Source organism: Micromonospora sp. DT201 (genome assembly GCF_049841575.1).
Classification (GTDB): domain Bacteria; phylum Actinomycetota; class Actinomycetes; order Mycobacteriales; family Micromonosporaceae; genus Micromonospora.
The window spans coordinates 116019-230114 of sequence record NZ_JBNCKP010000008.1 but is presented as its reverse complement, the minus strand read 5'-3'; the positions used below and the strand labels follow the sequence as shown (position 1 = coordinate 230114).

Sequence of the window (114096 nt, the reverse complement as noted above, 5' to 3'; positions counted from 1 at the left end):
CTCCAGGGCCTCAAGACGCCGCTGGACAACCTGCGCGGCGTCACCCTCGGCGAGGATCAACTTCCTGACCTCACTCAGCTGACCGTCGCCGCCCTCGGCCTCACCGTTCGCAACAACTGAAGCCGAGGAGGCATCGTGCTCGCTGAACCCACTGGCAGCCCGGACACGATCCTCGTCTGCATCCGTGGCAACTCCGGCTCCGGCAAGAGCAGTATCGCCCGCGAGCTGCGGCGCCGGCATGGGCGGGGTTGTGCGTTGGTCGAGCAGGACTACCTGCGTCGCATCGTGCTGCGCGAGCGGGACCAGCCCGGCGGTGCGGCACCGGCGTTGATCGGGCAGACCGTACGGTTCGCGCTCGACCACGGCTACCACGTCGTGCTGGAGGGCATCATGCACAACAGCCGCTACCGGAGCATGCTGACGGGCCTGCGAGATGGTCATCGGGGGCGGTCGCTGTTCTGCTACCTCGACGTGTCCCTGCCCGAAACCCTGCGCCGGCACCTCACGCGCCCCCAGGTCAGCGAGTTCACCGCCGAGCACATGAGCGGCTGGTACGCAGCCCACGACGTCCTCGGCTGGCCCGACGAACTTGTCCTCCCGGAGACCGTCGCGCTGGAGCAAGCCGTCGAGGCCATCGCCGCAGCCGCTGGACTACCGCAAACCGGACGTGACGACGACGTGGTCCCGAGCGTCCCGTAGCCCGCCTCGCTGCCGTGAATTTGGGTACCACGACGGGGATGTTGATCTCGTAGGATGCCGGCCATGATTGCCTCGCCGACTGCCCTCACGACGGACCCGGCCGTTGCCAACCCGGAGCTGGTGCCGCTGCGTGAGGCGGTGCGCGCAGGTGACTGGCCCGCCGTACAGGCCCAGCTCGCCGCCCGTGTGGGTGACGCCCGAACCCGGGCGATCTTCACCGTGTCACAGAAGGCCCCGACCGGTTTCCTGGAGTCCGTCCTCAAGGCCAACCCGGCGGACACCGCCGCAGCGGCGATGCTCGCTGACCGGCTCACCGAAAAGGCGTGGGCGGTACGAACCCGCAAGATGGCACGGGACGTTAGTCCTGAGCAGTTCAAGCGGTTCCACGAGATGCTCGCCGAGGCGGAACGGGTAACGGCGGACTCCGTGGCGCACGACGGCAGCGACCCGGCAGTGTGGACGGTGCGGCTCATGATCGCCCGAGGTCTTGAGATGGGGGAGGCAGAGACCCGGAGGCGGTACGAGCAGGTCGCCGCGCGGGACCCGCACCACCTGTCGGCGCAGAGCCAGCTGCTTCAGCAACTCTGCCCGAAATGGGGTGGGTCGGTCGAGGCCATGCACGAATTTGCCCGGCAGTGCGCCGCAGCGGCGCCCGATGGTGCCCACAACGCCGTCCTGATCGCCGAAGCGCACCTCGAGCACGCGTTGTCGCCGTCCGGAGGTGGGCAGGCGTACCTCAGACGGCGAGAGGTGGTAGCCGAACTCCAGGAGGCGATGGGGCGCACCGTCCTCCACCCGGCCTTCCAGCGCACCGCAGGATGGGTTGGCGTCTACCACTCGTTCGCCCTGCTGTTCGGTCTGATCGGTGATCGCAAGACCGCACGGCCGCTGTTCGAGGCGACCGGGAACCTGGTCAGCGAGCTGCCCTGGAGATATTTCGGCGACCCGGTCGACGTCTTCCAGGAGCACCGCGCCCGGGCAATGCGGAAGTGGCGGTTGTGGTGATCGAGCGGACCGAGGTGGACGGCGTCCCCACCGTCGTCGCCCACACGAGCGGCGCCGCCCGGGCCGGCCTGCTGTTCCGGGTCGGCCAAGCTGACGAGACGCTCGCCAGACGAGGCATCACCCACCTGCTCGAACATCTGGCACTGCACCCGCTCGGCCAGGCGGATTACCACTACAACGGCTCGACGGGGAACGTCGTCACCCACTTCCACCTCCAGGGCCCGGTCGATTCCGTCACCGACTTCATTGCCAGCGTCTGCCGGTCCCTGCAGAACCTCGACGACGCGCGGATCGCGATCGAGAAGTCCATCGTGTCGACCGAGGAGAGCGGTCGTGTCGCAGGTCCTCTCGATGTGATGCCGCTGTGGCGCTACGGAGCCCGTGACCACGGCCTGGTCAGCTTTCCCCAATGGGGCCTGCACAACGTCACCGCGGGCGATCTGCGGGAGTGGGCTGCGCGGCACTTCACCAGGGGTAACGCCGTCCTGTGGTTCGCCGGTGCGGAGCCTCCCGCCGGGTTGAAACTCGACCTGCCGGATGGTGCCCGCCATCCCGTACCCTCGCCGTCGTCGGCGCTGCCCAGCACGCCGGCGTTCTTCGCGGGTAGCTCACACGCGACGGCGCTCGACGCGGTGGTCCGCGATGGCGCGGCCGGCAGGGTGCTCGCCGGGGTGCTGGAGCGCCGGCTCTTCCGCGCGCTGCGTCAGGAAGCCGGCCTGTCGTATACGGCTGCCACCAACTACGACTCACGTGGCGACGGATTCGCCGTGCTCAGCGCCCTCGCGGACGCGCTGCCCGGCAAGCAGGACGCCGTGCTCGGCGGCTTCCTGGACGTCTTGGCCGCGCTGCGGGTGGGCCGGATCGACGACGACGACATCGCGTCGGTGGTGAATCGGGCGACGGCCGCTCTCGAGGGTGACGACGCCGACGCTGCCCGCCTTCCCAGCGTCGCGTTCCAACTTCTGACCGACCAGCCGGTCCTGGACCGCGACCAACTCGTCCGCGAGCTGAAAGCGGTCGACGCCGCGGCGGTCAGGGAGGCGGCTGCCGAGGCACTGGCGTCGGCGTTGCTCATGACGCCCCTCGGCACCACGGCCGAGTGGGCCGGTTTCACGGCTGCACCGACCGGGTCCGCCGCCGCGCCGGCACCCGCCGCCGGCGACAAGCACCACGCCTCTGGCGCCGATCCCGAAGAACGACTCACGGTGGGATTAGAGCACGTCAGCCGGGTGCATCCGGACCGGCGAGCGACGACGGTACGGTTCGACAACTGCGCAGCGCTGCTCGCCTATCCCGATGGCGGGCGCCTGATGGTCGGCAACGACGCCGTGTCGGTACGCATCGAGCCGACGATCTATCTCGGCGTGGATTCCGCAGCCATCGATGCTCGGGTCCCCGCTGAGCGGCGAGTCGCCATGCCCGCTCGGGAACCGGGTCAGATTCCTCAGCCGCGACGGCCGGGGACGACGGGGAACCAGGCACCTCTCGTGCGGGCACGACAGTTGGACGTCAAGCAGAAGGTGACCCTCGGCGTCTTCGCCGTCCTCACCGTGGTGATGGGTGGCGTGGCCCTGGCCGTGTCGATCGCCATGGCCGTCGGGGCTATGCCGCTGCGCCCGCTCCCCGCTATCGGTGCCTGGATTGCCGCTGGCTATTTCGCTCGCAAACTTCGTACGCAATGGACCGAAGCATGATTTCTCGGCTCTTCTAGGAGCCAGGCCCCGCGGATCCCCGGGTTGCGGACCACCGCCGGCCATGCGCCCTGCGTGAGTCCAGCTCTGTGGGCGGTGGCGTCATCGATCGGTGCATGCCCATGGTTGCGCGAATCAGTGGACGCCTGTCGTACGACATGAGGAGAGCCGCATGCGGAACTCTTGCCTCCGACTACGGGCTGTCGTACACCCGTTTTCGGTACGGCCAGCCCCGCACCCGCTGCCCAGACCGCGAAGGTCGCCAAGGCCGGTGCGGACGCCGGCACGATCCAGGTTCGGCCTGGCTCGCCCACCGGCCGACTTCTCCATCAGGTGACCACCGCCCGGGCCGGGTCGACAGTCGGTCCGGCCCCGGAGCTCTGGCTTCGTCAGCTCGCCGTGCAGGTCAGCGTGGTTGTGCTGGGCGTGCCGGCGAATGACAGGCGGGTGAGACCGGACAACAAGTGGGTAATGGTGGGTGATGAAGTCAACCTGGAAGCCCCACGAGAAGCACGGCGGCCTGTCGGACAAGGACAAGCGCGAGCTGCCGGAGAGCGTCTTCGCGTTCCCCGACAAACGCAAGGAGCCGATGACCGATGCGGGCCACGTCCGCAATGCCATCGCCCGCTTCGATCAGGTGCAGGGCGTCACCGACAAGGACCGCGACCTGGCCTTCCAGAACATCCTGGCCGCTGCGGCTCATTACGGCGTCGATGTCGCGGAGACGAACTGGCACCAACTCGGTCGATTGCCGCACACGCCGAACCCCGCTCACTGAGCGAATCACACCGGGGCCCGACCCGGTTCGGTCCCTGGACGGGTCCGAGAGCCAAATCGGAGACGTGTTAGCGTGCTCGTCGTTGTCAGCGAGCGCCGCTAGCTCAACTGGCAGAGCAGCGGACTCTTAATCCGCGGGTTCGGGGTTCGAGTCCCTGGCGGCGCACCAACGATCAAGGCCTTGACCTGGGATTTCCCCCAGGTCGGGGCTTTCTTCGTGTGGCGGCTGGGTGTTGTTCGGGAGCCATCGGATCGGGCGGACGCCGGTTCGACGTGGCGGGGTGTTCGGGGACGCCGTTCGTGGCGGCCAGTCCCTTGATCACGTTGGCGGCGTAGTCGTCGCCGCAGCCGGAGGGTTCGGCGAAGTCAGTGGCTGCTGGTAGCGAGCCGGATCCCAAAACCGGTGATCACAGCCCCGGTGATGCGGTCCAGCAGTGGCGAGCCGCGTCAACCTGAGCAACGCCAACACCCGCAGCTACGGCGAGGACGACAAGTCCGACATGTTGAACAGGCCGGCGGGCGGCGTGTGGTGGCCTTCCTGCACGTGCGAGTAGTCGCGGGCCTCGGCGACGAGGCCTGCGTCGTCGAACCGCAGCACCGTGCAGCCGCAGATGGTCAGGGGTTGGTCCTTGACGTGGATCACCGCCCAGTACTCCACGGCTGCGGAAGCACCGTCGACCTGCGGCTCGGCGAACCACACCTGGGCGGGGCGGGACTCCTCGGCGAAGCACTCCTCCAGGTAGGCCCGGAGGCCGGATCGGCCACGGTACGGGCGGAACAGGGAGGCCCAGTGGTCGCCGTCCTCGCGTTGCAGGGCGACGATCGCGTCGACGTCCTGGGCCGGCCAGGCGTCGAGCCAGGTCTTGGCCCAGCGCCTGGCCGCCGTAAGTGTCCGCATGCGTGTCTCCTCCGCTGATCCCGTGTCTCGGGTCAACGCAGTTCGTACCACCGACCCCTGACGGTCCGGCTTCTCGGTCGGTGCGGTGAGCGGGCGGAAGACCCCGGCCCGCTACTTCTGGTGACCGTTGTTGTCGCAGGTCCGGCGGCCCAGGACGCAGTTCTTGGGTACTGGATGTCGAAGGTGATCGCCGGGATCCGGACCGGGTGGCTGGTCGGGCAGGCGTTGCCGTTGCCGTACGCCACATGGTCCTTGTGGTTGGGGCTGTCCAGGTGCTTGCCGTCCCAGCAGTCGGGGAACTGCATCATGAAGTGCAGTGTCGCGTTCCCACCGCAGATGGGCCAGTTGCCGTTGGTGCTGCGGGCGATGCCGTCGAGGTCACCGGGGCCGTAGAAGGCGCAGTAGAACTGGCCGGTCGAGTTCTTGGCGAGCGAGCGGTAGTAGACCCGGAAGCCCGTGGTCTCGACCGGTTTGCCTGTCACGTTGTCGTAGAGCGTCGGCACCCAGTAGGCGGAGTGGTCCGGACAGGGTCGATCTTCAGAGCCTTGTACGCGTTGACCTGCGCCTGCCAGGCCGTGCCGTCGACGGGGACCCAGCCGGTCACGGGGCTCTTCGGCGTGGCGGCGGGCTCGCGTCCGCTTCGCGGAATGAGGCGTACGACACGGGTCACTCCCAACGAGCAGACGACAGGCTGACCCGTTTGGCCATGGCTGCCGAATGGTAGGCGCTTTCCGACCGTACTCGGAAGGTCTTTAAACATCCTTAAAGTACGGGCGGTGTCGGCGTCGAACGCGTTGCGTCTAACGCGGTGGCGAGACGTACAGTCCGGTCTTGCACCCCATCTCGCCCGGCTCCAGCCAGATCCGGTCGTACCCCGGTGATTCGATGGCACCGTCGGGAGTTCGGACCAGCAGGAGGCAGGCCCGCTCGGCGGGAACGCCCGCCGCGGCGACGAGGGCGTTCTCGTGGGTGACCGTGTCGACGGTGACGTGCTTCTCGGGAAAGGCGGCCCGCACCCTGCCCGCGAGGGTGTCGGGCGTGGCGGTGCGCAGCGCGGCGGTGAGACGGTCGCGGGCATCGTCGGGCAGCGTTGGAATCGGCGCGGCGGTCGGCACCGGAGGGGTCGCCACGGACGGGCAGTCGATCTCCTCAAATGACGTGTAGCGATAGAGTTCCAGCAGGTAGCGGTAGCACCGCGTGGCCTGGCCGGCAGAGTTGCCGAGGTTGCCGAAGCCGGTCCCGCTGCTCTCTTGCACCGTCGCCACGAAACGCACGTCGATGGTGGCCTGCTCGCCGCCGGCGGTGCGGCCTGACCAGGCCAGCGGCTCACGTCGAACGCTCGACGTGCGGCCCACCGCCGCTTCGAGGATCTCGGTCGCGGCGATGTACTCGGCGTCCCGCGCCCGACTGCGATGACCGAGGCTCTCGTTGAGGGACTTCGCTTCGGTCGCAGCGTCGTTCCGCGCCATCGAGTTGCCGTCGCGGTACTCCGCACATCCGGCCGACACCAGACAGAGCGCCACCGCGGCGCAGGCCAGAGCAGTGGAGTTGAGGCGTCGACGGATTCGGTGAGGATGAGTCACGGCGTCGAGCATGCCGGCCGACGGTAGCGGCAGCATGAGTGCTCGTACTCATGCCCATTCATCGGACGATGCTAACCGGGCCGAGGCGGCGGACGGGGTGGCCTGCCGGTTTCGAGGGGATTTCGGCATAGACGGTCTCCAATCAACCGTTGCATTCATCACACGTGTAACCTACGCTTCGGGCAGACTTTCGTAGCGATTGGCAAGAGAGTGCGGTCGGGCGGCCGAAGTCCCCCGCCGGCCCTTAGTGGCGTCGCTGTTCCGTACTCGTCGCTCGATAAGCGCATTGAGCATTGCATCGACGACAAGTGAGAGGAACGGCTCGTGAAGTCAGTCAGATCCACCACCAGAACGTCTTTGTTGGCAGTCGCGGCGCTCGTCTCCGCCGTGCTCCCGGCCCTGCTGACAAATCAACTGCCGGCCTCGGCCGCCGTCCAGGCGACCTACTACGTCGCACCGGACGGTAACGACGCCAACCCGGGAACGATCCAATCGCCATTTCGAACTGTGGAACGGGCCAGAGACGTCGTTCGCACGGTGAACGCGAGTATGACCGGCGACATCAACGTCTACCTTCGCGGCGGGAGTTATCCGGTCAGCAGCACTGTCGAGTTCGGTGCGGGTGACTCCGGCACCAACGGGTTCCGGGTCATCTACGGCGCCTACCCCAATGAGAAGCCGGTCCTCGACGGTGGTGTCCAGGTGACCGGGTGGACCCAGCACAGCGGCAACATCTGGAAGGCGCCGCTCGACCGCGCCAACAAGCTGCGAGCGCTCTATGTCAATGACAAGCGGGCGTACATGGCTTCGAAGACGATCAGCTCGGCGGGCTGCTACGGCACGTACAACATCACGGCCGGCCAGGCCGCGTGGGCCTGGGAATCGGGCTCGCAGTGTGATGGCGCCAAATACAGCCTGAACGACTTCCCCGCCGTTCCGCGCAACCAGGACGACATCGAGATCGAGACGGGCACGACCTGGACTACGGCCATCGTGGGCGTCCGCCAGGTGACCACCGACGGGGCGAACCGGGTCGCCCTGTTCCAGCAACCGGGTGCGGCCATCGCCCAGGGGGCCTTCAATGGCAACGCCCAGGTCGGCGGCACCCACAAGCTCATGAACGCGTACGAGTTCCTGGACGCGCCTGGCGAGTTCTACTACGACAAGGGTGCCAAGACGGTCTACTACTACAAGGCCAGCGCCGAGAACATGCAGACCGCGACGGTCTACGCGCCGAACAACGTGACCACCGTGCTGCGGGTCGCCGGTACCTCGACGAGCAGTCGCGCCCGCAACATCACGTTCTCCGGCCTGACGGTGCGGCACTCGGACTGGAACCTGTTCAACGTCGCCGGTTCGTCCTACAAGCAGGCGCAGCAGGGCAACCTCGGTGCCCAGGCGTACGCGAAGGGCAACTTCCACGTCTACTACTACCGCAACGTGGACGTCACTCCCGGCATCATCCAGATCCAGAACGCCGACGGCCTACTGCTGCAACGCAACCGGATCGAGCACACCGGCGCTGACGGCATCAGTATGGTCAACGACGTGCAGGGTACCCAGTTGATCGGGAATGCCACCAACGACATCGCCGGGTCCGCCATCAACGTGGGTCATCCCCAGCACGTCTACATCGGGGACGGCACGTCGACCAACCGGGAGAAGTACTCCGCACAGGTCGAAGGACTGCCGAAGAACATCGACATCAAGAACAACTACCTCTACGACAGCGCGGTCCTGTTCAACGGGCACAGCCCCATCTCGGCATACTTCGCCGACACCCTCACCATCCAGCACAACCGGATCGAGAAGACGCCGTGGTCAGGCATCACGCTCGGATGGGGCTGGTGGAACTTCGACGGATCGTCGGGCTCGATCGTGCCCAACCGCCCCACCACGACCGCGAGAAACAACACGATCAGTTACAACCACATCATCGACACGGTGCAACGCCTCAGCGACACCGCGCCCATCTACACACTGGGCAGTCAGCCGGGGACCACGATCACCAACAACTATCTCCAGGGCGTCCCCTCCGGTCACAAGTACGGACTGCACCCGGACGAGGGGTCGGCGTTCATCACGTTCCGGGACAACGTCCTGAGCATCGACAAGAACGTCACCTGGATGATCAATTCCGACGACTTCGGGCGGAAGCACGATCTGAGCATCACCCAGATCTACGGCCCGATCAACAAGGTCTCGAACAAGCTCCTGCCAAACAGCACGGTCGCCGACATCCTCGTCTCCTCCGACTACGTCTGGCCGGCGGCGGCCTACAGCATCGCGGCGAACTCCGGCCTTGAGGACGCATACCGGGACATCATTCCGGCGAGCAGCTTCTCCGCACCGAACTATGTGCTGCCGGCCAGTACCTTCGTCACCAGTGCCACCGCGTCCATCCCGATCCGGAGCATCGGCGACGCCACCAAGTCGGTCTGGTTGGCCCCGTCCGGCACGACCACCTTCACCGCCGGGGCGACGATGACCAGGGCCGCCGGCACCGCCACGTCCATCGCCGTGCCGGCCGCTCAGGGCGAGTACCGGCTCTACGTCGTCGACGCACAGGGCAGCCGGTCGGCCGAGTCGACCTCGATCGTCCGGCAGCAGCAGGGTGGTGGCAGTGGTACGGGGAGCGGACAACTCGTGGGTGGCCAGTCCGGCCGCTGCGTCGAGGTGCCCAACTCCTCGACCACCAACGGCACTCAGACCCAACTCCGGGACTGCTCCACCGGCGCCAACCAACGGTGGACCCAGACCGCCAGCAAGCAGCTGACCGTGTACGGCAACAAGTGCCTCGACGCGTCGGGGGCGGGCACGGCCAACGGCACCGCGGTCATCATCTGGGACTGCCACGGCGGCCTCAACCAGCAGTGGAACGTCAACACGAATGGCACCGTCACGAACGTCCAGTCCGGGCTCTGCGTCGATGCCAACGGCGCCGCCACCGCCAACGGCACGAAGGTCATCCTCTGGTCGTGCAACGGTGGCGCGAACCAGCAGTGGAGTCTGCGCAGCTGACCGACCACACCCGGGGCCGGGCCGACCAGGCCCGGCCCCGGCAGTTGGACCTGAGTTGGCTCACTGTGCCGCACTCGTGAGGCCTGCGTCGCGTTCACCTGCGGTGATGCCCTGCAGGTGGGGCTGTTTTCACGCACTACCGAATGAGTCAACTGGGTCTGACCGGCCAGCCGTCTGGCGGCCTCAGAGCCGCAGCAGCCCCGCGGCGAGCGACTCACGCAATCCGGCGGGCGGCTCCTGGTAGCCCTCGCCCCACAGCGCACCGGGAAAGCCGCCGGCTGCGAACGCAGTGTTGAGATCGTCGACGAACCAGATCGTGGGCCCCACCTTCCCGTCGATTCCGGAGCCGGGCAGGTCAATGCCGTAGGGCGCATCGCCGCTGATGTTCGCCTTGTGGAGCTCGTCGGGCGCGTAGTCGAGCTGGAACGGGATGCTGGCGTCCCGGCGCGCGGTGTCCCTGAGGTACGCGGCGTGCTCGGCCTCGTAGTAGGAGCGCGAGCCGCCCCGCTCGGCCCACTCGAGCTGCACCACCAGCGGGTCCGCGAGCACGCTGGCCGGCCAACCTGGCAATTCCCCGACGAGCCACACATCGCCCACCTGCCGGATCCACGCGCTGATCGTCATCGGGAACGGCGCGAACGTCACCTCCAGCCAGTCGGCCAGCGCGGGCGCGCCCGGCGACGGGGGAACGTGGGCGCGACATGGCGTCCCCTCGTCGTCGTTCTCCTCCGCACGGAAGCCCCGCGCCTGCAGCCGCTCAACGAGCGTCTCGACGTTCCTGCGGGCACGGTCGGCGAATTCGCGCGCCACCGCCTCGGCGTCCTCGCGGTACGGGGCGTCGAAGACCCGTAGGCCAAGACCGCGCAGGTCGCGCCATACGTCGTCGGGATCACCGGACACGTACCGCGCGTGGAAGCTCGCCATGGCCACCATCCTTACAGCGAGCCACATGGCGCGAACCAGCAGTGGAGTCTGCGTAGCTGACCGACCACCCGGGGCCGGGCCGACCAGGCCCGGTTCTGGCAGCTGGAGAGCTAAGCTGACGAAAAGTGAGCTGACCCCACTTTGGAGAGCCGCATGAAGATGCGCGTCATCCTCACCATCGTCGGCGTGATCACCGCAACGCCGGCCCTGGCCCTGTTCTGGCCGGGCCTTCTGGAGAGCAGCTATGGGTTGGCTGATCCCGACCGCATGACCACCGCGCTGCTCCAGCACAGGGGTCTGCTGCAGGCGGCTCTTGGCGCGGCCATCATCTGGGGAGCGTTCTACCTGCCGGCAAGGGTGCCGGCAGCGGCGACCGCCATCATCACCAAGACAGTGTTTCTCGCCCTGACCGTCGTCGACAGCCGGATGCGCGCCGACATGAACCTCATCTCACTGGTGTTCGACCCGATCGCGATCGTCACCCTGGCCGTCGTGATCGTGCTCCACTTGCGCGCGGCGCCCTCCACCGCCGCGCCAGCCTGAAGCCCCGGTATGTGCGTGGTTGCTCCGATCGGCGGCCGTCTCAGGGATAGCGTGCAGAGCATGACCGACAGCATGCAGGTGGTGGGTTACCGCAGCAGCCTGCCCATTGACAACCCCGAGAGCCTCGTCGATGCCGAGGTCGGCGTCCCGGTGCCGGGTCCGCACGATCTGCTCGTACGCGTCGAGGCCGTGTCCGTCAACCCGGTCGACGTCAAGGTGCGGGCCGGCATCGACCCCGGAGGTGAGCTGAAGGTTCTCGGGTACGACGCGGCCGGCACCGTGAGCGCCGTCGGATCGAGCGTCACCCGTTTTCGCGTCGGCGATGAGGTGTACTACGCCGGGTCGATCGCCCGCCCGGGCACCAATTCCCAGTTCCACCTGGTCGACGAGCACATCGTCGGGCACAAGCCGACAAGCCTGACCCATGCGGAGGCGGCGGCACTGCCGCTCACCACGATCACCGCCTGGGAGACGCTCTTCGACCGGTTCGCTCTCACCAAGGACAGCACGGGCACCCTCCTGGTTGTCGGTGCCGCCGGTGGGGTGGGCTCCATGATCGTGCAGCTGGCCCGCGCGTTGACTGGCCTGACCGTCATCGGCACCGCGTCACGTCCGGAGACACGCCAGTGGGTCACCGACCTCGGTGCCCAGCACGTCGTCGACCACCACGGTGGGCTCGCCGACGCGGTCCTGGAGGTGGCACCGGCCGGCGTCGACTACCTGTTCACCGCCTTCTCGGACGGCCAGGTCGATCAGTTCGCGCGCGTCCTGCGACCGAACGGCCAGATCACGGCCATCGACGACCCGGAGGGCCTCGACCTGTTGCCGCTGAAGTCGAAGAGCATCACCTGGCACTGGGAGTTCATGTTCACCAGGCCGCTGTTCCTGCCGACGGACCCGACCCAGCACGAGATCCTCGAACAGACCGCCCGACTGGTCGACGATGGCACCGTTCGCACCACCCTCACCAACCAACTCGGCCCGATCAACGCGGAGAACCTGCGCCAGGCTCACGCGCTGATCGAGACCTCGTCCACCATTGGAAAGATCGTCCTCGCGGGCTTCTGACCCTCCGTCGCCGACCACCGGAAGGCTTGCCGCACCCGCGCAGGCCTTTCAGTCGAACAGGCCGGCCGGGGGTGGGTGGTGGCCATCCAAGACGTCCGAGTAGTCGCGGGCCTCGGCGACGAGGCCCGCTTCGTTGGGTCGCCTCCCGGGTGTCCACGTAGGTCCCAACACCGATGCGTTGGGGCGCGGGTCGGCGTGGCAACCCGTGAAGACCTCGTCTCAGCGCCCGGCCAGGCGTCGATCGTGGCGCGCGGTGCAGCCTTTGATGCCCGACGAGGGGGAAGCACCACCCCCGCCTCGCAGCCTTTGCTCTGCTTCAACGGAGGCAACACTTCTGCCGCGTAAGTGTTGCCTCCGTTGAAGCAGAGCAAAGGGAAACCCAAGCACCCCTGCCACCCCGCCAGCGACGCACACGCGCACACGCGCACACGCGCACACGGGTCACCTTCTCCGCGATCTTGCACATTCTGTCCTGGCACAAGGGGCATCCCACCCATGTCGACAGCCACAACTGCAAGATCGATGCGATCCCCTCGCTCGACACACCCTGATCAACCAGGAGTCCCGTTGTCCAGCACGGGTTGACCCGCCGGCCACAGCCCTCGCGCAACGGTGTCCACGTAGGTCCCCGTCTGATCTTCGGCGGATGGACGTAGAGCATCTAAATGTTACGAATCATAGTTCGAGTTTCGTGATATCTATCGCTTGATCTTCCCATCGCAGCGGTAGGGCATCCGGGTCTAGCGTGACGTTGGTTTAAAGATCATCGTGAGCGGCCGGCACCCCCGGCCGGACTCGCGAGAACCGGGTAATCACCCGAAGGAGGTTCCATGGCACGCACCCGCATGGCCGGGGCGCTAGCCGCTGTCCTCGTCCTACCGGCTCTCACCGTCGTTGCCGCGACGTCGCCGGCGTCGGCGGAAGCCGCCGCGCCGAAGGCTGCCCCGCAGAGTGACATGCGTGAGCTCAGTCGCAAGGACTTCACGCTGGACGGTCGGCCGATCGAGACGCCCCCGCGGTACCAGCCGCAGACGGGCGCACGGACGAAGGCACAGGCGGCGGAGACGCCGGCGGTCGGTACCGTCCGTCAGTGGCTCGGCCTCGACGACATTGATGGCTCGGTCTACCGCAAGGACTACACGCTGCGGGCGGTCGGTGAGCACATCGAGGTCTGGGTCGCCAACGACCTGTCGTTCCCGGCCGGCGACTGCCGCGCCCAGGTGCCGTCCTCGACGCAGGTCACCGACGCGCAGGTGAAGCACCTCGTCGACGAGTTCGACACGAACATGTACCCGAAGGAGACCAACGCCTTCAGCACCCCGCCGGACCGGGACGGCAGCAACGCCCAGATCGGGCCGGACGAAGACGGCAACGGTGGGGTCTACACCGGTGCCGGCAACAAGACCGTCACGCTCGTCGACAACGTGCGGGACGACAACTACTACAGCTTCCCGGCCGCCCCGACCTACATCGCCGGGTTCTTCTCCGCGCAGTTCAACGAGCTGCTCGACCGTAACGTCATGACCATCGACGCGTTCGACTGGCTGCACCGCATGACGCCGAACCCGCCGGACGAGCCGACCGACGACCTGTGCACCAGCCGTGGCGCCCGGCCGAACAGCTACGAGGGCACGTTCGCGCACGAGTGGCAGCACCTCGCGCACTACTACACGGACCCCTTCGAGACCACCTGGATCAACGAGGGTCTGTCCGACTTCGCCATGTCGCTGACCGGTTACAGCGACTCGAAGGCCACGGTCTTCGACCGGGGGGTGGAGAGCCACCTCTACTGCTACCAGGGGTTCGGCGAGGTGCAGACGCCGTACAACACGAACCCGCGCGACTGCGGTGGCCCGGAGAACTCCCTCACCCTCTGGGATGAGAGCCCGAACGCGAACGCGGTGCTCGCCGACTACGGCAACGCGTACTCGTTCATGATGTTCCTGTACGACCGTTACGGTGCCGACTTCATGTCCCGCCTGCACCGCGACGGTGAGCGGCAGGGCATCGCGAGCCTGGACGCCGAGCTGGAGACCGTCAAGGTCCACGACGTCTACCAGGTCATTCACGACTACCAGTCGATGACGCTGCTGGACAAGCTCGTCGGCGACTCGCGGCTCGGGATCACCCTCGGCGTCTCCAAGAGCCGGGTGACCACGCCGAGCCTGCGCTCCACCGTCAATCTGGCCAGCACGACGGCGAACGGTACGCCAGGCGCCGCGCCAAACGGTGCCGACTACGTGCAGCTGGGTGCGGCCAAGGGCAAGCTGCTCAGCGGCCGCGACCTGCGCTCGGTGAAGTTCCAGGGTGCGAAGAGCCTGCCCGCCCTCCCGCTGGCATGGACGACCACCACGCAGGACCCGGACCGGTCGGGCAACGCCGTTCTCTTCTCCGGCAACGCCAACAGCCTGGACTCGGCGGCGGTCACCTCGGTTTCGGTGCCGACCACCGACCCGACGCTGCGGTTCGTCGCCAAGTACGGTGCTGAGCTCGGCTTCGACTACGGCTACGTGACCGTGTCGACGGACGGTGGCAGCACCTACACGGCGATCCCCGGCGATCACACCGTCGAGGGGCCGCTCGGCCCGGCGCTGAACGGTACGACGGTCGGCTTCGAGGCCCGTTCGTACGACCTGTCGGCGTACGCCGGAAAGACGGTGCTGCTCGGCTTCCGTTATGTCAGTGACGGCGGCGTCAACGAGGGCGGCCTGCTGCTCGACGACATCACCCTCGGCGGCACGACGCTCAGCGACGGCAGCAGCCTGGCCCCGTTCGACTCGCCCACGGAGATCCGGCCGACCGCGGTCAAGAACTGGAACCTGCGGCTCGTCGGCATCGACGAGAAGCACTCGATCGCCTTGCAGTTCGAGTCCAACGGCAAGTCCGATGTGACGATCGGCAAGCTGGAGCTGGCGGTGCTGGACTTGTTCCCCAAGGTCGTGGCCATCGTGGCGTACGACGATCCGACCGAGCAGGTGTCGCAGTACGCGCCGTACAAGCTCACCGTGAACGGCGTGGTGCAGCCGGGGGGTAACAGCTCGCTGAGCTGACCCGCAACCCCGGTCACGGGGGCACTCGCCGTCGAGTTCGACGGTGGGTGCCCCCGTGTCGTCTCTGCCGGGATCACCGCTGCACCTCAGGTTGCCTTGAGTGATGCGAGGACGTCGAGGTAGTGCGGGTTCTTCATGACGCCCAGTACGTTGCCGAACGGGTCGACGACCGCTGCGGTGATGAACCCTTCGTCCCCGTGTGCAGTGATCGGCTGGTATTCGGTGGCACCCATCGCCAACAGCCGCTCGACGGTGGCGTCGAGGTCGTCGACGTACCAGTGCATGACCACACCGCCCGGCCCCGTCGAAGCGCCGGACGGCGCGAACTTGCGGTCGATGATGCCCAGCTCCGCCTGGTAGTCGCCGATGCGGAACTCGGTGTAGGCCGGGCGTCCGTCGGGCCCCGGGCGCATGAAGTACGCCTCGACGCCGAGGAAGTCCGCGTACCAGGCGGTGGCTGCGGCAACGTCGTCCGCCCAGATGTTGAGTGTCGCAAATCCTCGCACGCTCATCAGGTGTCCTCTCGTCGATGTGTTCGCTGTCGACGTTATCGACGATCGCGGAAGGGTTTGCTTCCGCAATGAAGGTGAGTTCGAGCTGGAGGTGCACCCCGAGGGTGACATCCTGCTCGGCGACGAGTAGCGCTGACCGCTCGGATCAGAAAAGCGTCAGGGGTTCGACAGGTATCGGCTCGGGCAGCGCGTCAAGTTCGGGTACGCGTGCCCGTACCTCATCGTGGAACCGGCGGGCGAGCACGGGCGCGTCGGCGTTGTCCGGGGTGTGGATGAACATCGTCGGCGAGCGTCCCTCGCGTAGCCAGGCCACGGTGACGTCGATCCAGCGCTGCCACCCCTCGGTCGTGCGGGTCGAGTCGTCGCGGCCGAGGTAGCGAACGATCGGCCGGTCGGTCAGCGCAAGCGCCCGGAGCGGCACGCGCGGCTTCTTGGTCCAGGCGTCCCGTTCCGCGTCGCTTGTCGGTGGGCTCGCGAAGAAGGCTGTGGTGTCGAAGGGGATCCATTCGACGGACGCTCTGGCGAGGGTCGCCTCGAGCAGCCGGGCCGCCCGGGCGTCGGTGAAGAACGCGGGGTGACGGACCTCCACCGCGTACCGGTACGACTGCGGGAGTTGATCCAGGAAGCGGTTCAGGGTCGGGACGTCGGCGGGGGCGAACGAGCCGGGAAGCTGGATCCAGAGGGCGTGTGCGCGTGGGCCGAGCGGCTCGATCGCGTTCAGGAAGGTCCGCATCGGGCCACCGGCATCGGTGAGCCGGCGTTCGTGCGTGACGACCTTGGGAAGCTTGAGGACAAAACGGAAATCCGGGTCTGTCTGTGCGGCCCACGATGCCACGGTGTCCCGGGCCGGGGTCGCGTAGAACGTCGTGTTTCCCTCCACGGCGTCGCACCAGCTGGCGTAGTGCCGCAGCCGCTCCGCGGGCGGCAGCAGGTGACCCTGCCACGACTTGTGCGTCCACATCGCGCATCCCACGTGAAGACGCATGACCGCCCTTCCCGTCGTGAACAGCGCCTGAACCGGAGCCCACCGTATACGCGTCACCAGTCGCGACCGGACCGACGGTGCGGCAGATAGGCTCCGGCCCCATGCGTGTGCTGTTCGCCAGTCTTGCGTCCGTCGGTCACACCTATCCGCTGATCCCGCTGGCGATCGCCGCCCGGGACGCCGGCCACGAGGTCCACTTCGCCGCCGGTACGGCCGTGCACGCACCGCTCGCCGCGAACGGCCTGCGGCCGTTGCGCCCCGGCGATGCCTTCTACGAGGTGTACGCCGAAGATCTCGAACCGGAATTGGCGCGGCTCCGCCCCGACCTGGTGGTGCATGAGTGGGGGCTGCCGGGGGCGGCGCTCGCCGCTCATCGGGCCGGCATCCCGGGCATCTGGCACGGGTTCGGTCGGATGTTCCCCGACGGCATCGGCCTTGAACTGCCCACGAGGAACGCCGAGGTCGGTGGCCGGCCGCACGTCGACATCTGCCCGCCTTCCCTCCAGGACAAGGACTTCCTCGCCACGGAACATCGGATCGAGCTGCGGCCGGTCCCGTTCTCGACACCGGCCCCGCTACCCGCATGGGCGAACCGCAGGACGTCCCGACCGTTGATCTACCTGACCCTCGGCACCGCGTTCGGTACGCCGGAACTGCTCAGCACGGCCATTGCCGGGTTGGCGGCGTTGGACGCCGAGGTGGTGGTCGCGGCAGGTCGAGTGCCCCTGGAACAGCTTGGTGAGGTGCCCGACAACGTCAGCGTGCATCCGCTGGTGCCGCAGGCGGAGCTGTTGCCGCACGTGGACGTGGTGGTGCACCACGGAGGGAGCGGCACCACCCTCGGCGCGCTCGCGGCTGGCGTACCGCAGTTGATGTTGCCGCAGGGCGCCGACCAGTTCGCCAACTCCGAGGCGGTCAGTGCTGCCGGTGCCGCCCTGCGGCTGCTCCCCGAGGAGGTGGATGCTGACGCAGTCGCCGAGCGCACACGACGGCTGCTGCCGCGGCACGGGGCCGAGCACCGCGACGCGGTCCGTGCGATCGCCGAGGAGATCGCCCGAATGCCCTCCCCGGCGGCGGTCGCCCACCGCCTACCCGAGTTCGCCAGGGCCGGATAGCCCTACCCGTCGCTCTCCCAGGGACAGATCGAGCGTTGCGAGCTGCGCCGGGTCGGCCACTGGGGCTGACACGCGGTGACCGGCTGGGTGGGGTGACGGTCAACCGGCTGTAGCCCCGCCGCCGGTGTTCAGATGCGGCCGTCAACTTCTGGTTGACGATTGGGGTGCGTCAACCTAGGGTTGACGCATGACCGAACCAATCCAGATGTCCAACATGGTAAAGCTCGACGACCTGATCCAGGCGATCAAGACGGCGCACGCCGACGCGCTCGACCAACTCACCGACGCGGTGATTGCCGCCGATCACCTAGGCGAGGTCGCCGACCACCTGATCGGGCACTTCGTCGACCAGGCCCGACGCTCGGGCGCCTCCTGGACCGACATCGGCCGCAGCATGGGGGTCACCAAGCAGGCCGCCCAGAAGCGCTTCGTGCCGAAGTCGACCGACGCCGCGGCGCTCGACCCGAACGCCGGCTTCGGCCGGTTCACCCCACGGGCCCGCAACGTGGTGGTGGCCTCGCAGGAGGAGGCCCGTGCCAGCGGAAACGTCGAGATCGGCCCCGAGCACCTGGTGCTCGGCCTGCTGGCCGAGCCGGAAGGGCTTGCCGCCAGGGTGATGGCGGGTCGGGGTGCCACTCCCGAGGCGGTGCGGGAGACGGTCGGCGCCGCCCTCCCACCGCGGGCCGAGCAGGTCCCGGATCTCATCCCGTACGACGCGCGCGGCAAGAAGGCGTTGGAGTTGACCTTCCGGGAGGCGCTGCGCCTCGGGCACAACTACATCGGCACCGAGCACATCCTGCTCGCCCTTATCGAGCAGGAGGACGGCGCCGGCGTGCTCACCAACCTCGGCCTGGACAAGGCGGCGGTCGAGGCCGATTTGTCCGCGGCGCTCGCCGCGGCAGTGAACGCCGCCGTTGCGACGGACAGCGACGCCGGGTAGCGCCAGCAGGAACCCGTCCTGCGCCGTCCCGCGAGTGGCATTGCCCTGGGCGGGACGGCGCGCGACGGGCGTCGACGGCCGTAACCCGAGTCGCACGTCCGGAAAATCGCACATGCCCCTACGGGTCGTCACGCCGGGCAGCCCTCCCCTAGCCTCGGGTGACTGCGGTGGCGATCGGCGCATGGCAATGATTAGGCAGGGGAGCGGCTGAGATGTGAACCGTCCACGTGCTGGATCGAGAACTGGTGTTGAGCGAAGAATGCTGACTCGATCACGGGTCCGGGCGGTCAGTGTCCTGGTAACACTCGCCGCCCTGGCGGGGCTGACCGCCTGCACCCCAGAAGACAAACCGGTGGTCGGGCTGCGTGTGGTTGACGGGCAACCGGCTCTGGTCCTGGCGGAATGTGCCGTCTTCGCTCCGGAACGGATAAGCGTCTACACCATTGACGTCACGCCGGCCGCGAGCTGGACCATCGACCGTGACGGCGGCGCGAAGGTGACGGATCTGATCCTGTTGGAGCTGCCGGCGGGTTGGAAGCCTGACGAGCAGACGCTCGTCGCCTTTGATCCCGACACCGAATACTCGGTTGCCGCCTACGGCGATCAGCACAACGCCGTCCCCGTTCACTTCACGTTGCCGGAGGTGACCGGGCTCGGGCCGGAGAAGGTTCTGGTTGGTGGGACGGCCGGCGAGCGGAAGGCGATCACCGAGACCGCCTTCCGCGACCGGGCCAAGAAGGCCTGCTGACGCGGTTGGTCAGGAGGCGTCGGGAAAGCCGTACCGCAGGGCGTGCTCCGGATCGGCAGGATCGATCTGGCGCACGCCCGCGTCGGCGAGCCGCTTGTTGACGTCGTCGAGCTGCTCGCGCACCAGTCGGGCCTCCTCCTCGGTGACCCGGCCCCGGTGCGGCTTGCCGGCGTGCTCCAGCGTGCCGTAGTCGATCTTCTCGGTGCCCTTGCGGGCCTTGGGCGGGCGGACCCGCTCGGCCGTCTTCAGCAGCTGCGCCATCGGCACGTCGGTGGCCATCGCGTCGAACTCGCTGGCGGTCAACACCACCCGGCGGGGCTCACCGCCGCCGTGCCGGTCGTGGATCTCCACCACCGCCACGTCGAGGGCGGCGTCATCGATGTTCTCCACCTCGCCCGGGGTGGCATCCAACTGCACGGGCCCGGCGACCAGGTCCGGGTGCTCCAACACGACGACGCGGACCACCTCGTCGTCCTGCTGCAGAACCGTGCCGGTGAAGTCGGAGACGTGGATCGTCTTCTTGCCCATGCGCGGAGCTTCTCCTGTCGTAGGCCGGGATGCCGGACCACAAGAAATTACCCGACAGGTGTGCGAAAGCCGCCGCTGGACCTCCCCGGTGTGTCGTCCCGCGCGTGAGCTTTACAGGCTGCCCTTCGGTGCCACCCACTCGGTGGGTTGGCCGGTGACAGCCGTGATCCGGTCATAGTCCGTGTCGTAGTGCAGCACGGTTGCGCCGTGCTCTTCAGCGGTCGCTGCGATGATCAGATCAGGCAGCCGGAAGTTACGGTGCTGGCTGTCAGCCGCGAGTATGCGATGGACCGCCAAGGCGCGGTCCATAGCCGTTGTCGTCACGTCCATCCATCTTTGCCCGCGCAGCGCCTGCCAAAGGATCTCGTAGCCCTTCGGATGGGGCGCGTTGTTGAGATATTCCAGGCTGGTCATCTGGCAAGCAGCCAGCCGTCCCTCGGTCAGCAGCGTCTCGAAACGCCGCCGGACCGACGGGTGGCGGCCCTGTAGGACGTAGACCGAGGTATCCGCAAGGTAGATCTGACCGGCCATCAGGCTGCCTCTGCATCGCGGGCCTGCTCGGCGAGCGAGTCCAAGTCGCGACCGCCGCCGTAACGCCAGGCGTCAGCGGAACAAGAGAAGTCCATCTCCACCTGGTCGAACGCGGCAACTATCTCGCGGGCCTGCCGGCGTACGGCGAACGCGTGCAGTGCGGCATTGATGGTGGCCACCTTGGTGTCGGTGCCGAGCACCTCCCTCGCGGCATCCAGCCACTCGTCGTTCACGTCCACGGTGATGCGAGTCATGGCGCGACCATACACCATATTCGGTTCTGCCAAGACACCAAATCCACTGGCAAGCTGGTGCGTCAGTGGGTGTTCAGGCGGTGCCTGCTGGAGCTGCCGACGGACAGCCTGTTCAGCCCGGCCCAGGACAGGGCGTCGGCGCCGCCGACGGCTCGGGGGTTTCGGTAGCGCGGCTGAGGCGGGCCGTCTCGGACCGCCTTCGCCGCCTGCCAGAGTCGCTCGGGATCCTGCTGGTAGTGGTGGTTCGGCTGAATCGGCATGCTTTACCGTCCCAAAGAAACGTGTACAGGTATGGAAATACCTATGAAGGTCGATGGGTATGCCTGGTTCTCCAACCTCGCCCGGCCCTGAGGGATCGTCCGCCCGGCCCGGCGACCCGGCGTACGGTGATCCACGACGGGCGCGGGTGACGGGGAGGTGAGCATGCTCGACCGGCGGCTCCACCTGCACCTGGCCACCTGGCTCGGCCAGTGGCCGGCGGGGCCGGGGCTGCACGTGGTCGCCTCCCAGAGACGCTCAGAACCGGCCTGGGACGGCAGGCTGCGCCCGGCGCTCGCCGTGCAGACCGGGCCGAGCGCAGTGCTCTCCGTGGCGCCGGAGCGGGTGGCGGCGATCCGCTCGCTGGCCCGGCATGCACCGGAGCGGCTGCTGGCCGCGCTGCCGGAGGCAGTCGGGCTGCCCGACTGGTGCGTGCACGACGGCCTCTTCCGGTGGAGCCGGGCACCCGCGCCGCTGGCTGACGTGGGGGAGTGGACCGAGCCGACGTCCCCCGGGCTGCCGCCCTGGCTGCGGCTCTTCGACAGACCGGTTCTGGTGGTCCGCGCCGCGGACGGCACCTACCTGGCCGGTGCGGGGATCAAGCGGCACGACGCGTACGGGCATGAGTTGGCGGTGGGGACCGAACCGGCCGCTCGGGGTCGCGGCCTCGCCCGCCGCCTGGTGGCACAGGCCGCGCGGCGGGTGCTCGACGAGGGCGCGGTGCCCACCTACCTGCACGAGCGGGACAATCACGCCTCGGCCCGGGTCGCCGACGCCGCCGGGTTTCCCGACCGGGGCTGGCGGGCGTACGGGGTCTATCCACGCTGAGTGGCGATGGGCGCGGACCGTGAATCCGGGGCCGGATCCACGGTCCGCAACCTCTCCCCAGGCCCCGGTTGCGGGCGTGCCGGCCCGCGCGTTGGGCGGGTCGGTACGTGTCGATCACGCTACGTATCGAAATGGCGTGGGGCAAGATGTGAGCTGTCGATTCGGAGTGTCGAAAAGTGGACTTGACCTGCGGCTGGGTCCGTCGATGCGACTGGCCGGGTTAGTGACGTAGCGTGCGGATCAGGTCGAAAACCTGTCTGCCCCGGAGAACGGTCGTGCACCCAGTAGAGGATCACGCCCATGTACGCCAGCCAGAGCAACTCGGGCAACTGCGGGCATAGCTCGGCGTCGACCCAGAGGCAGGCGAACCAGGCGCCGTCGCCCGGGCGCTCGGCTGCGGTCCGCTCGGCTGCGGTCCGCCTTGCTGCGAGCCGATCAGCTGCGAGCCTTGTGGGTTGTATTGCATGGGGAGCCGGCCGATCGGTGCGATGGGCGGGTGGGCGACCAGCGACTGTGGACCTTGTGTTCTCGCCGACCGATGCGGCTCAGCTGGCCAGACCGAGTGCCTCGGCCGCCGCCCGGCCGTTGGCGTGGCTCGCGCCGTACGTGGTGACGAAGGCGCGTACGCCCGCCGGGCGCCACTGTGCCGGCCAGCCCATCTCCACCACGGTCACCGGATGCTCGGCGGCCAGGCCGGCAATCAGCTCCGGGCCGCCGGGCAGCCGGTGCAGGTGTCGTCCGACCAGCACGATGGGACGGTCGCCGGCCAACTCGCGCAGCTTCGCCACGTCGGTCTCGGCGGCGATCACCCGGATCTCCGGCACCCCGTCGAGGTGCGGACCGAGACCCCACGGCACCCGACCCTCGGCGATCGTCGACTCGGTGTGCAGCTGCACCACCAGTGGTCGGTCCAGGTCGGTGAGCACCCCGTCCACCCGGACCGCTCGGCGCGCTGCCGCGTACCCCAGCTCGGTGTCACCGGTGGCCGACGACCGGACGGCGGCCCGGGTCCAGGCGGCGAGCTCGGCGGCGCGGCCGGCTGCCTCTTCGACCCGCGCGGTCGCCAACCGGCCGTCGGTGAGGGCGTCGACGATCTCGGCGGCCACCCGCTCGACCAGTTGGGCGTCGACCTTCGCACCGATGCAGAGCAGGTCGGCGCCAGCGGCCAGGGCACGGACCGCTGCCGGCCCGACTCCGCCGGCAGCCACCGCGGCACCCTTCATCTCCAGCGCGTCGGTAATGACGGCGCCGGTGAAGCCGTAGTCGGTGCGGAGCAGGTCGACCAGGACGGCCCGGCTGAAGGTGGCCGGGTCGGTGCCGGTCAGTGCCGGCACCCGGATGTGCGCGGTCATCACGGCGCGTGCCCCGGCTGCGACGACAGCCGCGAACGGCGGCAGGTCCCGCTGGCGCAGCAGGCTCAGTGAAGCGTCCACCGTGGGTAGCTCGTGGTGGGAGTCGGCGACGGTGGCACCGTGCCCGGGGAAGTGTTTGGCGCAGGCGGCCACACCGGCGGCCTGCAACCCGGTCACGGCAGCGGCCGAGTGGGCAGCCACCCGCAGCGGATCCGCGCCGAAGGACCGGGTGCCGATCACCGGGTTGTCGTCGGCGGTGTTGACGTCCACCGTCGGGGCGAGGTTGACGGTGATGCCGAGCGCGGCCAGCTCGGCGCCGATCGACTGGTAGACCCGTCGGGTGAGCGCTACGTCGCCGATCGCGCCGAGGGCGGCATTTCCGGGGTACGGGCTGCCGGTGGCGTGCGCCAGCCGGGTCACGTCGCCACCCTCCTCGTCGATGGCGATCAGCACATCCGGCCGGCCGGCGCGCAGTGCGGCGGTGCTTGCCGCCACCTGCGCTCGGTCATGCACGTTGGTCCCGAACAGGGTGTGCCCGGCCAGCCCGTCGGCCAGCAGGTCGACCGCCCAGTCCGGTGGGACCGGTCCCGGGTACGCGGCGAGCAGCGTGCCCAGCGCCAGCCGGCGCAGTCCTGGATCCAGCCCCACGTGATCTTCCCCCTTCGGTGCCCAGCGGGTACGGAAACGTCGTACCGGTGGTGGTGTCCGCCCTGCCGAATCGGCCGAGCGCCCCGCCTCCGGGTGGCCGATACGCTACGGCTACCCGTTCGCAGGTAAGTTTACAGTTAGCAAAGTTTACTAAAACTAGAGGACGTGTCATGAGTGCGACCCGGCTGCCCGGCACCCCCCGCCTGTTGCGGGCGCTCAACGACCGTGCGGCACTGGAGTTGCTCCTCGAGCGCGGCCCGCTCACCCGGGCCCGGCTCGGCGAGCTGACCGGGCTGTCGAAGGTCACCGCCTCGCAGCTGGTCGAGCGGTTGGAGGAGCGCGGCCTCGTCACCCGGGTCGGCGAGCAGGCCGGCGGGCGAGGGCCGAACGCCCAGCTCTACGCGGTCAGCCCAGGCAGCGCGCATGTGGTCGGCGTGGACGTCGGGCCGGACCGGGTCGTGGCCGCGTGTGCCGACATCACCGGTGCGGTCATCGGTCGGGTGGAGCAGTCGACTCGGGACACCGACGACCCGGTGGGCGTGGTGCACAACGCCGTGGTGCAGGCCGCGAGCAGCGCCCAGGCGCAGCTGAGCAGCGTACGGCGGATCGTGCTCGGCACCCCGGGCCTGGTCGACCCGGGCACCGGCGACATCACGTTCGCCTTCAACCTGCCGCGCTGGCACAGTGGCCTGCTCGCCGCGTTGCGGGAAGACCTGCACACCCCGGTGGTCTTCGAGAACGACGTCAACCTCGCCGCGGTGGCCGAGGCGCAGTCCGGTGCCGCGCAGGGGTTGGCGGATTTCGTGCTGGTCTGGGTAGGTGCCGGCGTCGGCCTGGCGATCATGCTGGGTGGGCGGTTGCACCACGGCAGCAGCGGTGCCGCCGGTGAGATCGGCTACCTGCCGGTGCCCGGTGCGCCCATTCCGCGCGACGTCTCCCGGCGCGCCAAGCCGGCCTTCCAGCAGCTGATCGGCGCGGACTCGGTGCGCGCGGTGGCCCGCGAACACGGCTACCCGGACACCGAGGCCGCCGAGGCGGTCCGCGCGGCTGTTGCGGCCGGCGCCGACGGCGGCCCGATGCTCGACGAGTTGGCCCGCCGGCTCGCGCTCGGCGTGGCCAGCACCTGCGTGGTGCTCGACCCGCCACTGGTCGTGCTCGCCGGCGAGGTGGGCCAGGCCGGCGGCGCTGCGCTCGCCGACCGGGTGCAGCACGAGGTCGCCGCGATCACGCTGGTCCAACCTCGCGTCGTGCCGACCGGGCTGACCGAGGAGTCGATCCTGCAAGGCGCGTTGCGGACCGCCCTGGACGCCGTACGCGACGAGGTGTTCGGCTCCACCGTCGGCTGAGCCCGCTGCGGCGGTCATGTGAAGGAATATTTCACCGCTGATCGGCGGGTTGCAAGCTCTTGCCGTGCCCCGCGCAGGTCCCCGGGCCGCCCGAAGCGAGGCGGGCGGCCCGGTGGACCGCGACTCAGATCAGGTCGCGGCGACGGAACACGGCGAACGCCCCAGCGGTCAGCCCGCCGGTGAGCACGAGCAGCACCAGCAGCGCCGGCCCCCAGGTCAGGCTGTAGAAGCCCTCGCAGTATTCGCCGGTCCGGTTGCCGGAGCAGATCTGCGGATCCCAGAACTGCGTCTCGCCGGTCAGCCACGCCCGATGTGGCTGGAGAGCATCAACTGGTCCGGACGCCGGGCGTCGACGATCTCCAGGACCAGACGGCCGCCCAACTCCCACACCACCGCGTACGCCGCCGCCGCCCCCAACGCCGCCGACGTGTGCCGACCCAGCGTGGCGATCGCGAAGCCCAGCGCGGAGGCCAGCAGCACCAGCACCAGGCCGCGGCCGTGCACCGCACCGAGCGAACGCCAGAACTCACTGTTCAACCGGCTGGGCAATCCGGCGGTCTGCCCGATCACCCAGAAGGTCGCGAGATAGGCCAGCGAGGCCAGCACCGACAACACCAGCACAGAGCCAAGCAGGGTGCCCAACTTGGCGCCGAGCACCGTCAACCGACGCGGACGCCACAGCAGCAGGTTCACCACGCCACCTGAGTTCAGATCCGCGCCGATGTACGAGGCGCCGACCAGGAAACCGAACAGCACCAGGAATGCGATCAGGAAGTACAGCAACGGACGGGCCTGCTGGGCGAAGCTGAACACCCCGGGGAGATAGTCGGCCAGGATCGGCAGCCGGTCGGCCCGGATCGGGTCGAGCGCCGAGCAGTCGGTGGAGCGGTAGCTCTCCATGTCGCCCGCCGGGAGCGTGCCGTTCTGCCGGGCCAGGCACTCCTGGAAGGTGATCTCCATGCTCTTCAGAGTCTCGGACGCCTGCGCCTGGGCGTGCGCCATCTCGTCAGCGCTCGGCTTGTGGGAGCCGGCCAGCGTGGTCGCCGCAGTGACGGCGAACGCCACGATCAGCAGGACCACCATGAGCTGCACGAAGCGACGCGCGGACAGCCGCTCCAACTCGGCACGAACCAGGTTCACGCGTCCGCTCCCCGATCGAGGTTGATCACAGCTTCGTCCTGATCGGCGTACGGCAGCGCCGTGCCGTCGACCTGCCGAGGCACCGACGGATGCTCGTACGCACCCGTCAGCTCCAGGAAGACGCTCTCCAGATCCGGCCGAAGCGGTGTCAACTCGCCCACCCACAGCCCCTGCTCGCCGAGCACCCGGCTCACCACCGTCGGGTCGCTCACCCCACTCACCACAAGCGCCTCGCCGTCGACGACCGCCGTCAGCTCCGCCGCCTGCAGCAACTCGACAGCGCGGTCCGGCTCGGCCACCCGCACCAGGAACTCGTGCCGGTCGTAGCCCGCCAGCACCTCGTCCACCCGGCCGGCTGCCACCCGGCGCCCCTGCGAAATGATCGTGACGTGGTCGCAGATCAGCTGGATCTCGCCCAGGATGTGACTGGACACCAGCACAGTCACCCCGCTCGCCGCCAGCGACCGCATCAGGTCCCGCATCTCCCGGATGCCCGCCGGGTCCAGCCCGTTCGCCGGCTCGTCCAGGATCAGCAACCGTGGGTCCTTCAACAGCGCGGACGCCACCGCGAGGCGCTGCTTCATGCCCAGCGAGTAGCCCTTGACCCGCTCATCGCCCCGGTCACGCAGGCCCACCAGATCCAGTGCCTCGTCCACCCGCGAGACCGGCACCCCACCGGCACGGGCCAACAACCGCAGCGTGCGGTACCCGGTGAAGTTGCCGAAGAACTGGGGGCTCTCGACGATGGCGCCGACCTTGCCAGCCACCCGGGGCAGCAGCTCCGGCGACGGTTCGCCGAGCACAGTCATCCGCCCGCTGTCGGCCCGCACCAGCCCGAGCAGGGCGCGCAGCGTGGTGGTCTTGCCGGAGCCGTTGGGGCCCAGAAAGCCGTGGACCTGGCCCGCCTCGACCAACAAGTCGAACCCATCCACCGCCACCCGCCTGCCGTTTCGGATGCTGTGGAAGGTCTTGCGCAGACCCTCGATCTCGATGACCGCGCTCATCCGCGCAGCTCCGTACCTCGACGGGGCATGGGCTGTCCTCCGGGTGTGGTGATCAACGACACGGCGCTTCACCCTATGGCGGGGGCGCCGCCCATGGGGGGCGCCTCGTCGCTGCGTGGTTGGATGGTGAGGTGACTGGTGATCTGATCCCCGGCGTTGCCGGCGCTGAGCCTGCCGCCGCCCCCGTGGACCCGGATCTGGTGGTCAGCCTGGACGGCGTCGGCGTACGCCGGTCTGGCACTGCCCTCCTTGAGAACCTGACCTGGCGGGTCGAGCTGGACGAGCGATGGGTCGTCCTCGGCTCCAACGGTGCCGGCAAGACCACACTGCTCAACCTCGCCGCAGGCCGACTGCACCCCACCACCGGTGTCGCGCACGTGCTCGGCGAGCGGATCGGCCGCACCGACGTCAACGAGCTGCGTACGCGCATCGGGCTCACCACCGCCGCACTCGCCGAGCGGCTGCCCGCCGACGAGCAGGTCAGCGACGTGGTGGTGACCGCCGCCTGGTCGGTGGTCGGCCGCTGGCGGGAGGACTACGAGCGCGGTGACGAGGCGCGGGCGCGGGCGCTGTTGAGCCAGCTCGGCGTCGCTGGTCTCGCCGAACGCCGCTACGGCACCCTCTCCGAGGGGGAGCGTAAGCGGGTGCAGATCGCCCGTGCCCTGATGACCGACCCGGAGCTGCTGCTGCTCGACGAGCCCGCCGCCGGGCTCGACCTGGGCGGTCGGGAAGACCTGGTCGCCCGACTGGCCGAGCTGGCGTACGACCCGGATGCCCCGGCGATGGTGCTGGTCACGCACCACGTGGAGGAGATTCCGCCGGGGTTCACCCACGCGCTGCTGCTGCGGGAGGGCGGAGTCGTCGCCCAGGGTCTGCTCGCCGAGACGCTGACCGGCGACAACCTTTCCAAGACCTTCGGCCTGCCGCTGCTGGTCGAGCGTTCGGGCGATCGCTACACCGCCCGGGCCGTCTGAGCGCCGGACAGGGCGGAGACGACAGTGCCGCAGACCCGGGTTGCCGTGGTGGGAAGCGCCAACATGGACCTGGTCGCGATGGCACCTGCGCTGCCGCGGGTGGGCGAGACCATGCTCGGCACCGACTTCGTGATGCTGCCCGGCGGTAAGGGTGCCAATCAGGCCGTCGCCGCGGTTCGGGCCGGCGCCTCCTGCGCCTTCCTCGGCGCGATCGGCTCGGACGCCTTCGGCGTCACCCTGAAGGCCCGCATCACCGCAGCCGGGGTGGACACCAGCCAACTGCGCGTGGTCTACGGCACCTCCGGGGTCGCACTGGTGATGGTCAACGCCCAGGGTGAGAACGCCATCATGGTGACTCCCGGTGCCAACGACGCGCTGGTCAGCCTCACCGAGGAGGAGCTGGCCACGGTGCGCGCGGCGGACGTCCTGGTCGCCCAGCTGGAGATCCCCGTGCAGACCGTGACAGCCGCCGCGGTGGCTGCCCGCGCGGCCGGCACCCGGGTCATCCTGAACGCCGCCCCGGCCCGGGACCTCCCGCCCGAGCTGCTCGCCGCCGTGGACGTGCTGGTCGTCAACGAGGGCGAGGCGCAGGCGCTCGCCGGCCGAGGCCGGGAGGAGCCCCGTGCGCTGCTCGAACTGACCCCCCGGGCCGTGCTCACTCTCGGCGGCGAGGGTGCCTGGTACGTCGACCGGGACGGCACCGAAGTGCACGTTCCAGCAGTACGGGTCGACGTGGTCGACTCCACCGCCGCAGGCGACGCGTTCACCGCGGCGCTGGCCGTTGGCTGGGGCGAGGGGCGTGACCTGGTCGACGCGGTGCGCTGGGCGTCGGCGGCCGGCGCTGCCTGCGTACGCAAGCTCGGCGCCTCGGTGGCGCTACCCCGACGCGCCGAGATCGACGAGCTGTACGCGCCGGCCTGACGACACCCGCGCTTGACGGGTAAGTCCCAACTCAAGACGGGGCTGCGTCGCGGCGAAGGGCGCTGGCCCTCCGCTTTGGCTGCCCGCCCTGCCGATGTGCTGTTGAGTGGTATGCCTGTGAGTCATAAATATGACTCACAGGCATACCACTCACTGCCGCATCTGCCCCCACTGAGGTGACCGACAGTCACCGCCGGCCGCCGGCTGCGCTCACCGCCCCAGCCAGGGTTGGGAATTTCTCGTCCAGGCCGGCCTGAGCGCGTCCGCGCTACGTCCGCTGACTGGCCCCCGTGCGGAAGGCCCGGCGATACGCCGACGGTGAGGTCAGCATGACCCGGCCGAAGTGGTGCCGATAGGTCACCGGCGTGTCGAAGCCCACCGTGCGGGCGACCTGCTCGACCGGTGCGTCGGTCTCCTCCAGCAGGGTCAGGCTGGCGCGGATCCGCTGGTCGATGAGCCAACGGATCGGGCTGGTCCCGGTGGCCCGGGCGAAGTGCCGCAGGTAGGTGCGGGATGACATGTGCGCCCGCCCGGCGAGTTGGGCCACGCTCAGCGACTCGGCGAGATGGGCGAGCGCCCAGTCGATGCTGCCCGCGATCCGGTCGTCGTCCGGGTCGGCGGGCACCGGCGCCTCGACGAACTGCGCCTGCCCGCCGTCGCGGTGCGGCGGGATCACCAAGCGCCGGGCGACCGCGTTGGCGATTGCCGCGCCATGGTCGCGCCGGATCACGTGCACGCAGAGGTCCAGCCCGGCGGCGCTGCCGGCACTGGTGAGCAGGTCACCGTCGTCGAGGTAGAGCACGTCCGGGTCCACCTCGACCCGCGGGTAGCGCCGCGCCAGCAGCTCCGCGTACCGCCAGTGGGTCGTGGCCCGCCGACCGTCCAGCAGGCCCGCTCCGGCCAGCGCGAACGCGCCCGAGCAGATCGACATGATCCGGGCACCGCGCCGGTGCGCCTGGCGGAGCGCGTTGATCAGCTCGGGCGACGGGTCAGCGGTCACGTCCGATACGCCGGGCACGATCACCGTCCGCGCCGCCGCCAGCTCGGCCAGGCCGTACGGGGTGTGCAGGCTTGGGCGCGGGAGGGGCTGCCGGTGGTGACGGAGGCCGGGCTGACCCGGCGACCGGTCAACGACCTCACCGCGCCCGCCACGACGATCACCTGCGACTGCTGAGCCACCGCGCAGGCGGGCGAGGGTTCAGCCGGCGGGCTCGTCGCTGAGCTTCTCGCCGCGCCGGCGCAGCATGCCCAGCCCGGGGATGCCGGCCACGGCGAGTTTGAGGTCGCGGGTCACGTCGAGCAGGTCGTGCAGGTCGGGCCCGACGCGGTCCAGTGTGGCCAGGATCGGCAGGATGTCGGCCGTCAGGTGCTCCTTGAGCTTGGGCAGCTCGTCGATCAGGTGGATCGCCGCGCTGATCTCCTCGTGGCTCAACTCCTCGACGAACTTCCCGGCCATCGGCGCGGCACGGCGCAGCGCCGGCTCGTACGCCGCGAGCAGCTCGGCCGCCGTGGCGGCGGCCTCCGCGGCGGTGCCCACGGTGGCGGCGGCCCGGCCGGCCACCCCGTCGGCCTCGGCGACCACCGTGCCCGCCACCCGGGAGACCCGGTCGGCCTCGGCGACCACCACGGCGGCGGCGGTGGCCACCTCGGTGGCCGTGTCGATGGCGGTGGTCGCGGCGGCGCTGATGACCGCCACCTCGCGGACGGCCGTCTCGGCGTCGGTGAGCACCTGGTCGGTCCGGTCCAGGGTCGTCTCGATCCGGTCGACCACGCCGTTGATCCGGGCCAGCAGCGCCTCAACCCCGTCCAGCACCGCGAACGCGCGGGCGGGCACGGCGGCCATCGAGGCGGCCGTGCCGAGCGCTTGGTCGAGAGCGAAGCGGGTCAGGCCGACCACGGCGGCCGGGGTGGGGAGGGGAATCGCCATGGGATCAAGTGTGCGTCGGCCGCACCACAACCGCTCGACGGCGACGCGGCGGTGATGCTCATCGATTGTCACCGTGCTGTTCGACGGCGCGCTGCACGGCCCGGTAGATCTGCCCGAACCGTAGCGCGTCGGGGGTGCGCACCAGCAGGTCCTCCCGGCCGTGGTGCTGCACCCACAGCTCGTGCACGTGGCTGCCACGCTCGTAGGAGCGGTCCAGCCAGCCGAGGGGGATCTCCAGGAACGGCACCAGCACCAACGCCCCCACCGCGCAGGCGGCCAGAATGATCAGCGCCAGTTGCCAGTTGCCCCGGTCCTGAGCTGACCACGCCAGTGACAGCACGCAGACCACGGCGACCAGCGGCGGCAGCGAGAGCAGCAGCACCAGGACGCCGCGACCCAGCACCCGGCCGCGGACGGCGAGGGTTTTCTGCCCCCGCGCGTGCCAGACGAACGTCACGTCGGACAGGGCGATCACGCGACCGCCCGCCCGGATCGACTCGGAGGTCACCTGCACCGCGTCGTCCCGGTAATAGAGGGTCATCACTAAGCCTAACCACCGGCAGGGGCTGCGGGCGCAGCGAAGGACGCTCGCCATCCGCTTTGGCTGCCCCACATCCGCCCTGACGGAGGTGACCGACGGTCACCGCCGGGTGCCGGGTCGGGCCGGTTGGCTGTGCTCGACCGCGCGTTGCACCGCCCGGTAGATCTGACCGAAGCGCAGCGCGTCGCCGGTGCGCAGCAACCGCACCGGCTGGCCGCGCCAACGGGCCCAGATCTCCAGTTGGCGGCTGCCCCGGGCGTACGAGCGGTCCAGGTGTTCGAAGAGGAAGTCGGCGACCGGCCCGACGGCCAACCCGACCAGCACCGACGCGCCGACGATCGCGATCGTCACGGTGGGCGAGCGGTGCAGCCAGACGGCCACGCCGATGCCGAGGACCGCCGCGATCAGCGGCCCGGCGAGTGCGGCACCGATCGCGCCCCGGCCCACGAGCACGCGCCAGGAACGGGTGCCACGGCGGTGCCAGATCATGGTGATGTCGGTCAGCGCGTAGCTGCGGCCGTCGACTCGGAAGGTGGTGGAGGTGACCTGCACCGACTTGTCGTCGAAATAAGTGATCATGGCTGGACTCCCGCCCGAGGGGCTGACACCACACTACTTACCCAAACGAGTCGGGTCGTAAGGTTGGCACGCGACTTCGACGAGGAAGTGAGGGCAGCGTGGGCGAGTTCGTTCGGCTGGAGACCAAGGACGGCATCGGCACGATCCGGCTGGAGCGGCCGCCGATGAACGCGCTCAACACCCAGGTGCAGGAGGAGTTGCGCGCCGCCGCCGCTGCGGCCACCGCCGACCCCGAGGTCCGCGCCGTCATCGTGTACGGCGGGGAGAAGGTCTTCGCCGCCGGCGCCGACATCAAGCAGATGGCCGAGATGTCCTACGTGGATATGGCCGATCGTGCCGCGAACCTGTCCAGCGCGCTCGGCGCGATCGCCCGAATCCCCAAGCCGGTGGTCGCCGCGATCACCGGGTACGCCCTCGGCGGCGGCTGCGAGTTGGCGTTGGCCTGCGACTGGCGCGTGGTCGCCGAGGACGCCAAGCTCGGCCAGCCGGAGATCAAGCTGGGCATCATCCCCGGCGCGGGCGGCACCCAGCGCCTGGCCCGCCTGGTCGGCCCGGCCCGTGCCAAAGACCTGATCATGTCCGGGCGGATGGTCGACGCGCAGGAGGCGCTGCGGATCGGCCTGGCCGACCGCGTCGCCCCGGCCGCCGAGGTGTACGACACGGCCGTCGCGCTGATCACTCCGTACCTGACCGGGCCGGTGCAGGCGCTGCGCGCGGCGAAGCTGGCGGTCGACGGCGGCCTGGACATGGACCTGAACTCGGGCCTGGCCTGGGAGAGTCAGCTCTTCGCGGCGCTGTTCGCCACGGACGACCGGCGTGAGGGCATGACGGCGTTCGTCGAGAAGCGCAAGCCGGACTTCACCGGCCGCTGACCCGCCGGGTCCTACGCCCCAATTACCCCTGACCTCGGCGGCTTCCATCGGCCGGGACCACGGTCGGACGGTCAAGTGACTGGCCGGTAACCTGTGATCCCGGCCACGGACGATTGGGAGCGACATGACGGAGCGGATCGAGGGTCACGGCGGCGAGTTGGCGCTCGCGGCACTACGCGCGCACGGCGTACGGGAAATGTTCACGCTCTCCGGCGGGCACGTCTTTCCGCTCTACGACGCCGCGTACAAGACCGACTTCCCGATCTACGACGTCAGGCACGAGCAGTCCGCGGTCTTCGCCGCCGAGGCCGTGGCCAAGCTGCAGCGCCGCCCCGGCCTCGCCGTGCTCACCGCTGGCCCGGGTGTCACCAACGGCATCTCCGGCATGACCAGCGCGTTCTTCAACGCCTCCCCGGTCCTGGTGCTCGGGGGTCGCGCGCCCGCGTTCCGCTGGGGCTCCGGCAGCCTCCAGGAGATGGACCACCTGCCGCTGGTCTCCCCGATCACCAAGCACGCCGAGACGGTGTTCAGCACCGACGACATTCCGCGCGCGGTGGGTGCCGCGCTCACCGCCGCGCTCACCCCGCACCGCGGCCCGGCCTTCCTCGACTTCCCGCTCGAGACGGTCTTCTCGGTCGCCGAGGTCGAGCTGCCCGCCGTGACGGGCGTCGACCCGGTCGTGCCGGACCCGGAGGAGGTCGGCCGCGCCGCGATGCTCATCGCCGCGGCACAACGGCCGGTCATCATCGCCGGCTCCGACGTGTACGCAGGCGACGCGGTCGCCGCACTGCGCGAGGCGGCCGAGGCGTTGCAGGTGCCGGTCTTCGCCAACGGCATGGGCCGCGGGTCGCTCCCACCGGAGCACCCGCTCGCGTTCGCCAAGGCCCGCCGGGCCGCGCTCTCCGGCGCCGACGTGGTCGTGGTGGTCGGCACCCCGCTGGACTTCCGGCTCAGCTTCGGTGACTTCGGCGACGCCAAGGTGGTGCACATCGTCGACGCGCCCACCCAGCGGGCGACGCACGTGCAGCCGGCCGCCGCCCCCGCCGGCGACCTGCGTCTGATCCTCTCCGCGCTGGCCGACCACTCCGGTGACCGGGCCGACCACACCGACTGGATCGCCGACCTGCGGGTCGCCGAGGACGCGGCGAAGGCCCGGGACGCCGCCGAGATGGCCGCCGAGACCGATCCGATCCGCCCGGCCCGGATCTACGGCGAACTGCGTCGGGTGCTGGCCCGCGACGCGATCACCATCGGTGACGGTGGCGACTTCGTGTCGTACGCCGGGCGTTACCTGGAGCCGGCACAGCCCGGCACCTGGCTGGACCCAGGCCCGTACGGCTGCCTGGGCACCGGCATGGGTTACGCCATGGGTGCCCGGGTCAGTCACCCGGACCGGCAGATCTGCGTGCTGATGGGCGACGGTGCCGCCGGCTTCTCGCTGATGGACGTCGAGTCGCTGGTCCGTCAGAAGCTGCCGGTGGTGATCGTCGTCGGCAACAACGGCATCTGGGGGCTGGAGAAGCACCCGATGCAGGCCATGTACGGCTACGACGTGGCCGCCGACCTGCAGCCGGAGCTGCGCTACGACACGGTGGTCAGCGCGCTCGGCGGGGCAGGGGAGACGGTCGCCAAGGCGGCCGATCTGGGCCCGGCCCTGCAGCGGGCGTTCGACGCCGGAGTGCCGTACCTGGTCAACGTGCTCACCGACCCGACCGACGCGTACCCCCGCTCGTCGAACCTGGCCTGAGTCGCACCCGCCGCCGCCGTCGCCCCCAGTGGGCGGCGGCGGTTGCGTGTTTCTGCAGGTAAATCAGCGGAATATCAGCGCCGACCGCCGTACCGTCAGCCCGGGATCGGCGGGATGTCAGCCCTGTCGCCCATGGTGGTGTCACCACTGAAGAAGGCAGGAGATGCGATGGACTACGCGATCCGCGCCGAGGGCCTGGTGCGGCGTTTCGGCGCCACCACCGCCCTCGCCGGAGTTGATCTGGCGGTTCCGACCGGAACCGTCTTCGGTCTGCTTGGGCCGAACGGCGCCGGCAAGACCACCGCGGTGCGGGTGCTCGCCACCCTGCTGCTCGCCGACGAGGGACACGCCACGGTGGGCGGCTTCGACGTGGTGCGCGACTCGCACCGGGTGCGCCAGCTCATTGGCCTGACCGGCCAGTACGCCTCGGTCGACGAGACCCTGACCGGCGCGGAGAACCTGCTGCTGATCGGCCGGCTGCTCGGGTTGAGCAGGGCAGACGCCAAACAGCGCGCCCGCCAACTGCTCGCCGACTTCCAGCTCAGCGATGCCGCCGACCGGGCCGCCAAGACCTTCTCCGGCGGTATGCGCCGCCGGCTTGACCTCGCCGCCAGCCTGGTCGGTCGCCCGCAGGTGCTCTTTCTCGACGAGCCGACCACGGGCTTGGACCCGCGCAGCCGCAACGACCTCTGGGACATCGTCCGCACCCTGGTCGCCGATGGTGTGACGGTGCTGCTCACCACGCAATATCTGGAGGAGGCCGACCAGCTTGCCGGGCAGATCGCCGTGGTCGACCATGGCCGCGTGATCGCCCAGGGCACGCCGGAGGAGCTGAAGGCCAAGACCGGCGGACAGACCCTCACCGTGCGGCCAGCCGACATCACCGACCTGGTCACCGTGACTGCAATCGTCGGCGAGGTGACCGGTCTGACCCCCGAGGTGGCCCAGAGTGCCGTCATCGTCGCCGTGAACGAGGCGGGCGTACTGCCCGCGGTGGTCCGCCGTCTCGACGCCGCAGAGATCCCGGTCGCCGAGCTGGCGCTGCGCGGCGCCAGCCTGGACGAGGTCTTCCTCTCGCTCACCGGCCACCGGGCCGAGGACTCCCCGGCCGACACCGATCTGGAAAGGACGCTGGCATGACCGCCGCCACCCTCCCCGCTTCGCTGGAACCGGCCCGCCGGCTCAGCCCGGCTGCCGGGCTGCGGCACACCTTCACGCTTGCCTGGCGCAGCCTGGTGCAGATCAAGCACAACCCGATGGAGTTGCTCGACCTGAGCATCCAGCCGGTGATGTTCGTGCTGCTGTTCACCTATGTCTTCGGCACCGCCATCGCCGGATCATCGGGCGAATACCTCACCTTCATGCTGCCCGGCATCATGGTGCAGAACGCGCTCTTCGCCACCATGACGACCGGCTTCGGGCTGAACAACGACCTCACCAAGGGCGTGTTCGACCGTCTCCGGGCGCTGCCCATCGCCCGATGGGCGCCACTGGCTGGCCGGATCCTCGCCGACACCGTCAAGCAGGCCTGGTCGATCGCGCTGCTGCTGGGCGTCGGGTCGATTCTGGGTTTCCGGGTCGGCAACGGGCTACTCGGAGTGGTCGGGGCGTTCGCGCTGCTGCTGGCGTTCACGCTCGCCGCGTCCTGGATCTCGGTGCTGGTCGGCGTGCTGGTGAGCGAGCCGGACAAGGTGCAGATCTTCGGCTTCATGGTGATCTTCCCGCTGACCTTCACCAGCAACATCTTCGTACCCACCGACCGGATGCCGGGCTGGTTGCAGAGCTGGGTGGAGGTCAACCCGGTGACCGTGGTGGCCGACGCGCTGCGCGGGCTCCTGGTCAGTGGCCCGGTGGCTGGTCCGGTGCTCCAAACGCTGCTCTGGGGCTTCGGCATCGCGGTGATCTTCGCGCCGTTGGCGGTGCGCGCGCTCAGGCGTCGAGTGTGACCCGCAACAACTCCGCCACCTGATCCAGACGCGTTCCCCGGCCGCCCGCGTACGCCGGTGCTCACACCTCCGGCCGGTCACCCTCGCGCGGCGGCTCACCGTCGCGGCGCAGGTCGTCCTCGCGGCGGCGCAGGTCGTCCTCCCAGCGTTGGAACAGCTCCTGGTCCTCCTGCTTGGCGCGGTCCTGCATCGAGCGGAGGAACTCCGGGTCGTCGTCGGGGGCGACCGGCCGGGGGTGCTGCCGCTGGGCAGTGCCGGTGCCGCCCGGCCAGCCCTTGCGGGCGCCGGGGGCGGGCTCCCGGCCGGCGACGAACCAGGCGATCGAGCCGACCAGCGGAAAGAACAGGATGATCAGCACCCAGGCGATCCGGGGCAGGGCGCGGATCTGGCCCTCCTCGGCGGAGAGGCAACTGATCAGGGCGCAGACGGCGAGGACAATCTGCACCAGGAAGAGGAGGACGTACAGCCGGGCCATGCACCCATCATGGCGCATCGAGTCCCGTCACCACAGTCCGCGAATCACCGCCAGCACTCCCAGTAGCGCGAGCCCTACGGTGCCCAACGCGACCAGGGGCAGTGTCCGGCCGCCGGTGCGGGCCGGCCCGGTGCCGGTGCCACGAGGCCAACAGAGCACCAGCAGGGCACCCCACACCAGCACGATGACGCCGGCGATCAGCGCCCCGGCCGGGCCGCCTGTCGACGCCAGCCGGACGGCGAGCGCGGCCACCACGGTCAGCGTGAGCAGGGTGCGCCGCCAGGCCAGCCGGGTCCGCTCCGGTTGCAGCCCCGGGTCGCGTGCGGTGCTCACCGCCCACCGATCGCCCGGACCAGGACCGCGACCACCAGCAGCACCGCCCCGGCGCCGACGGCGAGAGCGAGGATGGCGGGAAACCGGGACGCGGGCAGCTCCTGACCCAGCCGGATGGCTCGTTCGGTACGCGCCCAGTGGTCCACCGCGCGGATCGCGACGGCGCCGCCGAGCAGCAGCAGCGCGACCGCGATCACCTCCCGTAGGTGGCTCATCGGCAGGGGCGGCAGGAACTGCGCGGCAGCCAACCCACCGCCGACCAGCGCCAGCCCGGTGCGTAGCCAGGCCAGGAAGGTGCGTTCGTTGGCGAGCGAGAACCGGTAGTCCGGCGGTTCACCGACCGAGCGCATCTCCGCCGGGTCGAACCATCGCCTGATCGCCGCCCACACGCTGGGAGAATATCCGCTTCCCCTCCCGCTTAGCCTGACTCGGTGACTGATCTCGACGTGCTGACGCTGCGTGCCGCCTACGACAACCAACTCCGCCCGGAGATCCCCGACCCGGTCCCGGCCGGGGTGACGGTCGAGCGGGACGGGCCGTTGGTCCGGATCATCGGGCTCGACGCCGGAGGCTTCCTCACCTACCGCGACCTGGGCGGACTCACCGGCGACGCGCTCGACGAGTTGATCGCCCGGCAGGTGGAGTTGTTCCGCGAGCGCGGCCAGTCGGTCGAGTGGAAACTCAACGGGCACGACGACCCGGCGGACCTGGCGGACCGCCTGCGCGCCGCCGGCTTCGTACCGGAGGACCGGGAGACCGTCGTGGTCGGGCCGGTCGCGCCGCTGGCCGCCGCGCTGCCGGTCATCCCCGAGGGGGTACGTCTACGTGAGGTGACCTCCCGGGCCGACCTGGAGCGGATCGCCGCCATGGAGGAGGAGGTCTGGCAGGAGGATCGCTCGCATCTCGTCCGGGGGTTGGCCAAGGAGATCGACGCCGACCCGCACTCGATCACCGTGGTGGTGGCCGAGGCGGACGAAACGGTGGTGAGCGCCGGCTGGGTCCGCTTCCCGGCGAACACCGGCTTCGCCACCCTCTGGGGCGGCTCGACCCTGCCGCAGTGGCGTCGCCGGGGCGTCTACCGGGCGCTGGTCGCCTACCGGGCGCGGCTGGCCGAGCAGCGCGGCCGGACGCTGTTGCAGGTCGACTGTTCCGAGGACAGCCGACCGATCCTGCAGCGGCTCGGCCTCGTCGCGGTCACCACCACCACCCCGTACGTCTACACTCCGTGATCATGGAGCAGCGGTTGACGGACGAGGAGCGGCTGACCCTCAAGACCGGAGCCTTCGGTGCAGTCTTCCTGGTCTCCAACGCCGACCCCGGGGTGTTGGGTGTGATCCGGGAGAGCATCGCCGCGTCCGCCGCGCTCGCCGACGCCAGCGGCACGGTCAAGGAGGCGCTGACCAGCGGCCCGCTGCCCCGGCTTCCCCGGGACTCGCAGCTGGAGATCGAGTCGGTGGTGCTGCCCGCGCTGCGGCAGTCGGTGCGCATCCTGCGCGAGAAGGCACCGCAGGACGTCGAGGCGTACCGCTCGGTGGTGTTGACCGCAGCGGATCGGGTGGCCCGTGCGCACGACGGGGTTGCGCCTGCCGAGGCGGCGGCCATCGACCTGATCCGGGGCGCGTTGGCCGAGCCGGCCTGACCGGCCGCCCGTCGGTGAGCTGTGTCACTCCGAGGGCCCCGGGAGGACAAGCTACCGGCAGGTAACATTGCGCCGTGGGAAACCGCACAACAGCCCGCGGTTGACCTGGCGTCGACCGACGCGCGACGCTGCGCCCCATACCGGGCGAGCGAATCGCATCACCACACAGGAGGGTCGTCGAAGCGCGATGAATATCGTCGTACTCGTCAAGCAGGTGCCTGATTCGGGCGCGGACCGCAACCTGCGCAATGACGACAACACCGTCGACCGCGGTTCGGCGAACAACGTGATCAACGAGATGGACGAGTACGCCATCGAGGAGGCGCTGAAGATCAAGGAGGCGCACGGCGGCGAGGTCACCATCCTGACCATGGGTCCGGACCGGGCGACCGAGTCGATCCGCAAGGCGCTCTCCATGGGCCCGGACAAGGCCGTCCACGTGCTGGACGACGCCCTGCACGGTTCCTGCGCCGTCGCCACCTCGAAGGTGCTCGCCGCCGCCCTCGGTCAGCTCGGCGCTGACCTGGTGATCTGCGGTGCCGAGTCCACCGACGGCCGCGTTCAGGTCCTGCCGCACATGCTCGCCGAGCGGCTGGGCGTCGCGGCGCTCACCGGTGCCCGCAAGCTCACCGTCGACGGTGCCACGCTGACCGTCGAGCGGCAGACCGAGGAGGGCTACGAGGTCATCACCGCCTCCACCCCGGCCGTGGTCTCCGTGTGGGACACCATCAACGAGCCGCGCTACCCCTCCTTCAAGGGCATCATGGCCGCCAAGAAGAAGCCGGTGCAGACGCTCTCGCTGGCCGACCTCGGCGTCGCGCCCGCCGAGGTGGGCTTCGACGGTGCCACCAGCACCGTCGTCGAACACACCAAGCGCCCGCCGCGCTCCAGCGGTGCCAAGATCACCGATGAGGGCGAGGGCGGCGTCAAGCTGGTCGAGTTCCTCGCCACCGAAAAGTTCGTGTGAGAGCGGGTCTGGACATGTCTGAGGTTCTCGTCGTCGTCGAAGCCACCAAGGAATTCGGCGTCAAGAAGGTCACCCTGGAAATGCTCACCCTCGCCCGCGAGCTGGGCACCCCGAGCGCGGTGGTGCTCGGCGGCGCTGGTGCCGCAGAGGCACTGAGCGGCAAGCTGGGCGAGTACGGCGCGGAGAAGATCTACGCCGCCGAGGGTGACGAGATCGACGGCTACCTGGTGGCCCCCAAGGCCACCGTGTTGGCTGAGCTGGTCAAGCGGGTGCAGCCGGCCGCTGTGCTGCTGGCCTCGGCTCAGGAGGGCAAGGAGATCGCCGCCCGGCTCGCCGTCAAGCTGGACAACGGCATCCTGACCGACGTGGTCGGCCTCGACGCCGACGGCACCGCGACCCAGATCGCGTTCGCCGGCTCCACCATCGTCAAGTCCAAGGTCACCAAGGGCCTGCCGCTGGTCACCGTCCGGCCCAACTCGGTCACCCCCGCCCCGGCGGCGGCCACCCCGTCGATCGAGCAGCTCACCGTGTCGGTCACCGACACCGACAAGCTGGCCAAGGTCGTCGAGCGGGTCGCCGAGCAGAAGGGCTCCCGCCCCGAGCTGACCGAGGCCGGCGTGGTTGTCTCCGGCGGTCGCGGTGTCGGCAACGCCGACAACTTCAAGCTGGTCGAGGAGCTGGCCGACCTGCTCGGCGGCGCCGTCGGCGCGTCCCGCGCAGCCGTCGACTCCGGCTTCTACCCGCACCAGTTCCAGGTGGGCCAGACCGGCAAGACGGTCTCCCCGCAGCTCTACGTCGCGCTCGGCATCTCCGGTGCCATCCAGCACCGGGCCGGCATGCAGACCTCGAAGACCATCGTCGCGGTCAACAAGGACGGCGAGGCACCGATCTTCGAGCTGGCCGACTTCGGCGTGGTGGGCGACCTCTTCAAGATCGTCCCGCAGGCCGCTGAGGAGATCCGCAAGCGCAAGTGACCCTGCCGGCGCCCCGGCACCGCACGAACGAACGAAAAGAGTGGCCGCCCAAACCGATGGGCGGCCACTCTTCTTCGTGGGAGCTGATCGGCGGGCCGGGGAGCTGAACCGGCCCGCCGATCAGCCCGTCAGGGTGCCCCTCAGGAGGCTGTCGCCGGAATGAACTGGCTTGTTGTCGTACTGCTCGGCGGAAACGTCGACCACCGAGTAGCTCTTGAGATCGACGTTCGGGGGCAGAGGCAGTAGCGCATCCGGGCCGCCACCCAGAGTGCCGACCGAGAGCATCTTCACCGTCGTCGGATTGATGAGCCAGACCTCGTAGTACCCCGGGACGCGCGGGAGATTCGCCACATGCAGATGTAATTGGTGATTTTGCAGGACCCGCGCATCCCCTGGGCGTCCGGCGGCGTCGATCCGTACGCCGCCAACGGCGCGCGTTCGACGCCAAGGCCCGCAAGTACCGCGACAACGTCGTCGTCACCGCGGTGCCCGCCTGACCGGGGGCCACCGACGTCATGCCGGGGTGGGGAAACCCACCCCGGCCGTTGCGCGGAGTCCCCTCCGGCATTCGGTCCCCCCAGTGTCAGCCGTAGGCTGAGTGGTGATGGCTTACCTGGATCACGCGGCGACGACTCCAATGCTCGACGAGGCACTGGAGGCGTACGTCGCTACCGCCCGCGAGGTCGGCAACGCGTCCTCCCTGCACGCGTCGGGTCGGCGTGCCCGCCGCCGCGTCGAAGAGTCCCGCGAACGAGTAGCCGCGGTGCTCGGTGCCCGACCATCGGAAGTGATCTTCACCGGTGGTGGCACGGAGAGCGACAACCTTGCCGTCAAGGGCATCTTCTGGGCCAGACGGGCAACTGTCCCCGGCCGCCGTCGGGTGATCTCCAGCGCCGTCGAGCACCACGCGGTGCTGGACGCGGTCGACTGGCTCGTCGAGCACGAGGGCGGCGAAGTCGGCTGGCTGCCAGTCGACGCCGCCGGCCGGCTCAACCCGGAGGACCTGCGCGCCGAACTGTCCGCACACGCCGACCAGGTGGCCATGGTCACCGCGATGTGGGCGAACAACGAGGTGGGCACCCTCCAGCCGGTCGCCGAACTGGCCGCCGTCGCGGCCGAACACGGCGTGCCGTTCCACACCGACGCCATCCAGGCCGTCGGCCAGGTGCCCGTCGACTTCGGTGCCAGCGGGGTCGCCGCGCTGACCGTCACCGGGCACAAACTGGGCGGCCCGACCGGGGTGGGCGCGTTGCTGCTCGCCCGGGACGTGGCGGCCACACCCCTGCTGCACGGCGGCGGCCAGGAACGCGACGTCCGTTCCGGCACCCTCGACACCGCCGGCATCGTCGCCTTCGCGGTCGCCGTCGAAACGGCAGTGAAGGGCCAACAGGAGTACGCGACCCGGGTGGCCGCGCTCCGCGACGACCTGATCGAGCGGGTACGGCAGGCGGTGCCCGAAGTGATCTACAACGGTGACCCGGTCGACCGACTGCCCGGCAACGCGCACTTCTCCTTCCCCGGCTGCGAGGGCGACGCCCTGCTGCTCCTGCTCGACGCCCAAGGCATCGCCTGCTCGACGGGGTCGGCCTGCTCCGCGGGGGTCGCCCAACCGTCGCACGTGCTGCTGGCAATGGGCGCCGACGACGACCGCGCCCGATCCTCGCTGCGCTTCTCCCTCGGCCACACAAGCACCCAGGCCGACATCGACGCATTGATAGCGGCCCTCCCCGCAGCAGTGGACCGAGCCCGCCGAGCAGCCGCCCTCCGCACCCCCCGCTAACAGCCCGCCCGACCCCTCCTTCCCGCGCGTCCGCGCCCCCCTCTCCGCGCGATCTTGCACTTTCGGTTTGCTGTTCGTGGCTTTTGCGGCCTTTGCCGGGACAGAAAACGCAAGATCGCGCGGCCGGGGGCGCGGAGGGGCTTGATGTTCACGGCCCGACCCGCTGCTGTGTCGATCATGGAGTTGTGGTGGGTTACAAAAGGTGCCTTCCGTCTCTCTCGGGCACCACAACTCCACGGGCGACGGGCGGCGGGCGGCGGGCGGCGGGCGAGGCGGTCAGCGGGGTGGCGGGGGGAGCGCCGGTGGCGGGGGTGGCGGGGGTGGGTGGCGGGTTTGGGGGTGGGGTGGGCTGGGTGGATAGGGTTGCGTGGGGGACGAGCGCGCGGGGATGGGAGTGAGCTGGTGAGGGTTCTGGCGGCGATGTCGGGCGGGGTTGACTCGGCCGTGGCGGCGGCGCGGGCAGTAGCGGCCGGGCACGACGTGACCGGTGTGCACCTGGCGCTGGCTCGCAATCCACAGACCTACCGGACCGGGGCGCGTGGTTGCTGCACCCTGGAGGACTCCCGGGACGCACGACGGGCCGCCGACGTGATCGGCATCCCGTTCTATGTGTGGGACATGGCTGACCGTTTCCACGAGGACGTGGTGGACGACTTCGTCGCCGAGTACGCCGCCGGCCGTACGCCGAATCCCTGCCTGCGCTGCAACGAGAAGATCAAGTTCACGGCGGTGCTGGACCGGGCGGTTGCCCTGGGCTTCGACGCGGTGGTGACCGGGCACCACGCCCGGTTGGGCCCGGACGGGCTGCTGCGGCGCAGTGTCGACGTGGCCAAGGACCAGTCGTACGTGTTGGCCGTGCTCACCCGCGAGCAGTTGGACCGTTCGATGTTCCCGCTGGGCGACTCGACCAAGGTGCAGGTTCGCGCGGAGGCCGCCGAGCGTGGCCTGGCTGTGGCCGACAAGCCGGACTCGCACGACATCTGCTTCATCGCCGACGGTGACACCCGCGGCTTCCTGGCCGGCCGGCTCGGCGAGGCGCCCGGCGACGTGGTGGACGCGAGCACCGGCGCGGTGGTCGGCAGTCACAGCGGCGCGTACGCGTACACCGTGGGGCAGCGTCGTGGGCTGCACCTGGACCGGCCTGCCGCGGACGGACGGCCGCGCTACGTGCTCTCCATCACCCCGAAGACCAACACGGTGACCGTTGGCCCCGCCGAGGCGCTGGAGGTGTCCGAGGTGCGCGCCGTTCGTCCGGTCTGGACCAGTGGTGCCCGTCCGGACGCACCTGTCGAGTGCGAGGTGCAGCTGCGCGCACACGGTGCTGTGGTGCCGGCGACGGTCGCCCTCGACGGTGACATGCTGCACGCCGAGCTGCGTCGGCCGGTACGCGGCGTTGCCGCCGGTCAGGCCGTCGTGGCGTACCGGCCGGACCCGGCCGGCGACGTGGTCCTCGGTTCGGCGACCATCACCGGCTGACCGCGCGGTCGGCGCACTGCCTGCGCGTACGTCGGGATAGCCTTCGGCCGTGACAGATCAGGCGTGGCCCTGGCCGGCCGGCGCGGCAACCGGAATTGGTTCGCTGCCCGGCACCGACATCGCCGAGGCCCAGCGGGTGGTCCTTGGTGAGCTTCCCGACCTGCCCCACCTGCCCGAGTTGCCGGCCCGGGGTCCCGGCGCCGACCTGATCGGCCGCGGTGCCGGGCTGCTGGTCGAGCTGCCCGTCGAGGTGTACGCCGGGCGGTGGCGGGTCGCCCCGCGCCCGGGCCGCGACCTGCGCCGGGCCCGTGACCTCATGGAACGCGACCTGGACCAACTCGCCGAGCAGGCCGAGGAGTACGCCGGGCCGATCAAGGTGCAGGCCGCTGGCCCGCTCACGCTGGCCGCTTCCCTGGAGTTGCCGATCGGTGGCCGCCTGTTGCGTGATCCCGGTGCGGTGCGCGATCTGACCGGTTCCCTCGCCGAAGGGCTGCGCGCGCACGTCGCGGCGGTGGCCCGGCGGCTGCCCCGGGCGTCGGTGCTGCTCCAGTTGGATGAGCCGTCACTGCCGACCGTGCTGGCGGGGCGGGTGCCGACCGAGAGCGGGTTGGGCGCGTACCGGGCGGTCGAGTCGGTGGACGCGGCCGCGCTGCTGCGCACGGTCGTCGAGGCGGTCGGGGTGCCGACGGTGGTGCACTGCTGCGCCCCGGACGTGCCGCTGGAGCTGATTCGCTCGACCGGCGCTGTCGGGGTCGCCCTCGACCTGGACCTGGTCACCAAGCTGGACCCGCTGGGTGAGGCGATCGACGCTGGTCTCGGGCTGCTGGCCGGCGCCGCACCGACCCGACCGCCGTCGGCCGGTGGCGCGCCGACCTCCGCGCAGATCGCCGATCGGGTACGCCAGATCTGGGACCGCCTCGGCTTTCCTCGTCGGCAGCTCGCCGAGCAGGTGGTGATCACCCCGGCCTGCGGCCTCGCCGGTGCCGACGGGCAGTACGCCCGGGCGGTACTCGCCGCGTGTCGGGACGCCGGCCGGCGGTTCGCCGAAGACTGAGGTTTCCTGTCGTACCCGGTGGGCAGAATGACGGTCATGATTGGACAGCTACGTTCAGTGGTGATCGATTGCCCGGATCCGCAGGCGTTGGCGGCGTTCTACGCCGAACTGCTCGGCGTGCCCCTGGCCGAGGGTGAGTCCGACGACGACTGGGTGGTGCTGGGCGGCCCGCCCGGGCACCAACCGCGCCTCGCCTTCCAACAGGCGCTCAACCTGCGGCCGCCAGCCTGGCCAGATCCGGAACGCCCCCAGCAGTTCCACCTGGATGTGACGGTGGACGACATCGAGGCCGCCGAGAAGGCGGCCCTGGCGCTTGGTGCGCAGCGGCTGCCCGGTGAGGGCGAGGGTTTCCGGGTCTACGCGGATCCGGCCGGCCACCCGTTCTGCCTCTGCTGGGACTGAGCCTGGCGTGGGTTGCGGCGGCCGGGCATCATGGCCGCCGTGAAACCAACCTCGGCGCTGCGCGCCTCCGGCTCGCTCTTCGGCCTCGCCTACGGTGACGCGCTGGGCAAGCCGACCGAGTTCCTCACCGTCGCCGAGATCCAGCGCCGGTACGGCCCGACCGGTCCGCGTGAGCTTTCCGGCGAGCCGGCGCTGGTCACCGACGACACGCAGATGGCACTGGCGGTGGGTTGGGCGCTGCACGAGGCGCCGACGCTCACGCCGGAGGTGGTGGAGCCGCTGTTGCGGGAGCGTTTCCTGGCCTGGGCGGTCAGCCCAGACAACAACCGCGCCCCGGGGATGACGTGCCTGCGTGCCTGCGCGGAGTTGAGCCGTGGGCTGCGCTGGCAGGAGGCGACCGTGGCCGGGTCGAAGGGGTGCGGGGCCAACATGCGGGTCACCCCGGTCGGCTTGCTCAACGTTGACCTGGACACGATGGCGGGGTTGGCCCAGTTGCAGGCCGGGTTGACCCATGGGCACCCGACCGGGTTGGCCGCCAGCGAGCTGACCGCGTACGCGGTCTTCGCGCTGCGCGCGGGTGCCACGTTGCCTGAGCTTCCCGCGATCCTCACCGAGCGGGCGCGGTCCCAGCGCCTGGTCTACCGGGAGCAGTGGCTGGGCGATCTTTGGCAGCGCCCCGGGGTCGGCACGCCGGAGGAGTTCATCGCCCGGGGCTGGGACGAGTGCCTGGTGGTGCTGGGCCGACTGACGAACGCCCTGGGGCAGCCGGACGACGGTGGTGACCCGTGTCGGGCCACCGGGGAGGGTTGGGTGGCCGAGGAGGCCCTGGCCACCGCGCTGCTCTGCGCCGTGCGGCATGCCGACGACCCGGTCGCGGCACTGGCCCGGGGCGCGACCACCGCCGGCGACTCCGACTCGATCGCAGCCCTGGCCGGCGCGTTCGTCGGCGCGGCCGTCGGGATGACCGCCTGGCCGCCCGGATGGGCCAACCGCATCGAGTACGCCGACCAGCTCGCTACCCTCGGTGCCGCCTGGGACTGATGGGGTCGTCCCACGAGGGTGGGTCAGCTGGTGGGCAAATGGCGCAGGCTGCGGACCTTCCGCCACAGGTCGGCGTCGCAGCGGCCGGCGTGGTCGGCGAAGGCGGCCGAGCTGATGCGGATCGGCTCGGTCAGGCTGAGGTAGCTGTCGTGCTCGGCGTCGGGATCCCAGTCCCGGGTGGGGATCCGTACGTGGTCGTCCCGGTCACTCTTGTCCTGGCTGGTGATCTTCAGGACATCCGCGCCCTGGGAATCCGCGCGCAGAACCAGACACGGCCGGACCTTCGACCCGCTGCCCTCGGCGTACGGAACGTCAGCCCACCAGATCTCGCCCGGCGCCGGCGTGCCCGCCTTCCGGTCGGTGTCGCCTGAGCGGGGCTTGGCGGCCGGCCGGTCGGCGCCACGTGGCCGAGGCGGCGCGGGACGACGACCACCGGTGCGGGCCGTGGCACCCCGATCCGGCCGAGTGCCCGGACGCCGGGTGGCCTCCCGCTGCCGCCAGCTGTTCCACGCCCAGCCGGCAGCCACCGCCAGCAGGATCGCCCCCGCCCAGAGCAGCGTCTCGGGCATTGTCACCTCCGCGTAAGTGCGGCACGAGAGCCACATGGTCCGGCGATCCTCGCACGCCACCACCCACGCCGCCCGCCAACCACACCCGCAGCCGCCGCACCCTCGGAAGGACGCCAGCGCGGGGTGAGGGCAGGGTGATCACCGCTGGCGGGGTGGCGGGGTGGCGGGGTGGCAGGGTGGCGGGGTGGCGGGGTGGCAAGGGTGGCAGGGGTGGCAGGGTGCTTGGGTTTCCCTTTGCTCTGCTTCAACGGAGGCAACACTTACGCGGCAGAAGTGTTGCCTCCGTTGAAGCAGAGCAAAGGTGGTGAGGCGGGGGTGGTGCTTCCCCCTCGTCGGGCATCGAGGGCTGCACCGCGCGCCACGATCGGCGCCTGGCCGGGCGCTGAGACGAGGTCATCTCGGGTTGCCACGCCGACCCGCGCCCTAACGCAACGCTGTTGTCCCGCAGATCATCAAGTGATCAGTGGAACGCGGTAAGGGACGTCGCTCCGGGCACGGGCGGGCGACGGATTGTCACCCCGGCCCGATACCGTGCCCGAGTAGCGTGATCAGGGAGGTCGCAGGCGTGTCCGAAGGTGGCGGTGTGTCCGAGGAGCAGATCGGTCAGCAGGTCAGCCCGGAGCAGGAGGCGGTGGCCGGGGCTGAGCCGACGCCGCAGGCCCGGGAGCGGCACGCCGTGCTCAGCCAGGAGCTGACCGAGCACCAATACCGCTACTACGTGCTGGACGCGCCGACCATCGCCGACGCCGAGTTCGACCGGCAGTTGCGCGAGTTGGAGGAGTTGGAGGCGGAGTTCCCGGCGTTGCGTACGCCCGATTCCCCGACGCAGCGGGTGGGCGGCACGTTCTCCACCGACTTCACCCCGGTCACCCATGCCGAGCGGATGCTCTCACTCGACAACGCCTTCGCCGACGAGGAGTTGGCGGCCTGGGCCGAGCGGGTCGAGCGGGACGCGGGCGGCCCGGTGCCCTACCTGTGCGAGTTGAAGGTCGACGGGCTGGCGATCAACCTGACCTACGAGCGTGGCCGGCTGGTTCGGGCGGCCACCCGGGGCGACGGCCGCACGGGCGAGGACGTCACCGCCAACGTGCGCAGCATCCGCGACGTGCCCAGCCAGCTCGCGCCGTCCGCCGAATTCCCGGACATCCCGGAGTTGCTGGAGGTCCGGGGCGAGATCTACTTCCCGATCGCCGGGTTCGCCGACCTCAACGCCGGCCTGGTGGAGCAGGGCAGGGCACCGTTCGCCAACCCGCGCAACGCCGCTGCGGGCAGCCTTCGGCAGAAGGATCCGCGGGTGACTGCCTCCCGGCCGCTGCGCCTGGTCGTGCACGGCATCGGCGCTCGCCGCGGGTTCCAGCCCACCGCGCAGTCCGAGTCGTACGCGGCGCTGCGGTCCTGGGGGTTGCCGACCAGCGACCGGTGGCGGGTCGTACCGGATCTGGCCGGCGTGGCGGAATACATCGCCTACTACGCCGAGCACCGGCACGATGTCGAGCACGAGATCGACGGCGTGGTGGTCAAGATCGACCCGGTGTCGATCCAGGGCCGGCTCGGGTCGACCAGCCGCGCCCCGCGCTGGGCGATCGCCTTCAAGTACCCGCCGGAGGAGGTCACCACCAAGCTGCTCGACATCGAGGTCGGTGTCGGGCGCACCGGCCGGGTCACCCCGTTCGCGGTGCTGGAGCCGGTGCACGTTGCGGGCTCCACGGTCGCCCAGGCCACCCTGCACAACGCCCGCGAGGTGGAACGCAAGGGCGTGCTGATCGGCGACACGGTGGTGCTGCGCAAGGCGGGTGACGTGATCCCCGAGGTGCTCGGCCCGGTGGTCGACCTGCGCCCCGCCGACGCGCGTCCGTTCGTGATGCCCACCACCTGCCCGTCCTGTGGCACCCCGCTCGCCCCGGCCAAGGAGAGCGACGTCGACATCCGCTGCCCCAACACACACAGCTGCCCGGCGCAGCTGCGGGAGCGGGTGTTCCACCTCGCCGGCCGGGGCGCGTTCGACATCGAGGTGCTCGGCTACAAGGGTGCGGGGGCACTGCTGGACGCGCAGATCATCACGGACGAGGGTGACCTCTTCCAGCTCGACGCCGAGCAGCTGTCCCGGTCGCCGTTCTTCGTCAACAAGGACGGCACCCTCGGCAGCAACGCGACCAAGTTGCTGGACAATCTCGCGGTCGCCCGGGAGCGCGAGCTGTGGCGGGTACTGGTGGCGCTCTCCATCCGGCACGTCGGTCCGACCGCGGCCCGGGCGCTGGCCCTGCACTTCCGCTCAGTGGACGCCATCGACGCGGCAACGGAGGAGGAGCTGTCCTCGGTCGACGGGGTCGGGCCGACCATCGCGGCCAGCCTTCGGGAGTGGTTCGCGGTGGACTGGCACCGCGAGGTCGTCCGCAAGTGGGCCGAGGCGGGCGTACGGATGGCCGAGGACTCAGTCGACGAAGGGCCGCGCCCGTTGCAGGGGTTGACCGTGGTAGTGACCGGCACGCTCGCCGGTTTCTCACGGGACCAGGCCGCCGAGGCTGTGCAGACCCGGGGTGGCAAGGTCAGCGGGTCGGTCTCCAAGAAGACGAGCTTCGTGGTCGTGGGGGACAACCCCGGGTCCAAGGCCGACAAGGCGGCCAGTCTCAAGGTGCCGGTGCTCGACGAGGCCGGGTTCCGGGTGCTGCTGGACGCGGGTCCGGACGCCGCGCGGGAGGTCGCCCAGCTGGGCGGCTGACCTCGCTGGAGGCTCGACGCGGCGACTGGCCGCGTATACCAACTTAATTACGACTACGACCGATTCGTGACTGTCATACCGGGAAATCGGGGGCTGAGGGCGTTTCATTGGGTCACGGCGTGCGCATCGGCACGCCGACGGTCGGTCGGGAGGTGTGGTGGAGGTCGCCGACCCGCGCAACTCGCTCCCCCCGGGACGGGTGGCACCGTTCGCCGCCTTCGTCGTCGGCATCCTGGTGGTCGCCGCGCTGACCGCCGCCGGTCCAATCGCGACGCTTCCCGGTGAGGTGTCCCGACTGCCGGTGGCGTTCTGGACGATGGCCGCCCTCGCCGTGGTCTGCGACGCCCGCCCGTTCGTCCCGCCAGGGCGTCGGCAGACCTCCGCGGTGTTCCCGTCCACTTGCTTCACCTTCGCGATCCTGCTCGGCTGGGGGCTCGGCCCGGCGGTGGTGGTGCAGGCGGTCGGGGTGGTCGTCTCGGGCTGGCGGATGCGGCACGCGGCGTGGCGGACGGCGTTCAACGTCGGCCAGTACGCCTGTGCCCTCGCCGCCGCGTACGGGGTCATCCAGCTCGGGCCGGGCACCATCTTCTCCGGTGGCCGGTTGCACTGGACCGACGTGGCCGCCGTCGGCGGCGCCACGCTGGCCTGGTTCGTCGTCAACTACGGGCTGGTCAGTTGGGCGGTGCGACTGCGCTTCGGTGACCGGTGGTGGCCCACCCTCCGTCAGGGCCTCGGCTTCGAGTTGCTCTCCACCGGCTCGCTGCTGCTGCTCGCCCCCGTGCTGGTCGCCGCCGCGCGGGTCAGCGCGGCGCTGATCCCGCTGGTGCTGGTGCCGCTCTTCGCCGTCTATCGGATGGCCCGGTTGACCGTCGAGCAGCAGCACCTCGCCGCCGCCGACCCGCTGACCGGGCTGCCCAACCGCAAGGCTCTGCTGGCCGAGGTGGCGGAGCAGGTGCACCTGCATGCCGAGCGGACGGCCCGCGGCGAACCTGACGGGCAGTTGGCGCTGCTGCTGATCGACCTGGACCGTTTCAAGAACGTCAACGACGCCCTCGGGCACGCCGTGGGCGACCGGCTGCTGGTCGAGGTCAGCGCTCGGCTCACCGACGTGCAGCCCCGACCGCAGATGATCGCCCGGCTCGGCGGCGACGAGTTCGCCATCGTGATGACCGGGCTGACCGGCGTCGGTCAGGCGCGTGAACTGGCCGACCGGGTGGTCCAGGCGCTGGCCGAGCCGGTGCCGCTGGACGGGCTGCCGTTGGACGTGGGCGGGTCGATCGGGATTGCCCTCTTTCCGGAGCACGGCGAGGACTTCGCCACCCTGATGCGCCATGCCGACGTGGCAATGTACGACGCCAAGCACCGCAACGACACGGTGGCCGTCTACGCCCCCGAATCCGACCACAACTCCGCGGAGCGGCTCGGCCTCCTCGCCGACCTGCGCCGCGTGCTCGAGGCCAGCCCGTCGGCCAACGGGCCGTTCGACGCTGAGCCGGCGGGTCGAGCCGACGGGCCGTTGGGCGTCGACGTACCCCTCGCCGCGACGGCGGAGGTGCGTGGCGGTGACGGGGCGGCGCTGCCCACCCCGGCCGAGGCTTCGCCGCACACGGACCCGGCGCCGGCGATCGCCTCGCCACCGGCGACGGGCGGCCGGTGGTGGGGACGTCGTCGGCGCGGCGACGCGGAGCTGGTGCACGCCGATGAGCTGATCAACCGGATCGCCACCGGAGCCGACCCGATCCGGGGCCGCAACACCCGTGCCACGGTCACCGGCACCCGCCCGGGCCTGCCCCGGGAGCGACGCGGCGCCGGCAACGGCGGGCGGTCGCCGAACACGAGCGGGGTGGCCGCGATGGGTAACGGCGGTCCCGCGCCGCGGCGGGACATCGGGTCCGGCACGCCGGCGCAACCGTTCGAATCGACCGGGTGGGCGCACGGGGCCGGCGAGTTGGCTGACGACCCCGGTGAGATCACCATGTACTACCAACCGCAGATTGCCATCGCGACCGGCGAGGTGGTCGGCGTCGAGGCCCTACTGCGCTGGCGGCACCCGCGACGGGGCATGGTCGACCCGGAGGAGCTCATCCGGGTCGCCGAGCAGAGCGCGGTGATGCGGCTGCTGACCCGGCGGGTCGTCGACGACGTGGTGGAGCAGATCGCCAAATGGTCGGCGGCCGGCATCAGTCTGCGCGCGGCGTTGAACGTGAGCGTGCGCGACCTGCACACCGGCGAGATCGCCGACCAGATCGCCGACCGGCTGGCCCGTTACGGGGTGCCGGCCGAGCGGCTGCAGGTGGAGATCACCGAAGGCGCGTTGATGGCCGACCCGCGCCGGGTGCTGGCCACCATCTCCCAGTTGCACCGGATCGGGGTGGCCATCTCGCTGGACGATTTCGGCACCGGGTATTCCTCCATGCAGCACCTGCGCCGGTTGCCCCTGTCCGAGGTGAAGGTGGATCGGTCGTTCGTGCTCGGCATGGCCGAGGACGCCGACGACGCGGCGATCGTCCGGTCGATGATCGAGCTGGCCGGCGCTCTGGGGCTGCGGGTGGTGGCCGAGGGCGTGGAGGACGAGCGGACCTGGCGGTTGCTGCACGCCGCGGGCTGCGACGCTGCTCAGGGCTGGTTCTATGCCCGGCCCATGCCCGCCGAGGAGTTGGTCACCTGGCTTGCCCGGTACCGGCCGGTTCGCCCGAGCGGCGGGCACCCGGAGCCGGACGGCGGTCGGCGTTCCACCCGCTGACCCGCCCGCCGACACGGCACGAGGGCCGGCGGAGGGGGAGTCGGGGACGCGGCACCGGAGCGGAACAATAGACTCGCTCCGGTCACCGCGCGTCACGCACCACCCATCGCGCGGCCGGCACACCGCCCGACCAGCAGGACATCAGAAGGGGGCACGGATGGCCGCCATCTCCCGCGAGGAGGTCGCGCACCTGGCGCGCCTGTCGCGGCTCGCCGTCACGGAGGAGGAGCTGGACACCTTCGCCGGCCAGCTCGACGTGATCCTCCAGGCGGTCGCCCAGGTCGGCGAGGTCGCTGCCGCGGACATTCCGCCGACCTCGCACTCGGTGCCGCTGACCAACATCTTCCGCGAGGACGTGGTCACGCCGTGCCTGACCCCGCAGGAGGCGCTGTCGGGCGCGCCCGACGCCGAGGACCAGCGGTTCCGCGTACCGCGGATCCTGAGCGAGGATGTGGCGTCATGAGCGATCTCACCAGAATGACCGCGACGGAGATCGCGGCCCTGGTCGCTGGCGGCGAGACCTCCGCCGTCGAGGTGACCCAGGCGCACCTGGACCGGATCACCGAGGTCGACGACCGGGTGCACGCCTTCCTGCACGTGGACACCGAGGGCGCGCTCGCCGCGGCCCGCGCGGTGGACGAGCGCCGCGCCGCCGGCGAGGTGCTTGGCCCGCTGGCCGGTGTGCCGGTCGCGGTGAAGGACGTGCTCGCCACCCGGGGCGTGCCGACCACCGTGGGGTCGAAGATCCTGGAGGGCTGGCGCCCGCCGTACGACGCGACGATCGTGCAGCGTCTGCGCGAGGCGGGCACGGTGATGCTCGGCAAGACCAACATGGACGAGTTCGCGATGGGCTCTTCCACCGAATACTCGGCGTACGGAGCCACGCACAACCCGTGGGACCTGAGCCGGATCCCGGGCGGCTCGGGTGGTGGCAGCGCCGCCGCGCTGGCCGCGTACGAGGCGCCGCTGGCGATCGGCTCGGACACCGGCGGCTCGATCCGCCAGCCCGGCGCGGTCACCGGCACCGTGGGCGCGAAGCCCACCTATGGCGGCGCCTCCCGCTACGGGCTGGTCGCCTTCTCCTCGTCGCTGGACACTCCCGGCCCGTGCGCGCGTACGGTGCTCGACGCGGCCCTGCTGCACCAGGTGATCGGCGGCCACGACCCGCGGGACTCCACCTCGATCCCGCAGCCGGTGCCGGACGTGGTGGCGGCGGCGAAGCTCGGCGCGACCGGCGACCTGACCGGCGTGCGGCTCGGCATCGTCAGCGAGTTCGTCGGCGAGGGCGCCGAGCCGGGCGTGATGGCCGCGTTCCGCGAGTCGGTGGACGCGCTGACCAAGATGGGCGCCGAGATCGTGGAGGTCTCCTGCCCCACGTTCGCGTACGCGCTGCCGGCCTATTACCTGATCGCCCCGAGCGAGTGCTCCTCCAACCTGGCCCGGTTCGACGGCGTCCGGTTCGGCCTGCGGGTCGGCGACGACGGCAACCGGTCGCTGGAGGAGGTCATGTCGCTGACCCGCGAGGCCGGCTTCGGTCCCGAGGTCAAGCGCCGCATCATGCTCGGCACGTACGCGTTGTCGTCGGGTTACTACGACGCGTACTACGGCCAGGCGCAGAAGGTCCGGACGCTCATCACCCGGGACTTCACGGCCGCGTTCGAGCGGGTCGACGCGCTGATCTCGCCGACCACCCCGTTCACGGCCTTCCCGATCGGCGCGCGCACCGCCGACCCGTACCAGATGTACCTGGCTGACCTGTTCACCATTCCGACCAACCTGTACGGCGGGCCGGGCATCTCGGTGCCCTGCGGTCTCTCCGAGGGGCTGCCCGTCGGCCTGCAGGTGATGGCACCGACGATGGCCGACGACCGGATGTACCGGGTCGCCGCCGCGCTGGAGTCCGCGGTCGGCACGTTCACCCCACCGGCACTGTGAGGCAGGAGCCCAGATGACGACGACGCTGCCCGCGTACGACGAGGTCGTCGCGCGCTACGAACCGGTGATCGGCCTGGAGACCCACGTCGAGCTGGGGACGAACACCAAGATGTGGTGCGGCTGCCCGACGGACTTCGGCGGCGAGCCGAACACCCGGGTCTGCCCGGTGTGCCTGGGGCTGCCCGGCTCGTTGCCGGTGGCCAACAAGGCCGCCATCGAGGCGATCATCCGGATCGGTCTGGCGCTGAACTGCTCGATCGCCGAGTGGTGCCGCTTCGCCCGGAAGAACTACTTCTACCCGGACATGCCGAAGAACTTCCAGATCAGCCAGTACGACGAGCCGATCTGCGTCGACGGTTACCTGGACGTCGAGGTCAACGGCGAGACGGTGCGGATCGAGATCGAGCGGGTGCACCTCGAGGAGGACACCGGCAAGACGCTGCACGTCGGTGGTGCCACCGGCCGCATCCACGGTGCGACCGAGTCGCTTGTCGACTACAACCGGGCCGGCATTCCGCTTGTCGAGATCGTCACCAAGCCCATTCCAGGCACGGGTGCGCTCGCGCCCGACGTGGCCAAGGCGTACGTCGCCGAGCTGCGGGACGTGATCCGTACCCTCGGCGTTTCCGATGTGCGGATGGAGGAGGGTTCGCTGCGCTGCGACGTGAACACCTCCCTCAACCTGCCGGGGCAGGAGTGGGGCACCCGCACCGAGACGAAGAACGTCAACTCGTTGCGCTCGGTGGAGCGGGCGGTCCGCTCGGAGATGCTGCGGCAGGCGTCGGTGCTGGACGCGGGCGGTCGGATCACGCAGGAGACCCGGCACTTCCACGAGGACACCGGCGACACCACCCCCGGGCGCTCGAAGGAGACGGCCACCGACTACCGGTACTTCCCGGAGCCGGATCTGGTGCCGATCGCTCCGGACCCGGCTTGGGTCGCTGAGCTGAAGGCCGCCCTGCCGGAGTTGCCTCGGGTCCACCGGCGTCGGCTGCAGCAGCAGTGGGGCCTGTCCGACCTGGACATGCAGTCGGTGTTGAACGCCGGCGCGGTCGAGCTGATCGAGGCCACCGTGGCCGCCGGCACCACCCCGGCCGCGGCCCGCAAGTGGTGGCTGGGTGAGCTGTCCCGCCGGGCCAACGAGAGTGGCGTGGAGCTGGCCGAGATCGGGGCCACCCCCGCCCAGGTCGCCGAGCTGCAGGGGCTGGTCGATGCCGGCAAGCTCAACGACAAGATGGCCCGTACGGTGCTGGAGGGCGTGGTCGACGGTGAGGGCTCGCCCACCGAGATCATGACCAACCGGGGCCTGGAGGTCGTCTCGGACACCGGCGCGCTCACCGCGGCCGTGGACGAGGCGATCGCCGCGAACCCCGGCATCGCCGACAAGATCCGCAGCGGCAAGGTCGCGGCGGTCGGCGCTCTGGTCGGCGCGGTCATGAAGACCACCCGGGGCCAGGCCGACGCGAAGACCCTGCGTGAGCTGATCCTGGAGCGCCTCGGCGTCCAGGGCTGACCGGTAGGGCGAACCGGCCGGGGGCGACACGTCGCCCCCGGCCGGTTCGCCGCATTCCCCCGCGTGTTCCGCACCCCTCGCGAGGGCGTCAACGACGACGCCCGAATGGAGCCACTGTGACCAAGCACGACCTCGATGTCCTCGATGAGATCCAGCGGCGGGTGCTCTGGCTCGCCACCCGGATCGTCGACGCCGCCAACCACGACCGGGCCACCGGTGACGGTGTGAAGGTCGGCGGCCACCAGGCGTCCAGCGCCTCCCTGGTCACGGCGATGACCGCGCTCTGGTTCGCGCACCTGGACGCCGAGGACCGGGTGGCCGTCAAGCCGCACGCCTCCCCGGTGTTCCACGCCATCCAATACCTGCTCGGCAACCTGGACCGCTCCTACCTGCCCCGGCTGCGGGCTCGTGGCGGCCTCCAGTCGTACCCGTCGCGGACGAAGGACCCGGACGAGGTGGACTTCTCCACCGGTTCGGTCGGGCTGGGCGCGGCGGCGCCGCTCTTCGCCGCCGCCACCCGGCGTTACGTCGACGCGCACTTCGGGGCCCGCCCGCACTCCCGGTTCGTGGCGCTGATCGGCGATGCCGAGCTGGACGAGGGCAACATCTGGGAGGCGGTCGCCGACCCCGCCACCACCGGGCTGGGCAACGTCATGTGGCTTGTCGACTTCAACCGCCAGTCGCTGGACCGCGTGGTGCCGGGCATCCGGATCAACCAGTGGCGGGGCCAGTTCGAGGCGGCCGGCTGGCACGTCGTGGAGGTCAAGTACGGGCGTCGGCTCGCCGAGGCGTACGCCCGGCCGGGTGGCGAGGCGTTGCGCGACTGGATCGACGCGATGCCGAACGAGCAGTACCAGTCGCTGTTCGGGCTGAACGGCCCGCTGCTGCGTAAGCAGTTCCTGGAGGGTGCGCCGGCCGAGGTAGAGGCCTTCGTGGCGGGCATCGACGACGAGGAGCTGCGCCCGCTCGTCACCGACCTGGGCGGGCACGACCTGCAGGCGATGCTTGACGCGTACGCCCAGTGCGACGCCGTCATCGACCGTCCGAGCGTCGTCTTCGCGTACACCGTCAAGGGGTGGGGTCTGCCTATCGCCGGCAACCCGCGCAACCATTCCGCGCTGCTCAGCTCCGAGCAGGTCGACACGCTGCGCGCCGCGCAGGGGTTGACCACCGAGACCGAGTGGGACCGCCTCGACCCGGCGTCACCCGCCGGCATCCGGGCCGGTGCCCGCCGGGAGGCGCTGTCCCGCGCGCCCCGTGAGCGTGCGCTGGGCGTCGCCGTCCCGGAAAGCACGGGAGTACGCGCAACCAAGCCGATCTCCACGCAGGAGGTGTTCGGTCGGGTGCTCGTGGAACTGGCTCGGGACCGGGAGGTGGGCCGCTACCTGGTCACCACCGCCCCCGATGTGGCCACCTCCACCAACCTGGCCGGGTTCATCAACAAGACCGGCGTGTTCGCCCCGACCGAGCAGCGGTCCTGGTCCGAGGATCGGATGCTGCGCTGGATCCAGAGCCCCGCTGGGCAGCACATCGAGCTGGGCATCTCGGAGATGAACCTGTTCCTGCTGCTCGGCCAGCTGGGCCTGTCGTGGGACCTGTCCGGGCAGCCGCTGCTGCCGGTGGGCACGGTCTACGACCCGTTCGTGCTGCGGGGCCTCGACGCGTTCCTCTACGGCACGTACTCCGGCTCCCGGTTCGTGGTGGCCGGCACCCCGTCCGGCATCACCCTCGCACCGGAGGGCGGCGCCCACCAGTCGACCATTACCGCTTCGGTCGGCCTGGAACTGCCCGGGGTGACCTTCGTCGAGCCGGCGTACGCGGCGAGCCTGGACTGGCTGCTCTGCGACGCGCTGGGGCAGATCGCGGGCGGTTCGGCTCCGGCCGCGACCGCCGCACCCGCCGAGGACGGCGCGTACTACTTCCGGCTGAGCACCCGTCCGCTGGACCAGACGCCGTTCGAGGCCGCCCGGGCCCGGCTCGGCGACGCGGTTCTGCGCCGGCAGGTGGTCGCCGGGGCGTACCGGCTCGTCGACGCACACCAGGCGTACCCGCACCTGGCCGACGCCCCGGTGGTGCAACTGGCCGCCTCCGGTGCGGTGCTGCCCGAGGTGCTGACCGCCGCGGCGGAGCTCGCCGAGGAGGGCGTCGCCGCGCACGTGGTGGACGTGACCTCGCTGGACCGGCTCTACCGGGCCTGGCAGCGCACCCTGCGTCAGGGCGTACGCACGGCCACGGTGCCCAGCGTGCCGGGCGCGCTGCGGTCCGCGTTCGCCGGCCGGGTGCCGGTGGTGACCGTGCACGACGCCGCGTCGCACGCGATGGCCTGGCTCGGGTCGGCGCTCGGCGCGCCGGCGGTGCCGCTCGGCGTGGACGAGTTCGGCCAGTCCGGCAGCGTCACCGAACTGTACGAGTTGCACGACCTGCTGCCCGGCAGCATCGTCAACGCCGCTCTGGCCGCCATCGCCCTACGCTGACCGGACTGGGCCGGTGGGCGAAGCCCAGTGCCGGCGGTGACCGTCGGTCACCTTCCTGGGGCGGATGCGGTAATGAGCGGTATACCTCAGAGTCATAAATATGACCCTGAGGTATACCGCTCCACAGCACATCGACCTGGTGGGCAGCCAAAGCGGATGGCCAGCGCCCTTCGCCGCAACTCCGGCCCCGTCCTGAAAGGCGACCATGACACGGGCGTTTCTGCAGCCGGACGACGTACGCGAACTGGTGGCGCAAGAGTTCGGCGCTGACCGCAAGCTCGCTGCCCTGGACCGGCCGACCGGCGGCAGCAAGAAAGGCGTCTACCGGCTTCGGTTGGATGACCTGACCACGGTGATCCTCTATGTGTGGGCGGCCGGCGAGGACTACTGGCCGCCGTCACCCACTGTTCCGGACGACCCGTTCGCTCACGCGTCGGGCGCGGAATTGTTCGCCGTCAACCACGCGGCACTCGCCGCTGCGGGCGTGCGGACCCCCCGGCTGCTGATGCTCGACCGCGACGGCCGTTATCTGGACTCCGACATCGCGCTGGTGGAGGACGTCGGCGCGACGACGCTTGAAGCCTTGATAGAGGGCGACCGGGCCGCAGCCGCCACCCCGCTGTCCAACCTGGGTGAGGCCCTGCGCCGGATGCACACCACGCAGGGCCCGCACTACGGCAAGCTCGCCGCTGTCGCCCGTGGCGAGGCGCCCCAGACCCGACGCACCGAGGACATCATCGCCGACCGGGCGCTCGGCCACCTCGCCGCGGCGGCGGCTCGCGACGTCCGGCTCTCCGACGCACACGACCAGATCGCTGATCATGTGCGTCACCTGCACGGCGCGGTTACGGCCCGCCAGGCGTACGGCCTGGTGCACGGCGAACTCGGACCGGATCACGTGCTTGTCACACCCGACGGCGAAGGCGCCGTGATCGACATTGAAGGTCTCGCCTACTTCGACGTCGAGTGGGACCATGCCTGGCTTCAGATGCGCTTCGGCGACGCTTACCCGGCCCTGCGCCCAGTGGACCTCGATCCCCACAGACTTGACTTCTACCGGTATGCGCAGGTGTTGTCCCTGATCGACGGCCCCCTTCGCATTGCCGACACCGACTTCCCGAACAGGCAGTGGATGCTCGATCTAGCCGAGTGGAACATCAGCAAAGCACTCGCCGCGCTGTGACAGCTCCCGCGAAAGCCGTTCGCGCCACGGCCAGGATCAGCCGGTCGGGGTCGGGCTCGGCAGCGGCCCGGGTGACTCCGGTGCGCCCCCGGTCGGCGTCGGGGTGACCGACGCCGGGGCGCCCTGCGCCGGATCGGCCACCACGTGCCGCTCCAGGTTGACCTGGGACTGGCCGGTGCCGCCCACGGTGATGTCGTCGTACGCCTGGAGCATCTTCTGCTGGTCGAAGTAGAGAACCGTCATCGTCAGCGGAGTGGGTTTCTCGCCTTCCAGGCCGCGCAGGCCCGCGCCACCGGTGGAGCCCTCGACCATCAGTGCGGTGGGCTGCTGGCCGGGCGCCTGGGGCAACCGGGACACCTGCCGTGCGTGGGTGTGCCCGGCCAGCACCAGCGGGCAGGCGCCGGCGAGTGGCCCGGCCGACGCCGGGTCGTGCACGAGGGCGATGTTGACCGGCCGTGGCGAGTTGCGGACCGTCGCGGCAAGCTGGTTGCCGACCCCGATCACCTGGTCGGCCACCTGCTGGGTCAACCCGCTGCCGGCGGGGGAGGTGTTCTTGTCCGGGGTGAAGCGCGGGTCGCCGATGCCGGCGATGGTCAGCCCCGCGACGGTCGTCGTCGAGTTGTTCAACACGATCGCGTTCGGCTGGCGGGCCACCGCGGCGGCGGTCCGACCCGAGTCGTGGTTACCCCGGATGAAGACGTACGGCTTTTTCAGTAGGCCGATCGAGGCGACGAAGGACGCCTCCGGCTCGCTGCCCCAGTCGGTGATGTCCCCGGTGTCGATCACCACGTCGATGCCGAACTGCTCCACGACCGTCCGGATCAGCTGCCAGCCGGTCGGGTTGAGGTGCATGTCGGAGACGTGCAGGACCCGGGTGGTGCCCGGGGTCGGCTCCAACAGCGGAAGCGCCGAGACTGTGGTGTAGAGCTGGCTGACGTTGCCCACCAGGCGCTGCAACTGTTCCGCGTACTTGGTGTAGTCGTTGGCGATCCGGCGGGCGTCACCGACGATGGCCGGCGCGTTGACCAGCAGCCCCTCGTAGCGTGGCTCCTCGATCGCCTGCGGACGCAGGGTGGCCGCCGCCGTGCCGAGGCTGCCGGCGGTGACCAGCAGCGCCAGCCCGCCCGCCCAGGCCGTTCGTCGGGCGTTGCGGAAGATCAGCCCGGCCAGGATGAGGGTGGCCAGCACCGACGCGCCGAGGGTCCGCAGGCCGAGGCGCAGCACGCCGGAGCGGACGTCCTCCACCGCGCTCTGGCTGGCCCGGCTGATGCTGGCCGGGTCGTCGATCAGTGCCTCGGTGCGCCCCTGGTCGAGTGCGCCCAGCCGTACGGTGAGGTGGGTCGGCCCGTCGTGGCTGTCGAGCAGCAGCGCACCGAGCGGCGGTATGTCGACGGTGGTGCCGCCGTCACGGGCGGGGGTGATGCTGAGGTTGGCCCGGAACGGCCCGATGTCGGTGTCCACCTGACCGCCGGCCAGCACCCCGAGCACCGCCCCGGCCAGGGCCACGGCGAGGACGGCGACGACCAGTCCGATGCGGCGCAGCGGGCCGGCGGTGCTGAGCCACGAGCGCGTCGGGCGCGGCCGATCGTCACCGGTCACCGGGTCGTCCCGGTCACTGGCGTCGTCGTGCTGCTCGTCGCGCTGCCCGTCCATGCTGAAAGTCTGACCTGCCCGTCGGAAGATCTTGGCAAACCTGAACGGATGGTGACGAACGTCAGCTGCGGCCGCCGTCGCCGCCCGCGAAGACCACCCGCAGGAGCCGGTCGTCGTCGCCTGCCGGGTTGCCCCGCCCGTCGTGGTTGGAGGTGCTCACCCAGAGCGATCCGTCCGGTGCCGCGGCTACCGCGCGCAGCCGGCCGTACCGGTTGGTGAGCAGTTCACTGGGTTGACCGAGCAGCGTGCCGGTGTCGGTCAACTCCATCACCCAGAGACGCTTGCCGCGCAGGCAGCCGGTGACCAGCAGCCGGTCCGCCGACGCCAGACCGGAGCAGGAGGCGTCCTCGGTCCCCCACTGCGTGATCGGGTCGGTGAACCGCTTGTCGCCGGCCCGCCCCTCGACGTCCGGCCAGCCGTAGTTGCCGCCCTTGGTGATCTGGTTGATCTCGTCCCAGGTGTTCTGGCCGAACTCGACGGCGTACATCCGCTTGGCGGCGTCCCAGGTGAAGCCCTGGACGTTGCGGTGGCCCCGCGACCAGACCGGAGAACCGGGGTACGGGTTGCCCGTGGCGGGCTTGCCGTCCGGGGTGATCCGGAGGATCTTGCCGCCGAGGCTTTTCACGTCCTGGGAGAGGGGGCGCTGACCGGCGTCACCCGTGCTCACGTACAGCTGCCCGTCCGGGCCGAAACCCAGCCCGCCGCCGTTGTGCACGTTGGCCTTCGGGATGCCGGTGAGGATCGGGGTGGGCTGCCCGCCGAGTTGCAGCCGGACGACCCGGTTGTCCTGCTCGGCGGTGTAGTAGACGAAGATCGTCCGGTCTCGGGCGTAGTCGGGGGAGACGGCGATGCCGAGCAGGCCGCCCTCGCCGGCCGCCGCCACGTCGGGGATCGTCTGCACCGGGCGGACCCGCAGCCCGTCCGGCCCGGAATCGGGGCCGACCTGCACGATCCGGCCGTTGTCGCGTTCGGTGACGAGTGCGCCGCCGTCCGGCAGGAAGGCGATGCCCCAGGGCACCCGTAAACCCTTGGCGAGCACCGTCGCCACCGCCTGCTGACCGGCGCCGCCGGGGTTCGCCGACGCGGACGGGGTTGGCAGGTTGGGCGGCTCGCCGGCCGGATCGGGCTCCGGTTCGCCGAAGCTGCAACCGGCGGTGAACAACAGCGCCGCGCAGGACGCCGCGAGGGCCACCCGGAGGCGAGGGATGCGAGGGTACGGGGGACGGGCTCTCACCCGGCCCAGGGTAGCCCGCCGGACGGCCCGGCCGGGCCCGTCGAATCCGACGGGGTGCGGGTGACCCCTGCCGGTGGTCCCCGGTGGACCGCTCACCGTGCCCGTACGGCCAGCAGCGCGGTGTCGTCCTCACGGTGACGGATCGAGGCGAGCAGCAGGTCGCACAGCTCGTCGAGGGGCAGCGAGTCGGTGCCGGTCAGCCGGTCCACCAGCTCGGCCAGCCCCTCGTCGATGGACCGGTCCCGCCGCTCGATCAGCCCGTCGGTGTAGAGCAGCAGGGTGTCGCCGATGGCCGGGTTGCCCCGAACGCGGGGGAGCCGTCGGTCATCGAGCACCTGTCTGCTGGGGCGGAGGCCGACCGGCCCTCCGACCCTTCGTTATACCTCGTCCAGGCCCGGGTCGAACGTCGGTGTGCTGAGTCTCGCCCGCCCTGGCTCCGCGCGCCATCCCCCGGCACGCCGGTTCACGGCCGTGCCCGCACCGGCCGCTGAGTCGGGGACTATCGTCGGCTGACGTGAAGGTATGGATCCCGCACCCCGCCGGCCTGAACCTCATGGGCGAGTTGCCCCCGGACGTGACGGTGGAGGTGTTTGAGCACGCCGACCGGATGCCCTCGGAGGTGGCCGACGTCCGCTTCTGGGTGCCGCCGTTCCTGGGCGGCACGGATGGGCCCGCGCTGCTGCGTGAGCTGCCCGACCTCTCGGTGGTGCAGTTGCTCTCCGCCGGGGCGGATGCCTGGGCCGGGCGTACGCCGCCAGGTGTCACGCTCTGCGACGCCCGGGGTGTGCACGACCCGTCCACCGCCGAGTGGGTCGTCACCGCGATCCTCGCCCAGCTGCGGGCGTTCCCGACGTTCGTCCGTGCACAGGCCGAAGGGCGCTGGGCGAACGCGGGGAACACCCCGACCGACGAGCTGACCGGAAAGCGGGTGCTCATCGTCGGTGCGGGTTCGATCGGCACCGCCGTACGCGACCGTCTTGCCGCCTTCGAGGTGAGCTTCACCCTGGTCGCGAGGACGGCCCGTCCGGAGCAGGGCGTGCACGCCGTCGAGGAGTTGCCCCGGCTGCTGCCCGAGGCGGACGTGGTGGTGGTGCTGGTGCCGCTCACCGACCAGACCCGTGGCCTGATCGACAAGGAGTTCCTGGCCGCGATGCCGGACGGGGCGCTGCTGGTCAACGCTGCCCGGGGGCCGGTGGCCCACACCGAGGCGCTCGTCGCCGAGCTGGGCACCGGTCGGATCTCGGCCGCGCTGGACGTTACCGACCCGGAGCCGCTGCCCGCCGACTCTCCGCTCTGGGCGATGCCGAACGTGCTGCTCACCCCGCACGTCGCCGGGGCGGTGCGCGGTCTGCTGCCGCGGGCCTACCGACTGGTGGGTGACCAGGTACGCCGGTTCGCCGCCGGACAGCCGCTGATCAACACGGTGGTCGACGGCTACTGATCGGCTGCCTCAGTCGTATCGTCCGGGAGGGGCTGGCCGGTGGCCGACACCAGGCGGGGCAGGTCAACGCTGCGTACGGCCGGCAGGGTGACCTGCTGGCCGTCGTCGAGCCGGGCGACGGCCCGTCCGCGCTGGTCGGTGGTCAGCTCGAGGACCTGGTCCCAGTCGATCCGGCGTTGCCCGACCAGCGCTCGTACGCGTAGCTGCCGCGCGTCGGCGTCGGTGCCAGCCCGCCAGGCCCACACCGCGACGGCGAGCGGGAGGAGCAGCACCGGCAGCAGGTAGGTTCGGGCGTTGGCCAGCGGCAGGGCACCGATGAAGGCGATGACCGCGGCGACCAGGATGGCTTGGTTGTACCGGAAGCGGACCGTGTCGGGCTTACTCACCCTCCGATGATCCCACCCTCGTCCGGTCCGGCTCGCGCCGGGCGGTGCCAGCAGGGCGGAGTGCGTCGTACAGTGACACGGGTCGTTGTCCCCTCTGCGTGATGGACACGTAACCGATCCTGCCGCCGATCGTTGCCAGTTGTTGGACAGCGGATCAGCAATGCCCGATGTCCCGGACCGTCGCACCGCCCCCGTGCCCCCTCACGAAGGCGACCGCTGTGCTCCTCGCGTACCCGTTCCGCGTCCTTGTCCCCCGCCGGGTGGCACCGGAAACCGCCACGTCCACGGCGGTGGCGCTGCTCCTCCTCGCCGGTGCCGCCGATCTGGTCCCCACGCCGGTGGTGATCTCGCTTGCTGCCGGCGCCGGTGCCACGCTCGCCGGCCTGCGGCTGGCCCGACTGGCCTCCCGGCGCTGCACCGATTCGTCACCGCGTACGGCGGGCGTGCTGCTCGACGCGGCGGTGGTGGCGGCCGGTCTGACCGCCGTCGTGCTGCCACTGGCCGACGGCGGGCACACGTCTGCCGTGCTGGTCGGGTCGCTGGTCGTGGCGGCACTCTCCGTGACCGGGCTGTGCCGGCTTGCCGGCCGCACACGCCCGTCGGCGGGGGTCCGGCTGCGCTGGCTGGTCGAGTCGACCGGCCCGGCCGTCGGGCTGGCCCTCGCCGGTTGGCTGCTGCTGCCCCGTGACGGCCTGCCGGTCTCGGTCCGACTGGTCGCGGCGTTGGCGCTCGGTGGGCTGGGCATGGCCGCACTCAACGCGTTCGCCGGGCCGCGGCGTCGCTCGGGAGCGGCGGTATGCCGCGGCGGTGTCCTGCTCACCCTGGGCGGGCTGGTGCTGCTGGCCACGCTGCTGTCCATGCCGGCCGGGCGGGTGGCCCTGCTGGCCGTACCCCCGCTGGTGCTCGGGATGCTGCTCGTCGCGGTGGGCGCGGTCGACGCGGCGGACGCGGGCGATCATCAGCCGGCGGAGCCGATCGCTCCGGCCTGGCCCCGGTCGGTGCTCCCAGCGGCGGTGCTGCTGCTGGTGGCGGGCCTGCACCTGGGTGCCGGCCGCGCGACAGACCCGACGAGCGTGTTGTTGGCCCTGGCCGCGGTGCCGCCCCTGGTGCTGCGCGAGCTGCTACGCGCAGCCGAGGTGCCCGTCTCCGAACGGCGCGCCGCGCATCGCCGACTTGCCGGCAACACGGTCCGGCACCGCCATGCGGCGCAACCACGGTGGCTGGGCACGTCAGATCACGCACTTGCGCAGCCCGCGAACGCCCACTCCGGCAGCACCGGTGACCTGGATGGCCCGGCCGGTGCCAGCTCGGCGTGGTCGCCGGATGGCGGTACCGCCTGGCCGGCGCTCGCCCGGCGGCCCGTTGTGGCCGGGGGCGGTTCTCCGGGCGACCGCGCAGCCTTGCTGGACGCCCTCGCCGCGATCGGCGACGTGCCGGTGCCGTCCGGCGCGCTGCTGCTGGTGGACCTGCATGGCACCGACGGGATCGGCCCGACCGCACGGGAGGACGTGCTGGCCGAGGCGGTGCTCCGGGCCCGTGCGGTCATCGCCTCCGACGATCTGGTCACCGGGTGCACGGGCACCGGCTTCGCCGTGGTCACGGCAGCCGGCCCGGTGCTGGCGTACGCGCTGGGCACCCGGCTGTTGACCGCGCTCGCCCCGCCCTTTGAGGTGGCTGGTTCGGTGCGACGCGTGCAGACCAGCATCGGGCTGGCCGAGGTGAACGGTGAGCGGCCGGCGGACGTGCTTCGGCAGGCCGAGCTGGCCCGACGACGGGCCGTGCAGCTGGGGCGGGACCGGGTCGAGTGGTACGACGCGTTCCTGGAGGAACAGCTGGTTCGCCGGCTCGACCTGGAACGCGAACTTCCTGGTGCGGTGGCGCGTGGCGAGCTGGACCTCGTCTACCAGCCGGTGCTCGACCTGGCGGACGGGCAGCCGGTCGGCGCGGAGGCGCTGCTGCGCTGGCGGAGCCCGGTGCTCGGCACGGTGCTTCCGGCCGAGTTGCTACCGGTCGCCGAGGATCTGGATCTGGTCGGCGAGTTGGAATGGTGGGTCCTGGACCGGGCCTGCCGGCAGTTGTCCGACTGGGCGGTGGGCGTCCGTGAGTTGTGGATGGCGGTAAACGTCACGACCCGGGAGCTGACCACCCCGGACTTCGTCCAGCGGGCGGCAGCCGTGCTGGCCGCGTACGGGGTGCCCCCGGAACGGCTGGTGGTGGAGGTGAGCGAGCCGAGGGTCGCGGGTGACCTGCCGACCGTGGTGGCCCGGCTGGCCGGGCTGCGGTCGCTGGGCGTACGCACCGCGTTGGACGACTTCCGGGCCGAGCACGCCTCGCTGGCGCAGCTGCGCCGTCTGCCGATCGACCTGCTCAAGGTGGGCCCGGAGTTGGTGGGCGCACGGCCGGACGGGCAGCCACCGCTGATCGACGTGGTGGTCAACGTCGGCGAGCGGCTGGGCGTCGAGATCGTCGCCGAGGAGTTGGAGTCGTCGAGCCAGGTCGAGGGGGCGCGCCAGGGCGGCTGCCGATACGGGCAGGGGTTCGCGCTGGCCCGTCCGGCGACGGCCGAGCGGGTCGAGGCGTACTTCGAGGAGTTTCCCTCGGCGTCCCGCTGAGCGCCGGGAGAGGTGAACCGGTTCACCTCTCCCGGGGCGGGGCGGTGCTGCCGCGTGGTGTGAGGTGTGGCGTCTCGTCCTGCACCCGGCTCGCGGGCTGTCCGGCGATGACGGCGAGCAGTTGCCGGGCGGCGTGCGCGCCGTACGCCGGGATGTCCCGGCCTAGCGCGGTCAGTGGCGGGTGCACCAGGCGGCACAGTGGTGAGTCGTCCCAGGCCACGATGGACAGATCGCCGGGCACGGTGAGCCCCATCTCCTGGGCGACGGAGAGCCCGGCGATGGCCATCACGTCGTTGTCGTAGATGACGGCGGTGGGCCGGTTGATGGAGCTGAGCAGCCGGCGGGTGACCCGACCACCCTCCTCGCCGGTGTAGTCGGAGGAGACGGTGACCGCGTCGACCAGGCCGAGCCGCTGGCAGAGCGCGGCGAAGGCGTCGGTACGGATCTCGGTGTGCCGCAGGTGTGGCAGGCCGCCGACCCGGGCGATCCTTCGGTGCCCGAGCGCGACCAGGTATTCCACCGTCTCGGTCAACGCGGCCTCATCGTCGGACCAGAGACTGCCCAGGTCGCCGGTGCCGCCGGGCCCGCCGATCACCACCGCCGGCAGTTGCAACTGCTCGAGTGCGGGGATGCGACGGTCGTCGGTGCGCAGGTCGCAGACGAGCACCCCGTCCACCCGACGTTCGCCCCACCAGCGTCGGTAGACCGCGATCTCGGCGTCGGGGTCGGCCACCACCTGGAGGGTCAGCGCGTATGAGCGGGCGGAGAGTTCGGCCTCGACGCCACTGATCAGCGCCATGAAGAACGGCTCGATGCCGAGGATCCGGGCCGGTCGGCACAGGGCCAGACCGACCGCCCCGGCGGCGGCGGCGGAGAGGGCGCGGGCAGCGCTGCTCGGGCTGAACCCGATCTCGGTGGCGATGGCCAGGATGCGTTGCCGGGTGGCCTCGGAGACGCCGGGCTGCCCGTTCAGCGCGTACGACACGGCGCCCTTGGACACCCCGGCGTGCCGGGCGACGTCGGCGATGGTCGGCCGCTTCACCGGCGTGCTCCTTCGCTCTCTGACCGTTGACCGTCCGGAATCCGAACCGTACGGTGGCTTAGCTTATCCGGTTCAGTCAACGTCTTTCGATGTAGAAGGTGCGGTGAAGTGTTGAGCCGACAGGCACTCTACGACGGTTGGACCCTGCGGGCGGTGCCCGGAGCGCGGGTGCCGGCCGAGATCGCCGGGCAGGCCGTGCCGGCGACGGTGCCCGGTTGCGTGCACACCGACCTGCTCGACGCTGGGCTGATCCCCGATCCCTACCTCGACGACAACGAGGAGGCGTTGGCCTGGATCGGGCGCACCGACTGGCAGTACCGGACGAGCTTCCGGCGCCCGCCCGGTGACCACGACCGGGTCGACCTGGTCTGTGCCGGCCTGGACACCGTGGCCACGCTCACCGTCAACGGTGTCGAGGTCGGTCGCACCGAGAACATGCACCGTGGCTACCGGTTCGACGTCCGCTCGTTGCTGCGCGACGGCGACAACGACCTGGTCGTCACGTTCGACTCCGCATACCGCTATGCCGAGGCGCAGCAGGAGCGGCTCGGCGACCGGCCCAACGCCTACCCGGAGCCGTTCCACTTCATCCGCAAGATGGCCTGCAACTTCGGGTGGGACTGGGGGCCGACCCTGGTCACCGCCGGCATCTGGCAGGAGATCAGCCTGGACGCCTGGTCCACGGCTCGGCTGGCGACCGTCCGCCCGCTGGTCACGATGGACGGGCGCGACGGCCAGGTCGAGCTGCACGTCGAGGTCGAGCGGGTCGCGGACGTCCCGCTGACCGTCCGGGCGGTCGTCGGCGGCGCCCGCGCCGACCTGGTCGTCCCGGCTGGGCAGCGCACGGCCGTGCTGACCCTCACCGTCCGCGAGCCCGCGCTCTGGTGGCCCCGGGGGTACGGCGAGCAGGTGCGCCACCCGATCGAGGTGACCCTGCACGGGCCGCAGGGAGACGTCCTCGACAACTGGTCCCACCGGATCGGTTTCCGTTCGGTGCGACTGGACACCACTCCCGACGAGCACGGCACCCCGTTCGTGTTGTCGGTCAACGATGTCCCCGTCTTCGTACGCGGGGTCAACTGGATCCCGGACGACGTGTTCCCCACCCGGGTCACCAGGGACCGGCTGGCCGAGCGGTTCGACCAGGCTGCTGAGGCGAACGTCAACCTGCTGCGTGTCTGGGGCGGCGGCCGGTACGAGTCGGCGGACTTCTACGACCTCGCCGACGAGCGCGGGTTGCTCGTCCAGCAGGACTTCCTCTTCGCCTGCGCGGCCTACCCGGAGGAGGAGCCGTTCGGCTCGGAGGTGGCAGCCGAGGCCGCCGAGCAGGTGACCCGGCTGGCGCCGTACCCGTCGTTGGTGCTCTGGACGGGCAACAACGAGAACATCTGGGGCTGGCACGACTGGGACTGGCAGCAGGCCCTCGCCGGGCGTACCTGGGGACGCGGTTACTACCTCGACGTGCTGCCCAGAATCGTCGGTGAGCTGGACCCGACCCGTCCGTACTGGCCGGGCAGCCCCTGGTCCGGCACCGACGCGATCCACCCGAATGACCCGGCGCACGGCACCACCCACATCTGGGACGTGTGGAACACCGACGACTACACCAGGTACCGGGAGTACGTGCCGCGCTTCGTCGCCGAGTTCGGTTATCAGGGCCCACCGGCGTACGCCACCCTCCGCCGGGCGCTCAGCGACGAACCCCTGAGGCACGACTCACCGGGCATGGCGCACCACCAGAAGGCAGCCGACGGTGACGCCAAACTCCAGCGTGGCCTGGACGCGCATCTGCCCGCCCCGGCGGACTTCGACGATTGGCACTACCTGACACAGCTCAACCAGGCCCGCGCGATCCAGCTCGGGGTGGAGCACTTCCGCTCGCATCGGGGCGTCTGCGCGGGCACCATCGTCTGGCAGCTCAACGACTGCTGGCCGGTGACCTCCTGGTCGGCCGTCGACGGCGATGGCCGCCGCAAACCCCTGTGGTACGCGTTGCGCCACGCGTACGCCGATCGGCTGCTCACCGTGCAGCCCCGCGAAGGCGGCCTGGCCCTGGTCGCGGTCAACGAGACCGCCGAGGCATGGACCGCGCCGACTGCGGTCACCCGGTTCACGCTCACCGGGGAGCCGAGGGCGAAGACCTCGGTCGACCTCGACGTCCCGGCGTACTCCTCGGTGGTGCTGGCGCTGCCGGCTGACCTCGCGCGGCCGGACGAGGGGCGACGCGAGCTGCTGGTCGCGGAGGCCGGTGCCACCGCCCAGCGCGCCCTGTGGTTCTTCGCCGAGGACCGGGACGTGGACTGGCCGGCGGCGGCGTGGGACGCGACGGTCGAGCCGTTCGACGGTGGGCAGCGGGTCCGGGTCACGGCCCGCACGGTGCTGCGCGACCTGACGCTCTTCGCGGACCGCCTCGACGCCTCCGCCACTGTGGACACCGCCCTGGTCACCCTGCTGCCAGGCGAGTCGACGACGTTCACCGTGTACGCCCAGGAGTTGCTGGACGAGGCGGCTCTGGTGACACGCCCCGTGCTGCGCTGCGTCAACGACGTCGGCTGAGATCGCGCACAACTCAGCGCGCGAGGTAAGCCTCGATCTTGCAGTTTCGGTTGTCGATATGGGCGGGATGCCCGTTGTGTCGGCACAGAAAGTGCAAGATCGTGGGGCCGGGTCGTACAACCCAACCTGGCGTGAGCTGCTGAAGACCCATGATCGCGCTCGAACATGAAGTAGTGGCCTCCCCAGTTGGGAAGGCCACTACATCGTGGATCGAGCGCGATCAACGCGCCGGGAGCGCGACCGATCAGGCGCGGGCGGCGGCGAGCACCTGGCCGACCAGGGCCCCGGAGGTGCCCGACCGCTCGTACTCGGGGCGGTTCAGGCTGCCGCCCATCAGCGGTGCCGGGTTGCGGTGCACGGCCGGGCTGTCCGAGCTGACCAGAGCCGCGAAGTGGTACTCGTCGGCGCCCGTCGCCTCGACGATGCGGGCGATGTTGCGCGGGGTGATGCCGCCACCCGGCATGATGATGATCCGTCCGGCGGCCCGGCGCACCAGGTCGGCGATGAGCGGAGCACCCTCCAGCACGCTGACCTCCTGACCCGAGGTGAGCACCCGGTGCACACCCAACTCGATCAGCTGCTCCAGCGCCGCGTGCGGGTCACGGGTCATGTCGAACGCACGGTGGAAGGTGATGCTGGCGTCGCCGGCGGCGGCGATCAGCCGACGGGTGGTCGGTACGTCGACGTCACCCTCGGCGGTCAGCGCGCCGATCACGATGCCGTGCGCGCCGGCCGCCACCGCGGCCCGTACGTCCCGCTCCATCGCCTCGATCTCGAACGGCGAGAAGATGAAGTCGCCGGCCCGGGGCCGGACGATCACGTGCACCCGGATCCGGGTGACGGCGCGCAGGGTCGTCTCGATGGTGCCCAGGCTGGGGGTCAACCCGCCGTCGAAGAGCGCGGAGCACAGCTCCACCCGGTCGGCGCCGGCCTCCTCGGCGGCAACCGCCCCTTCGACGCTGTCGATGCAGATCTCGAATGTGTTCATGACTCTTCCTTTTCGGTACGAGACGATGCCGCTTCGGCCCGAGACGGTGCCGCTGAGGTCCGAGACGGTGCCGCTGAGGTCCGAGACGGTGCCGTCCAGTCGATGACGGCGGTGACGGCGCCGACCGGTTCGCCGCCGCCGAGCACCGGCACCCGGCGCAGCGCGTCGGCCCCGCCGACCGGTACGCCCACGGCGTCGAGGGCGGCGAGCGCGATGGCGGTGGTGGCTCGGGGTGAACCGTCGATCGCCTTCACCGCAACCGCGTGACCGTCCGGAGCGGCCACCGCGAGCACGCCCTCGGCCCCGCCCTTGGCGAGCACACCGGGCAGCGCCCGCATCAGGTCGGTGTTCGGGTGCCCGCGCCAGCCGCCCACGTACTCAGGGTGTTGGCGCATGGCCTGCGCGACAAGCGCCTCGTCGCTGCCGGCAGGCGCGGTGACCAGTGCCTGGAACGTGCGGGCCAGGCCGGTCAGCGGCAGACCGAACAGCGGTGCGCCGCAGCCGTCGACCGCGTGGTGCGCGATCGGAGTGCCGGCCAGCCGGGCGACGGCAGCGGCGGTCTCCCGCTGGAGCGGGTGCTCGGGGTCGAGGTAGTCGTGTGTGCTCCAGGACTGTGCGACGCAGGCGACAAGCATCGCGGCGTGCTTGCCGGAGCAGTTCATCCGGATCCGGTCACGCTGCCCGCCGGCGCGGATCAGCCGGTCGCGGGTCGGTTCGTCCTCCGGCCAGTCCACCGGGCAGCCGAGCGCGTCCTCGGTCAGGCCGGCGCCGGCCAGCATCGCCCGGACCACCTCGACGTGCCGGTCGTCGCCGGTGTGGCTGCCGGCGGCGAGTGCCAGCGCCGGGCCGGTCAGCTCGTCACCCGCGGCGACCCGACAGGCCAACGCCTGCACCGGCTTCAGGGTGGAGCGGGGGAGCACCGGCTCGTCGGGTACGCCGGCGGTGAGGACGACCTCGCCGTCCGGGGCGAGAACGACGACACTGCCGTAGTGCCTGCTTTCAACGAAGCCGTTGCGGACGACCCGAGCCAGCTCGGCGTAGCGGAAAATGGTCACCGGGTTCTTGTCCCTCGATTGTTGCGGGCTTGGAGTACGCGGGCGAACTTCGACAGCGAGGCGTTGACCACGAGGTAGATCAGCGCCACCACCAGGAACGTCTGGATCAGCAGGTGGGTGTACGAGGAGAGCACCTGCCCGCTGTAGAGCAGCTCGGTGTAGCTGACCACGAAGCCGAGCGAGGTGTCCTTGAGTAGCCCGACCAGCTGGCTGACCAGGGATGGGGTGAGCTGGAGCAGCGCCTGGGGCAGAACAACCAGTGCCATCACCTGTCCGCGGCGAAGCCCGACGGCGAGGCCGGCCTCGGTCTGTCCGCGGTCCAGGGCCAGGATGCCGGACCGGAAGATCTCCGCGAACGCCGCCGAGTTGGACACCACCAGCGGCACCACGAGCTTCCAGAAGAGCGGGAAGTTCATCCCGTACTGCGGCAGGGCGAACAGCGTCACGTAGATCAGCAGCAGCGTGGGAACGGTCCGGAAGATCTCCACGTACGCGCCGGCCAGCCAGCGCAACGGTCGATGCGTCGACAGTCGGCCGAGCGCCAGCAGCAACCCGAGTGCGGAGCTGAGCACGGCTGTCGCGGCGGCGGCCCGCACCGTGGCCCACAGTCCGTTGAGCAGGTACCGCCAGATCGGCCAGGTGGTGAACGGCTCCCACCGCTCGGCGGCCAACTCGCCGTGGCTGGCGAACTGGTACACGGCCGCGACCACGGCGCCGACCAGGAGGACAGCGCCAAGCACGGTGGCGATCCGGATCCGTCGCCGGGCTCGGGGGCCGGGCTCGTCGAAGAGGATCTGTTGGGTCTGGTTCATCGGACGATCGCCAGCCTTCGTTCCAGCAGGCCGGTGACCTGACCGATGATCAGTGCCAGCAGCATGTAGGCGAGGCCCGCGCCGGTGAAGACGGCGATCGGCTGAGCCTCGACGAGGTTCACGGTGTTGGCCGCCTGGGTCAGCTCGACGACCCCGACAGCGGCGGCCAGTGAGGTGTTCATCAGCAGCGCGATGCAGATGTTGCCGATCGGCTGGATCACCGCCCGCAGTCCCTGCGGCAGGATCACGTGCCGCAGGGACTGCCCGAAGGTGAGCCCGATGGCCCGGGCCGCCTCGGCCTGGCCGACCCCGACGGTGTTGATCCCGGCGCGGATCGCCTCGGCCAGGTACGCCCCCTCGTAGACGGCGATGACGATCGCGGCGGAGGTGAACAACGGGAACGTGATGCCGATGGTCGGCAACGCGAAGACGAAGAGCACCAGGAGGGCCAGCAACGGCAGGTTCTGGAACACCTCGACGTACGCCGTGCCGATGGCGCGCAGCAGCGGTACGGGGGCGATTCGCAGGGTGGCCACGACGATGCCCAGAAGCATCGCGCCGACGGTGGTCACGACGGTCAGTTCGACCGTCGTGACCAGGCCGTGGCCAAACTCGCTCAGGTGGGCGGTGAGGGCGTCCATCGGTACGAGAGGTCGCTCAGGAGCCGTCGGCGGAACCGAGGGCTGGCGGGGTCGGCGCCCCACCCTCTACCACCGAGCCGAGGGTGCCCTCCCAGACCTTCGCCCACGTGCCGTCGGCCTGGATCTTCTTCAGCCAGTTGTTGACGAACTCCTTGAACTGCGTGTCCTCCCGGTTGAGGCCGATGCCGTACGCCTCGGTGGTGAACGGCTCGCCCACCACCTTCATCCCCGGGTTGGCCTTGGCGCCCGAGGCGAGCAGCGTGAAGTCCTGCACGTACGCGTCGCCGCGCTTCTGCAGCAGTGCCTGCAGCGCCTGCGGGTCGGTGCCGAAGGCGATCTGCTTCGAGCCGGGGGCGGCGGAGGGCAGCGCGGTGACCGCAGGGGTGTTCGCCCCGACGATGACGGTCTTGCCGGCGAGGTCCTTGACGCTCTTGATCGCGGTGTCGTCCTTGCGGACCCCGACAGCCAGACCCGAGGTGAGGTACGGCCCGGCGAAGGCGATCTGGGTGGCCCGCTGCGGGGTGATCGTGTACGTCTGGAAGACCGCGTCCACCGACTTGGCCTGGAGCATGGCCTCCCGGGTCTGGGTGCCGATGGTCGTCGTCTTCACCTCGGGCTTGCCGATGATGTACTTCGCCAGCAGCTTCGCCATGTCGGCGTCGAAGCCCTCGATGGTGCCGCTGACCGGGTTCTGCTGGCCGAGCAGCGGCGCGTCCAGGGATCCGCCGATGTTCAGGTAGCCGCGCTTGCGGATCGCCTCCATGGTCGAGCCCGCCGGAATGTCCGCGTCGGTGGCGACCGGGGCGGCGTCGTACACCGACTGGGCGATGACGCCGTCGCCGCCCATGCCGGGGTTGCCGGGCAGCGTCGGAGCGCTGCTGCCGCTGTCGCCGCCACAGCCGGTCGCGGCAAGGGCCACCGCCACGGCGGTGGCGGTGAGGGCGAGCGAGCGCCGCCCGGTGAAGTTCATCTTGAGGATTGACATGACACCCTCCCGTTGGGGGCTAGTGCTGGAGGATCTTGGACAGGAAGTCGCGGGCCCGCTCGGTGCGCGGAGCTGCGAAGAAGTCGTCGGGAGCACCGGATTCGACGATGCGGCCGTCGTCCATGAAGACGACCCGGTCGGCGGCGCGGCGGGCGAAGCCCATCTCGTGGGTGACCACGATCATGGTCATCCCCTCGGCGGCGAGGGAGACCATCACGTCGAGCACCTCGTTGACCATCTCCGGGTCGAGTGCCGATGTCGGCTCGTCGAAGAGCAGCACCTTCGGCTGCATCGCCAGTGCACGGGCGATCGCCGCCCGCTGCTGCTGCCCGCCGGAGAGTTGAGCCGGGTGGTGGTTCGCCTTGTCGGCGATACCCACGCGTTCCAGCAGGGCCATCGCCTGCTGCTGTGCCTCGGGCCGGGCGACCTTGCGGACCCGGGTCGGGCCGAGGGTGATGTTGTCCAGCACCGTCTTGTGGCCGAAGAGGTTGAAGGACTGGAAGACCATGCCGACGTCGGCGCGCAGCCGGGCCAGCGCCCGGCCCTCGGCCGGCAGTGGCTCACCGTCGATCTCGATGCTGCCCTGTCCGGCCGTCTCCAGCCGGTTGAGGCAGCGGCACAGGGTCGACTTGCCCGAGCCGGACGGCCCGACCACGACGACCACCTCGCCGGCGGCCACCGTGAGGTCGATGTCCTTGAGCACGTGCAGCGGACCGAACCACTTGTGCAGGCCGCGTACCGACACCATCGGTCGGTCCGCACCCGTCGTCCCCGGTGCCACCAGACGCACCCACTTTCTTCGGCTACAAAACTAAGTCAGCTTCATATCGAACCAACAGCGCCATCTAAAGGTAGCCGACAAACTAAGTCAACCGGTTGCTTGAACAAACTGTGGGTGCTAAGAAGCTGACGTGACGATTGACGACGCGCCACGCGAAGCTGTCCGCGGCGGCCCCCGGGAGCTGCTGCGCTGGGTGGCCACCGGAGCGGCCGTCAGTCGTGCCGACCTGTCCCGCCTCTCCGGGCTGTCCCCGTCGACGGTCTCCCAGCGGGTCGAGGCGTTGATCAACCAGGGGCTGTTGGAGGAGACCGGCGCCGGGCGGTCCCGAGGTGGACGACGACCGCGCCAGCTCGCCGTGCCGACCGGCGGGGCCGTGGTCGGCGCCATCGACCTCGGTGCGCATCACGCACGCGTCGGCACACTTGATCTCTCCGGACGGGTGGTCCAGGGCCGCACCCTGCCGGTACGCATCGAGGACGGCCCGGAGCAGGTGCTCGGCGCGCTGCTGGCCGAGGTCGCCGCGTTGGCTGCCCCTTCCAGTGCCCCGACGGCCTCCGGCGTCGCCTCGCCATCGACCGGATCGACGACGGCCGACGGCGCCGCGGGCGCGCTGCGAGGTCTCGGCATCGGCATCCCCGGCCCCGTGCAGCACGCCACCGGACGGATCGTCAGCCCGTCCCGAATGCCCGGCTGGAACGGCTTCGACGTCGCCGCGTTCTGCGCCGGCCGGGTCGACGTGCCGGTCATCGTGGACAACGACGCCAACCTGATGGCGCTCGGCGCGCACCGCACGGCGCATCCCGAGCTGGACCACGCCGTCTACATCAAGGCTGGCACCGGGATCGGCTCCGGTGTGATCTCCAGTGGACGGTTGCACCGGGGTGCGCAGGGGTCGGCCGGGGACATCAGCCACTGCCGGGTGGCGGCTGATCCCGCGCCGCTGTGCAGTTGCGGCAACGCCGGTTGCCTGGAGGCGGTGGCCAGCGGCGCGGCCCTGGTCACCGCGCTACGCGACCAGGGCGTACCGGTCTCCGACCTGACCGGTGTGATCCGCCTGATCGACGACGGCGACCGCCACGCCACGGCGCTCGCCCGGCAGGCCGGCCGAGCCATCGGCGAGATCCTGGCCGTCGTGGTCAACTTCTTCAACCCGCAGGTGGTCGCCATCGGTGGCCGACTCGCCGACTGCGAACCGCTGCTGGCCAGCATGCGCGCCACCCTCTATGAGCGGTGCCTGCCGCTGGCCACCCAGACCCTGCTCATCGAGCGGGTCGCCACCGGCCAGGACATCGGCATCACCGGCGCCGCCCACCTGGTGATCGACCACGTCGTAGCGGCGCATTCATGATCGACACCATCTCGCCGATGTAGCGGTATCCGCGCAGCCCGGACACCGCCACGTCGGCGAACTCGTGATGATCAGGCAGGGCCACTATCCGCCACACCCGCCGGGGCACGGCGGCCCTCGACCTGCGCGACCTCGGCTGACCCGGAGTCGGCCTGTCAGCCCGGGCGCGACGAGTGGGCGGACACGGCACTGCCCGGCGGGCGCGTCTCCGCGCCGGCCGGGCAGCCTTCCTGTCTTGATCAGATGCTGTCGGTCAGGCCCTGCAGACCCTTGAGCATCTCGGCGAAGTCGAGGGTCTCCGCCGTCGGCGGCGTCTCGATGGTCACCGCCTTGCCATAGTCGGTGTAGTCCATCACCAGGTCGCCCAACGGGCCCATCTTCAGGGCCGCCCGGCGGGGTCGGTACTGCTCGTCGACCCACAGATCAGTGGTGATGTCCTTGACGCCCATCTTGGTCATCTGCTGCTCGACGCCCGCCCGCAGCTTCGCGTCGAGCTGCGCGAGGTAGGTCGCCATCGGCGTGGTGACGGTGTAGTGGACGGTGGCCGCCCCGTTGACCGTCTCCTGCCCGACCGCCTTCGTGCCCTCGGTGGCGAGCAGCGTCTTGACCTGCTTGGTCGGGTCGATGTCCTCGAACTGCTTGCCGAAGTTCATCCCGGCCTGCTTGCCGGCGGCGGTCAGGTCCATCTTCATCCAGCGCTTGCCGTCCATCTCCGCGCGGTCCTCCGCCGGAATCTCGACGTAGATGACCGCGCCGACCATCCGGACGATGGTCGTGGTGCCGTCCGGGTCCGTCGTCGTCATCTCGGCCTTGACTGGGTCGCCGAGGTCCAGGACGCCCTTCATCGAGACCTTCTCGCCGCCCGCTGCGCCCGTCATCGTCACGGTCACCGAGTCGCTCTTGTCGGTGGCCTCGGCTGTCTTCTGCAGCGATCCCTTCAGGTCACTGGCCAGCAGCTCCAGGACGCTGGGCTGCTTCGGCGCGTCGGACCCGCCGGACGTCGTGCCGCACGCGGAGACAGCGAGCGCGGTTAGCGCCGAGACCGCCACCGCCACGGACTTCTTGCCAACTGACACGTACACGCCTCTTCCCGCAGGAATCCGGGCTCTCCCCGAATTGATCGACGACACGCTAGCCCACGCGACCGACATCCGCGGACCGTGTTTCGCCGACGATCCTGTGTCGGGCGCGACTCCGGTGGTTACTCCGGGACTCGGCGGACGTGCCCGGGCCGCGTCGGGAGGCGTACCGAAGCTGCGAGCAGTGTCGGGGCTCGGGCCGCATCGCGTACCCCTGATATCGGTGTGGTCTGCGCGGCCTGCGGCGGGCGGGCGCGGTCGTGGCCGACTCCGACACGCCATCGCTTTGGCTGGCCAAGCAGTGGCGACCAGACCTGCCAGCGACGCAACGACACGAGCTGGAGGCCCACGCCATCCTGCGGGCCGACCACGCTCCCCGGCGGTTGGTGCTGCCCGATCCACCGCCGCGCCCACGGTCGACCCGGCCGCCCGGCTGGCCCGGCTCTGCGCGTTGGCCGACCTGCTGCTGCTCGACCTGGTCGTCGAGCCCGCCGGTCGCCCCTGCCGTGGACGTCGACCAGCTTGAACGCCGCGTCCTGGCCGACTGCGTCGATGCGGCCAACGGTGACGAACCGCCCGGCGCGCAGGCCCTCTGGCGGGACGGCCGCTGGTGGCACACCACCCTTCGCGTCGGCGAGCCGGTGGAGACCTTCGCGGAGCAGCCCACCGGTCAGGTGCTTCGCCGCGTGGACGTGCCGGTGACCCGCAGCTACGCACCACCTGACCCGCCCTGGCTGGGTGAACCTGTCGCCCGGCGGCCCTGCCCGGACTGCCGGCCACCCAGCCGGCTACGCGCCTGCGGCTGCCGGCTCGGCGGTCGTCCCGCCGACCCCGATTGCCCGCACTGCTGTGGCGCCGGCCTGCGCCCGTCCGCGCTGCACTGCTTCACCTGCGGTGACAACCGCTGCCTGTACAAGACCTTCTGGTCACCGTCACCGACCTGCGGCACCGGGTCGTGCACCTGGCCTGGCAGGCCGGCACGCCGGAGGTCGCCCCACTGGTCGCCACCCAGCCCAATGGTCGGCCCGTGGTCCAACTCCCCAGCCGCTATCGGCTCGGCTCCTGGGCTGCCGTCCTCGGCGGTCGACCCGAAGGCCTCGCCGATGCCGACGGCGGGCACGGGCTCGGCAGGGACCTGCGTGACGGGTACGTCACCCTGCCCTGGGCCGGGGCCGACCCGGTGGGGGAGCAGGTGCGCAGCGCCGGGCGCGGCACGGCAGCGGGCCGCCTGATCGTGGTGGCGGCACCCCAGGACGCGCCGCCGCTGCCCGAGCTGCTGCGGCTCGCACTCGGCCTCGACCTGGCCCTCGTGGTGGGCGTGTACGACCTGCGGCACCACGCCATGACCCGTTGCTGGCCGACGGCCTGCGCTGGTCGGTCGAGGTGAAGCCGCGCGACGCGGCCGTGAGCCCCGACGACCTGCCGTACCGGCCGAGCCTGGTTGCCGCCCTCGCATGGGGCTGGGAATGCCTGACCGACGCCGTCGCCAGTGCTGCCCTGACCGACCCGGCGACACCGATCCCGGTGCCCTGGTCCGGGGCGCGCGGCATCGTCGCCGACCTTGAGCCGGTTCTGCTGCGACTGGCCGCTCTGCACGCCGGGCAGGCCGTCGCCGTGCGCTTCACCCGTGCCGGCTGCACGGTGCACCGACACGACGACGACGGCGTACGCCTCCTCGCCGAAGGCCCCGACCTGCGCGATCTCCGATTGACGTGAGAGCTGGGGGAACATATGTTCGACCATGTGGGGGGATCTGAGGTGCGCCGGGCTTCTCTGCCGACTCCGCGTGGCCGGTGGGCCGGACGGCCGGGAGTTGCCTCTACGATCAGGGGCATGGACCGGGCGACGGTGGAGCGGGCGGCGCTGGTCGCGTTGCTGCGGCAGCCCGACCTCAAGTGGGCTGATGCCGTGCACGACGCTCAGGAAAGCGGCAGCGCACTGGGAGTCCTGCACCGGGTCGTCGGGCGGGCCGACACGCTCTTGCCCGACAACCGCTCGGTCGACTCGCTGATCGAAGCCGCGGTCGGCGACTTCGCAGGTTGGCAGGCCGAGGGCATCGCTGTGCGGGCCTTCTTCGACGACGACTACCCCGCCCAACTGCGTGACATCCGCGAGATGCCGCCGGTGCTGTTCGCACGAGGCGAGCTGCGACCCGATGCTCGGGCCATCGCCGTGGTCGGCAGTCGCGAGGCCAGCGTTCGGGGAGTCGAGATCGCCAGCTCGGTGGCACGGTCACTGGCTCTCCGAGGCGTGACAGTGGTCAGCGGTCTGGCGAGAGGGATCGACACCGCAGCCCACCAGGCGGCACTCACGGCAGGGGGGCGCACTGTCGCGGTCATCGGCACCGGTGTCCGTCGCTACTACCCGACGGTCAACCGTCCGCTCCAGGAACATATCGCAGAGGTCGGGCTGGTGCTCAGCCAATTCTGGCCGGATGCTGCACCGACGAAGCAAAGTTTCCCGATGCGTAACGCAGTGATGAGTGGCTACGCCGCTGCCACCGTGGTCATCGAAGCCGGCGAGCGCAGCGGAGCCCGGATTCAGGCGCGGCTCGCTCTTCAGCACGGCCGGCCTGTGGTACTGACCAGTCAGGTTATGCAGCACGACTGGGCACGCGCCTTCGCCGACCGGCCCGGCGTCCACGTGGCGCACGGGACCATGGACCTGGTGGAAGCCGTCGACGCCATCCTTGACCGATCACCGGCCGCGGCTGAGTTGGAGGGCTTCCCTGAGTTCGCCAGCATCTGACCCGTGGGCCAGGGTCCGGGAGTATGTCGAGACCCAGCGGAACTTCCTCCGGAATCCCCTGCCCGTCCTCCCCTGGATCTGCCCGACGTGTCGCGGCGTCCGCACTACCGGGTTCGAGTACTGCTACCCCTGCCAGGAACAGCAGACAGAGTCCGACGGCCTGCTCGCCGACGCGGTAGTGCTAGCGCTGCTGCTGCTGTTCCTGCACCGGCACCTCGACTGCGTTGCTGGTCGCCTGGGCGGTGCGCCGACCCACGTGGTTGTCGTGCCGAGCACCCGGGGGAAGGCGCATCCGCACCCCCTGCAAGATCTGATCGGGGACCGGCTTCGGCTGCCGTGGCTTGCGGCGCTGCCCAGTCCCCGCTACGGATCTGAAACGCGGACGTTCCAGCGCGACTGGTTCACGGTCCAGCTTCCAGGGCAAAGCGGCAGCATTCGGCCGCTGATCCTCGATGACACCTGGACGACCGGTTCTCGGGCGCAGTCACTGGCGTATGCGTTGAAGAAGGCGGGCGCGCCATCGGTAGCGGTTCTGGTGCTGGGGCGGCACATCAGGCCGGAGCATGCGGCATCCCAACCGCTACTGAAGGCGATCGAAGATCCGATGTTCGACCTGTCTGCGTGCGCCATTGAACGATGAGCGTGGATCTGCGGGTAGGGTCGGCGGCTTTGCGGGCCGCGACTGTCGGGTCCCGCGAAGGCTGCGCCCCTCCACAGACGGGCAGAGAAGGGGCGCAGTCGGGTGTCGACCTACGTAGTTGTCGCTTCTCCGGGACTCGGCGGTAGGCGCTGTCGCTGCGGTCCAACCGGCGTCCGTTGAGAAACAAGGCGGGTGAGCAGGCCCTGTACGGCAGGCCCTTCCTCAGGACGAGGAGAGGGCCCGCCGCGTTGCTGCCTGTCAGGTCAGGCCGCGGGCAGGCTGGTGAACACCAGCGGCCCAGATGGTCCCGGCGCACCACCGTTGGGATATCCCCACGATGCGCTGTTGCCCGCCGCGGTGGTGAGCGTGAAGCCCACCGTGTACGTCCCCGGCGGCAGGTAGCTGAAGGACACCGACAGCGAGACGTGCCCGTCGGGCCCGACCTGGATACCGCCGTGCGACCCACCCACGGAGTGACCGAGTGAGTTGTAAATGGTGGTGCTGGCCCCGATCACCGGGGCGAGCGTGACGTCGTCGATGGTGACGTCGAGACGGATGCCATAGGGCACGTCGCCCGGAACGGCCTCGGTGCGGCTCAGTGCTGCTGCGATCGCCACCGGCCGGGCCGTGTCGGGCACCCGAGTTGCCTGCAGGTCGAGCGCGGGCGCGCCGTAGTAGGCGCCGTACACCGAGACCGAACCAGCCGCGTCGGTGAGCACGATGCCGTCGATGGTGCAGGAGTCGCTCAGGTCGCTCATCACCACTGGGAGTGAGTACGTGCCGGCCGGTCCCTCGGTCAGCACCTGGTTCCAGGTCGAGCAGCCCCCAGTGATCTCGAGAGTGGCGGTCAGTTCGCCCTGTACTCCGCTCCCAGCGAACGCCAACGTGGTCGTTGCCCGCTCGCGCCAGTTGTTGACCTGGGTGGGGGTCAGCGCGAACCCGGAGGCGCTGATCGCCTCGTTGCGGGTGACCTGCACCGTCGGCGTTTCGAGGCCGGTGTAGCGCTTGGTGTTGCCGGCCCGGTCGGTCAGGCTGACCGCCTTCAGCTTCCAGTCGCCGGTGGGGCTTCCCTTCGGCAGAGTCACTGGCACGGTGCACTGAGCGAACGAGGGGTCCGAGGTCTCGTTGTCGCCGCAGAGAAAGGCGCCCCGGTTGTTGTACCCAACGGTGATCGGTGCGACGACCTCGGCGGTGCCCGGACCGTCCAGCACGAGGCGACCCTTCCAGAGACCCGCGCCCGGTTCGTCGAAGATGAGCAGGGAGTACCGCAGGATCACGCCGGAGCCATCGTCGTAGACCTGACCCCTGGTCGGTGAGTCGAGCCAGACGCTCTCGATCGTCGGCGGTGTGGTGTCGGGGGTCTGGGTGGCGGCCAGCACGGCAGCCGGGCTGATCTTGTCGCCGGTCAGGGTCCGGGTGGTGCCCTGGTCGTCGGTCGCGGTGATCTTTGTGACGCGGTAGGTCACCGGCGCGGCCGGACCGTACTCGGTTACGAAGAATTCGTACGCGTAGGACGAGCTGGCGATGTCACCCGTGGACGGCCCGACGATGGGCCAACCGCCGTCGAGACCGAACCGGATCTGCTCGACCGGCCCTAGTGCGGTAGTGCCGCTGTAACGCTGCACGTAGATGCTGCCGGTAAGGTCCCGGGCGGTGGTCGACGTGTCGGTCACCGTCCAGTTGAGATTGACAGTCGTGCCGCCGGTGGTGGTGTCGACCTGGTCCGTCGCGAACGCGATACCCGAGAACGCGATCTTCGGCTTTGGGGCCGCGACGGCCGGTGCGGCAACCGCCGCGAGCAGCGCCGTGACAGCAGTGACAGTTACCAGGATCCGTGAGATTGCGCGAAGGCGCGCAGCAGCCATGTGTGCTCCCCGTTGGGCGTTCGACCGGACCGTCAAGATCCATGATTGCGCGCAGCGTATTGGACGCTGCCCGCGCGGGGAACACGAATTCGGCCAGTCCCTCGCCTACTCCGGGACTCGGCGGTAGGCGCCGTCGCTGGCTGAGGTGGCCATCGAGGCGTACGCGCGCAGCGCCGCCGACACCGGGCGCTGCCGATCGGTGGGGGTGTACGGCTTGTCGCGCTTCTCCTCGGCCACCCGTCGCGCCTCCAACTCGTCGGACGGCACGTTCAGCTCGATGGACCGACCCGGGATGTCGATGACGATCTCGTCACCGTCGCGGACCAGGGCGATCAGCCCGCCGGAGGCCGCCTCGGGGGAGACGTGCCCGATGGAGAGCCCGGAGGTGCCGCCGGAGAAACGGCCGTCGGTGAGCAGCGCACAGGAGCGTCCCAGCCCACGTCCCTTGAGGAATGAGGTGGGGTAGAGCATCTCCTGCATGCCGGGGCCGCCCTTGGGCCCCTCGTACCGGATCACCACGACGTCCCCGGCGACGACCTGCTTGGCGAGGATCGCGGTCACCGCGTCGTCCTGCGACTCGTAGACCTTGGCCGGGCCGCGGAAGGTCAGGCAGTCGTCCGGCACGCCCGCGGTCTTCACGACGGAGCCTTCCGGGGCCAGGTTGCCGTGCAGGATCGCCAGCCCACCGTCGGCGGAGTATGCGTGCTCACGGTCCCGGATGCAGCCGCCAGCCGCATCGGTGTCCAACGTGGACCACCGGTTGGTGGTGGAGAACGGTTCGGTGGTGCGCACCCCTCCCGGCGCGGCGTGGAACAGCTCGACCGCCGTCGGTGTCGGGGTGCCGCCGCGCACGTCCCAGTCGGTCAGCCACTGGGCGAGCGAGGGGGAGTGCACGGCGTGCACGTCCCGGTTGAGCTGCCCGGCGCGGTCCAACTCGCCGAGGATCGCCGGGATGCCGCCAGCGCGGTGCACGTCCTCCATGTGGTAATTCGGCGAGTTCGGCGCGACCTTGGCCAGGCAGGGCACTCGCCGGGAGATGGCGTCGATGTCGGCGACGCCGAAGTCCATCTCCGCCTCGCGGGCGGCGGCGAGCAGGTGCAACACCGTGTTGGTGGAGCCGCCCATCGCCACGTCCAGGGCGACCGCGTTCTCGAAGGCGGCCTTGGAGGCGACGGTACGCGGCAGCACCGAGTCGTCGTCGCCGTCGTACCACCGCTTGGAGATCTCCACGACGGTCCGGCCGGCCTCGACGAACAGCGACCGGCGCGCGGCGTGGGTGGCAAGCGTCGAACCGTTGCCGGGCAGCGCCAGCCCGATCGCCTCGGTGAGGCAGTTCATCGAGTTGGCGGTGAACATGCCGGAGCACGAGCCGCAGGTCGGGCAGGCGGATCGTTCGATCTCACCGAGTTGCTCGTCGGTGACCGCCTCGTTGGAGGAGGCGATCATCGCGTCGATCAGGTCGATCTTGCTGTGCACGACGCCCTCGATCGCCATCGTCTTGCCGGCCTCCATGGGGCCGCCGGAGACGAAGACGGTCGGGATGTTGAGCCGCAACGCGGCCAGCAGCATCCCGGGGGTGATCTTGTCGCAGTTGGAGATGCAGACCAGGGCATCCGCGCAGTGCGCGTTGACCATGTACTCCACTGCGTCGGCGATCAGCTCCCGGCTGGGCAGCGAGTAGAGCATGCCGCCGTGGCCCATCGCGATGCCGTCGTCGACCGCAATGGTGTTGAACTCCCGGCCGACCCCGCCGGCCTCGGCCACCGCGTCCGCGACCAGGCCACCCATGTCCTTGAGGTGGACGTGACCAGGCACGAACTGGGTGAAACTGTTGGCGATGGCGACGATCGGCTTCCCGAAATCGTCGTCGGTCATCCCGGTGGCCCGCCATAGGGCCCGGGCGCCGGCCATCGTCCGACCGTGTGTGGAGGTCCTCGACCGCAGCTCAGGCATGCGTACCAGCATGGCACCGCCGCGACGCCGGCACGTCCCCGTATTCGCCGTGTCCCAACAGTTGCACACCCAACCCCCCACGGCGTGCACGCATCCGGCACTCTTGGAGCGTGCATCTCCCCCCGGGCATGGTCGCTGTCGCGGCGCTCAGTGGGCTCGTCGCGGCTGCGGCCGCCGTGCTGCTGACGGCGGTGGCCCGACGGCGCACGGGGCGGCGTCGGCCGGCACACGTGCTGCTCGCGGCGGCCGCCGGGGGTGCCCTGCTCAGCCTGCTGGTCGGCGTTGTCGCCGCGCTCAGCGCGAACGACCACTGGGCCCACGAGCAGGGGCAGCGTACGGGCTGGGCGACCGTGGTGGCGATCGGCACGGCGGTGAGCGGGCTGGCCTTGGCGGCCGGTCTGCTCCGGCTGCCCGGGGTGGCCACCACCGCCGCGGGAACCTCGCGGCTCGCCCTGGACGGCTTGGTCATGGCGGCCGCACTGTGGTTCGTCGGCTGGGTGCTCTTCTCCGAGCCCACCCGGTTGCTCGGCGCCGCCACCCCGATGGCCTGCCCGGCGATCCTGGTGGCCACGGTGAGCGCCGCGCTCGGTGCCGGGCTCGCCGTGATCGTCATCTTCCGGGCCGCTGCCCCACGCCGACGGCTCGCCGCGCTCGGCGTCGGCATCAGTGCGGTGACCTGCGGTGGGCTGGGTCTCAGTGCCGGGCTCTGTCAGGCCGGGCCGACCGTGACGCTGACCGGTGCGGCGGTGCTCGCCGCCGGCCTGCTGACCGTCGCGCTCGCCGTGCACCGGGCCGATCGGCCAGGTCAGGTCGAGTTGGACCTGGTCGGTCGCGACGGCGAGTACGCGATCGCCCCGATGCTCGCGATGGCCGCCTCGGCGATGTACCACCTCGCCCAGGACGGCCGGTTCACCGCGGCGGGCATCATTGCCGGCAGCGTCGAGGGCTTCGCTCTGGTGGCACGGCAATACCTCACCCTCCGCGACGTCCGGGGGTACGCGGACCGCCTGGCCGAGCGGGAGGCGCACTTCCGCGAGCTGGCGCACACCGACCCGCTGACGTCGGTGGCCAACCGTCGTGGGCTGCTCCGCGCACTGCACGACAGCGCCGCGGCGGGTGCCCCGTGCGTGCTGCTCGGCCTGGACCTGGACGGCTTCAAGAACGTCAACGACATGCGTGGCCACGACGTGGGCGACGCCGTGCTGGCCGAGGTGGGCCGGCGGCTGCGCGGCAACCTGCGCCCCGGCGACGTGGCAGCCCGGCTGGGCGGTGACGAGTTCGCCGTACTCATGCAGGGTCGGCCAGCCGAGGCGGACCGCGTCGCCGAGCGGTTGCTCGGGGTGCTCAACCGGCCGTACGACGAGCCGGAGGGGCCGGTCTTCCTGTCGGTGAGCATCGGCGTGGCCGGCTGGGCCGGCGAGCCGGATGTGGAGCTGCTGCTGCGCCATGCCGACCTGGCACTGCGCTACGCCAAGCAGCGCGGCAAGAACCGGATCGAACGCTACGACGCCGCGTACGACCGGTTGCTTCGCCGGCGTACGACGGTGGAGCACGAGCTGCGCGGCGCCATCGAGCGCGAGGAACTGCGGTTGGCGTTCCAGCCGGTGGCGTCGCTGCCGTCGGTGCGGCCGGTCGGTGCCGAGGCGTTGCTCCGCTGGCACCACCCCGAGCTGGGCAACGTCGGTCCGGACGAGTTCATCCCGCTCGCCGAGGAGTGCGGCATGATCGCCCCGCTGGGCGCCTGGGTGCTGCATCAGGCCTGCTACCAGCTCTCCCGTTGGCTGGCGGACGGGCACGACGTCTGGGTGTCGGTCAACGTCTCCCCGCGTGAGCTGCACGCCCCGGAGTACGTGGTCCAGGTCGCCGAGGCACTGCGCGCCCACCACGTGCCGCCGCAGCGGCTGGTGCTGGAGGTCACCGAGCACGCGGTCGCCACCGACCTGGACGAGCTGATCCGGCGGCTGACCGCGCTGCGGTTGACCGGCGTCCGGATCGCGTTGGACGACTTCGGGGCTGGTTACTCCTCGCTGGGGCAGTTGCGCCGGCTGCCGATCGACATTCTGAAGATCGACCACAGTCTGGTGGCCGAGCACGAGCCGGTCCGTCCGGTCGGCCAGGACGGTCCGGCGTTCGCGCCGATGGTCGACATCGTCATGCGACTGGGCCACCAGTTGGGCCTGGAGGTGATCGCCGAGGGGGTGACCGCGCCGACCGAGCTGGCTGCCGTGGTCGCCGCCGGCTGCCGGTTCGGCCAGGGCGCGCTCTTCGGGTGGGGGGTGCCGGCCGAGCACCTGGAGGCGATGCTGGAGGCGGCCACCTCGCCGGGTGCGCGGCCCGCGCCAATGCCCGCGCCACGCCGGGTTCCGGGCGGGTCCGGGCAGCTCAACCCACCTGCCGATGGTGCGTCGCCGGCCGACGCGCCGACCTCCGTTGACCAACATATGGGATCAGTTGACTCAGCGCGTGAGATGCGTCAGGCTTAGCCGCATGTCGTCGTACCGGTCGCTGCGAGTACTTACCTGAGCGCACTCTCCCTCATCGAGAGTGCGCTGGCCCCGTGCATCTGCACGAGGGCCGTTTTTATTGCCGTCGGAACCTGGCGAGGCGGGCCCCGCCCGTGTCGCATCGCTTGACTAGCCACCAGCCACTCCAGCCGAAGGCCAGAACCGCCATGACGAGACCCACGCCAGAGACCCTCGCCCACACCGCCCGCCGGGCCCGCGCGACCGCCGACCCGGCTGTCGACAACGACCCGGCCGCCGCACGAAGCGCGGCCACCCCAACCGTTCCGGCGGTACGGCCCACCGCTGCGGCCCAGCTCTCCGGGGCCGGCTCGCTGGTGCGGTCCCTCGAGGCGCTCGGTGTCGACGTCGTCTTCGGCATCCCGGGCGGTGCGATCCTGCCGGCCTACGACCCGCTCTACGACTCCACCGTCCGGCACATCCTGGTGCGACACGAGCAGGGCGCGGGGCACGCGGCGACCGGTTACGCGCAGGCCACCGGCAAGGTGGGTGTCTGCATGGCCACCTCCGGCCCGGGGGCGACGAACCTGGTCACCCCGATCGCCGACGCGTACATGGACTCGGTGGCGATGGTGGCGATCACCGGGCAGGTGGCTCGTCCGGCGATCGGCACCGACGCCTTCCAGGAGGCGGACATCCAGGGCATCACCCTGCCGATCACCAAGCACAACTTCCTCGTCCAGAACGCCGAGGAGATCCCGCAGGTGCTGGCCGAGGCGTTCCACCTGGCCCTCAGCGGGCGGCCCGGCCCGGTGCTCGTCGACATCCCCAAGGACGTGCTCCAGGCGCCGACCACCTTCGTCTGGCCGCCCACCCTGGACCTGCCCGGCTACCGGCCCACCCTGCACCCGCACGGCAAGCAGATCCGCGAGGCGGCGCGGCTGCTGGCTTCCGCCCGCCGTCCGGTGCTGTATGTGGGCGGCGGGGTGCTCAAGGCCGGCGCCACCGACGGGCTGCGCCAGCTGGCCGAGCTGACCGGCATCCCGGTCGTCACCACGCTGATGGCGCTCGGCGCGTTCCCCGACTCGCATCAGCAGCACCTGGGCATGCCCGGCATGCACGGCACGGTCGCCGCGGTCTACGGCCTGCAGAAGGCCGATCTGATCGTCGCGCTGGGTGCGCGGTTCGACGACCGGGTCACCGGCAAGCTGGACTCGTTCGCCCCGGACGCGACAGTGGTGCACGCGGACATCGACCCTGCGGAGATCGGCAAGAACCGGCACGTGGACGTGCCGATCGTCGGGGACGCCAAGCACGTCATCGACGAGCTGATCGCCGCGGTGACGGCCGAGCGGTCGGCGGGGCACACCACCGACCTGGGTGACTGGTGGACTCAGCTGGACGACCTGCGTAACCGTTACCCGCTGGGCTATGACGAGCCGGCCGACGGCACGCTCTCCCCGCAGTACGTGATCAAGCGGCTTGGCGAGATCGTCGGCTCCGACGCGATCTTTGTGGCCGGGGTGGGCCAGCACCAGATGTGGGCGTCCCAGTTCATCTCCTACGAGAAGCCGTACACCTGGTTGAACTCCGGCGGCCTCGGCACGATGGGCTACGCGGTGCCGGCGGCGATGGGCGCCAAGGTCGGCAAGCCGGACACGGTGGTCTGGGCCGTGGACGGTGACGGCTGCTTCCAGATGACCAATCAGGAGCTGGCCACCTGCGCGCTGGAGGGCATCCCGGTCAAGATCGCCGTCATCAACAATGGCAATCTCGGCATGGTCCGGCAGTGGCAGACGCTGTTCTACAACGAGCGCTACTCCAACACTGATCTAGGCACCCACAAGCACCGCATTCCTGACTTCGTCAAGCTCGCCGAGGCGCTCGGCTGCATCGGGCTGCGCTGCGAGAACGCGGCCGACGTGGACAAGACCATCGCCGCCGCCATGGAGATCAACGACGCCCCGGTGGTGATCGACTTCGTGGTCGGCAAGGACGCGATGGTCTGGCCGATGGTCGCCGCCGGCACCAGCAACGACGAGATCATGTTCGCCCGCGGCGTCCGCCCGGTCTTCGACGAGGATGACATTTAATGACCATGCACACCCTTTCCGTGCTCGTGGAAAACAAGCCCGGTGTCCTCGCTCGGGTTTCCGGCCTGTTCTCCCGGCGCGGGTTCAACATCGACAGTCTCGCCGTGGGCGAGACCGAGAACCCGGACGTCTCCCGGATCACCATCGTGGTCAACGCGGATTCGTCCCCGTTGGAGCAGGTCACCAAGCAGCTGAACAAGCTGGTCAACGTGCTCAAGATCGTTGAGCTGGATCCGCAGGTCTCGGTTGCCCGGGAGTTGCTGCTGGTGAAGGTCCGCGCCGACCGGGCCGCGCGGTCCCAGGTGCTGGAGACCGTCAACCTGTTCCGCGCCCGGGTGGTCGACGTCGCACCGGACACGCTGACCATCGAGGCCACCGGCACCCCTGACAAGCTCGACGCGCTGCTCCGCGACCTTGAGGCCTACGGCATCAAGGAAATGGTCCAGTCCGGGCTGGTGGCGATCGGGCGCGGCTCGCGTTCGATCACCGCCGGTCCCGCGCTACGGGCTGCCTGAACCGACCCATCCGCACCAACCACGACGGGCCAACGGGCCGCCGTACCGAAAGGGAAGTTCTCATGAGCGTTGAGGTGTACTACGACGACGATGCCGACCTCGGCCTGATCCAGGCCAAGAAGGTCGCGGTGATCGGCTATGGCAGCCAGGGTCACGCCCACGCGCTGTCGCTGCGTGACTCCGGCGTCGACGTGGTGATCGGTCTGCCGGAGGGCTCGAAGAGCCGTCCCAAGGCCGAGGAGCAGGGCCTTCGGGTGGTCACACCGGCACAGGCCGCCGCCGAGGCCGATGTGATCATGGTGCTCGCGCCGGACACCGCCCAGCGTTCCCTCTACACCGAGTCGATCGCCCCGCACCTCGCCCCGGGCAAGGCGATCTTCTTCGGCCACGGCTTCAACATCCGGTACGGCCTGATCAAGCCGCCGGCCGAGGTGGACGTGGCGATGGTCGCGCCGAAGGGCCCCGGCCACCTGGTCCGCCGCCAGTACGCCGACGGCAAGGGCGTGCCCTGCCTCGTCGCCGTGGAGCAGGACGCCAGCGGCAACGCGCTCGCCCTCGCCCTGGCGTACGCCAAGGGGATCGGCGGCACCCGCGCCGGCGCGATCAGGACCACCTTCACCGAGGAGACCGAAACCGACCTCTTCGGCGAGCAGGCGGTGTTGTGCGGTGGTGCGGCGGCGCTGGTGCAGACCGGGTTCGAGGTGCTCACCGAGGCGGGCTACGCCCCGGAGATCGCCTACTTCGAGTGCCTGCACGAGCTGAAGCTGATCGTCGACCTCATGTACGAGGGCGGCATCGCGAAGATGCGCTACAGCATCTCCGACACCGCCGAGTACGGCGACCTCTCCCGTGGTCCGCGCATCATCGACTCCCGGGTCAAGGACGAGATGCGCAAGATCCTGGGTGAGATCCAGTCCGGCGAGTTCGCCCGCGAGTGGGTTGCCGAGGACGAGGCCGGCCGGCCCAACTTCACCAAGTGGCAGGCCGAGGGCGCGGCGCACCCGATCGAGGAGACTGGCAAGAAGCTGCGCGGCATGATGAGCTGGGTCGACCGCCCGATCACCGAGACCGCCTGACAGCACGGCGCGACCGCCCGGCCGGACAGACACGGCCGGGCGGTCCCCGCGTTTCGCCAGCCGTCTTCGAGCGCCCTGGCCTCACGGCCAGCCTCCTCGTACCCGGTCGGTCCCGGACCAGCCGGCGGTAGAGCGTGGCCGCCCCCGTCCGCGACGGCCGTACGCGCAAGCAGCGAAGCCGCGTCGGCTGCTCACCTGGTGGGACCGGGTGACAAACGCCTCGGCCACCATCGGACCGAACCGCGCGAGATCGATGCGGGTCAGCTGTCGGGGCAGCGTGCTGCGCATGGTGAGCGACACGGGCGGCTCCTCCCGAGGTGCTGGGCCTCCGGTTGCGGAGGGCCAGGGCAACCATGTCGGTCAGGTGAACGGCCGATGTCCGCCGGCGAACCCGGCGTGTGAGAGCCCTCACCCCGCAGAGCGGAACATGCCGGCCAGCGAGGCCCCTACGATCGCGGGTAGGTGCGCAGCCGGCACCTGACGGCCACGGCACGGATCAGCGCAGGGCGCAGTGCAGCGCTCGTCGCCCCGGCCGATCGCATACCGACCTCTACGAGGACCCATGAATCCTGTCGTACTGATCGCCGAAGAACTCGCCCCCGCCGCCATCGAGGTGCTCGCCCACGACTTCGACGTCCGTCACGTCGACGGCACCGACCGTCCGGCCCTGCTCTCGGCGCTCTCCGAGGCCGACGCCGTCATCGTGCGCAGCGCGACCCAGATCGACGCCGAGGCGGTCGCCGCCGCGCCGCGACTCAAGGTGGTCGCCCGCGCGGGTGTCGGGCTGGACAACGTCGAGGTGCCGGCCGCCACCGCCCGGGGCGTGATGGTCGTCAACGCGCCCACCTCCAACATCGTCTCCGCCGCCGAGCAGGCCGTCGCACTGCTGCTCGCCGTGGCCCGTAACACCGCCAGCGCCAGCTCCGCGCTCAAGGCGGGGGAGTGGAAGCGGTCGAAGTACACGGGCGTCGAGGTGCAGGGCAAGACCGTCGGCGTGGTCGGGCTCGGTCGCATCGGGGTGCTCTTCGCGTCTCGCATCGCCGCGTTCGGTACCCGGCTGATCGCGTACGACCCGTACATCCAGCCGGCTCGTGCGGCGCAGCTCGGCGTACGCCTGGTGGGGCTGGAGGAGTTGCTGCGGGAGAGCGACTTCATCTCCATCCACCTGCCGAAGACGCCGGAGACGGTGGGCCTGATCGGTGAGAAGGAGCTGGCGATCGTCAAGCCCGGCGTTCGCATCATCAACGCCGCTCGTGGTGGGCTGGTCGACGAGCAGGCGCTCGCGGACGCGATCGCCGAGGGCCGGGTCGCCGGCGCCGGCGTCGACGTGTACAGCAAGGAGCCGTGCACCTCGTCGCCGCTGTTCGCCTTCGACAATGTGGTGGCCACCCCGCACCTCGGTGCGTCCACCCACGAGGCGCAGGACAAGGCCGGTCTCGCCGTGGCCAAGAGCGTCAAGCTCGCGTTGCAGGGCGAGTTCGTCCCGGATGCGGTCAACGTGCAGGCCGGCGGCGTGGTCGCCGAGGATGTCCGGCCGCTGCTGCCGTTGGCGGAGAAGCTCGGCCGGGCTTTCACCGCGGTCGCCGGTGGTGTCGCCGCCAGCGTCTCGGTCGAGGTACGCGGCGAGATCGTCAGCCACGACGTGTCGGTGCTCAAGCTCGCCGCCACGAAGGGGCTGTTCAGCTCTGTGGTCGAGGAACAGGTCACCTACGTCAACGCCCCGCACCTGGCCGCCGAGCGTGGCGTCGAGGTCACCCTGGCGACTCTGGTCGAGACGGCCGAGCAGCCCACCCTCGTCACCGTGCGCGGCGCGCTGCCGGACGGCCGGACGGTCAGCGTCTCCGGCACGGTCACCCACTCGGGTGCACGGGACGTCCTCAAGCTGACCGAGGTGGACGGCTTCGATGTGGAGATCGGCGCGGAGGGCATCCTGCTCTTCCTGCGCTACGTCGACCGGCCCGGCGTCGTCGGCACGGTCGGCACGCTGCTCGGCGAGTCGGGCATCAACATCGCCGCCATGCAGGTGGCTCGGCGTGAGGCGGGCGGCGAGACGCTGATGACGCTCACTGTCGACCAAGCGCTCGGCGCCGACCTGCTCACCTCGGCCGCCGACTCGATCGGTGCCACGGCGGCCAGCGCCGCTGACCTGCGCGACGAGTAACCGACGACAAGCACCATGGGGGCCCGGCGATCCGCTGGGCCCCTTTTGTCGTACCTCCCGGTGGCGTCGAAACTCGCGCCGGGACGGGTAGCCGGCTGGTCAGCCAGGCAGCCGGGCTGGGGGCGGGTAGACCGACCCGTCCTGCGGGTCGAACAGCATCAACCCGTGCTCGCCGGCCAGCCGCTCGATGTCCAGTAGCACCTGGTCCGCGCAGGTCGGGTGCAGGTTCAGCTCGACATGGTCGTGGGCGGCGTGCAGTGGCGCCACCGCCCACGGGCTTTCCGCCCCGGGGTGGCGGTCCGGATAGGAGGCGGTGATCGCCCGGTAGAAGCTGACCACCCGTGGGTCCGGGTAACGGTCGACGTGTCGCCCCTGTCGGCAACCGTCGACCGCTGTCCGCACGTCCTCGGGCGTCGCCCCGTCCTCCAGGGCCCACACGCTCAGATCGAAACTCACGGCGGATAGCGTGCCATCCGCCGTTCACCATGTCGAAACTGCCTCGCCGCCGGTCAACCGTCGATTTCCGCAGTATCCGTTCACGACGGTCTGTTGTAGAGCCTCTTGCGTAGAGTTGCGTCGATTCGCTAGCGTACGCACTGCGGTCACTGGCCGAGTTCGAGGCGCCGGCCCGTCTTCGGGTGGCGCGGTCGACGTCCGGCCCCGACCGGTCCGCACCCCTCGATTGTGCGAGCCACGCGCACTCGTCGCTGACCGGCCCCCACGGTCGTTGCCGAGAGCGTGGGGGCCGATCGCAATCCCGAGACGCCGGCCGGGGATCCCGAGGCGCGCATCGGGCGCAGCGGTCCTTGCCTTCAGCGCCGGTGTGCGAAGAGCGCGCGATAGTCGGAGTTGCCCCTGAACCACGCCAGGCCGGTGGGGCCAGCGGCGTAGAGCGCGGTGGCAAAGCCGTCGGCAATCGTCAGGTCGGGGCCCACGACGGTTGCGGCGACGAGTTGGTTGGCCGGCTCGCCGGTGTGCGGGTCCACCACGTGCCCCTGCCGCCCGCTCACCCCCGAGGTGCCGACCGCGCCAGCGGTCATCTCCAGCACCAGCGGCGCGCGCTTGGGTGCGGTCGGGTGGTGCACCGCGACCCGCCAGGGCCCACCGTGCGGCGCGTGGCCGCGGACAACGAGGTCAGCGCCAGCGAGTACGGCGTAGTCGTGGATGCCGGCGGCGCGAAGCCTCTCCGCGACGCGTTCCACCGCCCAGCCGCCGAGCAGACCGCCCGGGTCGAAGCCGCCGGGCACCGCCCAGGCGTCGAACCACCCGTCGGTGGCCGCGCGCATGGCCGCGCAGCGGTCCACCAGGTCGGCGAGCGGTGGGTACGACTCAGGGCTGATCTCGCCCCGACGCAGCCGGGAAACCAGGCTCTCCGGTCGGTTGGGGCCGTAGGTGAGGTCGACGGCGCGCAGCTCCGCGACGCTGTCCCGCAGAGCCTCGCCCACGCCCCGGCGGCCGAGCCACTCGGGGGCGTTGAGGAAGAGTGTGTATTCGGCGGTCGCGGTGCGTACGGTGTGCTGCACCGCGATTCGGCCTTCGGTGGCGCTGGTCGAGTCGATGCGGTGCCGGCGGCTGCCGAGTCGAAGGTCCGGCCGGCGGTTGCGGAACGCCGACGGGTCCGGCCAGCGGGTCCGCGGCTGCTCGTCGATGCGCATCGCATCTGCCCCCTCGCACTTGGCGCCGCGTCGTCGCGGCCGGTCCTCAGCAGGCCGCCGCGACCCGCCGACTACCACGGTAGGCAGCGGAGATGACCGCCTCATGAGTTCTAGCTGAGAGGCTGCTGTGCATCTAGCTGTCCCATAATATGGACGCCGCGTACCGGGAGGCGGGACGGCGACGTACCGTTGCCCGGAGTGGAACCGTTGAGCAGAGGAGTGCGGTCGTGGCGCAGATCGCGGTGGTGGCCGGGGACGGCATCGGACCCGAGGTGGTCGCGCAGGCCCGCAAGGTCCTCGACGCGGTGTTGCCCAACGTGCAGGCCACCGAGTACGACCTCGGCGCGGCCCGCTGGCACCGTACCGGAGAGGTCCTGCCCGACTCGGTCCTGGCCGAGTTGGCCGGGCACGACGCGATCCTGCTCGGCGCGGTCGGTGACCCGACGGTCCCGCCGGGCGTGCTCGAGCGAGGGCTGCTCCTCAAGCTTCGGTTCGCCTTCGACCAGTACGTCAACCTGCGCCCGTCCCGGCTCTGGCCCGGGGTCGCCGGCCCGCTGGGCAACGTGAAGCCGGGCGAGGTCGACCTCGTGGTGGTGCGCGAGGGCACCGAAGGGCTCTACGCCGGCGCCGGTGGTTCGCTGCACCGTGACACCCCCGCCGAGGTCGCCACGGAGGAGAGCCTGAACACCCGGCACGGCGTGGAGCGGGTGATCCGCGACGCGTTCGCCCGCGCCGACCGCCGGGAGCGGCGCAAGGTCACCATGGTGCACAAGACCAACGTGCTCACCCACGCCGGGTCGCTCTGGGCGCGCACCTTCGACGCGGTCGCCGCCGAGCACCCGGACGTCGCCACCGAATACCAGCACGTCGACGCGGCCGCCATGTTCCTGGTCACCCAGCCGCAGCGTTACGACGTGGTGGTCACCGACAACCTCTTCGGCGACATCCTCACCGACATCGCCGCCGCGGTCACCGGCGGGATCGGGCTGGCCGCCAGTGGCTGCATCAACCCCGAGGGCGCGTACCCGTCGATGTTCGAGCCGGTACACGGCTCGGCACCGGACATCGCCGGGCAGGGCACCGCCGACCCGGTCGCCGCGGTGCTCTCCGCCGCGCTGCTGCTGGAGCAGCTCGGGCACACCGAGGCTGCGGCTCGGGTCAACGCGGCGGTCGCCGCCGAGTTGGCCAGCCGGGTTCCGGGCGTCACGCTGCGTACCGAAGAGGTCGGGGACCGGCTCGCCGCTCACGCCGTAGCCTGATCGCCCCGGTGCCGGCCTGGCCGGGCACTCTGTCTCGCCCGAGCGGCGCTACCCGCTGAACGACCGTTCGGGGTAAGTTTCTGGCACAGCCAAGTCGGTGTGCGGTCCCGCATGCCGTTGTCCCCCAGGGAGGTCAGCGCGATGAGCGGTGGTGACAAGCTCGACTTCGAGATCCGTCCGAATCCCGCGCCGGTATCCGCAGCCGATCGGGCCGCCCTGCTGGCCAACCCCGGATTCGGCCGAGTCTTCACCGACCACATGGTCACCGTCCGCTACGCCGAGGGCAAGGGTTGGTACGACGCCCGGGTGGAGGCGCGGGGGCCGATTCCGATGGACCCGGCCAGCGCGGTGCTGCACTACGCGCAGGAGATCTTCGAGGGTCTGAAGGCGTACCGGACGGCCGACGGCGGCGTGACGATGTTCCGGCCGGATGCCAACGCGGCCCGGTTCGTCACCTCGGCGCAGCGGATGGCGATGCCGGAGCTGCCGCCGGAGGTGTTCGTCGACTCGCTGCACAAGCTCATCGAGATCGACCGGGAGTGGATCCCCACCGGCGAGGACGGCAGCCTCTACCTGCGGCCGTTCATGTTCGCCAGCGAGGTCTTCCTCGGCGTCCGCCCGGCCAACGAATACCTCTACATGGTGATCGCCTCACCTGTCGGCGCGTACTTCACCGGTGGGGTCAAGCCGGTCACCGTCTGGGTCTCTCCGGACTACACCCGGGCCGCGCCCGGCGGCACCGGCGCGGCCAAGTGCGGCGGCAACTATGCCGCGTCGCTGGCGGCCCAGGCGGAGGCCATCGAGGCGGGCTGCGACCAGGTCGTCTTCCTGGACGCGGTGGAGCGCCGGTTCGTCGACGAGCTGGGCGGCATGAACGTCTTCTTCGTCTACGACGACGACACGCTGGTCACCCCGCCGTTGACCGGCACGATCCTGCCGGGCATCACCCGCGACGCCATCCTCGCGCTGGCCGGTGCCGCCGGGCACCAGGTCGAGGAGCGGCCGGTCAGCTTCGCCGACTGGCAGGCCGACGCGGCAAGCGGTCGCCTCCGCGAGGTGTTCGCCTGCGGCACCGCCGCGGTGGTCACCCCGATCGGTGGGGTCCGCTTCCCCGACGGCGAGTTTCTGATCGGCGGCGGCGAGCCTGGCCGGGTCACCATGGCACTGCGTCAGCAATTGGTGGACATCCAGCGTGGCAACGCGGCCGACACGCACGGTTGGGTGCAGCGGGTCATCTGACATCCGTCGCTGGCCGGCCCGTCCAGCCGGACGGGCCGGCGCAGTCGGCTTGGGCCTCGACGGGCTACGCCTCGACGGGCTACGCCTCGGTGGGCTCGTCGAGCAGGTGGTCGCGGAGGGCGGCGAGCTGCTCGTCGGTCACCCCGGCGTGCCGCAGGTACGCCTCGACGGAACCGTGCCCCTCGCGCAGCTCGTCGAGGAAGATCTGCATCGCCTCGGCGGGTGAGGCCAGGAACGGCGCCGGCACGTCCACGCCGTCCGGGTGGGTGGCCGCCAACCAGGCGCTGAACCGGGCCGACGCCTCGCTGCTGAGCGCGTAGTCCGCAGCGACGTCCGCGTCGTCGACGCCGAGCACGGCGAGGGTCAGGGCGCAGACGATGCCGGTGCGGTCCTTGCCGGCGACGCAGTGCACCACCACCGGGGCATTGGCGGAGTCGGCGATCAGCCCGACGGCCTCGGCCAGCCCGGCGGTGCCGGTCTGTGCCAGGTCGGCGTAACGGTCCGCGAGGTAGCGGGCCAGGCTGGCGCCTTCCTCGTGCGGCTTACCCGCCCAGTCGTCGTGCTCCGGGTGGATGTTCCGGTAGGTCAGCCCCTGGTACGACGGCACCCGGCCATCCCGCTCCACCTCGGTGGGGCGGCGCAGGTCGATGACGGTTCGGATCCCGACCGCGGCGAACGCGTCCTGGTCCTGGTCGGTGAGGCGGTGCAGCGAGTCGGAACGGTAGAGGCGGCCCCGGCGTACGGGTCGGTCGTCGTGGCCCAGGTAGCCACCGACGTCGCGAAAGTTGAAGGTGGCGGGCAGCGAGATCTGGCGGTTGTCGTCGATGGCGTCCACGCTCACACGGTAACGGCCGGTGGGGCCACACCCCACCGGCCGTCAGGCTGAACAGTTACCGTGCCGTGCCCGGCGGGAGCGCGCCGTACGTCTCGTCGTAGTAGCCGCCCAACTGATCCCGGTAGCTCGGGTCGCTGTGGCTGGTCTCGTCGTACTCCGGGGCGGCCTTGATCTGGTCCCGGGTCCGGTCGACCGAAACGGTGCGTTGGTCGTGGTCGACCTGGTTGACGGTGCCGGCCGGCAGCAGCACCTTCTTGCCGAAGATCCAGGTGCCGGTGTCCACCACCAGGTAGCTGCCGTCCACCTCGTGGCTGGCGCTGTCAATCTTGCCGATACCACCGTCAGTTGCCTCGACCTTGTAGCCGACCAGGTCAGCGTCGGCCACCCCGGCCTGGTCCCGGTAACGCCAGGGGTCGAACGTGCCGGCCGGCGCGCCGCCGGGCACGGTGCCCTGGTCACCGCCGCGCAGCGGGTCCGGCCCGGCGTGGGTGGCGTGTGGATCGATCCTGTCCATGCCGTTCACTCCTGACTGTCGCCGATCATCGGCGTAGGTGGGTGCGTTCCCCGCAGGAGCTACCCGGCCGTCGGGGGCCGGAAACGGCGCGAGGTTGGGGCCGCGGCGCGGCGCGAGGCTGGGGCCGCAGAGACGGCGACGGGCCGACGCCGCGAGGTGCGGCATCGGCCCGTCGGGGCGTACGTGCTCAGGCCAGTGCGGCCTCGGCGTCCAGGGTGACCGCCGCGGCGTGCACCACGGCGGAGATCCGCAGGGCCTCGTGCACCTGCTCCCGGGTGAAGCCGCTGCCGCGCAGCGCCTTCTCGTGCGACTCCAGGCACACACCGCAGCCGGTGATCGCCGACACGGCGAGGCACCAGAGCTCGAAGTCGCCCTTGTCCACACCGGGCTTCGCGATGATCTGCATCCGCAGCCGGGCTGGCATCGAGGCGTACTGCTCGTCGCCGATGAGGTGCTTGGCCCGGTAGTAGATGTTGTTCATCGCCATGATCGCCGCGGCGCCCTTGGCCGCCTCGACACCCTCCGGCCCGAGGTGACCGAGCGCCTCGGCCGCGATCTCGCGCAGCACCAGCGGGTTGCGGGCGGCCACCGCACAGGCCAGCGCGGTGCCCCAGGTCTGCACCGGGGTCAGCGTCGAGGTGCCGACCGTGGAGCCCAGGTTGAGCTTGATGTCCTTGGCGTACTCGGGCAGGGCCGCCTTGACCGCGTCCAGACCCATCCTCAGACCCCGGCAGCGGCGAGGAGCGCGTTGGCGTCGAGGGTCTCGCCACCCTTGTTCCAGTTGCACGGGCACAGCTCGTCGGTCTGCAGCGCGTCGAGCACCCGCAGCACCTCGGAGACGTTACGGCCGACCGAGCCGGCGGTGACCATGGCGAACTGGATCTCGTTGTTCGGGTCGACGATGAAGGTCGCCCGCTGGGCCACGCCGTCCTCGCCGAGCACACCGCAGGCGGCGGAGAGCTCACGCTTGATGTCGCTGAGCATCGGGAACGGCAGCTCCCGAAGGTCCGGGTGATCCTTGCGCCACGCGTAGTGGACGAACTCGTTGTCCACGGACGCCCCGAGGACCTGTGCATCCCGATCGGCGAACTCGCCGTTGAGTCGACCGAACTCGGCGATCTCGGTCGGGCAGATGAACGTGAAGTCCTTCGGCCAGAAGAAAACCACCCGCCACTTGCCCTCGTGGGACTTGTGGTTGATCGTCTCGAACGCCTTGTTGGCGTCAAGCGAGACGCAGGCGGTGAGTTCGTACTCAGGGAAGCGGTCACCGACAGTGAGCACTGGTCCTCCTTGTGGGCGGCACGGTGGCCGTTAACTGGATCTGTTCCAGATACTTCCGCATCGCGGTTTTCGCCGGTCGCCGGCCTGGGCGCGTGTGAAGCCGATCACCGGCAGCGGGTCCCGGGCGAAGCCCGGCGACGACTCGACGAAGAGCACTCTCTGTCACTGTCTCGCTATGTGGATTGTTCTTCCCAAATTCGAACGAGGGGTGGCAGAGTGGCGATCGTGACCAGCACCTTCCTGATTATTGCGACCTAGCGCGCCGGCCCTCCCCTCCGCCGAGCGCGCAGACCTCCCGCATCCGCGGGGGGTTTTTTGTTGCTCCGAGAAAGGATCCTGATGACGTTCCAGGTCTACGACACGACGTTGCGCGACGGTGCCCAGCGCGAGGGGCTCACCTACTCGGTGGTCGACAAGCTGGCGGTGGCCCGGCTGCTCGACGAGTTCGGCGTCGGCTTCATCGAGGGCGGGTGGCCGGGCGCGGTGCCCAAGGACACCGAATTCTTCCGCCGGGCGCGCACCGAACTTGACCTGCGGCACGCCGTGCTTGTGGCGTTCGGGGCCACTCGCAAGGCCGGTGTCCCGGTCACCGAAGACCCGCAGGTGCGCGCCCTGCTGGACGCACAGACCCCGGCGGTGGCGCTGGTCGCCAAGGCCGACATCCGGCACGTCGAGCGTGCGCTGCGCACCACAGGCGCGGAAAACCTGGCGATGATCCACGACACCGTCAGCCACCTCGTCCGTGAGGGCCGACGGGTCTTCGTCGACGGCGAACACTTCTTCGACGGCTACCGGCACGACCCCGCGTACGGCGCGGCCGTGGTGCAGACCGCGTTGGCCGCCGGCGCCGAGCGGATGGTGCTCTGCGACACCAACGGTGGGATGCTGCCGTCCCAGGTGACAGCTGCCATCGTCGACCTGACCAACAGGCTGGGAATCGACGCCGGGCTGCTCGGCATGCACGCGCAGAACGACACCGCCTGCGCGGTGGCCAACACGATCGCCGCCGTGGAGGCGGGGGTCCGCCACGTCCAGGGCACCGCCAACGGGTACGGCGAACGCCCGGGCAACGCCGACATCTTCGCGGTCGTCGCCAACCTTCAACTCAAGCTGGGCATGCCGGTCCTACCGGAGGGCTGCCTGGCACAGATGGTGCGGGTCTCGCACGCCATCGCCGAGATCGCCAACATCGCCCCCGACACCCACCAGGCGTACGTCGGGGCTGCCGCCTTCGCTCACAAGGCGGGGCTGCACGCGAGCGCGATCAAGGTCGACCCGTTGCTCTACAACCATGTGGACCCGTCGGTGGTAGGCAACGACATGCGGATCCTGATCACCGAGATGGCCGGTCGGGCCAGCGTCGAGCTCAAGAGTCGCGAGCTCGGTCTGGACCTGGCCGCCAGTCCGGAGGCACTGACCCGGGTCACCAAGCGGGTCAAGGAGTTGGAGGCGGTGGGCTGGTCCTTCGAGGCCGCGGACGCCTCCTTCGAACTGCTCGTTCGCTCCGAGTTGCCGGAGGGGGGCCCCGCCCGACCGTTCACTCTGGAGTCGTACCGGGTGTTGGTCGAGCACCGCGAGGACGGCGCGGTGGTCTCCGAGGCGACCGTCAAGATCCGGGTACGCGGTGAGCGGGTGATCGCCACCGCCGAGGGCAACGGCCCGGTCAACGCGCTCGACGAGGCGCTGCGGGTGGGCTTGGCCCGGCACTACCCGCAGTTGCGCGCCTTCGAGTTGGCCGACTACAAGGTACGCATCCTCGAGGGCAGCCACGGCACCGGCGCGGTGACCCGGGTGCTGCTGGAAACGGCAAACGGCACCGGCCGAGACTGGACCACGGTAGGCGTGCACCCCAACGTGGTAGAGGCCAGCTGGCACGCCCTGGTAGACGCCCTCACCTACGGCCTAGCCCCCACAACCGTCTAACCCACCCACCCCACCCACCCCACCCCCCCATCCCCCTCCCCACCCCACCCCACCCCCACCCCCACCCTCGCGATCTTGCACTTTGTGTCGTCGGTATGAGGCTTTTGCGCTTTATGACGGGACAGTAAGTGCAAGATCGCGGGGGCTGGGAGAGGGGCGGGGTGGGGTGGGGTGGGGGTGGGGTGGGGGGTGGGGTGGTTAGGGGGTTGGGAGGGTCAGGGTGGCTAGGACGGGGCGGTGGTCGCTGCCGGGGAGGGCGAGCACCCGTACCGAGCGGACTGCGATGCGCCGGTCGACCAGCACGTGGTCGATGGTTACCGGTGGGATGAAGTCACCGTCGTACGGCCCCCAGGTGCCGATCAAGCCCTTCCCGGCGGCGTCGGCGGCGTCGACGTAACCGCTGCGCAGCAGGGCCCGCAGGGGGCTGTGGTCGAGGGTGGCGTTGAAGTCCCCGGCAAGGATCTGCAGGCCACCGTCCGGGGTGGCCGGAGGTTGGGCGGTCAGGTCGGCACGCCACGGGCCGACCTGGTCCAGCGCGTACGGGGCCGAGGGATGGGCCGACTCGACGCGAACAGGGGGCGCGCCAGGGGCGGCTAGTGTCCCGTACGCCTGGGTGAAACCCCACCCGTTGAGGTTGCGCCGGAGGCCGACGTCCGTGATCGGCCACCGCGAGTAGAGCCCGGAGCCGGCTGTGCCAATCTCCGGATTGAGTTGCCGGTGCGGCAGCAGCCGGTCGAGGCCGAGCTGATCCAGGGCGGCCTGCGCGTCCGGTGTGAACTCCTGCACGGTGAGCACGTCCACCTCGTGCCGACGGACCAGGTCGACAAGTGTCCGCGCGTCGCCGGAGCCGGCGAGCAGGTTGGCGGTGAGCAGCCGCACGGTCGGCCCGGTCGCCGCCGGCTGCGGGGCGGCCAGCGCGCGGGGGGCGACGGCGCCGACCAGTGCCACCGCTGCCAGGGCCGCGATCGCCGCTGGCCACCAGCGCCGCAGGGCGAGCGCGAGAGTCAGGGCCAGCATGCTGAAGCCCGCGACGTACGGCGTGAAGGCGAGCGCCTGCACCAGCGGCCCCCGGTCCAGGCCGACCAGCCGGACGGCGGCCCAGAGAGCTGTCGGTACGACCGTCAGCCAGCAGAGCACCGTGCCCAGCCGAGCTCTGCGGTACCACCTCGGTGTGGGTGTGGGCGTGGGCGTGGACGGAGCGCCGGCGATCATGATGGTGATCCTAGCGGGCGCCTCGAAACCATTTCACGAATAGTAGTGCGTTCACATTTCACAATTATCTGACGACTGATTGATAGCTCGATAAAGTGAGATCAACTATTGACGTCCTGCTTTTTGTGGTGCTACGTTCCATCTGGCTTATACGACGCAACTCTGAGTAGTATCACCAGCTCAGAGCGGATGTAGATCGTTGAGAAATCAACCTCACCGGGTGCATGTGAGTGAGCTTTCCCCCCGCCCTACTGTCGTCGTCCGCCTATTTGTGGGCAGCCATCCGTCCCGCCCCGCGGGTCGGCCGAATTCGCACGGTCACACAAGGGGGACCTGTCATGGAAAAATCCTTCCGACGTAAGGCGACAGCGGTCACGTTCGCTGTCCTGGCGCTCACCCTGGCTGGTGGGGGGATCGCCGTCGCCCAGCCGTCGGCGAAGGCACCGCAGGCGGCCATCAAGCCGACGGCCCGTGGTACGGACAGCCAGCCGCCGGTCAGCGCCGAGTCGGCGCGCCTGTCGAAGGCCGCGCTGAAGGCGGGTGGGGTCAGCACGATGGCGGCCTCCGTCAGCATCACTGTCGTCAACTCCAACGGCACCAAGGCGCACGGCGCCGGCACCGTGATCAAGTACGGCACCGGGCAGTACGAGGTCCAGTTCGGCTACGTCGTCTCGTCCGCTGTCATCGTGGCGACCGTCGGCCGGGCTGACAACTGCTGCATCCCGCCGGCCGGCGAGGTCTCGGTCGCGCCCCGGCTCCTCACGCCGAACGGGGTCTTCGTGCAGACCCGCAATTCATTCGGTCAACCGGCCAACCTGGGCTTCCACCTGGTCGTCCACACGCCCTGACCGAGTCGACATCCGGCCCCCGCGCCCCGCGCGCGGGGGCCGGCACCTTTGCGCTCACCGCGCGCCGGCCCGTCGACCGCACCTCGTCGAGCCCGTCCCGGCCCGGCCGGCTGCCCGGCCCGGGCGGTGGGCATCCGGGGGCATGATCCACTCCAGGTCGCCGACATTGCGGTTTCCCTCGTCGCGGATACCGCCATGTCGGCGAAACGGAGTGGATCAGCAGGCCTGCGGCGGCGGGATGGCGGTCCGCGCGGTCGTCACCGCCGACCGACTCGTGGCGGCTCGCGTCGGTCGTGCTCTTCCTGACTGTCCCTGATCGCTCGGGCTGTTCTTGGCCGGCTCGTGCCGATCATCACCCTTCCGCGCGGCTCATCCCCATTCGGGCCACTCCCGGCCCATCCGGGCCGCACAATCCGACGTTTGCCGGGGCCTCGCCCCGGGAAGCAAGCACCGTGACGGACATCTCGGACACCCTGGCCAGCATGCCCACCTCGGTCGATCCCGAGCCGACCGGCGTCGAGCTGGACCAGACTCTCTTCGAGGTCAAACGCGTGATCGTCGGGCAGGATCGGCTCGTCCAACGCCTGCTCACCGCACTGATCGCCAATGGGCACTGTCTCCTGGAGGGAGTGCCCGGGGTGGCCAAGACCCTGGCCGCGCAGACCCTCGCCACCGTGGTCGGCGGCACCTTCTCCCGGATTCAGTTCACCCCGGACCTGGTCCCCTCCGACATCGTCGGCACCCGAATCTACCGGGCCTCCAAGGAGGCCTTCGACGTCGAACTGGGCCCGATCATGGCCAACCTGGTGCTGGCCGACGAGATCAACCGCGCCCCGGCCAAGGTGCAGTCCGCGCTCCTGGAGGCGATGGCCGAACGGCAGGTCTCCATCGGCGGGCGCAGCTGGCCGGTCCCGGAGCCGTTCCTGGTGCTGGCCACCCAGAACCCGATCGAGTCCGAGGGCGTCTACCAACTTCCGGAGGCGCAGCGCGACAGGTTCCTGATGAAGGTGGTGGTCGACTACCCCAGCGACGCCGACGAACTGGCCATCCTCTACCGAATGAGCACCGACCGGCCGAGCCCGCGCCAGGTGCTCGATGCGCAACGGCTGCGGGACCTCCAGGCCCATGCCGAGCGGGTCTTCGTCCACCACGCGTTGGCGGAGTACGTGGTGCGGCTGATACTCGCCACCCGCGACCCGGGTCGGTTCGGGCTGCCGGAGATCGCCCCGCTGTTGGCGTACGGGGCCAGCCCGCGAGCCACCCTCGGCCTCGTCGCGGCCGCCCGGGCACAGGCTCTGCTGCGCGGGCGGGAGTACGTGCTGCCCGAGGACGTCCGTGATCTCGCCGTCGACGTCCTCGCCCACCGGCTGGTGCTCTCCTTCGACGCGGTGGCCGACGGGGTGTCGGCCGAGAGCGTGGTGCGGCGCCTGGTCGAGGCGGTGCCTCCGCCCCGGCTGGCCAACGGAAACCCACAGCAGGCGCCGGATCTGGCGGCGGCATGAGACGCGCGAAGGTCGCTCCGGCCGCCGCGCCAGCTGACCCCGGCCTGGCGGAGCTGACTCCGGACCAGCGGCTGCGCCGCCTGGAGCTGACCGTCACGCGCCGACTGAATGGCCTGTTGCACGGCCAGTACCGTGGCCTGCTGCCCGGCCCAGGCAGTGAACCCGCCGGCAGCCGCGAGTACCGGCCGGGCGAGGACGAGGTCCGTCGGATGGACTGGGCGGTGACGGCCCGCACCGCCGTGCCGCACGTCCGTCAGGTCGACGCCGACCGGGAACTGACCACCTGGCTGCTGGTCGACGGCAGCGCCAGCATGGAGTTCGGCACCGCCGAGTTGGACAAGCGGGAACTGGCGGTGGCCGCGGTCGCGGCGGTGGGCTTCCTGACCGCAGGCGTCGGCAACCGTCTCGGCGCCCAGGTGCTGCGTGCAGACGGGGTACGCCGCTTCCCGGCCCGCAGCGGGCGTACCCACCTGCTCGCCCTGCTCCGCGCGCTGCTTGCCGCCCCACGCCCCACCGCGCCCGGCGGCCGACCGGGGTGGAGGCCGGCGGCCGGAGCACTCGCCGAGCCGCCCGACCTGACGGACGGGCTCGACGCGTTGCAGCGGATCGCCAACCGACGTGGGTTGGTCGTGGTGGTCTCCGACTTCCTCGACGGCCTGCCCGACGACCCCGGACAGCCGGCGCCCTGGGAGCGGACCATGCGTCGGCTGGCCGCCCGGCACCAGGTGCTGGCGATCGAGGTGACCGACCCGCGCGAGCTGGAGCTCCCGGACGTCGGCCTGATCACGCTCGTCGACCCGGAGACCGGCCGCCGCCGCGAGGTGTGCACATCGGACCGCCGACTGCGCGAGCGGTTCGCCGAGGCAGCCGCCGCCCAGCGTGAGCAGGTCCACCAGGCGTTGCGCCGCAGCGGAGCCACCCACCTGGCCCTGCGCACCGACGGGGACTGGAGTGCGGACATCGTCCGACACGTACACGCCCAGCGCCGGCTGGCCGCCGCGCCGGTCCGTCAACCACGGGGAGGTGCCGCGTGATCTGGCAGTCGCCGCTGCGACTCTGGCTACTGCTCGGCGTGCTCGCCCTGGTCGTCGCGTACCTGGTGATGCAGCGCGGACGCAGCCGGTACGCGGTCCGCTTCACCAACCTGCGGCTGCTGGACCGGGTGGCACCAGAGCGCCCCGCCTGGCGTCGGCACGTGCCGGCCGGGCTCTTCCTGGCCATGCTTGCGCTGCTCGTGGTCGGCTTCGCCCGCCCCAGCGCCGAAGTTCGGGTGCCCCGGGAACGTGCCACGGTGATGGTGGCGGTGGACGTGTCCACCTCGATGCTCGCCACCGATGTGGAGCCGGACCGGTTGGCTGCGGCGAAAGAGGCGGCCCGGCGCTTCGTCGAGGGCCTGCCCGACGAGTTCAACGTGGGTCTCGTCGCGTTCGCCGGCAGCGCGGCCGTGCTGGTGCCGCCAGGCACCGACCGGGACGCCCTCGACGAGGGGATCGGCCGACTGGCCGAGGGGATCACCGGCGTGCAGGGTACGGCGATCGGCGAGGCGATCAACACATCCCTCAGCGCGGTCAAGAGCCTGGACAGTGCGGCCGCGAAGGAGACGCCACCGGCTCGGATCATCCTGCTCTCCGACGGCGCCAACACCTCCGGCATGGATCCGATGGAGGCGGCGGCGGAGGCGGTGACGGCGGAGGTGCCGGTGCACGCCATCTCCTTCGGAACACCGTCCGGATTCGTGGACCGCGGTGGACGACCCATCCAGGTGCCGGTCGACGGGCAGACCCTCAAGGCGGTCGCCGAGGAGACCGGCGGGATGTTCCACGAGGCCAGCACCACCGACGAACTCCGGGCCGTCTACGACGACATTGGCAGCTCGGTCGGCTACCGCACCGAGCGGCAGGACGTCTCGGCCCGGTTCATCGGTCTCGGACTGGTATTCGCGATGGGGGCCGCCGTCGGCTCGATGCGCTGGTTCTCCCGCTTGCCCTGACCGCCGCTCACCACCGACGTCGACTGTGAGGAGTACGCATGGCAGTGCAGACCGGACTGGGCGAACCGCGCGGTCCCTGGTTCATCTCACCGGAAGTAGATCCGGACGGGCGCGGGTGGTGGGACGCGCCCGAACGTGACCCGGGCGGGCGACGGCCCCGACGGCTACTCGCCGCGCTGGCCGTGGTGGCGGTCTCCGCCCTCTCGGGTGCCGTCGCCGGTGGCGTGGTGGCCGCCCGGGACGGGGCTCCGGGCCCGGCTGCGGCGTCCGCCGCCCCGGTGCCGGCCGAGCTGGTCACCGCGGCTGAGCGGACCGTACCCGGGGTGGTGTCGGTGCTGGCCGGCGGTGCGAGCGGCGGGTCCGCGACCGGCTCGGGCTTCGCCGTGGACGACCAGCAGCACCTGATCACCAACGATCACATCCTGGCCAAGGGGGGTGGCGGGCCGGTGACCGTGGAGCTGCCCGACGGCCGCCGGTTCGCTGCCGTGGTGGTCGGACGGGAGCCGCGCAGCGACCTGGCGGTACTGAAGGTGCCGGCAGCGGCGGGCCTCGCCCCGCTGCCCCTGGCCAAGCCGGGCGCGATCCGGGTCGGTGAGCCGGTGCTCGCGGTGGGCTCGCCGCTCGGTCTGGCCGGAACGGTCACCGCGGGCATCATCAGCGCGTTGGACCGCCAGGTGCGGCTGGGCAACAACCGGCACAGTGCGGTGCAGACCGACGCGTCCATCAACCCCGGCAACTCGGGTGGACCGCTGGTCAACGCCCGCGGGGAGGTGGTCGGAGTAAACACCGCCATTGCCACCATCGACGGGAGCGGATCGATCGGCATCGGGTTCGCCATCCCGATCGACCAGGTGCAGCAGACCGCCGACACGATCATCGGCAAGGGTGGCTGAGCTGCCCGGACAGCCTGGCCGCGCGCAATGGGAACGCCGCCAGTGTCAGATATCCGGCGTGACGGCATCGGGCCATGGAAATATTACGGTCGATCTGGATACTGGCGGAGGTGGAGCGTCCTCTTCTCGCGGTCCTCCTGCTGGTGGGCCTGGTCATCGGATGTGCAGTGGGGTCGGCGTACGCCCGGGCACGACGCGGGTGGAACGATTACCAGACCGTCAAGAAATCGGTGCCGGGTGCCCGGAGAGGCGCCTGGTCGCTGATCCGCGGGGTCGCCGTGAAGGCCGGGGTGATCGCGTTGCTGCTCTTCGGCGCAGCGGCGTACGCGGCGGTCGGCGACGACGACGAAACTGCCGGGCCAGCGCCCAGCCAGTCCCCGACGCAGAGTGAGCCTCCGCACCGATAACTCCCGGCCGGTCGCCGCGCGTTAGCCTCGGGGCGTGGACGACGGACTGCGGGTGACCGACCGGTGGGTCGTCCCCGCCGGGGAGCTGCGGGAGCGCTTCTCCCGCTCGTCGGGGCCGGGTGGGCAGGGCGTGAACACCGCGGACTCCCGGGTCGAGCTGAGCTACGACCTGGCGAACTCGCCGGCCGTGCCCGAGTGGCTGCGGTCGCGAGCGCTGGCCCGGCTGGCCAACCGACTGGTCGACGGGGTGCTGACGATCGCCGCCAGCGAGCACCGGGCACAACTGGCCAATCGGGAGGCGGCCCGCGAACGGATGACCGCGCTGCTGCGTGAGGCCGCCGCACCCCCACCGCCGCCCCGCCGAGCGACCCGCCCGTCCCGTGGGGCCAAGGAGCGCCGGTTGGCCGAGAAGAAACGCCAGTCCCAGCGCAAGCGGGACCGCCGCGCCGACGACGACTAGGGCCGGCTCAGGCCGGGACGGCGGTGAGCAGCCGGTCGCGTAGCACAGCGGCCCGGTCGGCGAACGCGCGCTGCGCCGCCGCGTACTCCGCGCGGCCCTCCGGAGTCTCCACCCGCACCGGCGGATAGCCGAGTGCCGCCAGGTCGTACGGGCTGGCCCGCATGTCCAGCGTGCGGATATCCCTGGCCAGGTCGAACGTGTCGGCCACCAGCTCCGATCCGACCAGTGGGGACAACTTGTACGCCCACTTGTACAGATCCATGTTGGCGTGCAGGCACCCCGGCTGCTCAAGAGCGTGCTGCGTCTCCCGGGTCGGGTTGAGCAGGTTCAACGGCCGGGCCGGCGGTGTGAAGAACCGGAACGCGTCGAAGTGGCTGCACCGCACGCCCCGCTCCTCGACGACCGCGGCTGTCCGCTCCGGGGTCAGCCGCAGCGGCCAGGCGTTGTGCCGCAGCTCCGCAGGGGTCTGCCGGTAGACCATCGCCCACTCGTGCATCCCGAAGCAGCCGAAGTGTGGCGCTCGCCCACGGGTGGCCGCGAGCAGGGAGCGGATCCAGGCGATCGACTCGCCGCGCCGCTCGCGTACCGCATCGGTGTCGAGGGTGACCCCGGCGGCGGTGGCGCGGTAGTCCCGGCCGAATTCGGCCGGATCGGCATCGCGCAGCTCGACCCCCGCGCCCGGGTGCCAGCGACGAAGCTGGGCCGGGCGGTGCGAGTAGTAGGTGAACAGGAAGTCGGCGACCGGATGCCGCTCACCGCGTCGTCGGCGGGCCAGGTGCGGGGTCAGCCAGACGTCCACCCGCTCCTCGTGGGCCCGCCGACGGGCCTGCCACTGGGCCACGTCGAGCACGGCGGGGGCGAGGGCGGCGGTCACGCAAACCAGGGTACGACCGCCGCCCGTTCACCGATCAGGGCATGTCCACCCGCACGCCGGCGGAGAACACCCCGCTGCGCAGCTCCAACTGCTGGGGCGGGTCCCGCCCGTCGACGGTGAAGACCAGCGGAAGCACCATCCGAGTGCCCGCTGCCATCGGGTCGGCGAAGACGTCCCGACCCAGGTTGGCCGCCCGGGTGGCCGGCTCGTCGGTGCTCACCCAGCGCCCACCGGGCAGGTAGGCCCGTTGCAGCTGACTGTGCCAGGGTTGGTGGTCGCCGGTGACGTTGCGCACACCCACGGTGGCCTGGCAGCGTCGACCGTTGGCCGGCGCGGCCGCACTGCCGCCCTCAGCTTTTCCGGCGGTGCCGGGCGCGCCGCAGGACATCCGATACACGGTGAATTCGAACGCCGACTCCCGAAGTGGCACGCCCACCGGTCCACTGACGCCGGTGCCCATCCACGCGCCGCTGGTGGGTTGCTTCTCCGTGTCGATCGCCGAAACCTGCCGAGTCGCCGTCCACCCCGCGGTGCCGACGACGGCGGCCAGTACCGCCACGGCCGCACCTACGACCAACCAGACCGGCGGGGTACGCCGACGCCTCGCCGTGCTCGGGGCTGCCGGACGCGGATAGATCGTTCCGCGGCCACTGTCGGGCCCGCCCCCAGCGGACAGTGCCGCAGCCGTCACCCGACGCCCGCGCCGACGTCGCCACACCCAGACCAGGGCGGCGCTGATCAGCAGCAGGACGGCCAGTCCGGCGAGCAGCACCGGGTACCGACGCCAGGGCGGCGCCTCGGTGACCTCGGCCGCCGGTGCGCCTGCCGCCTTCCAGGTGGCCGTGGCGCAGTCGTACGGCCGGGTCCCGTCACTGGTGAACGCGCACGTCGGCGCGGTCAGCGGCTGGCCGGGCGCGGTCGTGGCGAGCGCGGTGCCCAGCGTGGTGGTGCTGTGTGCCGGCAGCCTCAGCCGCCAGGTCACCTCGGTGGCGGACCCGCCAGCCCGGGTGGACTGGCCGCCGGCGCTGATCGCCGTCGGTGACGATCCGGGCGGCAGCTCCTGGCGCACGGTGGTTTCCACCGGCGCGTTGCCAACGTTGCGCACCTGGATCCGATACCTCGGCGCGGGGCTGCTCTCCGGGGCGACCGCCACCGTGACCTGCTGCGGGGGCGCCGACGCCGGTGCCCGGGATGGTGGTGCCATCGCCGGTGGCGCCGAGGGCGGGGTGGGCTCGACGATCACCCGCGCGACCACCGCGACCGGTGGCTGCGTGGCCTCTGCCGGCGCAGCCGTCGGCACCCCGGGTGACGTGGTGCTCGGTCGTGTTGTGGCGCCCGGTCGTGTTGTGGCAGTCGGTCTTGGTGTGGCAGTCGGTCTTGGTGTGGCAGCCGGTGATCGAGGTGTGGCGGCTTCTGGCCGTGTCGTGGCCGCCGGTGGTCGTGGCGCGGCCGCCGCCTCCGGAGCCGCCGCTGGCAGGGCCGGCACGGCGGCGAGGATGCCGAGGCAGTGCACGAACACTGCGAGGGCTCTGTGGTGTCGTGTCGATGCAGGCATACGAACGAACCTCCGGAGCCGACGCTAGGGGCGAGCCGCCTCCGTGCGGGTACGAAGTCGGGAAGCCCGCCCCGGTCACCTCCAGCTCCGGTAAGGTGCCGCGCGCTGACGGGTTGAGCACACCCCGCGGCCGGTCCTGGCCGGTAGACGTGTCGGCGGGGCTAGATTGGCCGGGTGCGTATCGCTCGTTTCGCCCATGCCAAGGGAATGTCGTTCGGTGCCGTCGAAGGCGAACCGGAGGCCGGGCCGCAGGGCCTGACCATCGCCGAGATCGAGGGCCACCCGTTCGGCAAACTCTCCTTCAGTGGGGCCCGCTGGGCCCTCTCCGACGTCCGACTGCTCTCGCCGATCCTGCCCAGCAAGGTCGTCTGCGTCGGCCGGAACTACGCCGACCACGCCGCCGAACACGGCAACGACGTGCCCAAGGAGCCGCTGCTCTTCCTCAAGCCGTCCACCTCGGTGATCGGCCCCCGGGACGCCATCCGGCTGCCGATCTTCTCGAAGCAGGTCGAGCACGAGGCGGAGCTCGCGGTCGTGATCGGGGCGCCAGGCGCGCGCCGCGCCGACCGGGCCGCCGCCGAACGCGCCATCTTCGGCTACACCTGCGCCAACGACGTCACCGCTCGGGACCTCCAGCGTTCGGACGGGCAATGGACCCGTGCCAAGGGCTTCGACTCGTTCTGCCCGATCGGCCCGTGGATCACCACCGGCCTGGACGTCTCCGACCTGGAGATCCGGTGTGAGGTGGGTCGCAACCCGGAGGAGATGGAGGTACGCCAACTCGGCCGGACGAAGGACATGGTCTTCGACGTTGCGGGCCTCGTGTCGTACATCTCGCACGTGATGACCCTGCTGCCCGGCGACGTCGTTCTCACCGGCACTCCGGCAGGGGTTAGCCCGCTTGTCGAGGGGGATACGGTCACCGTGCGGATCGAGGGCATCGGCGAGCTCACCAACCCGGTGGTTCCCGTCGCCTGATCCGCCGGATGCCCCTGTTTCCGCAGCTCACAGGTGGTTCAGGGGATCGGATTTGGCCTGCCGGTGCCGGGAGGGTAAAGTTCACTCCCGGCACCGCAAGGGGCCAATGGGGTATGGGGTAATTGGCAGCCCGACTGATTCTGGTTCAGTTAGTCTAGGTTCGAGTCCTGGTACCCCAGCGCTACCGGAATTCGCGAGAATTCCGGACGCTGGATTCTGACGGAGTTCGACTCCGCCCCTCCGGGGGCGGAGAGTGGTCTCTGGTGGAGTGCAGCTCCTTCGCCCGTCAGGGTGGGGGAGCGAGAAGTAGTTC

Annotated in this window: 104 protein-coding genes, 2 tRNA genes and 2 pseudogenes (1 of these 108 cut by a window edge); 62 read left to right on the top strand and 46 right to left on the bottom strand. The window is 70.6% G+C overall.

The window, feature by feature from the left end; all coding sequences use genetic code 11:
- The 6 genes from ACLQ28_RS16670 to ACLQ28_RS16645 all read left to right on the top strand — a co-directional run.
- On the top strand, positions 1-120 hold the 3' end of the coding sequence (locus ACLQ28_RS16670) for a pentapeptide repeat-containing protein (RefSeq protein ID WP_425687169.1). Its footprint begins 543 nt before the window's first position; 120 of the gene's 663 nt are visible here — the last part of the coding sequence; its start codon lies off the left edge, out of view; the stop codon is at positions 118-120.
- 15 nt (positions 121-135) lie between these two features.
- On the top strand, positions 136-699 hold the full coding sequence (locus tag ACLQ28_RS16665) for a kinase (RefSeq protein ID WP_425687168.1): 564 nt from the start codon (positions 136-138) through the stop codon (positions 697-699).
- 63 nt (positions 700-762) lie between these two features.
- Positions 763-1704, top strand: a complete 942-nt coding sequence (locus tag ACLQ28_RS16660) for a hypothetical protein (RefSeq protein WP_425687167.1) — start codon at positions 763-765, stop codon at positions 1702-1704.
- Positions 1689-3398, top strand: a complete 1710-nt coding sequence (locus ACLQ28_RS16655; protein WP_425687166.1) for an insulinase family protein — start codon at positions 1689-1691, stop codon at positions 3396-3398. Before ACLQ28_RS16660 ends, ACLQ28_RS16655 begins: the two co-directional genes overlap by 16 nt.
- A 478-nt stretch (positions 3399-3876) precedes the next feature.
- On the top strand, positions 3877-4173 hold the full coding sequence (locus tag ACLQ28_RS16650; RefSeq protein ID WP_110565464.1) for a DUF6582 domain-containing protein: 297 nt from the start codon (positions 3877-3879) through the stop codon (positions 4171-4173).
- 92 nt (positions 4174-4265) lie between these two features.
- Positions 4266-4341 (top strand) — tRNA-Lys (locus ACLQ28_RS16645).
- Between the two features lie 306 nt (positions 4342-4647).
- Here the strand turns inward: ACLQ28_RS16645 and ACLQ28_RS16640 are convergent.
- The 3 genes from ACLQ28_RS16640 to ACLQ28_RS16630 form a co-directional block, all read right to left on the bottom strand.
- On the bottom strand, positions 4648-5070 hold the full coding sequence (locus ACLQ28_RS16640; protein ID WP_425687165.1) for a nuclear transport factor 2 family protein: 423 nt from the start codon (positions 5068-5070) through the stop codon (positions 4648-4650).
- A 32-nt stretch (positions 5071-5102) separates the two neighbouring features.
- Positions 5103-5552 (bottom strand): DUF1996 domain-containing protein, encoded by a 450-nt coding sequence (locus ACLQ28_RS16635; RefSeq protein WP_425687164.1) that lies wholly within the window; start codon positions 5550-5552, stop codon positions 5103-5105.
- A gap of 318 nt (positions 5553-5870) precedes the next feature.
- Positions 5871-6653, bottom strand: coding sequence for a hypothetical protein (locus tag ACLQ28_RS16630; protein WP_425687163.1), 783 nt, complete (start codon positions 6651-6653; stop codon positions 5871-5873).
- A 324-nt stretch (positions 6654-6977) separates the two neighbouring features.
- Here ACLQ28_RS16630 and ACLQ28_RS16625 point away from each other — a divergent pair, with 324 nt between their 5' ends.
- Positions 6978-9674: an RICIN domain-containing protein gene (locus ACLQ28_RS16625; protein ID WP_425687162.1), complete on the top strand. Its 2697-nt coding sequence runs from the start codon at positions 6978-6980 to the stop codon at positions 9672-9674.
- A 183-nt stretch (positions 9675-9857) separates the two neighbouring features.
- On the opposite strand, the gene ACLQ28_RS16620 is transcribed toward ACLQ28_RS16625, so the two are convergent.
- Positions 9858-10598, bottom strand: coding sequence for a hypothetical protein (locus ACLQ28_RS16620; RefSeq protein WP_425687161.1), 741 nt, complete (start codon positions 10596-10598; stop codon positions 9858-9860).
- 153 nt (positions 10599-10751) lie between these two features.
- Between ACLQ28_RS16620 and ACLQ28_RS16615 the strand changes: the two genes are divergently transcribed.
- The 3 genes from ACLQ28_RS16615 (at position 10752) to ACLQ28_RS16605 (ending at position 15259) form a co-directional block, all read left to right on the top strand.
- Positions 10752-11141, top strand: coding sequence for a hypothetical protein (locus ACLQ28_RS16615; RefSeq protein ID WP_425687160.1), 390 nt, complete (start codon positions 10752-10754; stop codon positions 11139-11141).
- A gap of 60 nt (positions 11142-11201) precedes the next feature.
- Positions 11202-12209, top strand: coding sequence for a zinc-binding alcohol dehydrogenase family protein (locus tag ACLQ28_RS16610; protein WP_425687159.1), 1008 nt, complete (start codon positions 11202-11204; stop codon positions 12207-12209).
- An 830-nt stretch (positions 12210-13039) separates the two neighbouring features.
- The gene (locus ACLQ28_RS16605; RefSeq protein WP_425687158.1) at positions 13040-15259 is read left to right on the top strand and encodes a peptidase M6 immune inhibitor A; all 2220 of its coding nucleotides are present in this window, start codon (positions 13040-13042) and stop codon (positions 15257-15259) included.
- 86 nt (positions 15260-15345) lie between these two features.
- Here the strand turns inward: ACLQ28_RS16605 and ACLQ28_RS16600 are convergent, their stop codons facing one another.
- Both ACLQ28_RS16600 and ACLQ28_RS16595 read right to left on the bottom strand, forming a co-directional pair.
- Positions 15346-15771 carry a VOC family protein gene (locus ACLQ28_RS16600; protein ID WP_425687157.1) on the bottom strand — a complete coding sequence of 142 codons (426 nt, stop codon included), beginning with the start codon at positions 15769-15771 and terminating at the stop codon, positions 15346-15348.
- Between the two features lie 145 nt (positions 15772-15916).
- Positions 15917-16732 (bottom strand): DUF72 domain-containing protein, encoded by an 816-nt coding sequence (locus ACLQ28_RS16595; protein WP_425687205.1) that lies wholly within the window; start codon positions 16730-16732, stop codon positions 15917-15919.
- Positions 16733-16857: 125 nt separating this feature from the next.
- Here ACLQ28_RS16595 and ACLQ28_RS16590 point away from each other — a divergent pair, with 125 nt between their 5' ends.
- The 3 genes from ACLQ28_RS16590 (at position 16858) to ACLQ28_RS16580 (ending at position 19559) form a co-directional block, all read left to right on the top strand.
- Positions 16858-17871 (top strand): glycosyltransferase, encoded by a 1014-nt coding sequence (locus ACLQ28_RS16590; RefSeq protein WP_425687156.1) that lies wholly within the window; start codon positions 16858-16860, stop codon positions 17869-17871.
- A gap of 187 nt (positions 17872-18058) precedes the next feature.
- Positions 18059-18811 (top strand): Clp protease N-terminal domain-containing protein, encoded by a 753-nt coding sequence (locus tag ACLQ28_RS16585; RefSeq protein WP_425687155.1) that lies wholly within the window; start codon positions 18059-18061, stop codon positions 18809-18811.
- A gap of 259 nt (positions 18812-19070) precedes the next feature.
- The gene (locus ACLQ28_RS16580; protein ID WP_425687154.1) at positions 19071-19559 is read left to right on the top strand and encodes a hypothetical protein; all 489 of its coding nucleotides are present in this window, start codon (positions 19071-19073) and stop codon (positions 19557-19559) included.
- 9 nt (positions 19560-19568) lie between these two features.
- Here the strand turns inward: ACLQ28_RS16580 and ACLQ28_RS16575 are convergent, their stop codons facing one another.
- The 4 genes from ACLQ28_RS16575 to ACLQ28_RS16560 form a co-directional block, all read right to left on the bottom strand.
- Complete coding sequence (locus ACLQ28_RS16575; RefSeq protein WP_425687153.1) at positions 19569-20087, bottom strand: hypothetical protein; 519 nt, start codon at positions 20085-20087, stop codon at positions 19569-19571.
- A gap of 111 nt (positions 20088-20198) precedes the next feature.
- Positions 20199-20618 carry a PIN domain nuclease gene (locus tag ACLQ28_RS16570; protein ID WP_425687152.1) on the bottom strand — a complete coding sequence of 140 codons (420 nt, stop codon included), beginning with the start codon at positions 20616-20618 and terminating at the stop codon, positions 20199-20201.
- On the bottom strand, positions 20618-20872 hold the full coding sequence (locus ACLQ28_RS16565; RefSeq protein WP_425687151.1) for a type II toxin-antitoxin system VapB family antitoxin: 255 nt from the start codon (positions 20870-20872) through the stop codon (positions 20618-20620). Before ACLQ28_RS16565 ends, ACLQ28_RS16570 begins: the two co-directional genes overlap by 1 nt.
- Positions 20873-20934: 62 nt before the next feature.
- Positions 20935-21132, bottom strand: a complete 198-nt coding sequence (locus tag ACLQ28_RS16560; protein WP_425687150.1) for a DNA repair protein — start codon at positions 21130-21132, stop codon at positions 20935-20937.
- Between the two features lie 163 nt (positions 21133-21295).
- On the opposite strand from ACLQ28_RS16560, the gene ACLQ28_RS16555 reads away from it, so the two are divergent.
- Positions 21296-21958 (top strand): GNAT family N-acetyltransferase, encoded by a 663-nt coding sequence (locus ACLQ28_RS16555; RefSeq protein WP_425687149.1) that lies wholly within the window; start codon positions 21296-21298, stop codon positions 21956-21958.
- Between the two features lie 119 nt (positions 21959-22077).
- On the opposite strand, the gene ACLQ28_RS16550 is transcribed toward ACLQ28_RS16555, so the two are convergent.
- Together ACLQ28_RS16550 and ACLQ28_RS16545 are read right to left on the bottom strand one after the other, a co-directional pair.
- A complete protein-coding gene (locus tag ACLQ28_RS16550; protein WP_425687148.1) occupies positions 22078-22287 on the bottom strand; it encodes a hypothetical protein in 210 nt (69 codons plus the stop codon).
- A 216-nt stretch (positions 22288-22503) separates the two neighbouring features.
- Entirely contained in the window at positions 22504-23958 is a 1455-nt protein-coding gene (locus ACLQ28_RS16545) for a glycoside hydrolase family 3 N-terminal domain-containing protein (RefSeq protein WP_425687147.1), read from the bottom strand.
- Between the two features lie 170 nt (positions 23959-24128).
- On the opposite strand from ACLQ28_RS16545, the gene ACLQ28_RS16540 reads away from it, so the two are divergent.
- Positions 24129-25304, top strand: coding sequence for an ROK family transcriptional regulator (locus tag ACLQ28_RS16540; protein WP_425687146.1), 1176 nt, complete (start codon positions 24129-24131; stop codon positions 25302-25304).
- Positions 25305-25601: 297 nt separating this feature from the next.
- On the opposite strand, the gene ACLQ28_RS16535 is transcribed toward ACLQ28_RS16540, so the two are convergent.
- Both ACLQ28_RS16535 and ACLQ28_RS16530 read right to left on the bottom strand, forming a co-directional pair.
- The gene (locus ACLQ28_RS16535; protein WP_425687145.1) at positions 25602-26444 is read right to left on the bottom strand and encodes an ABC transporter permease subunit; all 843 of its coding nucleotides are present in this window, start codon (positions 26442-26444) and stop codon (positions 25602-25604) included.
- A complete protein-coding gene (locus ACLQ28_RS16530) occupies positions 26441-27448 on the bottom strand; it encodes an ABC transporter ATP-binding protein (RefSeq protein WP_425687144.1) in 1008 nt (335 codons plus the stop codon). Before ACLQ28_RS16530 ends, ACLQ28_RS16535 begins: the two co-directional genes overlap by 4 nt.
- A 131-nt stretch (positions 27449-27579) precedes the next feature.
- On the opposite strand from ACLQ28_RS16530, the gene ACLQ28_RS16525 reads away from it, so the two are divergent.
- Both ACLQ28_RS16525 and ACLQ28_RS16520 read left to right on the top strand, forming a co-directional pair.
- On the top strand, positions 27580-28422 hold the full coding sequence (locus ACLQ28_RS16525; protein ID WP_425687143.1) for an ABC transporter ATP-binding protein: 843 nt from the start codon (positions 27580-27582) through the stop codon (positions 28420-28422).
- Between the two features lie 24 nt (positions 28423-28446).
- Positions 28447-29343, top strand: coding sequence for a ribokinase (locus ACLQ28_RS16520; protein WP_425687142.1), 897 nt, complete (start codon positions 28447-28449; stop codon positions 29341-29343).
- Between the two features lie 268 nt (positions 29344-29611).
- On the opposite strand, the pseudogene ACLQ28_RS16515 reads toward ACLQ28_RS16520, so the two are convergent.
- The 4 genes and pseudogenes from ACLQ28_RS16515 to ACLQ28_RS16500 form a co-directional block, all read right to left on the bottom strand.
- Positions 29612-30415, bottom strand: a pseudogene (locus ACLQ28_RS16515) (helix-turn-helix domain-containing protein); the annotation flags it as partial.
- Positions 30416-30541: 126 nt separating this feature from the next.
- Complete coding sequence (locus ACLQ28_RS16510; RefSeq protein ID WP_425687141.1) at positions 30542-31270, bottom strand: hypothetical protein; 729 nt, start codon at positions 31268-31270, stop codon at positions 30542-30544.
- A gap of 58 nt (positions 31271-31328) precedes the next feature.
- Positions 31329-31811 carry a DUF6232 family protein gene (locus tag ACLQ28_RS16505; RefSeq protein ID WP_425687140.1) on the bottom strand — a complete coding sequence of 161 codons (483 nt, stop codon included), beginning with the start codon at positions 31809-31811 and terminating at the stop codon, positions 31329-31331.
- A gap of 99 nt (positions 31812-31910) precedes the next feature.
- On the bottom strand, positions 31911-32390 hold the full coding sequence (locus tag ACLQ28_RS16500) for a DUF6232 family protein (protein ID WP_425687139.1): 480 nt from the start codon (positions 32388-32390) through the stop codon (positions 31911-31913).
- 98 nt (positions 32391-32488) lie between these two features.
- Here ACLQ28_RS16500 and ACLQ28_RS16495 point away from each other — a divergent pair, with 98 nt between their 5' ends.
- From ACLQ28_RS16495 to ACLQ28_RS16480, 4 genes are all read left to right on the top strand, one after another.
- Positions 32489-33262, top strand: coding sequence for an enoyl-CoA hydratase/isomerase family protein (locus tag ACLQ28_RS16495; RefSeq protein WP_425687138.1), 774 nt, complete (start codon positions 32489-32491; stop codon positions 33260-33262).
- Positions 33263-33386: 124 nt separating this feature from the next.
- A complete protein-coding gene (locus tag ACLQ28_RS16490; protein WP_425687137.1) occupies positions 33387-35009 on the top strand; it encodes an acetolactate synthase in 1623 nt (540 codons plus the stop codon).
- Positions 35010-35177: 168 nt separating this feature from the next.
- Entirely contained in the window at positions 35178-36149 is a 972-nt protein-coding gene (locus ACLQ28_RS16485; RefSeq protein ID WP_425687136.1) for an ATP-binding cassette domain-containing protein, read from the top strand.
- Entirely contained in the window at positions 36146-36955 is an 810-nt protein-coding gene (locus ACLQ28_RS16480) for an ABC transporter permease (RefSeq protein ID WP_425687135.1), read from the top strand. Before ACLQ28_RS16485 ends, ACLQ28_RS16480 begins: the two co-directional genes overlap by 4 nt.
- 61 nt (positions 36956-37016) lie before the next feature.
- Here ACLQ28_RS16480 and ACLQ28_RS16475 read toward each other — a convergent pair whose 3' ends face one another.
- From ACLQ28_RS16475 to ACLQ28_RS16465, 3 genes are read right to left on the bottom strand one after another with little or no spacing between them, the layout of a single operon-like run.
- Positions 37017-37430, bottom strand: a complete 414-nt coding sequence (locus ACLQ28_RS16475; RefSeq protein WP_425687134.1) for a PLD nuclease N-terminal domain-containing protein — start codon at positions 37428-37430, stop codon at positions 37017-37019.
- Between the two features lie 27 nt (positions 37431-37457).
- Positions 37458-37763: a DUF202 domain-containing protein gene (locus tag ACLQ28_RS16470; protein ID WP_425687133.1), complete on the bottom strand. Its 306-nt coding sequence runs from the start codon at positions 37761-37763 to the stop codon at positions 37458-37460.
- Positions 37760-38113 (bottom strand): YidH family protein, encoded by a 354-nt coding sequence (locus ACLQ28_RS16465; protein ID WP_221310801.1) that lies wholly within the window; start codon positions 38111-38113, stop codon positions 37760-37762. Before ACLQ28_RS16465 ends, ACLQ28_RS16470 begins: the two co-directional genes overlap by 4 nt.
- Before the next feature lie 81 nt (positions 38114-38194).
- On the opposite strand from ACLQ28_RS16465, the gene ACLQ28_RS16460 reads away from it, so the two are divergent.
- From ACLQ28_RS16460 to ACLQ28_RS16445, 4 genes are all read left to right on the top strand, one after another.
- Positions 38195-38992: a GNAT family N-acetyltransferase gene (locus ACLQ28_RS16460; RefSeq protein WP_425687132.1), complete on the top strand. Its 798-nt coding sequence runs from the start codon at positions 38195-38197 to the stop codon at positions 38990-38992.
- Positions 38989-39402 carry a hypothetical protein gene (locus tag ACLQ28_RS16455; protein ID WP_425687131.1) on the top strand — a complete coding sequence of 138 codons (414 nt, stop codon included), beginning with the start codon at positions 38989-38991 and terminating at the stop codon, positions 39400-39402. The genes ACLQ28_RS16460 and ACLQ28_RS16455 overlap by 4 nt, the downstream gene beginning before the upstream one ends.
- 187 nt (positions 39403-39589) lie before the next feature.
- Positions 39590-40369 carry an electron transfer flavoprotein subunit beta/FixA family protein gene (locus ACLQ28_RS16450; protein WP_425687130.1) on the top strand — a complete coding sequence of 260 codons (780 nt, stop codon included), beginning with the start codon at positions 39590-39592 and terminating at the stop codon, positions 40367-40369.
- Between the two features lie 14 nt (positions 40370-40383).
- Positions 40384-41343 (top strand): electron transfer flavoprotein subunit alpha/FixB family protein, encoded by a 960-nt coding sequence (locus ACLQ28_RS16445; protein ID WP_425687129.1) that lies wholly within the window; start codon positions 40384-40386, stop codon positions 41341-41343.
- Positions 41344-41463: 120 nt separating this feature from the next.
- Here ACLQ28_RS16445 and ACLQ28_RS16440 read toward each other — a convergent pair.
- Positions 41464-41777, bottom strand: a pseudogene (locus ACLQ28_RS16440) (anti-sigma factor); the annotation flags it as partial.
- Between the two features lie 170 nt (positions 41778-41947).
- Between ACLQ28_RS16440 and ACLQ28_RS16435 the strand changes: the two are divergent.
- The 5 genes from ACLQ28_RS16435 (at position 41948) to ACLQ28_RS16415 (ending at position 47096) form a co-directional block, all read left to right on the top strand.
- Complete coding sequence (locus tag ACLQ28_RS16435; protein WP_425687128.1) at positions 41948-43123, top strand: cysteine desulfurase family protein; 1176 nt, start codon at positions 41948-41950, stop codon at positions 43121-43123.
- Between the two features lie 402 nt (positions 43124-43525).
- The gene (gene mnmA / locus ACLQ28_RS16430; RefSeq protein WP_425687127.1) at positions 43526-44599 is read left to right on the top strand and encodes a tRNA 2-thiouridine(34) synthase MnmA; all 1074 of its coding nucleotides are present in this window, start codon (positions 43526-43528) and stop codon (positions 44597-44599) included.
- Between the two features lie 49 nt (positions 44600-44648).
- The gene (locus ACLQ28_RS16425) at positions 44649-45653 is read left to right on the top strand and encodes a methionine synthase (RefSeq protein WP_425687126.1); all 1005 of its coding nucleotides are present in this window, start codon (positions 44649-44651) and stop codon (positions 45651-45653) included.
- A gap of 36 nt (positions 45654-45689) precedes the next feature.
- Positions 45690-46055 (top strand): VOC family protein, encoded by a 366-nt coding sequence (locus ACLQ28_RS16420; protein WP_425687125.1) that lies wholly within the window; start codon positions 45690-45692, stop codon positions 46053-46055.
- A 30-nt stretch (positions 46056-46085) separates the two neighbouring features.
- Positions 46086-47096: an ADP-ribosylglycohydrolase family protein gene (locus tag ACLQ28_RS16415; RefSeq protein WP_425687124.1), complete on the top strand. Its 1011-nt coding sequence runs from the start codon at positions 46086-46088 to the stop codon at positions 47094-47096.
- A 23-nt stretch (positions 47097-47119) separates the two neighbouring features.
- Here ACLQ28_RS16415 and ACLQ28_RS16410 read toward each other — a convergent pair whose 3' ends face one another.
- Positions 47120-47665 carry a type II toxin-antitoxin system PemK/MazF family toxin gene (locus tag ACLQ28_RS16410; RefSeq protein WP_425687123.1) on the bottom strand — a complete coding sequence of 182 codons (546 nt, stop codon included), beginning with the start codon at positions 47663-47665 and terminating at the stop codon, positions 47120-47122.
- 583 nt (positions 47666-48248) lie between these two features.
- Here ACLQ28_RS16410 and ligA point away from each other — a divergent pair.
- The 7 genes from ligA to ACLQ28_RS16375 all read left to right on the top strand — a co-directional run bounded on the left by ligA (position 48249) and on the right by ACLQ28_RS16375 (position 60232).
- Positions 48249-50384, top strand: a complete 2136-nt coding sequence (ligA, locus tag ACLQ28_RS16405; protein ID WP_425687122.1) for an NAD-dependent DNA ligase LigA — start codon at positions 48249-48251, stop codon at positions 50382-50384.
- A gap of 157 nt (positions 50385-50541) precedes the next feature.
- Positions 50542-53127: a putative bifunctional diguanylate cyclase/phosphodiesterase gene (locus tag ACLQ28_RS16400; protein ID WP_425687121.1), complete on the top strand. Its 2586-nt coding sequence runs from the start codon at positions 50542-50544 to the stop codon at positions 53125-53127.
- A gap of 157 nt (positions 53128-53284) precedes the next feature.
- The gene (gene gatC / locus ACLQ28_RS16395) at positions 53285-53590 is read left to right on the top strand and encodes an Asp-tRNA(Asn)/Glu-tRNA(Gln) amidotransferase subunit GatC (RefSeq protein ID WP_053659512.1); all 306 of its coding nucleotides are present in this window, start codon (positions 53285-53287) and stop codon (positions 53588-53590) included.
- Complete coding sequence (gene gatA, locus ACLQ28_RS16390; RefSeq protein WP_425687120.1) at positions 53587-55062, top strand: Asp-tRNA(Asn)/Glu-tRNA(Gln) amidotransferase subunit GatA; 1476 nt, start codon at positions 53587-53589, stop codon at positions 55060-55062. The genes gatC and gatA overlap by 4 nt, the downstream gene beginning before the upstream one ends.
- A gap of 13 nt (positions 55063-55075) precedes the next feature.
- Positions 55076-56575, top strand: a complete 1500-nt coding sequence (gene gatB, locus ACLQ28_RS16385; RefSeq protein WP_425687119.1) for an Asp-tRNA(Asn)/Glu-tRNA(Gln) amidotransferase subunit GatB — start codon at positions 55076-55078, stop codon at positions 56573-56575.
- Positions 56576-56691: 116 nt separating this feature from the next.
- Positions 56692-59049: a transketolase-like TK C-terminal-containing protein gene (locus tag ACLQ28_RS16380; protein ID WP_425687118.1), complete on the top strand. Its 2358-nt coding sequence runs from the start codon at positions 56692-56694 to the stop codon at positions 59047-59049.
- 205 nt (positions 59050-59254) lie between these two features.
- Positions 59255-60232 (top strand): phosphotransferase family protein, encoded by a 978-nt coding sequence (locus ACLQ28_RS16375; protein ID WP_425687117.1) that lies wholly within the window; start codon positions 59255-59257, stop codon positions 60230-60232.
- 36 nt (positions 60233-60268) lie between these two features.
- On the opposite strand, the gene ACLQ28_RS16370 is transcribed toward ACLQ28_RS16375, so the two are convergent.
- The 3 genes from ACLQ28_RS16370 to ACLQ28_RS16360 all read right to left on the bottom strand — a co-directional run bounded on the left by ACLQ28_RS16370 (position 60269) and on the right by ACLQ28_RS16360 (position 63454).
- Positions 60269-61885, bottom strand: a complete 1617-nt coding sequence (locus tag ACLQ28_RS16370; protein ID WP_425687116.1) for a metallophosphoesterase — start codon at positions 61883-61885, stop codon at positions 60269-60271.
- Between the two features lie 61 nt (positions 61886-61946).
- Complete coding sequence (locus tag ACLQ28_RS16365; RefSeq protein WP_425687115.1) at positions 61947-63119, bottom strand: PQQ-dependent sugar dehydrogenase; 1173 nt, start codon at positions 63117-63119, stop codon at positions 61947-61949.
- A gap of 92 nt (positions 63120-63211) precedes the next feature.
- Positions 63212-63454, bottom strand: a complete 243-nt coding sequence (locus tag ACLQ28_RS16360; RefSeq protein ID WP_425687114.1) for a SpoIIE family protein phosphatase — start codon at positions 63452-63454, stop codon at positions 63212-63214.
- Between the two features lie 179 nt (positions 63455-63633).
- On the opposite strand from ACLQ28_RS16360, the gene ACLQ28_RS16355 reads away from it, so the two are divergent.
- A complete protein-coding gene (locus ACLQ28_RS16355) occupies positions 63634-64560 on the top strand; it encodes a 2-hydroxyacid dehydrogenase (protein ID WP_425687113.1) in 927 nt (308 codons plus the stop codon).
- Here ACLQ28_RS16355 and ACLQ28_RS16350 read toward each other — a convergent pair.
- Positions 64554-64946, bottom strand: a complete 393-nt coding sequence (locus tag ACLQ28_RS16350) for a PH domain-containing protein (RefSeq protein ID WP_425687112.1) — start codon at positions 64944-64946, stop codon at positions 64554-64556. The two genes, ACLQ28_RS16355 and ACLQ28_RS16350, sit on opposite strands and share 7 nt — an antisense overlap.
- Before the next feature lie 218 nt (positions 64947-65164).
- On the opposite strand from ACLQ28_RS16350, the gene ACLQ28_RS16345 reads away from it, so the two are divergent.
- A complete protein-coding gene (locus ACLQ28_RS16345; protein ID WP_425687111.1) occupies positions 65165-67558 on the top strand; it encodes an EAL domain-containing protein in 2394 nt (797 codons plus the stop codon).
- A gap of 22 nt (positions 67559-67580) precedes the next feature.
- Here ACLQ28_RS16345 and ACLQ28_RS16340 read toward each other — a convergent pair whose 3' ends face one another.
- Positions 67581-68600 (bottom strand): LacI family DNA-binding transcriptional regulator, encoded by a 1020-nt coding sequence (locus tag ACLQ28_RS16340; RefSeq protein ID WP_425687110.1) that lies wholly within the window; start codon positions 68598-68600, stop codon positions 67581-67583.
- Between the two features lie 111 nt (positions 68601-68711).
- On the opposite strand from ACLQ28_RS16340, the gene ACLQ28_RS16335 reads away from it, so the two are divergent.
- Positions 68712-71156, top strand: coding sequence for a glycoside hydrolase family 2 protein (locus tag ACLQ28_RS16335; RefSeq protein WP_425687204.1), 2445 nt, complete (start codon positions 68712-68714; stop codon positions 71154-71156).
- A gap of 244 nt (positions 71157-71400) precedes the next feature.
- On the opposite strand, the gene ACLQ28_RS16330 is transcribed toward ACLQ28_RS16335, so the two are convergent.
- The 6 genes from ACLQ28_RS16330 to ACLQ28_RS16305 are packed head-to-tail and all read right to left on the bottom strand — an operon-like array spanning position 71401 to position 76385.
- The gene (locus ACLQ28_RS16330; protein WP_425687109.1) at positions 71401-72144 is read right to left on the bottom strand and encodes a copper homeostasis protein CutC; all 744 of its coding nucleotides are present in this window, start codon (positions 72142-72144) and stop codon (positions 71401-71403) included.
- Positions 72141-73199 carry an asparaginase gene (locus tag ACLQ28_RS16325; protein WP_425687108.1) on the bottom strand — a complete coding sequence of 353 codons (1059 nt, stop codon included), beginning with the start codon at positions 73197-73199 and terminating at the stop codon, positions 72141-72143. The genes ACLQ28_RS16330 and ACLQ28_RS16325 overlap by 4 nt, the downstream gene beginning before the upstream one ends.
- Positions 73196-74011 (bottom strand): amino acid ABC transporter permease, encoded by an 816-nt coding sequence (locus ACLQ28_RS16320; RefSeq protein ID WP_425687107.1) that lies wholly within the window; start codon positions 74009-74011, stop codon positions 73196-73198. The genes ACLQ28_RS16325 and ACLQ28_RS16320 overlap by 4 nt, the downstream gene beginning before the upstream one ends.
- On the bottom strand, positions 74008-74652 hold the full coding sequence (locus ACLQ28_RS16315) for an amino acid ABC transporter permease (RefSeq protein ID WP_238647099.1): 645 nt from the start codon (positions 74650-74652) through the stop codon (positions 74008-74010). Before ACLQ28_RS16315 ends, ACLQ28_RS16320 begins: the two co-directional genes overlap by 4 nt.
- A 16-nt stretch (positions 74653-74668) precedes the next feature.
- On the bottom strand, positions 74669-75637 hold the full coding sequence (locus ACLQ28_RS16310) for a glutamate ABC transporter substrate-binding protein (RefSeq protein WP_208641239.1): 969 nt from the start codon (positions 75635-75637) through the stop codon (positions 74669-74671).
- Positions 75638-75656: 19 nt separating this feature from the next.
- Positions 75657-76385 carry an amino acid ABC transporter ATP-binding protein gene (locus tag ACLQ28_RS16305; RefSeq protein ID WP_425687203.1) on the bottom strand — a complete coding sequence of 243 codons (729 nt, stop codon included), beginning with the start codon at positions 76383-76385 and terminating at the stop codon, positions 75657-75659.
- 163 nt (positions 76386-76548) lie between these two features.
- Between ACLQ28_RS16305 and ACLQ28_RS16300 the strand changes: the two genes are divergently transcribed.
- Complete coding sequence (locus ACLQ28_RS16300) at positions 76549-77766, top strand: ROK family transcriptional regulator (protein ID WP_425687106.1); 1218 nt, start codon at positions 76549-76551, stop codon at positions 77764-77766.
- Positions 77767-78005: 239 nt separating this feature from the next.
- Here ACLQ28_RS16300 and ACLQ28_RS16295 read toward each other — a convergent pair whose 3' ends face one another.
- Positions 78006-78848, bottom strand: coding sequence for a hypothetical protein (locus tag ACLQ28_RS16295; RefSeq protein ID WP_425687105.1), 843 nt, complete (start codon positions 78846-78848; stop codon positions 78006-78008).
- 952 nt (positions 78849-79800) lie between these two features.
- On the opposite strand from ACLQ28_RS16295, the gene ACLQ28_RS16290 reads away from it, so the two are divergent.
- The 4 genes from ACLQ28_RS16290 to ACLQ28_RS16275 all read left to right on the top strand — a co-directional run bounded on the left by ACLQ28_RS16290 (position 79801) and on the right by ACLQ28_RS16275 (position 82233).
- On the top strand, positions 79801-80232 hold the full coding sequence (locus tag ACLQ28_RS16290) for a hypothetical protein (protein ID WP_425687104.1): 432 nt from the start codon (positions 79801-79803) through the stop codon (positions 80230-80232).
- Positions 80196-80561: a hypothetical protein gene (locus tag ACLQ28_RS16285; RefSeq protein ID WP_425687103.1), complete on the top strand. Its 366-nt coding sequence runs from the start codon at positions 80196-80198 to the stop codon at positions 80559-80561. Before ACLQ28_RS16290 ends, ACLQ28_RS16285 begins: the two co-directional genes overlap by 37 nt.
- A 117-nt stretch (positions 80562-80678) precedes the next feature.
- On the top strand, positions 80679-81593 hold the full coding sequence (locus tag ACLQ28_RS16280; RefSeq protein ID WP_425687102.1) for a DNA-processing protein DprA: 915 nt from the start codon (positions 80679-80681) through the stop codon (positions 81591-81593).
- Positions 81594-81771: 178 nt separating this feature from the next.
- Positions 81772-82233, top strand: a complete 462-nt coding sequence (locus ACLQ28_RS16275) for a hypothetical protein (RefSeq protein ID WP_425687101.1) — start codon at positions 81772-81774, stop codon at positions 82231-82233.
- A 263-nt stretch (positions 82234-82496) separates the two neighbouring features.
- On the opposite strand, the gene ACLQ28_RS16270 is transcribed toward ACLQ28_RS16275, so the two are convergent.
- Complete coding sequence (locus tag ACLQ28_RS16270) at positions 82497-84098, bottom strand: hypothetical protein (RefSeq protein ID WP_425687100.1); 1602 nt, start codon at positions 84096-84098, stop codon at positions 82497-82499.
- Between the two features lie 105 nt (positions 84099-84203).
- Complete coding sequence (gene ilvD, locus ACLQ28_RS16265) at positions 84204-86051, bottom strand: dihydroxy-acid dehydratase (protein ID WP_425687099.1); 1848 nt, start codon at positions 86049-86051, stop codon at positions 84204-84206.
- A gap of 128 nt (positions 86052-86179) precedes the next feature.
- On the opposite strand from ilvD, the gene ACLQ28_RS16260 reads away from it, so the two are divergent.
- The 5 genes from ACLQ28_RS16260 (at position 86180) to serA (ending at position 94358) form a co-directional block, all read left to right on the top strand.
- Positions 86180-88534, top strand: coding sequence for a putative bifunctional diguanylate cyclase/phosphodiesterase (locus ACLQ28_RS16260; protein ID WP_425687202.1), 2355 nt, complete (start codon positions 86180-86182; stop codon positions 88532-88534).
- A gap of 188 nt (positions 88535-88722) precedes the next feature.
- Complete coding sequence (locus ACLQ28_RS16255) at positions 88723-90606, top strand: acetolactate synthase large subunit (RefSeq protein WP_425687098.1); 1884 nt, start codon at positions 88723-88725, stop codon at positions 90604-90606.
- Complete coding sequence (ilvN, locus tag ACLQ28_RS16250; RefSeq protein ID WP_425687097.1) at positions 90606-91121, top strand: acetolactate synthase small subunit; 516 nt, start codon at positions 90606-90608, stop codon at positions 91119-91121. The genes ACLQ28_RS16255 and ilvN overlap by 1 nt, the downstream gene beginning before the upstream one ends.
- Positions 91122-91183: 62 nt before the next feature.
- Positions 91184-92197 carry a ketol-acid reductoisomerase gene (gene ilvC / locus ACLQ28_RS16245; protein ID WP_425687096.1) on the top strand — a complete coding sequence of 338 codons (1014 nt, stop codon included), beginning with the start codon at positions 91184-91186 and terminating at the stop codon, positions 92195-92197.
- 562 nt (positions 92198-92759) lie between these two features.
- Positions 92760-94358 (top strand): phosphoglycerate dehydrogenase, encoded by a 1599-nt coding sequence (serA, locus tag ACLQ28_RS16240; RefSeq protein ID WP_425687095.1) that lies wholly within the window; start codon positions 92760-92762, stop codon positions 94356-94358.
- A 99-nt stretch (positions 94359-94457) separates the two neighbouring features.
- Here the strand turns inward: serA and ACLQ28_RS16235 are convergent, their stop codons facing one another.
- Together ACLQ28_RS16235 and ACLQ28_RS16230 are read right to left on the bottom strand one after the other, a co-directional pair.
- Positions 94458-94814: a hypothetical protein gene (locus ACLQ28_RS16235; protein WP_425687094.1), complete on the bottom strand. Its 357-nt coding sequence runs from the start codon at positions 94812-94814 to the stop codon at positions 94458-94460.
- Between the two features lie 356 nt (positions 94815-95170).
- Positions 95171-96013 carry an FAD:protein FMN transferase gene (locus ACLQ28_RS16230; RefSeq protein ID WP_425687093.1) on the bottom strand — a complete coding sequence of 281 codons (843 nt, stop codon included), beginning with the start codon at positions 96011-96013 and terminating at the stop codon, positions 95171-95173.
- 227 nt (positions 96014-96240) lie between these two features.
- Between ACLQ28_RS16230 and ACLQ28_RS16225 the strand changes: the two genes are divergently transcribed.
- Positions 96241-97272 (top strand): 3-isopropylmalate dehydrogenase, encoded by a 1032-nt coding sequence (locus tag ACLQ28_RS16225; protein ID WP_425687092.1) that lies wholly within the window; start codon positions 96241-96243, stop codon positions 97270-97272.
- A gap of 141 nt (positions 97273-97413) precedes the next feature.
- Positions 97414-98511 (top strand): branched-chain amino acid aminotransferase, encoded by a 1098-nt coding sequence (locus ACLQ28_RS16220; protein WP_425687091.1) that lies wholly within the window; start codon positions 97414-97416, stop codon positions 98509-98511.
- A gap of 79 nt (positions 98512-98590) precedes the next feature.
- Here the strand turns inward: ACLQ28_RS16220 and ACLQ28_RS16215 are convergent, their stop codons facing one another.
- From ACLQ28_RS16215 to ACLQ28_RS16200, 4 genes are all read right to left on the bottom strand, one after another.
- Positions 98591-99346, bottom strand: a complete 756-nt coding sequence (locus ACLQ28_RS16215; RefSeq protein WP_425687090.1) for a tyrosine-protein phosphatase — start codon at positions 99344-99346, stop codon at positions 98591-98593.
- A gap of 55 nt (positions 99347-99401) precedes the next feature.
- The gene (locus ACLQ28_RS16210) at positions 99402-99860 is read right to left on the bottom strand and encodes a PRC-barrel domain-containing protein (protein ID WP_425687089.1); all 459 of its coding nucleotides are present in this window, start codon (positions 99858-99860) and stop codon (positions 99402-99404) included.
- A 187-nt stretch (positions 99861-100047) separates the two neighbouring features.
- Complete coding sequence (locus ACLQ28_RS16205; RefSeq protein WP_425687088.1) at positions 100048-100578, bottom strand: carboxymuconolactone decarboxylase family protein; 531 nt, start codon at positions 100576-100578, stop codon at positions 100048-100050.
- A 2-nt stretch (positions 100579-100580) separates the two neighbouring features.
- Positions 100581-101141: a peroxiredoxin gene (locus tag ACLQ28_RS16200; RefSeq protein WP_425687087.1), complete on the bottom strand. Its 561-nt coding sequence runs from the start codon at positions 101139-101141 to the stop codon at positions 100581-100583.
- Between the two features lie 339 nt (positions 101142-101480).
- On the opposite strand from ACLQ28_RS16200, the gene cimA reads away from it, so the two are divergent.
- Positions 101481-103064, top strand: coding sequence for a citramalate synthase (gene cimA, locus ACLQ28_RS16195; protein WP_425687086.1), 1584 nt, complete (start codon positions 101481-101483; stop codon positions 103062-103064).
- 198 nt (positions 103065-103262) lie between these two features.
- On the opposite strand, the gene ACLQ28_RS16190 is transcribed toward cimA, so the two are convergent.
- Entirely contained in the window at positions 103263-104201 is a 939-nt protein-coding gene (locus ACLQ28_RS16190) for an endonuclease/exonuclease/phosphatase family protein (protein ID WP_425687201.1), read from the bottom strand.
- 413 nt (positions 104202-104614) lie between these two features.
- Between ACLQ28_RS16190 and ACLQ28_RS16185 the strand changes: the two genes are divergently transcribed.
- The 7 genes from ACLQ28_RS16185 to arfB all read left to right on the top strand — a co-directional run bounded on the left by ACLQ28_RS16185 (position 104615) and on the right by arfB (position 110376).
- On the top strand, positions 104615-105124 hold the full coding sequence (locus ACLQ28_RS16185; RefSeq protein WP_425687085.1) for a hypothetical protein: 510 nt from the start codon (positions 104615-104617) through the stop codon (positions 105122-105124).
- Between the two features lie 452 nt (positions 105125-105576).
- Positions 105577-106626: an AAA family ATPase gene (locus tag ACLQ28_RS16180; RefSeq protein ID WP_425687084.1), complete on the top strand. Its 1050-nt coding sequence runs from the start codon at positions 105577-105579 to the stop codon at positions 106624-106626.
- The gene (locus ACLQ28_RS16175; protein ID WP_425687083.1) at positions 106623-107660 is read left to right on the top strand and encodes a DUF58 domain-containing protein; all 1038 of its coding nucleotides are present in this window, start codon (positions 106623-106625) and stop codon (positions 107658-107660) included. The genes ACLQ28_RS16180 and ACLQ28_RS16175 overlap by 4 nt, the downstream gene beginning before the upstream one ends.
- Positions 107657-108616 (top strand): VWA domain-containing protein, encoded by a 960-nt coding sequence (locus ACLQ28_RS16170; RefSeq protein WP_425687082.1) that lies wholly within the window; start codon positions 107657-107659, stop codon positions 108614-108616. The genes ACLQ28_RS16175 and ACLQ28_RS16170 overlap by 4 nt, the downstream gene beginning before the upstream one ends.
- Before the next feature lie 38 nt (positions 108617-108654).
- Positions 108655-109509 carry a S1C family serine protease gene (locus ACLQ28_RS16165; protein WP_425687081.1) on the top strand — a complete coding sequence of 285 codons (855 nt, stop codon included), beginning with the start codon at positions 108655-108657 and terminating at the stop codon, positions 109507-109509.
- Positions 109510-109619: 110 nt separating this feature from the next.
- Entirely contained in the window at positions 109620-109916 is a 297-nt protein-coding gene (locus tag ACLQ28_RS16160; RefSeq protein ID WP_425687080.1) for a hypothetical protein, read from the top strand.
- A gap of 34 nt (positions 109917-109950) precedes the next feature.
- Positions 109951-110376, top strand: coding sequence for an alternative ribosome rescue aminoacyl-tRNA hydrolase ArfB (gene arfB, locus ACLQ28_RS16155; protein WP_354974009.1), 426 nt, complete (start codon positions 109951-109953; stop codon positions 110374-110376).
- Between the two features lie 7 nt (positions 110377-110383).
- Here arfB and ACLQ28_RS16150 read toward each other — a convergent pair whose 3' ends face one another.
- Complete coding sequence (locus ACLQ28_RS16150) at positions 110384-111250, bottom strand: 3-methyladenine DNA glycosylase (RefSeq protein WP_425687079.1); 867 nt, start codon at positions 111248-111250, stop codon at positions 110384-110386.
- A gap of 34 nt (positions 111251-111284) precedes the next feature.
- Positions 111285-112805 (bottom strand): hypothetical protein, encoded by a 1521-nt coding sequence (locus tag ACLQ28_RS16145; protein ID WP_425687078.1) that lies wholly within the window; start codon positions 112803-112805, stop codon positions 111285-111287.
- A 174-nt stretch (positions 112806-112979) separates the two neighbouring features.
- Here ACLQ28_RS16145 and ACLQ28_RS16140 point away from each other — a divergent pair, with 174 nt between their 5' ends.
- Together ACLQ28_RS16140 and ACLQ28_RS16135 are read left to right on the top strand one after the other, a co-directional pair.
- Positions 112980-113783 (top strand): fumarylacetoacetate hydrolase family protein, encoded by an 804-nt coding sequence (locus ACLQ28_RS16140; RefSeq protein ID WP_425687077.1) that lies wholly within the window; start codon positions 112980-112982, stop codon positions 113781-113783.
- A 107-nt stretch (positions 113784-113890) separates the two neighbouring features.
- A tRNA-Gln gene (locus tag ACLQ28_RS16135) sits at positions 113891-113962 on the top strand.
- The last annotated feature ends 134 nt before the right edge of the window (positions 113963-114096 follow it).

Excerpts from the sequence above, each read along its gene's own strand:
- ACLQ28_RS16610 (WP_425687159.1), top strand. The coding sequence starts at position 11,202 with ATGACCGACAGCATGCAGGTGGTGGGTTACCGCAGCAGCCTGCCCATT.
- ACLQ28_RS16270 (WP_425687100.1), bottom strand. The coding sequence starts at position 84,098 with ATGGCTGCTGCGCGCCTTCGCGCAATCTCACGGATCCTGGTAACTGTC.
- ACLQ28_RS16230 (WP_425687093.1), bottom strand. The coding sequence starts at position 96,013 with ATGCGCATCGACGAGCAGCCGCGGACCCGCTGGCCGGACCCGTCGGCG.
- ACLQ28_RS16255 (WP_425687098.1), top strand. The coding sequence starts at position 88,723 with ATGACGAGACCCACGCCAGAGACCCTCGCCCACACCGCCCGCCGGGCC.
- gatC (WP_053659512.1), top strand. The coding sequence starts at position 53,285 with ATGGCCGCCATCTCCCGCGAGGAGGTCGCGCACCTGGCGCGCCTGTCG.
- ACLQ28_RS16565 (WP_425687151.1), bottom strand. The coding sequence starts at position 20,872 with ATGACTCGCATCACCGTGGACGTGAACGACGAGTGGCTGGATGCCGCG.
- ACLQ28_RS16575 (WP_425687153.1), bottom strand. The coding sequence starts at position 20,087 with ATGGGCAAGAAGACGATCCACGTCTCCGACTTCACCGGCACGGTTCTG.
- ACLQ28_RS16595 (WP_425687205.1), bottom strand. The coding sequence starts at position 16,732 with ATGTGGACGCACAAGTCGTGGCAGGGTCACCTGCTGCCGCCCGCGGAG.
- ACLQ28_RS16505 (WP_425687140.1), bottom strand. The coding sequence starts at position 31,811 with ATGACCCTCTATTACCGGGACGACGCGGTGCAGGTGACCTCCGAGTCG.
- ACLQ28_RS16445 (WP_425687129.1), top strand. The coding sequence starts at position 40,384 with ATGTCTGAGGTTCTCGTCGTCGTCGAAGCCACCAAGGAATTCGGCGTC.
- ACLQ28_RS16510 (WP_425687141.1), bottom strand. The coding sequence starts at position 31,270 with ATGGCGATTCCCCTCCCCACCCCGGCCGCCGTGGTCGGCCTGACCCGC.
- ACLQ28_RS16605 (WP_425687158.1), top strand. The coding sequence starts at position 13,040 with ATGGCACGCACCCGCATGGCCGGGGCGCTAGCCGCTGTCCTCGTCCTA.
- ACLQ28_RS16435 (WP_425687128.1), top strand. The coding sequence starts at position 41,948 with ATGGCTTACCTGGATCACGCGGCGACGACTCCAATGCTCGACGAGGCA.
- ACLQ28_RS16175 (WP_425687083.1), top strand. The coding sequence starts at position 106,623 with ATGAGACGCGCGAAGGTCGCTCCGGCCGCCGCGCCAGCTGACCCCGGC.
- ACLQ28_RS16475 (WP_425687134.1), bottom strand. The coding sequence starts at position 37,430 with ATGGCCCGGCTGTACGTCCTCCTCTTCCTGGTGCAGATTGTCCTCGCC.
- ACLQ28_RS16205 (WP_425687088.1), bottom strand. The coding sequence starts at position 100,578 with ATGGGTCTGGACGCGGTCAAGGCGGCCCTGCCCGAGTACGCCAAGGAC.
- ACLQ28_RS16560 (WP_425687150.1), bottom strand. The coding sequence starts at position 21,132 with ATGCCGATTCAGCCGAACCACCACTACCAGCAGGATCCCGAGCGACTC.
- ACLQ28_RS16620 (WP_425687161.1), bottom strand. The coding sequence starts at position 10,598 with ATGGCGAGCTTCCACGCGCGGTACGTGTCCGGTGATCCCGACGACGTA.
- gatA (WP_425687120.1), top strand. The coding sequence starts at position 53,587 with ATGAGCGATCTCACCAGAATGACCGCGACGGAGATCGCGGCCCTGGTC.
- ACLQ28_RS16650 (WP_110565464.1), top strand. The coding sequence starts at position 3,877 with ATGAAGTCAACCTGGAAGCCCCACGAGAAGCACGGCGGCCTGTCGGAC.
- ilvD (WP_425687099.1), bottom strand. The coding sequence starts at position 86,051 with ATGCCTGAGCTGCGGTCGAGGACCTCCACACACGGTCGGACGATGGCC.
- ACLQ28_RS16485 (WP_425687136.1), top strand. The coding sequence starts at position 35,178 with ATGGACTACGCGATCCGCGCCGAGGGCCTGGTGCGGCGTTTCGGCGCC.
- ACLQ28_RS16600 (WP_425687157.1), bottom strand. The coding sequence starts at position 15,771 with ATGAGCGTGCGAGGATTTGCGACACTCAACATCTGGGCGGACGACGTT.
- ilvN (WP_425687097.1), top strand. The coding sequence starts at position 90,606 with ATGACCATGCACACCCTTTCCGTGCTCGTGGAAAACAAGCCCGGTGTC.
- ACLQ28_RS16305 (WP_425687203.1), bottom strand. The coding sequence starts at position 76,385 with ATGGTGTCGGTACGCGGCCTGCACAAGTGGTTCGGTCCGCTGCACGTG.
- ACLQ28_RS16375 (WP_425687117.1), top strand. The coding sequence starts at position 59,255 with ATGACACGGGCGTTTCTGCAGCCGGACGACGTACGCGAACTGGTGGCG.
- ACLQ28_RS16280 (WP_425687102.1), top strand. The coding sequence starts at position 80,679 with ATGGACCGGGCGACGGTGGAGCGGGCGGCGCTGGTCGCGTTGCTGCGG.
- ACLQ28_RS16210 (WP_425687089.1), bottom strand. The coding sequence starts at position 99,860 with ATGGACAGGATCGATCCACACGCCACCCACGCCGGGCCGGACCCGCTG.
- ACLQ28_RS16555 (WP_425687149.1), top strand. The coding sequence starts at position 21,296 with ATGCTCGACCGGCGGCTCCACCTGCACCTGGCCACCTGGCTCGGCCAG.
- ACLQ28_RS16570 (WP_425687152.1), bottom strand. The coding sequence starts at position 20,618 with ATGGCCGGTCAGATCTACCTTGCGGATACCTCGGTCTACGTCCTACAG.
- ACLQ28_RS16540 (WP_425687146.1), top strand. The coding sequence starts at position 24,129 with ATGAGTGCGACCCGGCTGCCCGGCACCCCCCGCCTGTTGCGGGCGCTC.
- ACLQ28_RS16530 (WP_425687144.1), bottom strand. The coding sequence starts at position 27,448 with ATGAGCGCGGTCATCGAGATCGAGGGTCTGCGCAAGACCTTCCACAGC.
- ACLQ28_RS16450 (WP_425687130.1), top strand. The coding sequence starts at position 39,590 with ATGAATATCGTCGTACTCGTCAAGCAGGTGCCTGATTCGGGCGCGGAC.
- ACLQ28_RS16500 (WP_425687139.1), bottom strand. The coding sequence starts at position 32,390 with ATGATCACTTATTTCGACGACAAGTCGGTGCAGGTCACCTCCACCACC.
- ACLQ28_RS16585 (WP_425687155.1), top strand. The coding sequence starts at position 18,059 with ATGACCGAACCAATCCAGATGTCCAACATGGTAAAGCTCGACGACCTG.
- ACLQ28_RS16220 (WP_425687091.1), top strand. The coding sequence starts at position 97,414 with ATGAGCGGTGGTGACAAGCTCGACTTCGAGATCCGTCCGAATCCCGCG.
- ACLQ28_RS16480 (WP_425687135.1), top strand. The coding sequence starts at position 36,146 with ATGACCGCCGCCACCCTCCCCGCTTCGCTGGAACCGGCCCGCCGGCTC.
- cimA (WP_425687086.1), top strand. The coding sequence starts at position 101,481 with ATGACGTTCCAGGTCTACGACACGACGTTGCGCGACGGTGCCCAGCGC.
- ACLQ28_RS16420 (WP_425687125.1), top strand. The coding sequence starts at position 45,690 with ATGATTGGACAGCTACGTTCAGTGGTGATCGATTGCCCGGATCCGCAG.
- ACLQ28_RS16465 (WP_221310801.1), bottom strand. The coding sequence starts at position 38,113 with ATGCGCTCGGTCGGTGAACCGCCGGACTACCGGTTCTCGCTCGCCAAC.
- ACLQ28_RS16330 (WP_425687109.1), bottom strand. The coding sequence starts at position 72,144 with ATGAACACATTCGAGATCTGCATCGACAGCGTCGAAGGGGCGGTTGCC.
- ACLQ28_RS16260 (WP_425687202.1), top strand. The coding sequence starts at position 86,180 with ATGGTCGCTGTCGCGGCGCTCAGTGGGCTCGTCGCGGCTGCGGCCGCC.
- ACLQ28_RS16640 (WP_425687165.1), bottom strand. The coding sequence starts at position 5,070 with ATGCGGACACTTACGGCGGCCAGGCGCTGGGCCAAGACCTGGCTCGAC.
- ACLQ28_RS16490 (WP_425687137.1), top strand. The coding sequence starts at position 33,387 with ATGACGGAGCGGATCGAGGGTCACGGCGGCGAGTTGGCGCTCGCGGCA.
- ACLQ28_RS16590 (WP_425687156.1), top strand. The coding sequence starts at position 16,858 with ATGCGTGTGCTGTTCGCCAGTCTTGCGTCCGTCGGTCACACCTATCCG.
- ACLQ28_RS16145 (WP_425687078.1), bottom strand. The coding sequence starts at position 112,805 with ATGCCTGCATCGACACGACACCACAGAGCCCTCGCAGTGTTCGTGCAC.
- ACLQ28_RS16165 (WP_425687081.1), top strand. The coding sequence starts at position 108,655 with ATGGCAGTGCAGACCGGACTGGGCGAACCGCGCGGTCCCTGGTTCATC.
- ACLQ28_RS16320 (WP_425687107.1), bottom strand. The coding sequence starts at position 74,011 with ATGAACCAGACCCAACAGATCCTCTTCGACGAGCCCGGCCCCCGAGCC.
- gatB (WP_425687119.1), top strand. The coding sequence starts at position 55,076 with ATGACGACGACGCTGCCCGCGTACGACGAGGTCGTCGCGCGCTACGAA.
- ACLQ28_RS16415 (WP_425687124.1), top strand. The coding sequence starts at position 46,086 with ATGGCCGCCGTGAAACCAACCTCGGCGCTGCGCGCCTCCGGCTCGCTC.
- ilvC (WP_425687096.1), top strand. The coding sequence starts at position 91,184 with ATGAGCGTTGAGGTGTACTACGACGACGATGCCGACCTCGGCCTGATC.
- ACLQ28_RS16315 (WP_238647099.1), bottom strand. The coding sequence starts at position 74,652 with ATGGACGCCCTCACCGCCCACCTGAGCGAGTTTGGCCACGGCCTGGTC.
- ACLQ28_RS16370 (WP_425687116.1), bottom strand. The coding sequence starts at position 61,885 with ATGGACGGGCAGCGCGACGAGCAGCACGACGACGCCAGTGACCGGGAC.
- ACLQ28_RS16660 (WP_425687167.1), top strand. The coding sequence starts at position 763 with ATGATTGCCTCGCCGACTGCCCTCACGACGGACCCGGCCGTTGCCAAC.
- ACLQ28_RS16310 (WP_208641239.1), bottom strand. The coding sequence starts at position 75,637 with ATGTCAATCCTCAAGATGAACTTCACCGGGCGGCGCTCGCTCGCCCTC.
- serA (WP_425687095.1), top strand. The coding sequence starts at position 92,760 with ATGAATCCTGTCGTACTGATCGCCGAAGAACTCGCCCCCGCCGCCATC.
- ACLQ28_RS16185 (WP_425687085.1), top strand. The coding sequence starts at position 104,615 with ATGGAAAAATCCTTCCGACGTAAGGCGACAGCGGTCACGTTCGCTGTC.
- ACLQ28_RS16580 (WP_425687154.1), top strand. The coding sequence starts at position 19,071 with ATGCTGACTCGATCACGGGTCCGGGCGGTCAGTGTCCTGGTAACACTC.
- ACLQ28_RS16615 (WP_425687160.1), top strand. The coding sequence starts at position 10,752 with ATGAAGATGCGCGTCATCCTCACCATCGTCGGCGTGATCACCGCAACG.
- ACLQ28_RS16410 (WP_425687123.1), bottom strand. The coding sequence starts at position 47,665 with ATGCCCGAGACGCTGCTCTGGGCGGGGGCGATCCTGCTGGCGGTGGCT.